This is a genomic window from Novosphingobium sp., from assembly GCF_965228995.1.
Lineage (GTDB): Bacteria > Pseudomonadota > Alphaproteobacteria > Sphingomonadales > Sphingomonadaceae > Novosphingobium.
In genome coordinates this window covers 399,515-513,806 of record NZ_OZ245852.1, presented here as the reverse complement: position 1 = coordinate 513,806, position 114,292 = coordinate 399,515, and the positions used below count along the sequence as shown (strand labels likewise).

General features: G+C 66.2%; 103 protein-coding genes (1 of these 103 only partly in view). 58 read left to right on the top strand and 45 right to left on the bottom strand.

Annotation, left to right across the window (positions count from 1 at the left end; all coding sequences use genetic code 11):
• The 10 genes from ACO056_RS02280 to ACO056_RS02235 form a co-directional block, all read left to right on the top strand.
• A protein-coding gene (locus ACO056_RS02280) for a M10 family metallopeptidase C-terminal domain-containing protein (protein ID WP_421851223.1) crosses the window boundary here: on the top strand, positions 1–279 show its 3' end. The gene continues 510 nt to the left of window position 1, outside the view; the window shows 279 of its 789 coding nt (coding positions 511–789); the start codon falls outside the window, past its left edge; the stop codon is at positions 277–279.
• Positions 280–304: 25 nt separating this feature from the next.
• Complete coding sequence (locus ACO056_RS02275) at positions 305–778, top strand: TlpA disulfide reductase family protein (protein ID WP_421851220.1); 474 nt, start codon at positions 305–307, stop codon at positions 776–778.
• Between the two features lie 4 nt (positions 779–782).
• Positions 783–1,001, top strand: a complete 219-nt coding sequence (locus tag ACO056_RS02270) for a DUF4266 domain-containing protein (protein ID WP_421851218.1) — start codon at positions 783–785, stop codon at positions 999–1,001.
• Positions 992–2,341 (top strand): DUF3570 domain-containing protein, encoded by a 1,350-nt coding sequence (locus ACO056_RS02265; protein WP_421851215.1) that lies wholly within the window; start codon positions 992–994, stop codon positions 2,339–2,341. Before ACO056_RS02270 ends, ACO056_RS02265 begins: the two co-directional genes overlap by 10 nt.
• Before the next feature lie 13 nt (positions 2,342–2,354).
• The gene (locus ACO056_RS02260) at positions 2,355–3,233 is read left to right on the top strand and encodes an FAD:protein FMN transferase (protein WP_421851212.1); all 879 of its coding nucleotides are present in this window, start codon (positions 2,355–2,357) and stop codon (positions 3,231–3,233) included.
• A gap of 164 nt (positions 3,234–3,397) precedes the next feature.
• Positions 3,398–4,036, top strand: coding sequence for a PilZ domain-containing protein (locus ACO056_RS02255; RefSeq protein ID WP_421851209.1), 639 nt, complete (start codon positions 3,398–3,400; stop codon positions 4,034–4,036).
• 104 nt (positions 4,037–4,140) lie between these two features.
• Positions 4,141–5,748, top strand: a complete 1,608-nt coding sequence (locus ACO056_RS02250) for an NAD(P)/FAD-dependent oxidoreductase (protein WP_421851206.1) — start codon at positions 4,141–4,143, stop codon at positions 5,746–5,748.
• 47 nt (positions 5,749–5,795) lie between these two features.
• Positions 5,796–6,209 (top strand): GtrA family protein, encoded by a 414-nt coding sequence (locus ACO056_RS02245; RefSeq protein ID WP_421851203.1) that lies wholly within the window; start codon positions 5,796–5,798, stop codon positions 6,207–6,209.
• Complete coding sequence (locus tag ACO056_RS02240) at positions 6,209–8,008, top strand: hypothetical protein (RefSeq protein WP_421851200.1); 1,800 nt, start codon at positions 6,209–6,211, stop codon at positions 8,006–8,008. Before ACO056_RS02245 ends, ACO056_RS02240 begins: the two co-directional genes overlap by 1 nt.
• A gap of 94 nt (positions 8,009–8,102) precedes the next feature.
• Positions 8,103–9,947 (top strand): hypothetical protein, encoded by a 1,845-nt coding sequence (locus tag ACO056_RS02235; protein WP_421851197.1) that lies wholly within the window; start codon positions 8,103–8,105, stop codon positions 9,945–9,947.
• Between the two features lie 6 nt (positions 9,948–9,953).
• Here ACO056_RS02235 and xth read toward each other — a convergent pair whose 3' ends face one another.
• The 3 genes from xth to ACO056_RS02220 are packed head-to-tail and all read right to left on the bottom strand — an operon-like array spanning position 9,954 to position 11,560.
• Positions 9,954–10,733: an exodeoxyribonuclease III gene (gene xth / locus ACO056_RS02230; RefSeq protein ID WP_421855255.1), complete on the bottom strand. Its 780-nt coding sequence runs from the start codon at positions 10,731–10,733 to the stop codon at positions 9,954–9,956.
• A gap of 2 nt (positions 10,734–10,735) precedes the next feature.
• Positions 10,736–11,092: a HesB/IscA family protein gene (locus ACO056_RS02225; RefSeq protein ID WP_421851194.1), complete on the bottom strand. Its 357-nt coding sequence runs from the start codon at positions 11,090–11,092 to the stop codon at positions 10,736–10,738.
• A gap of 36 nt (positions 11,093–11,128) precedes the next feature.
• Positions 11,129–11,560 carry a CBS domain-containing protein gene (locus tag ACO056_RS02220; protein ID WP_421851191.1) on the bottom strand — a complete coding sequence of 144 codons (432 nt, stop codon included), beginning with the start codon at positions 11,558–11,560 and terminating at the stop codon, positions 11,129–11,131.
• 142 nt (positions 11,561–11,702) lie between these two features.
• Here ACO056_RS02220 and ACO056_RS02215 point away from each other — a divergent pair, with 142 nt between their 5' ends.
• A complete protein-coding gene (locus ACO056_RS02215) occupies positions 11,703–12,014 on the top strand; it encodes a hypothetical protein (protein WP_421851188.1) in 312 nt (103 codons plus the stop codon).
• Between the two features lie 3 nt (positions 12,015–12,017).
• Here ACO056_RS02215 and ACO056_RS02210 read toward each other — a convergent pair whose 3' ends face one another.
• The 5 genes from ACO056_RS02210 to ACO056_RS02190 all read right to left on the bottom strand — a co-directional run bounded on the left by ACO056_RS02210 (position 12,018) and on the right by ACO056_RS02190 (position 15,543).
• Positions 12,018–12,395 carry a (2Fe-2S) ferredoxin domain-containing protein gene (locus tag ACO056_RS02210; RefSeq protein ID WP_421851185.1) on the bottom strand — a complete coding sequence of 126 codons (378 nt, stop codon included), beginning with the start codon at positions 12,393–12,395 and terminating at the stop codon, positions 12,018–12,020.
• Positions 12,380–12,808, bottom strand: coding sequence for an acyl-CoA thioesterase (locus ACO056_RS02205; protein WP_421851182.1), 429 nt, complete (start codon positions 12,806–12,808; stop codon positions 12,380–12,382). Before ACO056_RS02205 ends, ACO056_RS02210 begins: the two co-directional genes overlap by 16 nt.
• A gap of 32 nt (positions 12,809–12,840) precedes the next feature.
• Complete coding sequence (locus ACO056_RS02200) at positions 12,841–13,356, bottom strand: DUF2497 domain-containing protein (protein ID WP_421851179.1); 516 nt, start codon at positions 13,354–13,356, stop codon at positions 12,841–12,843.
• A gap of 91 nt (positions 13,357–13,447) precedes the next feature.
• Positions 13,448–14,860 (bottom strand): TolC family outer membrane protein, encoded by a 1,413-nt coding sequence (locus ACO056_RS02195; protein ID WP_421851176.1) that lies wholly within the window; start codon positions 14,858–14,860, stop codon positions 13,448–13,450.
• Between the two features lie 77 nt (positions 14,861–14,937).
• Positions 14,938–15,543 carry a protein-L-isoaspartate O-methyltransferase family protein gene (locus tag ACO056_RS02190; RefSeq protein WP_421851173.1) on the bottom strand — a complete coding sequence of 202 codons (606 nt, stop codon included), beginning with the start codon at positions 15,541–15,543 and terminating at the stop codon, positions 14,938–14,940.
• Positions 15,544–15,780: 237 nt separating this feature from the next.
• On the opposite strand from ACO056_RS02190, the gene ACO056_RS02185 reads away from it, so the two are divergent.
• The 3 genes from ACO056_RS02185 to ACO056_RS02175 all read left to right on the top strand — a co-directional run bounded on the left by ACO056_RS02185 (position 15,781) and on the right by ACO056_RS02175 (position 20,130).
• Positions 15,781–17,295 (top strand): fumarate hydratase, encoded by a 1,515-nt coding sequence (locus tag ACO056_RS02185; RefSeq protein WP_421851170.1) that lies wholly within the window; start codon positions 15,781–15,783, stop codon positions 17,293–17,295.
• 127 nt (positions 17,296–17,422) lie between these two features.
• Entirely contained in the window at positions 17,423–19,378 is a 1,956-nt protein-coding gene (locus tag ACO056_RS02180) for a histidine kinase (RefSeq protein WP_421851168.1), read from the top strand.
• 20 nt (positions 19,379–19,398) lie between these two features.
• Complete coding sequence (locus tag ACO056_RS02175) at positions 19,399–20,130, top strand: LytR/AlgR family response regulator transcription factor (RefSeq protein WP_421851165.1); 732 nt, start codon at positions 19,399–19,401, stop codon at positions 20,128–20,130.
• Positions 20,131–20,137: 7 nt separating this feature from the next.
• Here the strand turns inward: ACO056_RS02175 and ACO056_RS02170 are convergent, their stop codons facing one another.
• Together ACO056_RS02170 and ACO056_RS02165 are read right to left on the bottom strand one after the other, a co-directional pair.
• A complete protein-coding gene (locus tag ACO056_RS02170; RefSeq protein WP_421851162.1) occupies positions 20,138–20,860 on the bottom strand; it encodes a hypothetical protein in 723 nt (240 codons plus the stop codon).
• 13 nt (positions 20,861–20,873) lie between these two features.
• Entirely contained in the window at positions 20,874–22,382 is a 1,509-nt protein-coding gene (locus tag ACO056_RS02165; RefSeq protein ID WP_421851159.1) for a YifB family Mg chelatase-like AAA ATPase, read from the bottom strand.
• A 155-nt stretch (positions 22,383–22,537) separates the two neighbouring features.
• Here ACO056_RS02165 and ACO056_RS02160 point away from each other — a divergent pair, with 155 nt between their 5' ends.
• Entirely contained in the window at positions 22,538–23,230 is a 693-nt protein-coding gene (locus ACO056_RS02160) for a hypothetical protein (RefSeq protein WP_421851156.1), read from the top strand.
• A gap of 7 nt (positions 23,231–23,237) precedes the next feature.
• Here ACO056_RS02160 and polA read toward each other — a convergent pair whose 3' ends face one another.
• Positions 23,238–26,081 (bottom strand): DNA polymerase I, encoded by a 2,844-nt coding sequence (gene polA, locus ACO056_RS02155; RefSeq protein ID WP_421851153.1) that lies wholly within the window; start codon positions 26,079–26,081, stop codon positions 23,238–23,240.
• 289 nt (positions 26,082–26,370) lie between these two features.
• On the opposite strand from polA, the gene ACO056_RS02150 reads away from it, so the two are divergent.
• Complete coding sequence (locus ACO056_RS02150; RefSeq protein WP_421851151.1) at positions 26,371–26,565, top strand: hypothetical protein; 195 nt, start codon at positions 26,371–26,373, stop codon at positions 26,563–26,565.
• Between the two features lie 137 nt (positions 26,566–26,702).
• Here the strand turns inward: ACO056_RS02150 and ACO056_RS02145 are convergent, their stop codons facing one another.
• Positions 26,703–27,659 (bottom strand): serine hydrolase, encoded by a 957-nt coding sequence (locus ACO056_RS02145; RefSeq protein ID WP_421851149.1) that lies wholly within the window; start codon positions 27,657–27,659, stop codon positions 26,703–26,705.
• Between the two features lie 241 nt (positions 27,660–27,900).
• Between ACO056_RS02145 and ACO056_RS02140 the strand changes: the two genes are divergently transcribed.
• A complete protein-coding gene (locus ACO056_RS02140; RefSeq protein WP_421851146.1) occupies positions 27,901–29,274 on the top strand; it encodes a phosphotransferase in 1,374 nt (457 codons plus the stop codon).
• Complete coding sequence (locus ACO056_RS02135; protein ID WP_421851143.1) at positions 29,271–30,572, top strand: acyl-CoA dehydrogenase family protein; 1,302 nt, start codon at positions 29,271–29,273, stop codon at positions 30,570–30,572. The genes ACO056_RS02140 and ACO056_RS02135 overlap by 4 nt, the downstream gene beginning before the upstream one ends.
• Before the next feature lie 87 nt (positions 30,573–30,659).
• On the opposite strand, the gene metK is transcribed toward ACO056_RS02135, so the two are convergent.
• The 5 genes from metK to prfA all read right to left on the bottom strand — a co-directional run bounded on the left by metK (position 30,660) and on the right by prfA (position 36,610).
• Positions 30,660–31,865, bottom strand: coding sequence for a methionine adenosyltransferase (metK, locus tag ACO056_RS02130; protein WP_421851140.1), 1,206 nt, complete (start codon positions 31,863–31,865; stop codon positions 30,660–30,662).
• Positions 31,866–31,908: 43 nt separating this feature from the next.
• Positions 31,909–33,453 (bottom strand): apolipoprotein N-acyltransferase, encoded by a 1,545-nt coding sequence (lnt, locus tag ACO056_RS02125; RefSeq protein WP_421855252.1) that lies wholly within the window; start codon positions 33,451–33,453, stop codon positions 31,909–31,911.
• A 60-nt stretch (positions 33,454–33,513) separates the two neighbouring features.
• A complete protein-coding gene (locus ACO056_RS02120; RefSeq protein ID WP_421851137.1) occupies positions 33,514–34,416 on the bottom strand; it encodes a DUF4167 domain-containing protein in 903 nt (300 codons plus the stop codon).
• A gap of 287 nt (positions 34,417–34,703) precedes the next feature.
• Positions 34,704–35,534, bottom strand: coding sequence for a peptide chain release factor N(5)-glutamine methyltransferase (prmC, locus tag ACO056_RS02115; protein WP_421851134.1), 831 nt, complete (start codon positions 35,532–35,534; stop codon positions 34,704–34,706).
• Positions 35,535–35,539: 5 nt separating this feature from the next.
• Entirely contained in the window at positions 35,540–36,610 is a 1,071-nt protein-coding gene (gene prfA / locus ACO056_RS02110) for a peptide chain release factor 1 (protein ID WP_421851131.1), read from the bottom strand.
• Between the two features lie 68 nt (positions 36,611–36,678).
• Here prfA and ACO056_RS02105 point away from each other — a divergent pair, with 68 nt between their 5' ends.
• Complete coding sequence (locus ACO056_RS02105) at positions 36,679–37,014, top strand: GIY-YIG nuclease family protein (protein ID WP_421851129.1); 336 nt, start codon at positions 36,679–36,681, stop codon at positions 37,012–37,014.
• Between the two features lie 41 nt (positions 37,015–37,055).
• Here ACO056_RS02105 and hisS read toward each other — a convergent pair whose 3' ends face one another.
• On the bottom strand, positions 37,056–38,327 hold the full coding sequence (gene hisS / locus ACO056_RS02100) for a histidine--tRNA ligase (protein WP_421851126.1): 1,272 nt from the start codon (positions 38,325–38,327) through the stop codon (positions 37,056–37,058).
• 119 nt (positions 38,328–38,446) lie between these two features.
• On the opposite strand from hisS, the gene ACO056_RS02095 reads away from it, so the two are divergent.
• The 3 genes from ACO056_RS02095 to ppa all read left to right on the top strand — a co-directional run bounded on the left by ACO056_RS02095 (position 38,447) and on the right by ppa (position 41,769).
• Complete coding sequence (locus tag ACO056_RS02095) at positions 38,447–40,444, top strand: M61 family metallopeptidase (RefSeq protein ID WP_421851123.1); 1,998 nt, start codon at positions 38,447–38,449, stop codon at positions 40,442–40,444.
• Between the two features lie 2 nt (positions 40,445–40,446).
• A complete protein-coding gene (locus ACO056_RS02090; RefSeq protein WP_421851120.1) occupies positions 40,447–41,130 on the top strand; it encodes a DUF1345 domain-containing protein in 684 nt (227 codons plus the stop codon).
• 105 nt (positions 41,131–41,235) lie between these two features.
• A complete protein-coding gene (gene ppa, locus ACO056_RS02085) occupies positions 41,236–41,769 on the top strand; it encodes an inorganic diphosphatase (RefSeq protein ID WP_421836404.1) in 534 nt (177 codons plus the stop codon).
• A 114-nt stretch (positions 41,770–41,883) separates the two neighbouring features.
• Here the strand turns inward: ppa and ACO056_RS02080 are convergent, their stop codons facing one another.
• Both ACO056_RS02080 and ACO056_RS02075 read right to left on the bottom strand, forming a co-directional pair.
• Entirely contained in the window at positions 41,884–43,230 is a 1,347-nt protein-coding gene (locus ACO056_RS02080; protein ID WP_421851117.1) for a TldD/PmbA family protein, read from the bottom strand.
• A 69-nt stretch (positions 43,231–43,299) separates the two neighbouring features.
• A complete protein-coding gene (locus tag ACO056_RS02075) occupies positions 43,300–43,683 on the bottom strand; it encodes a hypothetical protein (RefSeq protein ID WP_421851114.1) in 384 nt (127 codons plus the stop codon).
• A 185-nt stretch (positions 43,684–43,868) separates the two neighbouring features.
• Between ACO056_RS02075 and lptB the strand changes: the two genes are divergently transcribed.
• Positions 43,869–44,636 carry an LPS export ABC transporter ATP-binding protein gene (gene lptB / locus ACO056_RS02070; protein WP_421851112.1) on the top strand — a complete coding sequence of 256 codons (768 nt, stop codon included), beginning with the start codon at positions 43,869–43,871 and terminating at the stop codon, positions 44,634–44,636.
• Between the two features lie 50 nt (positions 44,637–44,686).
• Positions 44,687–46,231, top strand: coding sequence for an RNA polymerase factor sigma-54 (gene rpoN / locus ACO056_RS02065; protein WP_421851109.1), 1,545 nt, complete (start codon positions 44,687–44,689; stop codon positions 46,229–46,231).
• Positions 46,232–46,368: 137 nt separating this feature from the next.
• Here the strand turns inward: rpoN and ACO056_RS02060 are convergent, their stop codons facing one another.
• From ACO056_RS02060 to ACO056_RS02045, 4 genes are read right to left on the bottom strand one after another with little or no spacing between them, the layout of a single operon-like run.
• A complete protein-coding gene (locus tag ACO056_RS02060) occupies positions 46,369–47,217 on the bottom strand; it encodes a phosphodiesterase (RefSeq protein WP_421851107.1) in 849 nt (282 codons plus the stop codon).
• A gap of 19 nt (positions 47,218–47,236) precedes the next feature.
• On the bottom strand, positions 47,237–49,132 hold the full coding sequence (locus ACO056_RS02055) for a cytochrome c3 family protein (RefSeq protein WP_421851104.1): 1,896 nt from the start codon (positions 49,130–49,132) through the stop codon (positions 47,237–47,239).
• Between the two features lie 8 nt (positions 49,133–49,140).
• Complete coding sequence (locus ACO056_RS02050; RefSeq protein WP_421851101.1) at positions 49,141–50,052, bottom strand: hypothetical protein; 912 nt, start codon at positions 50,050–50,052, stop codon at positions 49,141–49,143.
• A gap of 3 nt (positions 50,053–50,055) precedes the next feature.
• Positions 50,056–52,632, bottom strand: a complete 2,577-nt coding sequence (locus ACO056_RS02045; RefSeq protein WP_421851098.1) for a cyclic nucleotide-binding domain-containing protein — start codon at positions 52,630–52,632, stop codon at positions 50,056–50,058.
• Positions 52,633–52,894: 262 nt separating this feature from the next.
• On the opposite strand from ACO056_RS02045, the gene ACO056_RS02040 reads away from it, so the two are divergent.
• Together ACO056_RS02040 and ctrA are read left to right on the top strand one after the other, a co-directional pair.
• Complete coding sequence (locus ACO056_RS02040) at positions 52,895–53,974, top strand: tetratricopeptide repeat protein (RefSeq protein ID WP_421851095.1); 1,080 nt, start codon at positions 52,895–52,897, stop codon at positions 53,972–53,974.
• Between the two features lie 263 nt (positions 53,975–54,237).
• Positions 54,238–54,939, top strand: a complete 702-nt coding sequence (gene ctrA / locus ACO056_RS02035; RefSeq protein ID WP_054121404.1) for a response regulator transcription factor CtrA — start codon at positions 54,238–54,240, stop codon at positions 54,937–54,939.
• 91 nt (positions 54,940–55,030) lie between these two features.
• Here the strand turns inward: ctrA and ACO056_RS02030 are convergent, their stop codons facing one another.
• Entirely contained in the window at positions 55,031–55,876 is an 846-nt protein-coding gene (locus tag ACO056_RS02030; protein ID WP_421851092.1) for a helix-turn-helix domain-containing protein, read from the bottom strand.
• 94 nt (positions 55,877–55,970) lie between these two features.
• Between ACO056_RS02030 and ACO056_RS02025 the strand changes: the two genes are divergently transcribed.
• Both ACO056_RS02025 and trmB read left to right on the top strand, forming a co-directional pair.
• Complete coding sequence (locus ACO056_RS02025) at positions 55,971–58,280, top strand: TonB-dependent receptor (protein ID WP_421851089.1); 2,310 nt, start codon at positions 55,971–55,973, stop codon at positions 58,278–58,280.
• 43 nt (positions 58,281–58,323) lie between these two features.
• The gene (gene trmB / locus ACO056_RS02020) at positions 58,324–59,052 is read left to right on the top strand and encodes a tRNA (guanine(46)-N(7))-methyltransferase TrmB (protein ID WP_421851086.1); all 729 of its coding nucleotides are present in this window, start codon (positions 58,324–58,326) and stop codon (positions 59,050–59,052) included.
• A gap of 264 nt (positions 59,053–59,316) precedes the next feature.
• Here trmB and ACO056_RS02015 read toward each other — a convergent pair whose 3' ends face one another.
• Entirely contained in the window at positions 59,317–60,231 is a 915-nt protein-coding gene (locus ACO056_RS02015; RefSeq protein WP_421851084.1) for a LysR family transcriptional regulator, read from the bottom strand.
• A 165-nt stretch (positions 60,232–60,396) separates the two neighbouring features.
• On the opposite strand from ACO056_RS02015, the gene ACO056_RS02010 reads away from it, so the two are divergent.
• The 4 genes from ACO056_RS02010 (at position 60,397) to ACO056_RS01995 (ending at position 63,432) form a co-directional block, all read left to right on the top strand.
• Positions 60,397–61,134 carry an SDR family NAD(P)-dependent oxidoreductase gene (locus tag ACO056_RS02010; RefSeq protein ID WP_421851081.1) on the top strand — a complete coding sequence of 246 codons (738 nt, stop codon included), beginning with the start codon at positions 60,397–60,399 and terminating at the stop codon, positions 61,132–61,134.
• A 78-nt stretch (positions 61,135–61,212) separates the two neighbouring features.
• A complete protein-coding gene (locus ACO056_RS02005; protein ID WP_421851077.1) occupies positions 61,213–61,851 on the top strand; it encodes a glutathione S-transferase family protein in 639 nt (212 codons plus the stop codon).
• A 68-nt stretch (positions 61,852–61,919) separates the two neighbouring features.
• Positions 61,920–62,222, top strand: coding sequence for a putative quinol monooxygenase (locus ACO056_RS02000; protein WP_421851074.1), 303 nt, complete (start codon positions 61,920–61,922; stop codon positions 62,220–62,222).
• A gap of 661 nt (positions 62,223–62,883) precedes the next feature.
• Positions 62,884–63,432, top strand: a complete 549-nt coding sequence (locus ACO056_RS01995) for a hypothetical protein (RefSeq protein ID WP_421851071.1) — start codon at positions 62,884–62,886, stop codon at positions 63,430–63,432.
• Between the two features lie 159 nt (positions 63,433–63,591).
• On the opposite strand, the gene ACO056_RS01990 is transcribed toward ACO056_RS01995, so the two are convergent.
• Positions 63,592–65,328 carry a DEAD/DEAH box helicase gene (locus ACO056_RS01990; RefSeq protein ID WP_421851068.1) on the bottom strand — a complete coding sequence of 579 codons (1,737 nt, stop codon included), beginning with the start codon at positions 65,326–65,328 and terminating at the stop codon, positions 63,592–63,594.
• Between the two features lie 203 nt (positions 65,329–65,531).
• Here ACO056_RS01990 and ACO056_RS01985 point away from each other — a divergent pair, with 203 nt between their 5' ends.
• Both ACO056_RS01985 and ACO056_RS01980 read left to right on the top strand, forming a co-directional pair.
• Entirely contained in the window at positions 65,532–67,520 is a 1,989-nt protein-coding gene (locus ACO056_RS01985; protein ID WP_421851065.1) for an alkyl/aryl-sulfatase, read from the top strand.
• A gap of 104 nt (positions 67,521–67,624) precedes the next feature.
• Positions 67,625–69,121, top strand: coding sequence for a hypothetical protein (locus tag ACO056_RS01980; RefSeq protein ID WP_421851062.1), 1,497 nt, complete (start codon positions 67,625–67,627; stop codon positions 69,119–69,121).
• Positions 69,122–69,128: 7 nt separating this feature from the next.
• On the opposite strand, the gene ACO056_RS01975 is transcribed toward ACO056_RS01980, so the two are convergent.
• The 3 genes from ACO056_RS01975 to ACO056_RS01965 form a co-directional block, all read right to left on the bottom strand.
• A complete protein-coding gene (locus tag ACO056_RS01975; RefSeq protein WP_421851059.1) occupies positions 69,129–70,973 on the bottom strand; it encodes an AMP-dependent synthetase/ligase in 1,845 nt (614 codons plus the stop codon).
• A gap of 108 nt (positions 70,974–71,081) precedes the next feature.
• Positions 71,082–72,839, bottom strand: a complete 1,758-nt coding sequence (ggt, locus tag ACO056_RS01970; protein ID WP_421851055.1) for a gamma-glutamyltransferase — start codon at positions 72,837–72,839, stop codon at positions 71,082–71,084.
• 9 nt (positions 72,840–72,848) lie between these two features.
• Positions 72,849–73,880, bottom strand: a complete 1,032-nt coding sequence (locus ACO056_RS01965; RefSeq protein WP_421851052.1) for a quinone-dependent dihydroorotate dehydrogenase — start codon at positions 73,878–73,880, stop codon at positions 72,849–72,851.
• Between the two features lie 449 nt (positions 73,881–74,329).
• Here ACO056_RS01965 and ACO056_RS01960 point away from each other — a divergent pair, with 449 nt between their 5' ends.
• The 12 genes from ACO056_RS01960 to ACO056_RS01905 are packed head-to-tail and all read left to right on the top strand — an operon-like array spanning position 74,330 to position 83,146.
• Positions 74,330–74,770: an SUF system Fe-S cluster assembly regulator gene (locus tag ACO056_RS01960; RefSeq protein ID WP_421851048.1), complete on the top strand. Its 441-nt coding sequence runs from the start codon at positions 74,330–74,332 to the stop codon at positions 74,768–74,770.
• Positions 74,767–76,254, top strand: coding sequence for a Fe-S cluster assembly protein SufB (gene sufB, locus ACO056_RS01955; protein WP_421851045.1), 1,488 nt, complete (start codon positions 74,767–74,769; stop codon positions 76,252–76,254). The genes ACO056_RS01960 and sufB overlap by 4 nt, the downstream gene beginning before the upstream one ends.
• The gene (locus tag ACO056_RS01950; RefSeq protein WP_421851042.1) at positions 76,251–76,637 is read left to right on the top strand and encodes a hypothetical protein; all 387 of its coding nucleotides are present in this window, start codon (positions 76,251–76,253) and stop codon (positions 76,635–76,637) included. Before sufB ends, ACO056_RS01950 begins: the two co-directional genes overlap by 4 nt.
• Complete coding sequence (locus ACO056_RS01945) at positions 76,634–77,620, top strand: GNAT family N-acetyltransferase (RefSeq protein ID WP_421851039.1); 987 nt, start codon at positions 76,634–76,636, stop codon at positions 77,618–77,620. Before ACO056_RS01950 ends, ACO056_RS01945 begins: the two co-directional genes overlap by 4 nt.
• Positions 77,617–77,895: a hypothetical protein gene (locus tag ACO056_RS01940; protein ID WP_421851036.1), complete on the top strand. Its 279-nt coding sequence runs from the start codon at positions 77,617–77,619 to the stop codon at positions 77,893–77,895. The genes ACO056_RS01945 and ACO056_RS01940 overlap by 4 nt, the downstream gene beginning before the upstream one ends.
• The gene (gene sufC / locus ACO056_RS01935) at positions 77,895–78,638 is read left to right on the top strand and encodes a Fe-S cluster assembly ATPase SufC (RefSeq protein ID WP_421851032.1); all 744 of its coding nucleotides are present in this window, start codon (positions 77,895–77,897) and stop codon (positions 78,636–78,638) included. Before ACO056_RS01940 ends, sufC begins: the two co-directional genes overlap by 1 nt.
• Complete coding sequence (locus ACO056_RS01930; RefSeq protein ID WP_421851029.1) at positions 78,635–79,012, top strand: hypothetical protein; 378 nt, start codon at positions 78,635–78,637, stop codon at positions 79,010–79,012. Before sufC ends, ACO056_RS01930 begins: the two co-directional genes overlap by 4 nt.
• Positions 79,005–79,742 (top strand): SufD family Fe-S cluster assembly protein, encoded by a 738-nt coding sequence (locus ACO056_RS01925; protein ID WP_421851026.1) that lies wholly within the window; start codon positions 79,005–79,007, stop codon positions 79,740–79,742. The genes ACO056_RS01930 and ACO056_RS01925 overlap by 8 nt, the downstream gene beginning before the upstream one ends.
• Positions 79,739–80,950 (top strand): cysteine desulfurase, encoded by a 1,212-nt coding sequence (locus ACO056_RS01920; protein ID WP_421851023.1) that lies wholly within the window; start codon positions 79,739–79,741, stop codon positions 80,948–80,950. Before ACO056_RS01925 ends, ACO056_RS01920 begins: the two co-directional genes overlap by 4 nt.
• Complete coding sequence (locus ACO056_RS01915; protein WP_421851020.1) at positions 80,947–81,414, top strand: SUF system Fe-S cluster assembly protein; 468 nt, start codon at positions 80,947–80,949, stop codon at positions 81,412–81,414. Before ACO056_RS01920 ends, ACO056_RS01915 begins: the two co-directional genes overlap by 4 nt.
• A gap of 23 nt (positions 81,415–81,437) precedes the next feature.
• A complete protein-coding gene (locus tag ACO056_RS01910) occupies positions 81,438–81,803 on the top strand; it encodes a HesB/IscA family protein (RefSeq protein WP_421851017.1) in 366 nt (121 codons plus the stop codon).
• A 5-nt stretch (positions 81,804–81,808) separates the two neighbouring features.
• The gene (locus ACO056_RS01905; protein ID WP_421851014.1) at positions 81,809–83,146 is read left to right on the top strand and encodes an oxygenase MpaB family protein; all 1,338 of its coding nucleotides are present in this window, start codon (positions 81,809–81,811) and stop codon (positions 83,144–83,146) included.
• Between the two features lie 331 nt (positions 83,147–83,477).
• On the opposite strand, the gene ACO056_RS01900 is transcribed toward ACO056_RS01905, so the two are convergent.
• The 4 genes from ACO056_RS01900 to thrS all read right to left on the bottom strand — a co-directional run bounded on the left by ACO056_RS01900 (position 83,478) and on the right by thrS (position 87,645).
• Positions 83,478–83,804, bottom strand: a complete 327-nt coding sequence (locus ACO056_RS01900; protein ID WP_421851011.1) for a PilZ domain-containing protein — start codon at positions 83,802–83,804, stop codon at positions 83,478–83,480.
• 90 nt (positions 83,805–83,894) lie between these two features.
• Positions 83,895–84,830, bottom strand: a complete 936-nt coding sequence (locus tag ACO056_RS01895) for a hypothetical protein (RefSeq protein WP_421851008.1) — start codon at positions 84,828–84,830, stop codon at positions 83,895–83,897.
• A gap of 77 nt (positions 84,831–84,907) precedes the next feature.
• The gene (locus tag ACO056_RS01890) at positions 84,908–85,609 is read right to left on the bottom strand and encodes a sulfite exporter TauE/SafE family protein (RefSeq protein ID WP_421851005.1); all 702 of its coding nucleotides are present in this window, start codon (positions 85,607–85,609) and stop codon (positions 84,908–84,910) included.
• A gap of 41 nt (positions 85,610–85,650) precedes the next feature.
• The gene (thrS, locus tag ACO056_RS01885) at positions 85,651–87,645 is read right to left on the bottom strand and encodes a threonine--tRNA ligase (protein ID WP_421851002.1); all 1,995 of its coding nucleotides are present in this window, start codon (positions 87,643–87,645) and stop codon (positions 85,651–85,653) included.
• A 134-nt stretch (positions 87,646–87,779) separates the two neighbouring features.
• Here thrS and ACO056_RS01880 point away from each other — a divergent pair, with 134 nt between their 5' ends.
• The 5 genes from ACO056_RS01880 to ACO056_RS01860 all read left to right on the top strand — a co-directional run bounded on the left by ACO056_RS01880 (position 87,780) and on the right by ACO056_RS01860 (position 96,785).
• Positions 87,780–88,523 carry an alpha/beta fold hydrolase gene (locus tag ACO056_RS01880; RefSeq protein ID WP_421850999.1) on the top strand — a complete coding sequence of 248 codons (744 nt, stop codon included), beginning with the start codon at positions 87,780–87,782 and terminating at the stop codon, positions 88,521–88,523.
• A gap of 10 nt (positions 88,524–88,533) precedes the next feature.
• Positions 88,534–89,547 carry a tetratricopeptide repeat protein gene (locus tag ACO056_RS01875; protein WP_421850996.1) on the top strand — a complete coding sequence of 338 codons (1,014 nt, stop codon included), beginning with the start codon at positions 88,534–88,536 and terminating at the stop codon, positions 89,545–89,547.
• Positions 89,544–90,557, top strand: coding sequence for an LLM class flavin-dependent oxidoreductase (locus ACO056_RS01870; RefSeq protein WP_421850992.1), 1,014 nt, complete (start codon positions 89,544–89,546; stop codon positions 90,555–90,557). Before ACO056_RS01875 ends, ACO056_RS01870 begins: the two co-directional genes overlap by 4 nt.
• A gap of 180 nt (positions 90,558–90,737) precedes the next feature.
• Positions 90,738–95,456, top strand: coding sequence for an NAD-glutamate dehydrogenase (locus tag ACO056_RS01865; protein ID WP_421850989.1), 4,719 nt, complete (start codon positions 90,738–90,740; stop codon positions 95,454–95,456).
• 90 nt (positions 95,457–95,546) lie between these two features.
• Positions 95,547–96,785: an NAD(P)/FAD-dependent oxidoreductase gene (locus ACO056_RS01860; protein WP_421850987.1), complete on the top strand. Its 1,239-nt coding sequence runs from the start codon at positions 95,547–95,549 to the stop codon at positions 96,783–96,785.
• Here ACO056_RS01860 and queG read toward each other — a convergent pair.
• Entirely contained in the window at positions 96,769–97,836 is a 1,068-nt protein-coding gene (gene queG, locus ACO056_RS01855; RefSeq protein WP_421850984.1) for a tRNA epoxyqueuosine(34) reductase QueG, read from the bottom strand. The genes ACO056_RS01860 and queG overlap by 17 nt on opposite strands.
• Before the next feature lie 46 nt (positions 97,837–97,882).
• On the opposite strand from queG, the gene ACO056_RS01850 reads away from it, so the two are divergent.
• The 5 genes from ACO056_RS01850 to ACO056_RS01830 all read left to right on the top strand — a co-directional run bounded on the left by ACO056_RS01850 (position 97,883) and on the right by ACO056_RS01830 (position 103,429).
• A complete protein-coding gene (locus ACO056_RS01850; RefSeq protein WP_421850981.1) occupies positions 97,883–98,905 on the top strand; it encodes an ABC transporter ATP-binding protein in 1,023 nt (340 codons plus the stop codon).
• Positions 98,905–100,137 (top strand): ABC transporter permease, encoded by a 1,233-nt coding sequence (locus ACO056_RS01845; RefSeq protein WP_421850978.1) that lies wholly within the window; start codon positions 98,905–98,907, stop codon positions 100,135–100,137. Before ACO056_RS01850 ends, ACO056_RS01845 begins: the two co-directional genes overlap by 1 nt.
• A 110-nt stretch (positions 100,138–100,247) precedes the next feature.
• A complete protein-coding gene (locus tag ACO056_RS01840) occupies positions 100,248–101,582 on the top strand; it encodes a cytochrome P450 (protein WP_421850975.1) in 1,335 nt (444 codons plus the stop codon).
• 179 nt (positions 101,583–101,761) lie between these two features.
• Positions 101,762–102,277, top strand: a complete 516-nt coding sequence (msrB, locus tag ACO056_RS01835; RefSeq protein ID WP_421850972.1) for a peptide-methionine (R)-S-oxide reductase MsrB — start codon at positions 101,762–101,764, stop codon at positions 102,275–102,277.
• Positions 102,278–102,331: 54 nt separating this feature from the next.
• Positions 102,332–103,429, top strand: coding sequence for an esterase-like activity of phytase family protein (locus tag ACO056_RS01830; protein WP_421850969.1), 1,098 nt, complete (start codon positions 102,332–102,334; stop codon positions 103,427–103,429).
• On the opposite strand, the gene rpmB is transcribed toward ACO056_RS01830, so the two are convergent.
• Positions 103,410–103,694 carry a 50S ribosomal protein L28 gene (rpmB, locus tag ACO056_RS01825; RefSeq protein WP_421850966.1) on the bottom strand — a complete coding sequence of 95 codons (285 nt, stop codon included), beginning with the start codon at positions 103,692–103,694 and terminating at the stop codon, positions 103,410–103,412. The two genes, ACO056_RS01830 and rpmB, sit on opposite strands and share 20 nt — an antisense overlap.
• A gap of 125 nt (positions 103,695–103,819) precedes the next feature.
• On the opposite strand from rpmB, the gene tadA reads away from it, so the two are divergent.
• Positions 103,820–104,275: a tRNA adenosine(34) deaminase TadA gene (tadA, locus tag ACO056_RS01820; protein ID WP_421850964.1), complete on the top strand. Its 456-nt coding sequence runs from the start codon at positions 103,820–103,822 to the stop codon at positions 104,273–104,275.
• Here tadA and ACO056_RS01815 read toward each other — a convergent pair.
• The 4 genes from ACO056_RS01815 to ACO056_RS01800 form a co-directional block, all read right to left on the bottom strand.
• Positions 104,272–104,967 carry a ribonuclease T2 gene (locus ACO056_RS01815; RefSeq protein ID WP_421850961.1) on the bottom strand — a complete coding sequence of 232 codons (696 nt, stop codon included), beginning with the start codon at positions 104,965–104,967 and terminating at the stop codon, positions 104,272–104,274. The two genes, tadA and ACO056_RS01815, sit on opposite strands and share 4 nt — an antisense overlap.
• Positions 104,968–104,978: 11 nt before the next feature.
• Positions 104,979–105,842 (bottom strand): carboxylating nicotinate-nucleotide diphosphorylase, encoded by an 864-nt coding sequence (gene nadC, locus ACO056_RS01810; protein ID WP_421850958.1) that lies wholly within the window; start codon positions 105,840–105,842, stop codon positions 104,979–104,981.
• Positions 105,843–106,044: 202 nt separating this feature from the next.
• Positions 106,045–106,842, bottom strand: coding sequence for a LytR/AlgR family response regulator transcription factor (locus ACO056_RS01805; RefSeq protein WP_421850955.1), 798 nt, complete (start codon positions 106,840–106,842; stop codon positions 106,045–106,047).
• 3 nt (positions 106,843–106,845) lie between these two features.
• Positions 106,846–107,991 (bottom strand): sensor histidine kinase, encoded by a 1,146-nt coding sequence (locus ACO056_RS01800; protein WP_421850952.1) that lies wholly within the window; start codon positions 107,989–107,991, stop codon positions 106,846–106,848.
• Positions 107,992–108,086: 95 nt separating this feature from the next.
• On the opposite strand from ACO056_RS01800, the gene ACO056_RS01795 reads away from it, so the two are divergent.
• The gene (locus tag ACO056_RS01795; RefSeq protein ID WP_421850949.1) at positions 108,087–108,710 is read left to right on the top strand and encodes an HD domain-containing protein; all 624 of its coding nucleotides are present in this window, start codon (positions 108,087–108,089) and stop codon (positions 108,708–108,710) included.
• Here ACO056_RS01795 and ACO056_RS01790 read toward each other — a convergent pair.
• Genes ACO056_RS01790 through ACO056_RS01770 form a run of 5 tightly spaced genes read right to left on the bottom strand, consistent with a single transcriptional unit; the run spans position 108,707 to position 114,289 of the window.
• On the bottom strand, positions 108,707–109,630 hold the full coding sequence (locus tag ACO056_RS01790) for a M48 family metalloprotease (RefSeq protein WP_421850945.1): 924 nt from the start codon (positions 109,628–109,630) through the stop codon (positions 108,707–108,709). The two genes, ACO056_RS01795 and ACO056_RS01790, sit on opposite strands and share 4 nt — an antisense overlap.
• Before the next feature lies 1 nt (position 109,631).
• Complete coding sequence (locus tag ACO056_RS01785) at positions 109,632–110,417, bottom strand: DsbA family protein (protein WP_421850942.1); 786 nt, start codon at positions 110,415–110,417, stop codon at positions 109,632–109,634.
• Positions 110,418–110,463: 46 nt separating this feature from the next.
• On the bottom strand, positions 110,464–111,834 hold the full coding sequence (locus ACO056_RS01780; protein ID WP_421850939.1) for a M48 family metalloprotease: 1,371 nt from the start codon (positions 111,832–111,834) through the stop codon (positions 110,464–110,466).
• 12 nt (positions 111,835–111,846) lie between these two features.
• Positions 111,847–112,821, bottom strand: coding sequence for an alpha/beta hydrolase (locus tag ACO056_RS01775; protein WP_421850936.1), 975 nt, complete (start codon positions 112,819–112,821; stop codon positions 111,847–111,849).
• 58 nt (positions 112,822–112,879) lie between these two features.
• Positions 112,880–114,289, bottom strand: coding sequence for a hypothetical protein (locus ACO056_RS01770; protein WP_421850933.1), 1,410 nt, complete (start codon positions 114,287–114,289; stop codon positions 112,880–112,882).
• Positions 114,290–114,292: the final 3 nt, after the last annotated feature.

The following is a 114,292-nucleotide window of genomic DNA, read 5'->3' as shown; positions in this document are numbered from 1 at the left end:
GGAGCGGATGTGATCGTCGACTTCACCCCGGGCGACAAGATCGACCTCAGCCTCGTCGACGCGCTGAGCACCGCGACCCCGTATAACCAGCCCGGCGATCAGGCATTCGTGTTCATCGGCCACAACCGCTTTCATATCCAGACCGGACGGGAGCTGCGCTATGACGTGGTGGGCGGCAACACCTACGTCTATGGCAACGTCAACGGCGATGCCACGGCCGACTTTTGCATCAAGCTGCTTGGCGTCCATACCCTGACGTCGAGCGATTTCGTTCTTTAGACTGCGCTGGAGGCGCTTCGTATTGATGAGTGCATTGGTACCGGTATCGCGCCGCGCGGTTCTTGGCGGCCTTGCCGGGGCGGCGCTTGCGGGGATCTGCACGCCTGCCGAGGCCGCGGCCTTGCTCGATCTTGCGAAGTATCGCGGCAAGGTCGTCTACGTGGATTTCTGGGCCTCGTGGTGTGGGCCGTGCAAGCTCTCGTTCCCGTTCATGCAGCAACTCGCCGCGCGCTATCCGGCGAGTGACCTTGCCGTCGTGACCGTCAACGTCGATCGCCAGCGCGGTGCGGCGGATGCCTTCCTGCGGCAGGTAAAGTCCTCCCTGCCCGTGATCTACGATGCGGCGGGCGATCTCGCGCAGACCTGGAAAGTCACGGACATGCCGACTTCGCTGGTGTTCGACCGCAAGGGCGCAATGCGCTTCCGTCATCAGGGGTTCTTCCCCGGCAAAGCGCGCGAGTACGAAGGGCATGTCGCCCAGCTCGTGCGCGAGGCATAGCGCGGTGCGGCACTCTCGCCTGCTGATCCTGGCCGCGTTGCCGCTGCTTGGGGCCTGCGCGCATCTTGGTCCGCAGCCATGGCAGCGCGACGTACTGGCGCGCAAATCCATGCAGCTGGTTCGCGAGCCTTCGATCATGGCCTTCGATGAGCACACTTATTTCAGCAAGGAAGCGGCTTCGGGCGGGCGCAGCTTCGATGGCGGGGGCTGCGGGTGCAATTGAAGGCGGGCGCGCTTGCCGCGACGCTGGGGGCGCTGGCCGGGGCCTTGCTGGGATCCTCTCCGGCCGCGGCACAAGCCGAAGCCGCGCCTGCCAATGCCTATGACCAGACCGCCAGCGAGGTCGGCACGCTCGTCGCCGATACGGCTCTGCTGGTCTATCAGGAAGACAATGAGCGGGTCCGCGCGGTTGAGTCTGAAACGAGCCTGATCTGGAATGCGCCCGGCGGCACGGTCGTCTCGGGCAAGTTCACCTACGATTCGCTGACCGGCGCCACGCCCAACGGATCGATCCGTTCGCGCTATCCGCAGACCTTCTACCCACCTCGCAAGACGCGGTTCATCGGCGGCGGGCTTGAGACCAGTCCCGATACGCTGACCGGTGCCTCCGGCCGCTATATTGTGGCTCCGGGCAAGTTGCCGGTGGACAAGGGCTTCAAGGACCACCGCGAGGCCTATGATCTGGGGGTGACGCTGCCGCTGGCGGACGGATTCCGGTTCAGCCTTGGCGGGGCGGCCTCGTACGAAACCGATTTCACGTCCTATTCGGCGCGCGCCTCGATCGCCAAGGACCTGTGGAACAAGAACACCACGCTGTCGCTGGGCTTCAACTACGAGCACGATACCGTGCGGCCTTTCACCGGCGTGCCGCCTGCCCTGTCCTATATGGGCGACCAGATCGTGGGGGCATCCCGCACCAAGCGGGTCGGCAGCCTTGTTGCGGGCGTGACGCAGATCCTCAGCCCGTCCTGGCTGGTCCAGCTCAACTACAGCTATGGCTACAGCCACGGCTACCACACCGATCCCTACCGGATCTTCGCACTCGTCGATGGCGATACCGGCGATCCGTTCTATTACATCTACGAGCAGCGGCCCGATCGCCGCGAGCGCAACAGCGTGTACGCGGCGACCAAGTTCGCGCTCGGCTCGAACGTCGCCGATGCCTCGGTGCGGTGGTATCACGATAGCTGGGGCATCACGGCAATGACCTATGCGCTGTCCGAGCACATGCCGGTGGGGAAGTTCGGCTATGTCGAGCCCGGCCTCCGGTATTACCGCCAGACCGCCGCGCGCTTCTTTGCCCCGTATCTCCGCATCGACGAGCCGACCCCGTCCTATCTCAGTTCGGACAGCCGGCTCTCCCGGTTCCATGCCTGGACCATGTCGTTCAGGGCCGGAGCGCATCTGAACTCGAGACTGGAACTCTACGCCGCGTTTGAACGCTATGTGCAGCAAGGGCAGCGCTTTGATCGATCAGCGCCGGGTGTGCTGGCGGGGATCGATCTGTTCAGCGGAACGCGCTCGACGAGCCTGATCAGCGGGCTGCGGTACACCTGGCGCTGAAGGCGGGCGGTACATGGCAAAGGCAGCAAGGCCGGCCGGGGTCCACAAGCACCGCTTCAGCGCGATGGGCACGTCCTGCGAGGTCCAGATCGAAGCGCGCGATGGCCGCCTCGCGGCAGAGCTTGCGCGTGTCGGTGAGGCCGAAGCACGCCGGATCGAGGCGAAATACACCCGCTACAAGCCGACCGGCGTCGTCTGGGCGATCAACAACGCTGCCGGCGAGCCCGTCGAAGTGGACGAGGAGACTGCCGGCCTGCTCGATTATGCCGCGCAGGTTAATGGCCTGAGCGAAGGGCGGTTTGACGTGACCTCGGGCGCGCTCAGGCGGGTGTGGACGTTCGACGGATCGGACCGGGTGCCCGATGCCGCGCAGATCGCGGCGCTGATGCCGCTGATCGGTTGGGACAAAGTGATCTGGGAGCGCCCCCGCCTGATCCTTCCGCCGGGGATGGAGATCGATCTCGGCGGGATCGCCAAGGAATACGCGGTTGATCGCGCGGCGATCGCAATAATGGCACAGGCCGATTGCCCCGCGCTGATCAACTTCGGCGGCGATCTGCGCACCACGCGGGCCAAGGCTGGCGGGCGCTGGGCGGTGGCGATCGAATCGTTCGATCCGGCCAAGGTTGCGGGCGGCCTCCTCCAGATCGGCGAGGGCGCAATCGCGACAAGCGGCGATGCGCGGCGCTTTCTGCTGAAACAGGGCAAGCGCTACAGCCACATCCTCGATCCGCGCACCGGCTGGCCGGTCGAAAGCCCGCCGCGCTCGGTCACCGTCGCGGCGCGCACCTGCGTTCAGGCTGGAACGCTTTCGACCCTCGCGATGCTGCTTGGGCCCGAAGCGGAGTCGTTCCTCAAGGCTGAAAAGGCCGAAGCCTGGGTGCTGTGGTAACCGCTGCCGTTTTACCGTTCGTAACAACATGTCAATGATCAGTGGGTTAGAAGCAAGCTTGCACAGCAAAGCGTGCGTTTGTCCGGAAGGGTCCGGCCAGACGCGCGAGGGGAACAGGCTTGGCACAGGAAACGCAACTGCCTGGGGAACCTCGGCAGCATCAGTTGGGAGCGCCGCCCGGCGCGGAGCTTCGCTCTGCGCCTCGCTATGCCTTGCTGATCCGCACCGCCAAGATCATTGCCGACGGGCGCGAGTTTCTTTGCATTATCCGCGATGCCTCTGCCACGGGGCTCAAGATCCGCTTGTTTACAGACCTGCCTTCGGCCCGCGAGCTGGCTGTGGAGATGATGACCGGAGACCGGTATCCGGTTGAGCTGGTCTGGCAGGCCGACGACTTTGCCGGGCTGCGTTTTCCGCAGGAAATCGACATTGAACGGCTGCTCGACGAATCCCGCGGCGCCTATCCCAAGCGCAAGATCCGGCTGCAGATCGTGCTGGGCGGGGTGCTCCACTCGGGCGGCGAGGCGGTCCCTGTGGTGTTCCGCAACCTGTCGCAGCAAGGCGCTTGCCTGGAATCGGAAAAGTGGCTGCTGATGAACGAGCTGGTCCGCATCGAGACCGGGGTGACCCCGCCGCTTTACGCCAAGGTCCGCTGGCGCAGCCATCCGCGCTACGGCATGATCTTTGAACATACCTTCGGGCTTGAGGAATTGGCCCGCATCTCGGCGCCGCTCCAGTTCGCGCAGGCGCTTGAACAGCATGCCCGCGGCATCCGGCAGGGGCCTTCGGCCGAAGAGGGCTGAACCGGCGCCGGTTTTCGCTCTTCCCGCGCGCAATGTTAACTGTCTCTTAGCCATTTTCGTTCACTTCCGTTGCCAAGGCATGAACGCTTGAGCGGGAGCTAGCGATGGGTAACGGTTTCACGGGTCTGCAGGGGGAAAGCAGCGAGTACCAGGTCGATGTTGCGATCATCGGCGCGGGACCTGCAGGGCTGACCGCCGGTTACCTGTTGTCGAAGAAGGGCCTCAAGGTCGCTATCATCGAGAAGGACACGCGCTACGTTGGCGGCATCAGCCGCACGGTGGAGCACGAGGGATACCGCTTCGATATCGGCGGCCACCGTTTCTTCTCGAAGTCGCAGCAAGTCGTCGATCTTTGGAACGAAATCCTGCCCGACGACTTCATCCAGCGTCCGCGCATGAGCCGCATCTATTACGAGGGCAAGTTCTACTCCTATCCGCTGCGCGCCTTCGAAGCGCTGCGCAACCTCGGCATCTGGCGTTCGACAACCTGCATGGCGAGCTATGGCTGGACGAAGCTGTTCCCGATCAAGGACGTGAAGAGCTTCGAGGACTGGACCAGCAACCAGTTCGGCAAGAAGCTCTATTCGATCTTCTTCAAGACCTACACCGAGAAGGTCTGGGGCATGCCCTGCAACGAAATGAGCGCCGACTGGGCAGCGCAGCGCATCAAGGGCCTCTCGCTCGGCGCTGCAGTGTTCGATGGCCTCAAGCGCAGTCTCGGGCTCAACAAGCGCCCGAATGACGGCATGCAGACCAAGACCCTGCTCGAAACCTTCCGTTATCCGCGGCAGGGCCCGGGCATGATGTGGGAAGCGGCGCGTGACAAGATCGTCGCTGCCGGCAGCCATGTGCTGATGGGCCATGCAATGAAGCAGCTTGCCAGCGATGGTCAGGGCGGTTGGCGCCTTTCGGCGACGCGCGCCGAAGATGGCGGCGAGACGGTGATCCGCGCCCGCCATGCGATCAGCTCCGCGCCGATGCGTGAACTTGCCGCGCGCCTCCATCCGCTGCCCCAGTCGACGCTGGAAGCGAGCCGCCTCAAGTACCGCGACTTCCTCACCGTGGCGCTCAAGATCCAATCCGAGGACCTGTTCCCCGACAACTGGATCTACATCCACGACAGCAAGGTGCGCGTTGGCCGCGTGCAGAACTTCCGCTCATGGTCGCCCGAAATGGTGCCCGATGAGAGCGTCGCCTGCGTCGGTCTCGAATACTTCTGCTTCGAGGGCGACGACCTCTGGGCCTCGAGCGACGAGGACCTGATCAAGCTCGCAACGAAGGAAATGGACATCCTCGGCCTTGTCGATCCCGCCAAGGTGATCGGCGGCGCGGTCGTTCGTCAGGAAAAGGCCTATCCGGTCTACGATGACGAATATGCCGCGAATGTCGCCGCGATGCGCCACGAGCTCGAAGCCAGCCACCCGACGCTGCATCTGGTCGGTCGCAACGGCATGCACCGCTACAACAACCAGGACCACGCGATGATGACCGCTATGCTCACGGTCGAGAACATCGTGGCAGGCGCGCGCGTCTACGACATCTGGTGCGTGAACGAGGATGCCGAGTACCACGAGGCCGGCGACGAGGGTGCGCAGGCCGCGATCCCGGCTCGCTCGGTCACCGAGGACCAGGCCGCTGCGCTCGCTTCGGTGCGCGATGTGCCCACCCGTATCGTGGCCGACGAAGCCAGCTCGGACCGCGCCGCGGCCTGAGCCCCACTTTCGCCCGTCCGTGATACCGCGCTGAACAGGATCAGGCCGTGACCGTGCTCCAACTCGCCCCGCTCAACCGGCTCCGGCAGATCGTGCTGGTGCGCTACATCCTCGCCAGCGTCGGCGCGCTGGCGGTGGATATGGGCACGTTTCTTGCGCTGCTCACCGCCGGGGTTCCGCCGGTCACAGCCTCGGCGATGGGGTACGGCATCGGCATCATGGTCCACTGGATCCTGTCGAGCCGGAAGGTCTTTGCCGAGCAAGTCGCATCAGGCGGGAAGGAACGCACCCGTCAGAAGGCGATGTTCGTCGTCTCGGCGCTGATCGGCCTTGGCGTGACGACCCTGATCGTCGGCGGGGCGAGTGCTGCGGGGCTTGATCCGCGCATCGCCAAGCTCTGCGCGATCGTCGTCAGCTTTGCGGTGACCTGGCTCCTGCGCAAGCGCGTGGTGTTCCGCTGATGGCAACACTTTACCCGTCCGGCGCGGAACGGCCGGTCGGGGCCGCTCCAAGCGGCAGCTCTGCCAGGTCCGCATGGCGGCCTGTGCTGCTGAGCTGGATCTTTCTTGCCGCAGCCCTGATCGCGCTCAAGGCGCCGCAGATCGCGGCCATGCAGTTCGGCGATCCGGATGATGCGCTCCGGCTGGTGCAGGTGCGCGATCTGTTGGGCGGCCAATCATGGTTCGATCTCCACCAATACCGCGTCGCCGCGCCCGAGGGTGTGGCGATGCACTGGTCGCGGCTGGTCGATGTGCCGATCGCGGCGATGATCCTGCTGCTGCGCCCGCTGCTCGGCTCCCACGGCGCCGAGCTTTCGGCGCTTGTCGCGGTCCCGCTGCTGACGCTGCTTTGCGCGCTCACGCTCGTCGGCCGCCTTGCCCTGCGCTATTTCGACCGCGAAGTGGCTCTGCTGGCTTGCCTCAGCTTCGCGCTCGCGATCCCGGTGATGTGGCAGTTCACGCCGCTGCGGATCGATCATCATGCCTGGCAGATCGTGCTCGCGCTCGCGGCGCTGACGGGCCTGCACGCTGCGAAGGCCCGCACTGGCGGGCGCGTGATCGGTCTTGCCCTTGCCGTTTCCCTGTCAATCTCCATCGAAGGTCTGCCGCTCGCCGCGGTCTTCCTTGCCGTCTGCGGGCTCAGGGATTTGCGTGCCCCGGCGGCGCGGTTCGCCTGGCTCCGGGAAGCGACCGCCGCGCTCGCCGCCGGATCGCTGGTGCTGTTTGTGGCGACGCGCGGCATCGCGGATCTGGCATCGCATTGCGATCAGGTCTCGCCGGTCCACCTCGCCATGTTCGCTTGGACCGCCGCTGGCGTGGCCGTGCTGCACCAAGCCACGCCGCGCCGCGCCATGATTTCGCTGGCGGGACTTGGCCTGATCGGTGCAGGCGCGCTCACTATCCTGCTCGGCGCCGCGCCGCAGTGCCGGGGCGGCGGCTTTGCTGCGCTCGATCCGCTGGTCCTGCGCTTCTGGCTGCCCTCGGTCGCCGAGGGCATGCCGTTCTGGCACGCCCGCCCGCATCTCGCTGCGGTGATCGTGGCGGGGCCGCTGATCGGCCTTTATGGCGCATGGCGGCTGTGGCGCGAGGCGGAGCCGGCCGCGCAGCGTGCCGTATGGGGCGATCATCTGCTGGTGCTGGCCGGTGCCTGGCTGATCGGTATGATGGTAGCGCGGGCTTCAGCGACAGCGCTGGTCTTCGCCGCGGTTCCTGCTGCCGCGCAGGTCGCCTGCTGGATCGAGAAGCTGCGCAAGGCTTCGTTCGTCCGGCGCCTTGCCGGGTATACCGGAATGGCTGCGCTGCTCGTGCCGGGTATTCCCGTGGCTGTGGCTGCCAGCCTCGTCGCACCCTCTCATGACAGCGCGCAGACGGGCGCCGCCTCGTGCCATTTCGATCAGGCCGCCGCAGCGCTCGACCGCCTCGCGCCGACCGACATTCTGGTTCCGCTCGACATGGGGCCGGACATCCTCGTGCGCACGCATCAGCGGGTGGTGGCAACCGGCCATCACCGCGGGTCTGCTGCCATGCACGATGTCATCGCCGCCTTTCTCGCGCCTGCGCCGCAAGCGCGCGCGATCATGCAGGCGCGCCATGCAACCATGGTGATGATCTGCCCCGCCGTCTCGCGCCATTCGGTCTACGCCCAGGCCGCGCCGGACGGGCTGATGGCGCGGCTTGTGGCAAACCGGCCGCCCGAGTGGCTTGCGCCGGTTGATCTTGCTCCGGGCTCGGGCTTGCAGTTCTGGCGGGTGGTGCAATGAGCGCGCTGCTTCGCCCGAAGCTGCACCCAGGCCCGGCCGCAGCGCGTTTCTCTGCGAGAAATCCTCATCCTTTCAGCATGTTGGAATTTGGCTGATGGCTTCGTTGTTCGTTCAAGATGATCAGGTCGGCGCCAAGGCCCCTTCCGTGAGCGATCCCGCCCGGAGTGCGCGGCTGCGCGTGCTGGTAACCTGGGCGATGCTTGCGGTGACGATGATCCTCGTCAACTTCAAGCTCATCGCAATGATGCGCTTTGGCGATCCTGACGATGCGCTGCGCCTGCTGCAGGTGCGCGATCTGCTCGCCGGCCAATCTTGGTTCGATGTCCATCAATACCGCGTTGCCGCGCCCGAAGGGGTGCCGATGCACTGGTCGCGGCTGGTCGATATTCCGATCGCGGGCATGATCCTGCTGCTACGCCCCTTGCTCGGTACGGCGAGCGCCGAACTGGTGACGGCGGTGCTGGTTCCGCTGCTGACCCTGCTGTGCGCGATGGCGCTGCTGGGCCGCCTTGCCGCGCGTTGGTTCAATGATGAAGTGGTCAGCCTTTCCGGCCTGATGTTCGGGCTTTCGCCTCCGGTCCTATGCCAGTTTACGCCGCTGCGGATCGACCACCATGGCTGGCAGATCGTACTCGCGCTCGCGGCGCTGAGCGGGCTTCATGCCAAGGATCCCCGGCGCGGCGCGCTGGTGATCGGCCTTGCGCTGGCCGCACTGCTGGCGATCTCGATCGAGGGGCTGCCGCTTACCACGCTGTTTCTCGGCATTTGCGCGCTTCGCGGCCTGCGCAATCCGGCCAGCCGTTTCGACTGGTTCGCGGGCGCTACCGGCAGCCTGGCGATTGGCAGCGTAGCAATTTTCCTCGGTACGCGCGGGACATACGATCTCGTCACGCATTGCGATGCGATCTCGCCGGTGCATCTGGCGATGCTGGGCTGGATCGCGGCGGGCGCTGCTGTGCTGCGCCTTGCCGCGCCGCGCAGCCTGCCCGGCCAGATCGGCGCGCTCGCCCTGATCGGCGCGGGTGCGGGTGTGATCCTGTTCGGCGCTGCACCCGAATGCCGCGGCGGCGCATTCGTGATGCTCGATCCGCTGGTCAAGCGCTACTGGTACGATTCGGTGCAGGAGGGCATGCCCTTCTGGCATACGTCGGCGCCGCTCGCGGCGGCGATCCTTGCCGGGCCGCTTGTCGGCATCATCGGTACGTTGTGGCAGTGGCGCGGTGCACGCGATGCGCAGGCCCGGATGCTCTGGTTCGATCACCTCCTGCTGCTGACCGGCGCCTGGCTGATCGGGCTGGTCGTCGCGCGGGCATCCGCCACGGCGCTGGTCTTTGCCGCCGTGCCTGCTGCCGCGTTGATCCTGCAGGGGGTCTACTATTTGCGCTCGGTGCCGATCCTGCCGCGCCTTGGCGGCTATGCCGTGGTGATCTCGTTGCTCGTTCCCGGGCTCCCGGTGGTCCTGGCAATGGCAGCAGCGGCTCCGCTCTCGGCCAACCCGTCGAGCGGCAAGCTCGAAAAGTCGGTCTCCGGCGTCACGCTCGGCGCGCTGTCGATTTCGCAATGCCGCTATGATGTGGCCGGCCGCGCGCTCGACCGGCTGCCTGCCGTCGATATCTTCGCCCCGCTGGATATCGGACCGGACCTTATCGTCAGATCACACGACCGCGTAGTCGCGACCGGGCACCACCGGGGTGCGGCAGGAATGCACGATGTGATCGCCGCGTTCATGTCGCCTGCCGCAGAAGCGCATGCCCTGATTCGCAAGCGCCATGTCGCGCTGGTTGCGGTCTGCCCTGATATCTATGAGCCCTCGGTCTATGCCGCACGCGCGCCGGGCGGGTTGATGGCTGATCTGCTCAAGGATCACCCGCCGCAGTGGCTCCAGCCGGTCGACATCGCGCCGGGATCGCACATCAAGTTCTGGCGTGTGGTGAACTGAGCCTGGTCAGGCCGGCTCGCGCAAGGTCACCCAGATCGGCGCGTGGTCGCTGGCCTTCTCGCGTCCACGATAGGCCTTATCGACCCCCGCGCCGACCAGCCGGTCGGCCAGTTCGGGTGAAAGCAGCGCGTGATCGATGCGGAAGCCATGATCGCGCTGCCAGGCACCGGCCTGATAGTCCCAGAAGGTCCAGAGCCCGCCACGCGGGTGGTGGAGATCGAGCGCGTCGGTCCACCCGTCGTTGAGCAGGCGGCGGTAGGCATCGCGCGATTCGGGCTGCATCAGTGCATCGCTTGCCATCGCGCGGGTGTCCCACACGTCCTTGTCTTCGGGGATCACGTTGTAATCACCGATCACCAGCGCGGGAACTTCCTCTGCCGTGATCGAGGCCATGCGGGCGCGCAGGCGCTCCATCCAGCGCAGCTTGTAATCGAACTTCGGACCCGGCTGCGGATTGCCATTGGGAAGGTAGATGCACACGACGCGCAGGCCGAACACATCGGCTTCGAGGTAGCGCGAATGCTCGTCCTCCGGCTCTCCGGCGAGCCCGCGCTGCACTTCGACCGGCTTCGTGCCATCTGCCAGAATGGCAACGCCGTTGAAGCCCTTCTGGCCATGCCAGATCGCGTGATAGCCGATCTTCTCGAACTCGGCGGCGGGGAAGTCGGCGTCCTGGGTCTTGATTTCCTGCAGGCAGGCGACTGCGGGGCGGGTTTCCTCCAGCCATTCCAGCAGGCGGGGAAGCCGTGCCTTGATCCCGTTGATGTTGAACGAGGCTACCTTGATCGTCACACCGAAAAGCTCGCGCCGCAGCCGCAGCCCGAAGCTGCTTGCGGGTTGGTGACGCGGAAGGCCGCGCCGCCGAGCGATTCGACATACTCCACCGTCGCGCCCGCGATCAGCTCCAGGCTCATCGGATCAACGAGGAGGCGCACGCCATCGGTCTCGCTCACCAGATCGTCGGCCTCGGGTTCATTCCCCATTTCGAACTTGTATTGAAAGCCCGAACAGCCACCGCCTTCAACGGCAAGGCGCAGCACCGCCGGGCGGTTCTGCTTGGCAGCAATCGCGGCGATGCGTGCCGCTGCGCTGGGGGCGAGCGTGACGCCGCCGGACAGTGCGGAATCCTGAGTGAGCGTGGTCATGGCCTCAAGATAGGCCGCCGAGGCGGCCTGCTCAAGTCACGCCGACTGGATATATTCCCTGAGCGCCTCGGCCTCGGCTTCGATCCGGTCGATGCGGAACTTCACGAGGTCCCCGATCGAGACGAAGCCGACCATCTTTCCGGCATCCAGCACCGGCAAATGGCGAATACGGCGGCGGGTCATCAGGGCGAGGGCTTCGAGCGCGCTGTTCTCGGGGCCGACCGAGATGACCGGCGCTGTCATCACATCGCGCACGCGCATCTGCAGCGCCGCAGCGCCATGCAGCTTAAGCGCATAGAGCACATCGCGTTCGGAGAAGATTCCGGCCACCTCGTTTCCGGCATCGGTTACCGGCAGGGCCCCGATCCGGCGCGTAGCGAGCGTTTCAACAGCGTCGGCAACGAGGTCGTCGGCATGGCAGTGCCATACCTCTCCCGAACGGCCGGCGATCAGCAGTGCGATCGACATGGCATACTCCTTCCCCCCTTTTCGGGAGGTCCCGCTTCTCCGGCAAGTCGTTCCAATGCTTGCCGATTCGCCGATAATGCCACCAAAGGGCAGGCGGGGAAAGCAATTGCCTTGGCCCGGCAGGCGGCGCATGAAAGCGCGCATGACCAACCCCGTGCGCCCTTCGCCGCTCGACGATCCGGACTATGCCAGCTTCGCCTGGGGGCGCTACTTCCGGGTGATGCGCTGGATGGGCGTCCTGACGCTCGTGGTCATGGCGGCGGCCGCTTCCTACTTGTACGAAGCGGTCGGTCTCGTCTCGATCCATCTCTACATCGCGGCGATGCTGGGCATTGGCTTCACGATGATGCTGATGGCCGCGCTGATGGGGCTGGTCTTCCTCTCGAGCGGCACCGGGCACGACGAGGCGGTGGACAACGGCCTCGAACAGCACATCGAGGATTGGTGGAAATGAAAGTTACTCGGGCGGCGTGAGGCGGTAGTCCTCAACCGGCACTCCGCCAATCACATGTTCCTGAATGATCCGCTCCAGCACTGCGGGCGTGCACGAGTGGTACCAGACGTTGTCCGGATAGACGAGCGCGACCGGCCCTGCGGCGCAGACGCGCAGGCAGCCAACCTTGTTGCGCAGAACCCCTTGCGACCCGCCCAGCTTGAGCTCGCCCAGCCGCTTCTTGAGGAAGTTCCAAGCTTCATCGCCCGTTTCGCGCGGCGCGCACTTGTCCTTTTCGGGCCCGGCGCAGAGCAGGATATGGCGCTGCGGAGCGAAGCCGCCGAGGCCCGCGACGGCCTGCCGCGCCAACGTGATCTCGTCAGGCTTCACCGGATCAACCATGCATCGAGCCTTTCGCGTAATGCGGGGTCGATCGGCTGCGGCCGCTCGCCATCGGTGAACACGATGGTGACATGCGCGGTCGCGACCGGGCGGCTCTCCTGGAGCAACAGTTGCCTGAGGCTCCAGCTGCTGGTCCCGCCGGGCAGCACGCCGACGCGGCATTCAAGGCCCGCCGGGTAATAGGCCTGCGCGAGGTAGTCGATCGTGACATTGGCGACCATGAAGCGCGCGCCATCGGTGTTGCGCGGAAAGCCGGCCGCCGTGATGAAGCGCAGGCGCGCATCCTCGAACACCGCGGCCATCGCCACGTTGTTGATGTGTCCGTTGGGATCGAGATCGGCAAACCGCGTGGTGACGGCGTTGCCAAAGGGGTAGCGCGCAGGATCGAGCAGCGCGGGATCAGGTCTGGCCATCGCGCCGCCCTAGCATGCAAAAGCGGGCGGGATCAGCCCTTCTTGCCAACGATGCGCGCGATTTCCGCTGCCACGAGCTTTTCGACCATCGGCGGCAGATTGCGATCGAGCCATTCGGCCAGCGCCGGGCGCAGCATTTCGCGCACCAGGCTTTCGAGCGAGGTTTCGCCCGACCGGACGATCTGCGGCGCAGCGCCCGGGGTGGACAGCATCGCCAGCGCAGCGAGCGAATCGCGCATCGAGGCGGTGGCTTCGTCCGCCAGAAGGGGCGCTTCCTCATCCTCGTCGAGATCGGCGGGACGAGTGCGGTCTTCGTTCAGGATCTGCGCAGCCACTTCACTGAGATCGAGAACGTCAGACGGAAACGATGCCGGGCGGCCTTCACTGCGCGGTGCAGGCCGCGCGGCAACACGAGGGGCAGGTGCGGTATCTGCGGCGGCGTCCCGGCGGCCACGCTCACGCGCCGCGTCGGCACGATTGTCGCGCGCGATCACCTTCTTGATCGATTCGAGGATTTCCTCGACGGAAGGTTCCGAAGCCTGACGCATGCTTATCCCCACACAATCCATCCCGGCGCACCGGGCACTCCATGCCGAACCGACCTGACCGAATCAGGTGCCCCCGGTCGGCCCCGTACCATCAAGGCACAGGTTGTGCAGGAATTGTTGCAGTTTGTGCCGGTGTGTCAACCGTGCGGGTGGCCTTGGGCGGCGACGGCGCGTCCAGCGCCCAGTCGAACACCCGGCCCCGCACGCGGCGGTAATTGACCTCGGGATCGTAGAGCGTGGCCGGATCGAAGCCCAGATCGCTGGCCTGCGCCCGGCCCATCGCGGCAAGCAGATTGAACGAGGCGACGTAGGCGTTGCGCCGCGCCGCCACGAGCCCGACCTGCGCGCGCAGCAGTTCCTGCTCGGCATCGAGAATGTTGAGAATGGTGCGATTGCCCACCGTATTTTCCGCGCGCACACCTTCAAGGCTCAGCGCCGCGGCATCGACCGCGGTCTGGTTGAGGGTGATCACATCGTTCGCCGCGCGCCACTGGGTATAGGCCGAACGGACATTGGCGATGACCTGCCGCTCTGCGCTGATTTCCTGTTCCTGCGCGGCACTTGCCGTGGCCTGCGCCTGGCGCTGGCGCGCGGCGGGCAAGCCGCCCTGGAAGAGCGGAATCGAAATGCGCGCGCCGGCTTGCGCGGTCGTCTGGCTTTGTACGAAGCCTCGGCTCGCGCTGCCGCCCAGCGAGTTGAAATAGGTCGAATATTCGCCCGAGCTGTAGAGCGAAACCGTCGGCAGGCGGCCCGCGCCCGCAGCCTTGGCATCGAACCCGGCCGCCTTGCTGCGTTGGTGGGCGGCTTCGAGATCCGGATTGTTGTCGAGCGCGACCTGCACCGCTTCCTCGGGGCTTGCGGGGAGCCCGGCCAGCGGCGGCGGCGGCTGGAGATCGGCCGGCACTTGCCCGACGACCTGCACATAGCGCTCACGGCTCGCGACGAGCGCCGCCTCGGCGTTGCGCAGATCGGCGCGCGCAAGGGCCAGGCGCGAATTGGACTGCGCCACGTCGGTGCGGGTGACGTCGCCGATCTCGAAGCGGTCGCTGGTGGCCTTGAGGTTGACCTCGAGCACTTGCACGTTGTTGCGGTTGAGCCCGACGGTTGCGGCATCGCGGATCACGTCCATGTAGGCCGCGACGACCTGGCTGAACACGCCCGCCTCGGTCCCTTTCAGGCTTGCCTCGCCAGCCTCGACCCGGATCTTCGCGGCGGCGAGCGAATTCTTCACGGCGCCGCCCGAATAGATCGGCACATTGAGCTGGGGATCGACTGACAGCAGCCGCTGGGGCGCGATGAAGCTGTTGGGCCCCTGCTTGAGGAACTCGGTGTACGTTGCCGTGCCGTTCAGGCTGGGCAGGCCCGGTGCGCGGGCGATCGGCACGCCTTCATCGGTCGCGCGCAAGTTCGCGCGCGCGGCGGCGAGATCGGGGTTGCTTGCATAGGCGGCGGCAAGCGCGTCCTGAAGATCGTCGGCATGAACCGGAGTGGCGGCAGCGGCCATGGCAAGCGCCGCAAGCGCGGAACCGGCCCGCAGCCGACGTATCAGGGGCCAACAGGCCGTGGAACGAATCATGAGGTTCAGAAGCTCCACTTCGGGCGGGCCGCGAAGGCGGCGAGCGGCGCAAAGTCGGCCTCGGCCAGCACGGTGACTGCAAGCGTGCCGGCCACCTTGCGGCCAAGCGCCAGCCGGGTCACGCCCCGCTCGATCACGCCGGTAACGATGCAGCCGTCCGGCGCGACGAGCTCGGCGAGCGCAGCGGGCATGTCCTCGATGGCGCCATCCACCAGCACCAGCGTGTGCGCACCGGCCTTGGCCCAGTCACCCGTGGCGGCGACCAGCGTCACTTTGCCGCCGAGCCTTTCGGCGAGCGCGGCGAGATATCCACCGGGGTTGCCGATTACGAGCACGCTGTCGTCAGTCGCAGGTTCCGCGGCAGTGAGCATCTGGCCATACGTCAACGCAGGGGAGAGCACCGCGCCATCGCCCAGCGCGACAGCGCGATCGGCATAGGCCACTGCGCGGCGCGCTTCCGGCACGAAGTCCTCACGCGGCACGGCGAGGAAGGCGGCAAGAATGGCCGGATCGTTGATGCCGCTCACGCGCAGCTGGCTGTCGATCATCGCGCGGCGTGCGGCTTCGCTGCCGGCATCTGCCACCTTCACGCGTTCTTCCACTACCGTCATGAATTCCCTCATTTGTGGAGCCGGACTGCGAGGCCGGGCAAACCGGCGCAATCCCGACTGTGGGCCGCGGCTTGCGCTGCAACCATATCCTTCCAAGCCCTTAGAATATCGTCCCCGGCGCGCCAAGCGCTTTGCATGACGCTGGTCGATGGCTAAACGGCAGTTCATCGATTGCGCCCGCGCGCCGCGGGCAGAAACCAGCGGAAGGACCCGGCGATGCCAGGGATGACAACGACGATGACAACGATCCGGGAGGAAGACCTCATCGAGAGCGTGGCCGACGCGCTGCAATATATCAGCTATTTCCACCCGATGGACTATATCCGCGCGCTGGGTGAAGCCTACGAGGCGGAGCAAGGGCCTGCCGCGAAAGACGCGATCGCCCAGATCCTGACGAACAGCCGCATGTGCGCTGAAGGCCACCGGCCGATCTGCCAGGACACCGGGATCGTCAATGTCATTGTGAAGTGGGGCCAGGATTGTCGGCTGGAAAGCGACAAGAGCCTGCAGGACGTCGTCGATGAAGGCGTGCGCCGTGCCTATCTCGATCCGGACAACAAGCTGCGCGCCTCGGTGCTGGCCGATCCCGCTTTCACCCGCCGCAACACGAAGGATAATACCCCCTGCGTTCTCAATGTCGAGATGGTGAAGGGCAATACAGTCTCCGTCGATGTCGCGGCCAAGGGTGGCGGCAGCGAGAACAAGTCGAAGTTCAAGATGATGAACCCCAGCGATTCGATCGTTGACTGGGTGCTGGAAATGCTACCCCAGATGGGCGCGGGCTGGTGCCCGCCGGGCATGCTCGGCATCGGCATCGGCGGCACCGCGGAACATTGCATGCTGCTCGCCAAGAAGGCTCTGATGGAGCCGATCGACATGGCCCAGTTGAAGCAGCGCGGGCCGCAGAACGATATCGAGGCACTGCGCATCGAGATCTTCGACAAGGTCAACGCTCTCGGCATCGGCGCGCAGGGCCTTGGCGGGCTTTCGACCATCCTCGACGTGAAGATCATCGACGCGCCGTGCCACGCGGCGGGCAAGCCGGTGGGCATGATCCCCAATTGCGCCGCCACTCGCCATGCCCACTTCACCCTCGATGGATCGGGCCCCGCTTTCCTCGAGACGCCCAGGCTCGACGAATGGCCCGATGTGCACTGGACGCCCGATGCGGCGGCCAAGCGCGTCAATCTCGATACACTGACGGCGGAGGAAGTGCAGAGCTGGAAGCAGGGCGACCGCCTGCTGCTAAATGGCAAGATGCTCACCGGCCGCGATGCCGCGCACAAGCGCATTGCCGACATGCTGGCCAAGGGCGAGCCGCTGCCGGTCGATTTCAAGGGCCGGGTGATCTACTATGTCGGCCCGGTCGATCCGGTGCGCGAGGAGGTCGTTGGCCCGGCCGGCCCCACCACCGCCACGCGCATGGACAAGTTCTCCGACATGATGCTCAACCTCGGCCTGCTCGCTTCGGTCGGCAAGGCCGAGCGCGGCGTTGCGGCGACCGATTCGATCGCCAAGCACAAGTCCGCCTATCTCATGGCGGTCGGGGGTGCGGCCTATCTCGTCAGCCGGGCGATCAAGCAGTCGAAGGTCGTGGGCTTTGCCGATCTCGGCATGGAGGCGATCTACGAATTCACCGTGGAGGACATGCCGGTGACGGTCGCGGTCGATTCGACCGGGCAGAACGTGCACCAGCTCGCCCCGCTCGTGTGGAAGAAGAAGATTGCGGACGAAGGATTGCTGCCGGCTTGATCGCCGGTAGCACTTCCAAACACTCTCTTCAGCGCGTTTCGTAAACGCCTCGGCGTTCGACCAACCGCCAACCGGGTTCGACCATCCGGCTGGCGCAGGCCGGGCACTTGGGCGTAGAAGCAGCCGAATGGCCACCGTTCCTGCCGATATTGCTGCTGCAAGACCACACGTGCCCGCGCGTGCCGTGTTCCTGTCCGCGGCAGCGCTGTGGCTCACCTATTTCCTGCTGATCACCTTGCGCGGGATCGTGGTCGATCTTGGCGAGTTCAACGAGCTGCTGTGGCGCCGCGCGGTCGTCACGTTGGCGGGCATCGCGATCACGTTGCTGGCCTGGCCGGTGCTGCGCCGGTTCGATGGGCGCAGCAATGGCGTGCGGATCGCCGCAGCGCTGGTCATCATGCTCCCCGCCGCTCTCGCGCTCGCTGCGATCAACCAGCAGTGCTTCGCGCCCGTGGAAAAGAAGCTCATCGAGCGCGAAGCTCGTGCGGCGCAGGCGCAGGCCGAGGCGGCGGCAAAGGCGCTCCGTGCCGGGCAGCCGGCCATACCCGGCGCTGCGCCGGCGGATATGACGATGCCGACCGTGCGTGTCCGGCATGATGTTTCCGGCAATGTGCTGATCGATGTGGCCGATCCGCCGCCGCCCATGCCGCCGCCTGCACCTCTTGCTCCGCCTGCCCCTCCGGCGCCGCCCGCCCCGCCGTCTGCATCCAGGACACCGGCCGCGCCCGCCACGGAAGCCGGCGAGGACCCGGACAGCGATGACGGTAATGGCGGCGAGGCCGTGATCACCGCGCCCGGCGGGGTCTCCATCATCAAGCGCAGCGATGGCTCGGCCGAAGTGCGGATCGGCTCCCGGCGGATCGCTACCGATACCGATCATGCCGATGAACTTGCCGATGAACTGGCCGATGCCCAGCGCGAAGTCGCCGAGGCGCAGCGCGAGATGGAGCGGGCGCAGCGCGACGCGCAGCGCTCGGCCGCGCAGGCACGGCTTGCCGCTATCGATGCCGTACGCTGGAATGTGCTGCGCAGCCTTGCCGATGCGGGGTTGGTCGCGGAAAAGGACGTGCCGCCCGCGCCCGCCGGGCCGGTCGGCGCGGCGGTGAAGGAAGTCCGCGCGCGCGGTGTCAAGGAGCATGAGGCCCGCGCCGCCAAGCCGAAGCCTGTCCGCCACCGTGCGGTGGTCCAGCCCCCGGCCAAGCCTGCGCCGACGCCGACGCCATCACCGGCAGCGAGTGCAACGCCTGCCCCGGCTCCCGTGCAGCCCCCGGCCCCGGCCCCGGCCGCCACGGATGGCGATAGCCAGCTCCACAGCGCGATCATCAGCAAGATGATCGAGGACGAAGGCCTCTGGAAGCAGCTGACCGATGTCGCGCTTGGCCGTTATTTCCTGCTGATCGCCTGGGCCGGGCTCTACATCGCGCTTGGCAATGCCGAGATGGCGCGCGCGTCCGAACGGCGCGAGGGCGAATACAAGCGCGCGGCCAAGGCGGCAGAGCTGCGTTCGCTGCGCTATCAGGTCAATCCGCACTTCCTGTTCAACACGCTCAATTCGCTCTCCGCACTGGTCATGGTCGGCCGCGCCGAACAGGCGGAGAAGATGATCCAGACGATTTCGAGCTTCTATCGCCACAGCCTTGCCGGCGATCCCACGGCAGACGTCCCGCTGGCTGACGAAATCGCGCTGCAGCGGCACTATCTCGAGATCGAGGCGGTGCGGTTTCCGGAACGGCTGGTCTGCGAATTCGATGTGCCGCCGGAGCTGGAGAACGCCTGCGTGCCCGGCATGATCCTTCAGCCGCTGGTCGAAAACTCGATCAAGTACGGCGTTTCGGTCAGCACACGGCCTGTCACCATCCGCATCGCCGCGCAGGAAGCAGGCGGCAAGCTGGTGCTTACGGTCGCGGATGATGGGCCCGGCAAGACGAGCCAGAATGGCGGCACCGGGATCGGGCTCGAAAACGTGCGCAACCGGCTGGCCGCGCGCTTCGGCGATGAGGCGGGCGTGGACAGCGGGGCCTTGCCGGCTGGCGGCTATGCCACCGTGCTCACGATCCCGCTGGTGCGGTCGGGCTGCGATTGAGAATGGGAGCCGGGGGACAGATGCGGACGCTTATCGTCGATGATGAACCGCTCGCGGTGGAGCGCATGCAGATCCTGTGCGCGCGTATCCCGGCGCTCAATGTGGTCGGCACCGCGAGCGACGGCGCGGCGGCGCTGCGCCTGTGCGAGGCGCTGGCGCCGGAACTCGTGCTGCTCGACATGACGATGCCCGAAGTCGATGGCCTCGGCGTCGCGCGGGGCCTTGTGGGGATGTCGCCGCGCCCCGCCGTGATCTTCGTCACCGCGCACGATCACTTTGCGGTCGAGGCGTTCGATTGCGAGGCGGTGGACTACGTGCTCAAGCCCGTCGCGCAGGACCGGCTGGAGCGCGCAGTCGACCGCGCCCTCGCGCGGCGCGACACTGCCGCCCCGGCACTGTCAGAGCCGGCCGTTGAAAGCCCGTGGATCGAGGAATTCTGGGTCCCCCACCGCAGCGAACTGATCCGCATCGCCGCGGGCGACATCGACCGCATCGACGCCGAGCGCGACTATGTGCGCCTGAATGTCGGCACCCGCAGCTACCTGCTGCTCCACACGATCCAGCGGCTGGAAGACCGGCTCGACCCGGAACGCTTCATCCGCCTCCACCGCTCGACCATCGTGCGGCGCGACCGGATTGCGGGGTTGAAGCATGATGGGTTAGGGGTGTGGTCGGCCCAGTTGGCGGACGGCGAATTGCTGCGGATCGGCCGGACATATCTGGCGAAGGCGAAGGCGATGGCGGGCCGCTGAAGCGCGATTATTTGCGATAGACGCCTGAGAATGTCACGTTGACCCCTCCGCAATGGTTCTCGTCATCATTGACGAGGAGGTAGGGGCCGACCAGCCGTAACTGCACCCGGCAGTCATAGCTGTCCTCGGAATTGAACGGGAAGGCGCGCTGCCAGTCCACCCGCTCGGCACCGCTTTCCAGAACGCCGCCCCATGCGCCGCTGGGAACAAAGGCGCCGTCCAACTCGCCATCGTTGATCCCGCCGTTCCTGACGCGCACGGGATCCTTGCTTCCCCATAGTGCGTTACCTGTTACCGCAAGGCGATTGCCACCTCCGATGGCCTTGATCCCGATGTGCGCCTCGGAGTCGCGGGTCCATTCGCCAATCCATGCCGAAAGCGGCGGTGCCGCCTCAGCTGAAACGGGTTCAAGCGAAGCTGTTTCGATCGCACCTGCACTGTGCTGGCCATTCGGCGTGACAAACTCCACGGAGGTGAAGGCCCCGCTCGATCCCCAGGCGAGGAGGACGTCCCCCGGCAGCACGTAGCCCTTCCTGCGGCACCGGTCCGTCAAAGCCGGACAACCTGCAGTTTCCCCCATCCGGTAGAAGAAGCGTTTCGTGCCGGGCTTCACCCGCGCCAGGTGCGCATTGGCCAAGCCGCCAGCCCGGCTTGCCGCGCCGGCCATGGTCGAGCTTCCCATCAAGGTCAGGACCAACACGACGAGAACGGCCGCATTGCGCTTCCTCATGAAACCTCCACCCTTAGGCCCGCGGCGCGATCCGCCGATAGCTGAGCGCTTCGGCGACGTGCACGCGCCCCACCGTATCGGTTCCCGCCAGATCCGCAATCGTGCGCGCCACGCGCAGCATGCGGGTGTAGCCGCGTGCGGAGAGGCGCATGGCTTCTGCCGCTTGTGCCAGCAGCTTGCGGCCCGGTTCATCCGGCGTAGCGTACTGTTCGAGGAGATCACCCTCCAGCTCCGCATTGGTGCGCCGCCCGCTTCCCTCCAGCCGCGCTGTTTGCACGCGGCGCGCTGCGGCCACCCGCGCGGCAACTGCGTCCGATCCCTCCGCCGGCGGGGGCAGGGCGAGATCGGCGGCCGAAACGGGATCGACTTCGACATGCAGATCGATGCGGTCGAGCAGCGGGCCCGAGACCTTGGACTGATAATCCCCCGCGCAGCGCGGCGCGCGGCTGCAGCCCAGCGCCGGATCGCCCAGATGCCCGCAGCGGCAGGGGTTCATTGCGGCGATGAGCTGGACCCGCGCCGGGAACGTCACATGGGCATTGGCGCGCGCGACAGTGACTTCGCCCGTCTCCAGCGGCTGGCGCAGCGAATCGAGCACGGCGCGCTGGAATTCGGGCAGTTCATCAAGGAACAGCACGCCGAGATGCGCAAGGCTGACTTCACCGGGCCGCACCTTCAGCCCGCCCCCTGTCAGCGCTGCCATCGAGGCGGAGTGGTGCGGGCTGCGGAACGGGCGCGCACGGCTGATGCGGCCTTCCTCCAGCAGCCCCGCCACCGAAGCGACCAGCGAGGCCTCAAGCGCCTCGGACGGTGTCAATTCGGGAAGGATGCCCGGCAGGCACGAAGCCATCAGCGATTTGCCCGCACCCGGCGGGCCGATCATCAGGAGGTTGTGCCCGCCCGCCGCCGCGATCTCCAGCGCGCGCTTGGCGGTTTCCTGCCCTTTGACCTGCTTGAGATCGGCCCGGCGCTGGGGCGGGTCCACTTCGCCCGGTTCGGGCACGGGCAGCCGCAGCGTGCCCTTGAGATGGTTGAGCAGGCTGATGAGATCGGGCGCAGCGACGATCTCCACCCCGCTGGCCCAGCGCGCTTCTGCGCCCTGTGCGGCGGGGCAGATCAGCCCTTTCTCGATGCCGCTGGCATGCAGCGCCGCCAGCAGCACGCCAGGGCTGGCGATCACGCGGCCATCGAGCGCGAGTTCGCCGACCGCGACGTATTCCGCGATCGCTTCCAGATCGACCACGCCCATCGCCGCCAGCAGCGCCAGCGCAATGGGCAGATCGTAGTGCGAGCCTTCCTTGGGCAAATCGGCAGGCGAAAGGTTTACGGTGATCCGCTTGGGCGGCAGCGCAAGGCCGAGCGCGGCAAGCGCGGAATGCACCCGCTCACGGCTTTCGCCGACCGCCTTGTCGGGCAGGCCGACGACACGAAAGGCTGGCAGGCCGGGCGCGATCTGGCACTGCACTTCGACGGCTCGCGCTTCCAGCCCCAGATAGGCAACCGTTGATACCAGCGCGACCATACGAACTCCCGGGCAGCGCAGCAGCCTAAGGGCGGGTCTTCGCAGGGGATAGGGGCAGGTCGGCGGTCGCGCCAAATCGGACGCAAAAGGCGTTAAACGCGATTTACCGTGTTTCGCTGGATAAATGGCAAGCTTCGATGGACAATATGTCCATCATGAACCGAATCGCCTGCGCATTGCTGCTCAGCATCGCCGGCGCGGCTCCGCTTGCCGCGCAGCAGGTGGCGACACGTACCTGGGTCGATTCGCACGGGACCAAATGGACCGAGGTGACCACCACGCAGACCGTGGTCGAGGAGCCGCGCAGCCAGCGGATCGCCAGGGCGATTGCCGGACTGCCGCGTTTCGGTCCGTTTGCGGTCGTCGACGCCGGACACGCCGCGCTGGTGGGTGAGGTCGACAGCACTGCCCCGGCTGAGTTCAGGGGCATGCTGCAGGCGCACCCCGGCATCCGCGTGCTCGAATTGGTAGACTGCCCGGGGACGTCCGATGACGGCGCGAACCTCGCGCTCGGCCGGCTGATCCGCAGGCAGGGCCTGACGACTGATGTGCCTTCGGGCGGCTCGGTCCGTTCAGGCGGGGTCGAGATCTTCCTCGCCGGCACCAGCCGCCACGCCGCGCCCGATGCCGAATTCGGCGTCCACGCATGGAAGGACGAAAGCGGCCACCAGCCGGGCGATTTCGCGCCCGATGCCCCGGCCAACAAGATCTACCTCGATTACTACCGTGAAATGGGCCTCAGCGCCGCGAATGCCGAGGGGCTCTACGCGCTGACCAATTCGGTGCCCAACGAGGAAATGCTCTGGCTGCGGACCAAGGATATCAAGCCCTTCGTCCCGATGGAGTGAGCTGGGCTCAGTGCGCCGCGCCCCAGCTTGGGCCGGTGCCGATCTCCACGCCCAGCGGCACGGTGAGCTTGACCGCCGGTTCCGCCGCGCTTGCCATCACGGCCTCGATCACCGGTTTCGCCGCCGCGACATCGGCCTCGGGCAGTTCGAACACCAGTTCGTCGTGTACCTGCAGCAGCATGCGCACGTGTCCCAGCCCCGCGTCGTGCAGCGCCGGCATCATCCGCGCCATCGCGCGCTTGATGATATCGGCGCTAGTGCCCTGAATCGGCGCGTTGATCGCGGCGCGCTCGCTGCCCTGCCGTTCGGCCTGGTTTTTCGAATTGATGCGCGGGAACCACGTCTTGCGGCCAAACAGCGTCTCCGAATAACCCTGCGTGCGCACGTTCTCGAGCGTTTCGTGGATGTAGCGCTGAATGCCGGGGAAGCGCTCGAAGTAGCGGTCGATCATCGCCTGCGCTTCTTCCGCACTCACGCCGAGCCGGCCGGCAAGGCCCCAGCGGCTGATGCCGTAGAGGATCGCGAAGTTGATCGTCTTGGCTCGCCCGCGCGTATCCCGGTCGACCGTGCCGAACAGTTCCATCGCGGTGCGCGAATGGATGTCCTCGCCGCCGGCAAAAGCCTCCTTGAGCGCAGGCACATCAGCCATGTGCGCCGCGAGCCGCAGCTCGATCTGGCTATAGTCCGCCGCCAGCAGAACGTTTCCGGGCTCGGCCACGAAGGCCTCACGGATCTGGCGGCCGATCTCGGTGCGGATCGGGATGTTCTGCAGGTTGGGATCGTTCGAGGATAGCCGCCCCGTCTGCGCGCCCACCAGGCTGTAGCTGGTGTGGACGCGGCCCGTCGCCGGGTTGATCGCGGCTTGCAGTGCATCGGTATAAGTCGATTTGAGCTTCGAGAGCTGGCGCCATTCCAGCACCAGCGTAGCCACCTCGGCCCCTTGTGCGGCAAGGCCTTCGAGCACCGACTGATCGGTGGAATATTGCCCGGTCTTGCCCTTCTTGCCGCCCTTGTAGCCGAGCTTGTCGAACAGGATTTCACCCAGCTGCTTGGGGCTGCCGATGGTGAAGGGCTGGCCGGCCTTTTCGTGGATCACGGTTTCGAGCCGCGCGATGGTCTCGGCAAACTGCGCCGAAAGCGCCGCGAGGCGCTCGCGGTCGACGCGGATGCCGTTGCGCTCCATGCCCGCAACCACCGGCACCAGCGGCCGGTCGACGCGTTCGTAGATGCGCGTGCCGCCCTCTTCGGCAAGACGCGGGGCCAGCAACGCGTGGAGCCGCCAGGTGACCTCGGCGTCCTCGGCGGCATAGCGCGTTGCATCGGCAAGCGGCACTTCGGCGAAGGAAATCGCCTTCTTGCCGGTGCCGCAGACGTCCTTGAAGGCTATCGTCGTGTGGCCGAGCAGGCGCTCCGCCAGCTCGTCCATGCCATGCCCGCCGACGCCCGCCTCGCTGCGTCCCGCATCGAGGCAGAAGCTCATCACCATGGTATCGTCGATGGGTGATACCATCACGCCGTACCGCGCCAGCACGTTGATATCGTACTTGATGTTCTGGCCGATCTTGAGGACGGCGTCGCTTTCAAGCAGCGGCTTCAGCAGCGCCAGCGCTGCGTCGCGCGGGGCCTGCACGGGCGCCTCGGCAAACATGTCGCTGCCGCGGTGACCGAGCGGGATGTAGCAGGCATCGCCTGGCCCCAGCGCGAGACTGACGCCGACCAGATCTGCCTGCATCGCATCGAGCGCGCTGGTCTCGGTATCGACTGCAACCACGCGCGCGGCCATGGCGCGCTTCACCCACTCGGCGATATCGTCCAGCGTCTGCAGGCAGCGATAGCCACTGGTATCGATGGCGGGCCAGGTGGGCAGGCTCTGCCGGGTCTCTGCGGCCCCGCCCGGCGCGGCGGTCGGTGTGCCCGGCGAAGCGGGAGCCTCCGCAGGTGCGGAGCCCAGCTTGCGCAGCAGGCTGGTGAAGCCGTGCTCGCCCAGAAACGCGGCGAGCGGTTCGGGCGGGATCGCGGTCAACTCAAAGGACTCGAGCGGCAGCGGCAGCGAGCAATCCTCCTTGAGCTGCACCAGCTGGCGCGAAAGGCGCGCCATGTCGGCCTGCTCGATCAGGCTGTCGCGCAATTTGCCCGGCTTCATCGCGGGTGCGGCGGCCAGTGCGCCTTCCAGCGTGCCGTGCTCCTGGATCAGCTTCGTCGCCGTCTTGGGCCCGATGCCGCGAATGCCGGGCACGTTGTCGACCGCATCGCCCATCAGCGCCAGCACGTCACCCACGCGCTCAGGTTCGACTCCGAACTTCTCCATGACTTCGGGCAAGTCGATCCGCTGATTCTTCATCGTATCGAGCATGTCGACATAGCCGCCGGCCTCGGTCTTGCGGCCGACCAGCTGCATCAGGTCCTTGTCCGATGAGACAATCGTTACGTTCCAGCCCTGCAAGGCCGCCGCGCGCGCATAGGATGCGATGAGATCGTCGGCTTCGAGGCCCTCTTCCTCGATGCAGGCCAGGCTGAACGCGCGCGTCGCATCGCGGATCAGCGGGAACTGCGGGACAAGGTCCTCGGGCGGCGGCGGCCGGTTCGCCTTGTATTGGTCATAAAGTGCATTGCGGAACGTGATCGAACCCTTGTCGAGGATCACCGCAAGGTGCGTCGGCCCGTCTGCCTTATGGAGGTCTTCCGCGAGCCTCCACAGCATGGTGGTATAGCCATAGACCGCGCCCACCGGCACGCCCGCCGGATTGGTCAGCGGCGGCAGCCGGTGATAGGCGCGGAAGATATAGGCCGAACCGTCGATCAGATAGAGATGACGCTGGGGCGGCGTTGCAGGCTGCGCTGAGGTGTCCATGACCGCCGTGGTAGCGCCTCGACCCCGCCAGCGAAAGCGCCCGATGTTGCGGCGCTGCAGCAATAGGGTGATGATTCATTGCACGCGAATCCCTTCACGAGGCCTTCGGGGGCACGGCAAAAATACTTTATATTCAGATATATAACTGGTCTATGACGGCTTTGCTGCTCCTAAGACTTGCAAGCAGGTGAATTGCCGATTAATTGGGGCGAGAAGTCTACCGCCAGAGTAGGCTTTGCGGCGGGCTGCGGGCCCGGCGCGGTCCACTTCAATCCAGGGATTGTAACGCATGCGCAAGCTCCTCCTCGCCGCAGTCGCCGGCACTGCCTTCGCTCTCGCCGGTTGCTCGGAAAAGGCTCCTGAAGCCCCCGCCACCGAAGCCGCTATGGAATCGACCGACGCTGCTATGGATGCTTCGGCTCCTGCTTCGGAAGACGCTTCGGCTCCGGCTGCTGACGCTTCGAGCGAAGCCGCGAAGATGTAATCAACCCCGCAAGGGTTTGATAGAGATAGAGGGGCGTGATCGCTTTGGCGATCGCGCCCCTTCTCTTTGTGCGGATGGCGCGCGCGGCAAAGGGGAACGCGCAGCGAGCGCGGCAAGCCGTCAGCGTTCCAGGAAAATCAGCGGCGCGCGGTCTCGAAGCTGCTGGGCAGCGGCGGCTGGCTGAACCCGTCGTAGAGCACGCGGGCGATCTGCGCGATCATGCCGGCGTGGGTGGTGTGGCCTTCCGGGCCGGTCACGAAGATGGCCATGGCAAGGTGCCGGCCATCGGGCAGGCGCACGATCCCGACATCATCGGTCACCCCGGCGAGCGTGCCTGTCTTGTGCGCGAAGACCACGCCTTCGGGCAGCCCGCTGCGGATGCGGTTCCGGCCGGTGCTGGTGCGGGTCATGGTATCGAGCAGCACCGCACGGCTTTCGGGGCTCAGTGCGCCGCCGCGATCGATCGCGGCGAGCAGAGAAACCATTGCACGCGGCGTGCTGCTGGTGCGGGTGTCGATCGTGGTCACCGGATTGACCCGGCCATCGTCGCGCACCAGCGTTGCCATGGTGTGATCGAGGTGTTGGCCGGTGATGCCGGTGCGGCTGAGCCAGGCATTGACAGCGCCAATCCCGCCAACTGCAGCGATCAGGCCATCGGTCGCGTTGTTGTTACTGCGCGTGATGGAAAGCTCCATCAAGCTCTGCGCCGACATGACCATGCCGGGGCGGACTGCCGCGACCGCACCGCGCGTATTGGCGGATTCGGCGACGGGCAGCATCATCGGGAACTGCTGGTCGAGCCGCAGCCGGCCCTGCTCCACGCCGGAAAGGTACGTGGCGGCGACGGCAATCTTTGCCGTGCTGGCCATCGGGAACGGCATGTCGCCATTGATCAGGATCTGTCCGCCGCCATCGAGATCAACTGCGGCAACACCGATGCGGCCTCGCCCTTGTGCGACGATGGCAGAGACCTGGCTCTCGATCGCGGCATCGCGCGCGTTCTGCAGGCTGGTGGCGGGACGGGCATCTGCCGGCGCGGCGACAAGCAGCAACGGCGCGGCGCACCACAGCGCAGCTGCGATCCACTTGCTCATTCTCTTGTCAACGGAAGCCATGCCGCCCCTTAGCCCAGAACCCGTTTAGGATCCATTAGCAGCCTAACTGATTGTGATTCCGCCGCAAGTGCCGTCTTGGCAGATGGTCGCGCGTGGCGTGCGGCCTGCCGTACACAGCCTTCGTGCCAACCGGGCGCTGGACATTAACCGCGCGATTAATGATAGTGGCGGACACCAGCGCAAAGCGAATAGCCCGGTCATAAGCGGGCAAGAGGAGCGGATGACAGCAGAGGCGCAGCAAACGCTGGCCAATGGGCTGGCCGAAGGCTTGGCCGAGGGGCTGGCACGCGTAATGACGCGCGCGGGCTGGCCGGGACCGGTCACGGGCCTGCTGCGGCTGTCCGGCGGCGCCAACATGCAGAGCTGGCGCTTCGAAACCGGTGGGGAAGCTTTCGTCCTGCGCCGTGCGCCTTCGGAAGAATGGGTCGCCAATCGCCAACTCGACATGGCCAAGGAAGCCGCGGTGATTCGCTGCGCGCGCGCCGGCGGCGTGCCGGCCCCGGAAGTGGTGGCCGAACTGGTCCCGGATGACGATCTCGGCCTCGGCTTCATCATGCGCTGCGTGCCCGGCTCGCCCGATCCCGATAACGCCTTGTCCTCTCCGCCTGCGCTCCTCGGCGAAATCGCCGCCGCGATGGCGGGGGTCCATGCGCTCGATCCTGCCGCGCTGCCGTTCCTGCCCGTGCTGGAACCCGCCGCCGGGGTCGAAGCGCTCGCGGCGCAATTCGCCGAAGCAGGGGGCGACCGGCCGCCCATCGCGCTTGGTCTGGCGTGGCTGCGCGCCCATCTGCCCGCGCCTGCGCCGCTTGCCGTGCTGCACGGGGATCTGCGGATCGGGAATATCATGGTCGAGGGCGAGCGCCTGTCCGCCGTGCTCGATTGGGAACTCGCCCACCTCGGGGATCCGCACGAGGATCTGGCGTTCGGCTGCATGACGGTCTGGCGCTTTGGCCGCCTCGACAAGCGCGGCTTCGGGCTCGGCCAGGTCGAAGACCTTGCGCGCGCCTACGAAGCCGCTGGTGGCACGAGGTTCGATCCGGCGCGCTTCCGCTTCTGGCTGGTCTACCGCACGGTGTGGTGGGCGCTCTCCGCGCTGTCGATGGGCAGGGGCTGGCGCAGCGGCGCAGACCGCTCGCTCGAACGCGTCGTCGTCGCGCGCCGCGCGGCCGAGCAGGACCTCGATCTCCTGCTGCTGCTCGAAGCGGATGCCCCTGAGGCGGAGCGCGCGCGGCCCTTGCCGCCATCTACTCCGCCGCCCGCGCCGGGTGAAGGCGAGCCCAGCGCCGCCGAAATTCTCACCGCCGTGTCCGAATGGCTGGCTGCCACGGTCAAGCCGCACATGGCCGCCGGGCGCGAGCGGTTCGAGCTGGCGGTGGCGCAAAACGCGCTGGGCATCGTCCGCCGCGAACTCGCTGGCCGCCCCAACCCGCACGACAAGGCGCTGAGCGAGGCAATCCTGGCCGGGCGCACCACCTTGGCCGAACCGGGCCTGCTCGCTGCACTGCGCCGCCGCGCACTCGATACGCTGGCTGCCGACATGCCGAAATACCCTGCGCTCAGTGAAGCGCGCCGCATCTGGGAGAGCACGCAATGAACTTCGATCTGCCGCAGGAGCTTCTCGATTATCTCGCCGAGCTCGATGCCTTCATCGACAGCGAGATCAAGCCGCTCGAGCAGGCGGATGACAACATCCGCTTCTTCGATCACCGCCGCGAATATGCGCGCACCGATTTCGAGAATCAGGGCCTGCCGCGCCACGAATGGGAAGCCCTGCTGATCGAGGCCACTCGCCGCGCCGACGCTGCCGGCCACTGGCGCTTTTCCGCGCCCAAGAAGTACGGCGGCAAGGATGGCAAGAACCTCTGGATGGCAGTGATCCGCGACCACTTCACGCAGAAGGGCCTCGGTCTGCACAATGATCTGCAGAACGAGCATTCGATCGTCGGGAACTTCCCGTTCGTGAACATGTTCGAGCATTTCGGCACGCCCGAGCAGCAGGAGGAATTCATCCTCGGCGGCTTCGCGCGCACCCGCCGCGTCTCGTTCGGGCTTACCGAAGCGCGCCACGGCTCGGACGCGACTCACATGGAAACCCGCGCGGTGCGCGAGACACGGGATGGCGTGCCCGGCTGGCGGATCGACGGTGAGAAGATGTGGATCACCGGCATGCACATCGCCAGTCACTGCGCGGTCTTCGCGCGCACCGAAGGCGAGCCCGGGAATGCGCGCGGCATCACTTGCCTCCTTGTGCCCAACCCTTCGCCGGGGCTGGTGATCGAGGAATACATGTGGACCTTCAACATGCCGACGGACCACCCGCGCCTGTCGCTCACCAATGTCTGGGTACCGGAAAGCGCGATGCTCGGGCCGGAGGGCGGCGGCCTCGCTATCGCGCAGAGCTTCGTTCACCAGAACCGCATCCGGCAGGCCGCCTCATCGCTGGGTGCCGCGACGTTCTGCATCGAGGAATCGGTGCGCTACGCGCGTGAACGCAAGCCCTTCGGCGAGGAGCTGGCGCGCAACCAGGCAATCCAGTTCCCGCTGGTGGAGCTGGCCACCCAGTGCGAGATGCTGCGCCTGCTGATCCGCAAGACAGCGTGGGAAATGGACCGCCTCGAAGCCGAGGAAGGCGGCCACAAGCGCATCGAGCGCGAGCTCTCCGACAAGGTCTCGATGTGCAATTACTGGGCGAACCGGCTCGTCTGCGAAGCGGCGGACCGGGCGATGCAGGTTCACGGCGGCATCGGCTATTCACGCCACAAGCCGTTCGAGCACATCTACCGCCACCACCGCCGCTACCGCATCACCGAGGGCGCGGAGGAAATCCAGATGCGCAAGGTCGGCGCCTACCTGTTCGGCTATCTCGGGCCGCGCAAGGGCATGTTCGGGTAAAAGCAAAGGCGCGAGGAGCCGAAAGCTCCTCGCGCCTTGCGCTTGTCGGGGGGCCGGGGGCAGCGCCTCCCGGACCCTATGTCCTGATCAGGCGAACGCAGCCTTGAGATCGTCGACGAGGTCGAGGCGTTCCCACGGGAAGAAATCGCCATCCGCCTTGCGGCCGAAGTGGCCATAGGCGGCGGTCGGCTGGTAGATCGGCTTGTTGAGGCCAAGGTGCGTGCGGATCGCGCGCGGGGTCAGGCCGCCGAGGCGGGTGATCGCAAGGATCGCCTGCTCGATCTTGTCATCGCCGACGGTGCCGGTGTCGTGCGTATCGACATAGAGCGAGAGCGGCTCAGAAACGCCGATGGCATAGGCGATCTGGATAGTGCAGCGCGTGGCGAGGCCCGAGGCAACCACGTTCTTGGCGAGGTAGCGGGTGATATAGGCGGCCGAGCGGTCGACCTTGGTCGGATCCTTGCCCGAGAACGCGCCGCCGCCGTGCGGGCTGGCGCCGCCGTAGGTGTCGACGATGATCTTGCGGCCGGTGAGGCCGGCATCGCCATCAGGGCCGCCGATCTCGAACGAGCCGGTCGGGTTGATGTAGTACTTGGTGTCGCGCAGCAGCACGGGCGGAATCACGTCGGCGATCACGCGCTTCACGTAGGCGTGGAGCTCGGCTTCCTTTTCGCCTTCGTCATAACCAGCTGCGTGCTGGGTCGAGACGACGACCGCGCTGGCGGCGACGGGCAGCGAGCCCTCGTAACGCAGCGTGACCTGGCTCTTGGCATCGGGCTCGAGGAAGGGAGCCGCGCCCGAATGGCGATCGGCGGCCATGCGCTCGAGGATCTTGTGGCTGTAGTAAAGCGTGGCGGGCATGAGATCGGGCGTCTCGTCGGTCGCGTAGCCAAACATGATGCCCTGGTCGCCGGCGCCTTCGTCCTTGTTGTCAGCCGCATCGACGCCCTGCGCGATGTGCGCGGACTGGCCGTGCAGACGGTTGATGAACTCGAACTTCTCCCAGTGGAAGCCGTCCTGCTCATAGCCGATCCGCTTCACCGTATCGCGCACGGTCTGCTCGATCTCTTCCTGCGCGCCGGGGGCCCATGCGCCGTCCTCGTAGACGCCCTTGCAGCGGATTTCGCCGGCCAGCACCACAAGCTGCGTGGTCGTCAGCGTCTCGCAAGCGATGCGTGCCTCGGGGTCCTTGGAAAGGAACAGGTCCACGATGCCATCGCTGATCTGGTCGGCAACCTTGTCCGGGTGGCCTTCGGAAACGCTTTCGGACGTGAACAGGTAGTCGGTGCGCATGGGGGCTTCCTATATGATATAAAGAATCCTTTATGTGGCCTCCCTAGCGTCCTCCGCGCCGCCTTGCAACCACGAGCGAAGCACTCAGCAGCAAGAGCGCCCAGGCAAGCGCAAGCCGATTGCCGAGCCGGGCGAACAACGTGGGCGAATGGGCCGGCGGCACGAGGCCATCGAGCCGGCCCGGGGTCAGTCGCGGCACGAACTGGCGGACCACGCCATCGGCGTCGATCACTGCGCTGATTCCAGTGGTCGTGGCGCGCAGGATGGGCAGGCCCTCCTCGATCGCGCGCATGCGGGCCTGTGCGAGGTGTTGCGGCGGGCCCCACGCGCCGAACCAGCCGTCGTTCGAAGGATTGAAGATATAGTCCGGCCGGTGCGCGCGCTCGGTCACCTCACCCGAAAACACAATCTCGTAGCAGATCTGGAAGCCGACGTTGCCATAGCTGCCCATATCGAGCGTGCGCGGACCCGGGCCGGGGAGGAAATCGAGACTGCCCGAAACCAGCCGCGAAAGGCCAAGCGGGGCGAGCCAGGCGCGCATCGGCAGGTATTCGCCGTAAGGCACCAGATGCGCCTTGGCGTAGCTGCCGCGGATGGCGCCGTCATCGCCCAATGCGGTGACCACGTTGCGCGCGGCGGCCACCTCGCCGCCTTGCACGACGAGATCGGTGGCCCCGGTGAGCAGCAGGCTGCCGCGGCCGATCAGCCGCCCGATGCGCTGCCGCGCCAGCGCGGGGTCCCCGGCGAAGGTCGTCGCATTGTAGAAAAACTGCGGATAGCCGGGCCGCAGATAGTCGGGCAGCCCACCTTCGGGCCAAAGCACCACGCGTGCAGAACCCGGGCTACGGGGCAGCGAGAGCCGGGCGATGCGCTGGAACTGGCTCTCATAGAGGCTGGGATCGTTGATGCTGTCCTGACCGATATCAGGCTGGACCAGCGTGTAGGCAAGGCGGCCTTCCCCGCCGCTTCCGTGCAAGGGGAGAATCATCAGCCCTGCCGGGAACGCGGCAATGACCGCTGCTGCGTAGAGCCGATAGGCCTTGGCCACGCGCCATGCAAAGAGCCACAAGCCTGCAAGCAGGACCACCAGCCCCGACAGGGCATACGTCCCCGTCCACGGGGCAATCGCGGCAAGGCCGGGGCGGTTGAAGCCGCCAAGCGCCACCATCGCGAGCGGATTCCACGCAAAGCCGGTAAACACGCTGGCCCGCAGGAGTTCCGCAATGATCCACGATCCTGCGAACGCAGGCAGCAGCGCCGCCCGCCAGCGCCGGGCCAGCCATACGCCGAGGAATGCGGCAATCGCGGGGAACACCGCGAGGTACACGGCCAGCAACACCACCGCGATCCACCCCAGCCAGGCCGGCATGGCGGCCTGGTAGGTGAAGGCTGTGGCGATCCAGTTGTTGCCGAGCGTGAAATAGCCGAGGCCGAACAGCCATCCGGCCAGCGCCGCCCGGCGGGCCGAACGGGCCTGCTCGAGCCGGTCAATCAGGAAGGCCAGCGCCGCTAGCGTGAACGGCCACAGCGCAAGCGGCTGGAAGCCGGTTGCTGCCAGCGCACCCGCACCGACCAGCGCGAGCGGCATCCAGCGCGGGGCAGGTTTGTGCAAGCGGCGGACCCGTTCAGACGTTGTGGCCGGCCGCGATCAGCCTTCCGCTGCTTCGGGCAGCGGGTTCTTGCGGGGACGACCGCGGCGCTTGGGCGCCGGGGCCTCAACCGCAGCCACGTCCGCAGCCACATCCGCCGCCGGGGCTTCATCGACCGGTTCCGGGGCAGCGCGGACGCCGATTGCCGGCGGCAGGCTCATCGGATCGAGCGCGGCAACCGGTGCTTCTTCAGCATCGCGCCGCGGACGGCGATCGGTGCGCGGGCGCAGGCCGCGTTGCGAGCGGCTTTCGCGGACGAACGGATTGTCGGCGGCGTCGCTGATCGGCTCGCCCTCGTCGGCATGGACCACGCTTTCGGCGGCCACAGCCGGTTCAAAGCGGGGACGCGGTGTCTCGCGTGGTTCGCGGTTTTCCCGATTTTCCCGGTTTTCTCTGGGCTCGCGCGGTTCACGATTCTCGCGCGGCTCGCGATTATCGCGTTGTTCGCGCGGTTCACGGAACTCGCGACCTTCGCGCTGATCGCGGCCTTCGCGCGGTTCGCGGTTCTCACGCGGTTCGCGGTTCTCGTCGCGCCGGCTCTGCGGGCGGTCGAACGCGGGGAAATCGTTGTCCATCGAGAAGTCGGTGCCGTCGTCTTCCGCTTCGCCCTCGTTCCAGCGTTCGCCTGCTGGGCGCTGGCGCTGGTCGTCGACGCGGGTGCGGCTATCAGCGATCACGCGGAAGTAGTGATCGGCAAACTGCAAGTAGTACTCGGCCTGGACGCGATCACCATTAAGGTGCGCGTCCTGCGCGAGCTTGCGATATTTTTCGAGCATCTGGGGGGCATTGCCCCGCGCGCGACTGTCGATCCGGTTGAGCTGCTGGCCGCTACCCTGCGGGCGGTTGTTGTTCCCGCGACCGCGCCGGCGGTTGTTACCACGATTGTTGTTCAAGTCAGGCACTTTCCTGTTTCGGTGCAACCTTGACCCAGGCAAGTTAAACCTTGTGTTCAACCTGGGTCCGACGTGGCGCAACTCGTGGGTCCTGTCGGGCAAGCCCCGCCGCCGCGCATATTGACCACGAGATGTACTATTCGTGGTTCCCAGCATTTGCGCGTTGCCAGCCTGCCCCGCCGGCGATCGATGCAAATGGTGGAATAAGCCGGGACGGGAAGCCTTCATCCGTCGCCCTGCCTGCAGCCCTGATTAGTGACGCGCCGCCGCCTTGCCAAGCGAAATGTTTGCAACAATCACGCCATCTCGACGCAGCGGGGCCGGCTGGCGAGGTCGTGATGGACCTTGGCGGTGAGCCCGGTGGCCTGTGCGAGCGCGGCGACGGCCTCGGACTGAGTGGCGCCGATCTCGACCAGGGCGGTGCCGCCGGGGGCCAAAAGCGCGGGCAGGGCGGGGATCAGCAGGCGATAATCATCAAGCCCCTCGGGCCCGGCAAACAGCGCTTCCGATGGCTCGTGCGCGCTGACGGACAAGTCCAGCGCAGCGCCTTCTTCGACATAGGGCGGATTGGCGAGAACCAGATCGAACTGGCCGAGCCCATCGGCCCACCCGCTCCGCGTCCAGTCCCCCGCGATGACCTGAGCGCGCGGGGCGAGGCCATTGCGTGCCGCGTTGCGGGCGGCAACCGCGCGTGCGGCGGCGGAGCGTTCGAGGCCGATCCCTTGCGCCTCGGGCCAGAGCGTCAGGGCTGCCAGCAGCAGCGCGCCTGAACCGGTGCCGAGATCAAGGATGCGCGCAGGTGGTCTCCCCTCGCGTGCCAAGCGGGCTGCATCGATCACGGTCTCGCTGTCACCGCGCGGAATGAGGACAGCGGGGCCAACCTCGAGATCGAGCCCGTAGAACGGTTGCGTTCCAAGGATATAGGCAATCGGCTCGTGGTTCAGACGGCGATCCAGAATGGACGTGAAGTTCGCTGGAGGTCCGGAATGGAGGTGCCGCAACAGCAATTCGGTGCGGGAAACGCCAAGCACGTGCGCCATCAGCAGTTCGGCATCGAGCCGCGCGGTATCGCTGGTTGCCGCGAGCCGCTCCGCCGCCTCGCGCAGTGCAGAGCGAACGTCAGGCATCCGCTTCAGGCATCCAGGGCAGCGAGGCGCTTGACCTGGTCCTCGGCGGCCAGCGCATCGATCAGTTCGCCAAGGCCGGGGCCTTCGAGGATCTCGGGCAGCCGGTGGAGCGTGAGGTTGATGCGGTGATCGGTCACGCGGCCTTGCGGGAAGTTGTAGGTGCGGATGCGCTCCGACCGGTCTCCGGAGCCGACCATGGCCTTGCGCGCCTCGGCCTCCGCGCCCTGCGCCTCGTCGCGCATCTTCTCGTAGAGCCGCGCGCGCAGGACTTGCATGGCCTTGGCCTTGTTCTTGTGCTGGCTGCGCTCGTCCTGGCAGGTCACGACGATGCCGGAGGGCAGGTGGGTGATGCGCACCGCCGAATCGGTGGTGTTCACATGCTGCCCGCCCGCGCCCGACGCGCGGTAGATATCGATCTTGAGGTCCTTGTCCTCGATCGCGACGTCAAGCTCGTCGGGCTCGGGCAGCACGGCGACGGTGGCGGCGCTGGTGTGGATGCGCCCGCCGCTTTCGGTCACGGGCACGCGCTGCACGCGGTGGACACCGCTTTCGTACTTGAGCCGCGCGAACACGCCCTGCCCGGCCACATTGGCGACGACTTCCTTGAAACCGCCGATCTCGTTGGCGTTGGCCGAAACCATCTCGACCCGCCAGCCCTGTTCGGCGGCAAAGCGCTCGTACATGCGGTAGAGGTCCGCGGCAAACAGCGCGGCTTCGTCGCCGCCAGTGCCGGCGCGGATTTCGAGCATGGCGGGGCGGCTGTCGGCCACGTCGCGCGGCAGCATGGCAATCGCCAGTGCGCGTTCGGCCTCGGGTAGCGCGGTGCGCAGATGCGCGATTTCCTCATCGGCGAGGGCGCGCATATCGGGATCGGGATCGGCGCTGGCGCTGAGCGCGGCCAGCTCCCCGCGCATCGTGCTGACATGCGCGGCGGCGCGAGCGACCGGCTCCAGTTCGGCGTAGTCGCGGCTCGCCGCAACGAACGCCGGACCTTCGAGCGTGCCTGAAGCGAGCCGCGCTTCAAGCTCGGCGAAGCGGGCCGCGATCTGGAAAAGGCGGGTGTCGCTTACCGACACGACCCACCCCCTCCAACTCCGTCATGCTGAACTTGTTTCAGCATCCATCGTGCAGCATGCTCTGCGGCATGCCGATTGAGCGCAACCCCAGCGTCTACATCCTCGCCAGCGGGCACTACGGCACGACCTATATCGGCGTGACGTCGAATCTCATGCAGCGGCTGGGGCAGCACCGGGAAAGTGTCACGCGAGGGTTCACTTCGCGCTATGCCGTTTACCGTCTGGTTCATTTCGAGATGTTTGGCGACATGGAGCGCGCCATTGCCCGCGAAAAGCAGCTGAAAAATTGGAAGCGACCGTGGAAGATCAATCTGATCAACGGCGTGAACCCGGAGTGGCGCGACCTTGCGGTGGGGCTGGGCTTCCCACCCCTCACTCCGCGCGTGCGGAAAGATGGACCCTGAAACAAGTTCAGGGTGACGGGGATTGGAGGGTAGCTTTTTGGTCACCGAGCAAGAGTGCCAATGATTTCTTGAACCTGCTTTTCTAGAACGTCGCCGTCTGCTGACCGAGTTCCAAGCACTGGCTCAGAGTCCTTCACCCAAGCGGTCACCATGACCCGAGCATTGACTTTGACAGCTTTGTCGAAGCGCTTCCGATGCGATCCCGTTGCGATCATTTCTGCTGCAATTCCGGCGCGTCGGAACTCCGCAAGTGCACGCTGTGCAAGGGCAAACGCTTCGTCTTGCTCGACAGCGATGATCACTCCCAACCTCGCCTCCTCTCGCTCCCCCACCAGCATCGCCAGCCGCTCGATCCCCGCTGCCCAGCCAACCGCCGGCGTATGCTGCCCGCCGAGTGCCTCGATCAGCCCATCGTAGCGCCCGCCGCCGAGCACGGTGCCCTGCGCACCCAGCCGGTCGGTCACAAATTCGAACGCGGTGTGGCGGTAGTAATCGAGGCCGCGCACCAGCGTAGGCGCGCGCGTCCACGCCACGCCTGCGGCATCCAGCCCCGCCGTTACCTTGCCAAAGAACTCCTGCGCTTCGTCCGAAAGGAAGGCGTCGATCATCGGCGCATCCGCGGTGAACACCTTGTCGCGCGGGTCCTTGCTGTCGAGGATGCGCAGCGGGTTCTTCTCGAGCCGCTCCTGCGAATCCTCGGAGAGTTCGCCCTTCACCGCGCGGAAATAGTCGATCAGCGCGGCGCGCCACGCCTCGCGGCTGGGGGCATCGCCCAGCGTGTTGAGCTGGAGCGTGACGCCGTCCGATATGCCCAGTTCGCGCAGCATCTGGTCCGCCATGACCAGCAGCTCGACGTCTGCCTGCGGTTCGGCGGCGCCGATGATCTCGGCGTCGATCTGGTGGAACTGGCGGTAGCGACCCTTCTGCGGGCGCTCGTAGCGGAACAGCGGCCCGTGCGTGGCGAGCTTCAGCGGCGCATGCTGCTGCCAGCCATTGGTGAGGTAGGCGCGCGCGATCCCGGCGGTGAATTCGGGGCGCAGGGTCAACGATTCGCCGCCGCGGTCGTCGAAGCTGTACATTTCCTTCGAAACGACATCGGTCGTCTCGCCCAGACTGCGGCTGAATACGGCGGTCTTCTCGAACACCGGCATTTCGGCGCGGCGGAAGCGATAGAGCCGGCGCACGCGCTCGAAGGTTTCGACCACGAAGGCAAAAGCCTCGGCGTCGGGGCCGAAGATGTCCTGCGTGCCGCGGATCGCCTGCGGCGTTGCGGTGGCCGGCTTCGGGGCGGATGTGTTCTTGTCGCTGCTCATATCAGTGCGCGCGATTAGCGGGAATGTCGGCGCGGGGGAAGGGGCGCGCCCTGCTTGCCCGCACTGCCCGATAGTCAGGCCCGGTTGCAGTCGGGCAAGCTTCGCGCCATGAAGCGGCGATGACCACGACATCGCCGCGCGCTTTGCGCTCCTCCGCCCTGCTGACATTCGCCGCAGTTCTGCTTTCCACCACCGGTCCGGTTCGCGCGCAGGTTCAGCCGCCGACGAATACCCGTCCGATGGCCGCGCCGATCACGCAGACGATCCCCGACCCCGAGGACAAGCCCTTTCCCGGCACGATTCAGCTGGCGATCGATGCCAGCGACACGACGACCGGCGCCTACCGCGTGACCGAGACGATCCCCGTGCCCGCCGGCCAGTCGAAGCTCACGCTGCTGTTTCCCCGGTGGCTCCCCGGCAACCATGGTCCCGAAGGCCCGATCGCCGAGCTCGTCGATGTGCGCTTCTTCGCCGGCGGCCAGCCGCTGAGCTGGACGCGCGATCCGGTCGACGTGAATGCTTTCCATGTCGATCTGCCCGCCGGCACGAGCGAACTGACCGCGAAGTTCATCCACACCTCGCCGCTCCGCGAAAGCGAGGGGCGGATCACCGTAACGCGCGAGATGCTCAACCTGCAGTGGGAGAAGATGAGCCTCTATCCCGCCGGGTACTATGTGCGGCAGATCAAGGTGCGGCCGACGGTGACGTTCCCGGCAGGCTGGCAGGTGTTTACCGCGCTTGATGGCAAGGCCGTCAATAGCGCAAACGTCGTCTCCTGGGCGGTGACGGATTACGAGACGCTGGTAGATTCGCCCATCTTTGCAGGTGTTTATGCCGACCGGCACGACCTTGGCCAAGGCGTGTTCCTCGATATCGTTGCCGACAAGCCCGAACAGCTCAAGATCGCGCCCGAGAACCTCGCCACTTATCGCAATCTGGTGGACGAGGCGCTGCTGACCTACGGCGCGAAGCACTTCGATCACTATGACCTGCTGCTCGCGCTGACCGACCGGATGGGCGGGATCGGTCTTGAGCACCACCGTTCGAGCGAGAACCAGTACGAGCCGCGCACGCTGGTCGATTGGACCGCGGGCGACTGGGATCGCAACGTCATCGCGCACGAATTCTCGCATTCGTGGGATGGCAAGTTCCGCCGCCCGGCCAAGCTCTGGACACCAGACTACCGCGTGCCGATGCAGGATAACCTGCTGTGGGTCTACGAAGGGCAGAACCAGTTCTGGGGCCTCGTGCTTGCCGCGCGTTCGGGGGTGCAGAGCAAGGACATGGTGCTCGGCCAGTTCGCCAACTACGCCGGTTTGTTCACGCAGTATCCGGGGCGCGAGTGGCGTTCGGTCGAGGATACCACGCATGATCCGATCATCGCCAACCGCAAGCCCAAGCCGTTCTCCTCGCTTTCGCGCAATGAGGAATATTACACCGAGGGCGCGCTGATCTGGCTCGAGGCCGAGGCGATCATTCGCGATGGCACCGGCGGCAAAAAGGGCATGGATGATTTCGCCAAGGCCTTCTTCGGCATGAAGGACGGCGATTGGGGCGTGCTCACTTACGACCTGCCCGACGTCGTGCAGACGCTCAACGCCGTCTATCCCTATGACTGGGCCAGCTTCATCAAGACGCGGATCCAGACGCCGGGCCAGCCCGCGCCGCTCGGCGGGATCGAGCGCGGCGGCTACAAACTGGCGTGGAAGGAAGAGCCCAACCCCTATGACAAGGCGCGGATGGCGGCAGCGAAGTATATCTCGCTCAACCACTCGATCGGTCTTGCCATCGAAAACGACGGCAAAGTGACAGGTAGCCGTTGGGATAGCCCGGGCTTCCGCGCCGGGATCGTCACGGGGATGCAGATCATCTCGGTCAACAGCAAGACTTACGATCAGGAGACGATCAAGGCCGCGATCACCGCCGCCAAGGGCACGAATGCGCCGATCGAGTTGATTGTGAAGCGCGATGACGTGGTCCGCACGGTCCAGGTGCAATATCACGATGGGCTGCGTTGGCCCTGGCTGGAGCGCGCCGCGCCGGGCACCGCGCCCACCGGGATTGACAAGCTGCTGGCGCCGCGCGCGCTTGCGGGCAAGAAGCCGGCCAAGAAATGAACATGGACGGCGGCGGCACCAGCGCCGATCGGGCCGTAAGGCGGTTCGGCCAGCGCTATGCCCCGCTGCGCTTCGTGCTGTTTCTGGTTCTGTTGATCGCGGGCGCCGCAGCGCGCGGCTGGATGACGGGCTTTGCCGATCTTGCTGACGTCCTCGTGGTGGGCTTCGATTTCGCTGCCGCCGGTTTCCTCCTCTCGCTGATCCCGCTGCTGCGCGAATGCGACATGGCGACGATGCGGCGGCACTCGGAAGAAAACGACGCCAACCGCACGATTGTGCTCGGCGTCAGCACGCTGATCACGCTGGTCGTCATGGCGGCGATTGCAGGCGAATTGCCCGCTGCCAAGCATGGCGAACCGGGCGCGCTGCTGCGGTTGATCGTGACACTGCTGCTGACCTGGCTCTTTGCCAACGTGGTCTATGCGCTGCACTATGCCCACGAGTACTACCGCGCCAGCGGGGTTCCCGGCGAGGATGCGGGCGGCCTCGAATTTCCCGGCAGCGGGCATCCCGATTATCTCGACTTCGCCTATTTCTCGCTCACCCTCGGCATGACCTTCCAGACGTCGGACGTCGAGATTTCCTCGCGGCCGATTCGCCGGATCGTGACGCTGCATTCCTTTGCTGCCTTCGTCTTCAACATCGGCGTGATCGCGTTCACCATCAACGGCATCGGCGGGATCTGAAGAGCGATATCGCAAGGGCCCTCACGTTCATGTTGCGGCGCACAACCGGCGGCGCTAGAGCGCCGTTACGTTTCTCACGCCACTCCGGCCCAGCGAAGGCATCCCATGCGCATCGACATGATCCCTACCGGCGAAAATCCGCCCGAAACGCTCAACGTGATCATTGAAGTGCCGGTGGGCGGCGAACCGGTGAAGTACGAGTTCGACAAGGCCTCGGGCGCGCTGTTCGTCGATCGTATCCTGCACACGCCGATGCGCTATCCCGCCAACTACGGCTTCGTTCCGCACACGCTTTCGCCCGATGGCGATCCGCTCGATGCGCTGGTGATCGCGCGCTCGCCGTTCGTGCCCGGTTCGGTCGTGCGCGTGCGGCCGATCGCGGTGCTCAACCTCGAGGACGAGCATGGCGGTGACGAGAAGCTCATCTGCGTGCCCGACGACAAGACCTTCCCCTACTACCGCGATGTCGCGGAGCAGAGCGATCTGCCCGAGATCGTGCTCCAGCAGATCGAGCACTTTTTCACCCACTACAAGGACCTGGAGAAGGAAAAGTGGGTCCGCGTCGGCAAGTGGGGCGGCGCCGAGGATGCCAAGCGCATCACGATCGAAGCGATCGAGCGCGCCAAGGCCGCGAAGTAAGTTCCTTCCCAATCCCGCTCACCCTGAGCTTGTCGAAGGGTGCTTGCGCAACCGTCGCGCCAGCATGCTTCGACAGGCTCAGCATGAGCGGAGGAAAGGGCCGTTTTCCGAACCTCAATCCCCCGCGACGCTGAGCCCGTCGATCCGCAGCGTCGGCACGTCGATGCCGCGCCATGTCTCGAGATCGTCCGCCGCGATGAGCCGGGCGAACATCTCGATCAGATTGCCCGCCACCGTGAACTCGGCAATCGGCCCGGCAATCTCACCCTTCACGATGCGGAAGCCTGAAGCGCCGCGGCTGTAGTCGCCGGTCACGCCATTTACGCCGTGGCCGATCAGCTCGGTCACGTAGATCCCGTCGGCGATATCGGCCATCAGTGCGGCGCGGCTCACCGATCCGGGCTGGAGCACGAGATTGCCTGCAGTAACATGCGGCGCGCCCGATCCCCCGCGCGAGGCATGGCCGGTCGGCACTCCGCCCAGCTGGCGGGCAGCGGCGGAGTCCATCAGCCAGCCGGTCAGGCGGCCTTGCTCGACGAGATTGCGCGGGGCCGTCGCCAGTCCTTCGCCATCGAACGGGCGCGAACGGGGGCCACGTGGGCGCAGCGGGTCCTCGCTGATGGTGATCCCCGAGTCGAAGATCTGCGCGCCATCCTTCTCGAGCAGGAAGCTCGCGCGGCGGGCGATGGCGGAGCCCGACATCGCGCCGAGCAAGTGGCCGATCAGCGAACTGCCGACGCGCGGATCGAACACGATTGGATAGGTGCCGCTCTTGACCCGGCCCGGATTGACGCGGGCCACCGTCCGCTCGCCCGCCTCGCGGCCGATCTCTGCCGGAGAGAGCAGATCGGCGGTGTGGCGTGCGCTGCGCCAGGAATAATCGCGCTGCATGCCGCTGTCCGTGCCCGCGAGCACGCTGGCCGAGCGGCCGTGGCTCGTCGCCGCATAGGCGCCGCCGAAGCCATGGCTGGTGGCAAGCGCAACGACCCCGCGCCCCGCGCTGGCGCTGCCGCCTTCGCTGTTGGTGACGCCCGGCACGGAGCGAGCCGCATCTTCGGCTTCTTCGGCCCAGCGGCGCAGGGTCTGCGGATCGGGTTCGTCTGCATCGACGAGATCGAGATCGGCCACGCCGGTGCGCAGCAGCAGTTCTTCGGGCGCGAGTCCCGCGAACTTGTCGGCCGGGGCGGCACGCGCCATGTCGACCGCGCGGCTGGCAAGCTCATCCAGAGCACCGTCACCCAGATCGGTCGAGCCAATCGAGGCCGAGGCGCCGCCCACGAACACGCGCAGACCGATGTGTTCGGATTCGGAGCGCTCGACATCCTCAAGCGCGCCAAGGCGGACCGAGACAGCCTCTGACGAATCGGCAATGTAGACGGCATCGCCGGCTTCGGCTCCGGCCTTCAGCGCGCGCTCGATCAGCGCGTGGCAGCGCTCCTGCGCCTCTTGGGGGGAAAGCATCGGGGAAACGGGCCTTTCAAGCGTACGGTCGTCTGGCCCTGCATATAGGTGCCGCTGCGCGGCGAGCAATCATAACAGCGTAACGAGCGCCCGGAATACGGCTGCGAGCAGAAACGGCAGGCCGATCGCGACGGCCCAGGTGGCGAGCTGATCGCGGCGGAAGCTGGCCTGCAATGCCGGATTGGCAGCTTCGGCATCACTCAGCGCTTCCCAGCGGCGCTCGAAATGTCGGAACATCGGAATGATCCCGGCCACCAGCACGACCAGTGCGATCATCGGCAGCATCGAACCGCCTTCGCCTTCCAGCGTGCGCAAGGTCACGAAGATCTGGAGGCTGGTGTAGACGAGCAGACTGTACGCGACGGTGTCGCTCATCCGCTTGCGCCAATCGAGTGCGTGGCCTTGCATGGCAGTGCCTTCGCTTCCCAGATCCGCAGCAATACCCTTGCGCATCGGTTGTGCCCCCGTTCTTGCCTCTCGGGTAAGGGTAGACCACGCATTTGGCCATGTTTCAAGCATTGCAATATTACTGAGCCCCAATCGCTGCGCATCATGCGGCAGGACATGCATAAATCCTGCCAGATTCGCGCAGACGGGCTTTGCCCGCGCCGCGGACCGGGCTATGGACCAACTCGATTATGGACGAAACGCCCGCCACTGCGACCAATCATGCCGCGCTCGAGCAGGGCGGGCTGGAAGTGGTCTCGATCGCCAAGAGCTACGACAAGCGCGCCGTGCTCACCGATATCTCGTTGTCGGTGGGCAAGGGCGAAGTGCTCGGGCTGCTCGGCCCCAATGGCGCCGGCAAGACGACCTGCTTCTATTCGATCATGGGGCTGGTGCGGCCGGATTCGGGCCGCATCCTGCTTGATGGCGTCGATATCACGCGCCTCCCCATGTATCGCCGCGCCATTCTCGGGCTTGGTTATCTTCCGCAGGAAACCTCGATCTTCCGGGGCATGACGGTCGAGCAGAACATCATGACCGTGCTCGAGCTGGTCGAGCCCGACAAGGCAACCCGCGCGGCGGAGCTTGACCGGCTGCTGGGTGAGTTCGGCCTCACCCGGCTGCGCACCTCGCCTGCCATGGCGCTTTCGGGCGGTGAGCGGCGGCGCTGCGAGATTGCCCGTGCGCTGGCGGCCAATCCCTCGATCATCCTGCTCGATGAACCGTTCGCGGGCATCGATCCGCTTTCGATCAGCGATATCCGCCACCTCGTGATCGATCTCAAGAATCGCGGCATCGGTGTGCTGATCACCGATCACAACGTGCGCGAGACGCTCGATATCGTCGACCGCGCCTGCATCATCTATGGCGGGCAAGTGCTGTTCGCCGGTAGCCCCGAAGCGCTGGTCGCCGATCCCAACGTGCGCCGGCTCTATCTGGGTGAGGGCTTCACGCTGTGAGATCGCCCGCCGGCATGATCGCAGCGCCCGGGCCGGGAGGCTAGAGCAGGATGGCGCTGGGTCCGCGGCTCGACCTCCGCCAGAGCCAGTCACTGGTCATGACCCCGCAGCTCCAGCAAGCGATCAAGCTGCTGGCGCTGTCGAACCTCGAGATCGAGGCTTTCATCGGTGAGGCGCTCGATGCCAATCCGCTGCTCGAACTGGGCGAAGCCCCATCCGAAAGCGGCGGCGATCCCGCGTTTGAAGGTGAGCCGGAGGCGCTGCGGCGTACGACGCTTGAATCCTCCCCGGTGGACCAACTGGTCAGCGAAGGGCGCGCGGCCGATGATCGCCCGCTCGATATCGACGCCAGCACGATCGACCGCGACCGCGATACCGGCGATGGTGATCAGGGTGGGGCTGCGAAAACCGACTTCACCGATTCCCTCGGCGATTTCGGCGCCAGCGGCAGCGGCGGCGAAGGGCCCGATATCAACGAGCGAGGCAGCGGCGGAGAAACGCTGGCCCAGCATCTCCACGCGCAGATCGGCGCGGTAACGTCGGATCCGGCGCTGCTGTTCGCCGCACGCTGGCTGATCGACCAGATCGACGAGGCGGGCTACCTCACCACCACCCTTGAAGATGCGCGCGAGGCGCTCGGCTTGCCGCAAGCGGCGATGCAGGCTGCGCTCGGCCTCGTCCATTCGCTCGATCCGACCGGGGTCGGTGCGCGCAATCTCGCCGAATGCATCGCGCTGCAGGCGCGCGAGGCGGACCGCTACGATCCTTGCATGGCGCGGCTGATCGACAATCTCGATCTCCTCGCGCGCGGCGAGATCGCGCGTCTCAAGCGGCTGTGCCAGGTCGATGACGAGGATTTCTCCGACATGCTGCGCGAACTGCGCAGCTATGATCCCAAGCCCGGTCTGCGCTTCGGCTCAGGCCCGGCCGAAGCGGTTGTGCCGGATATCCTCGTGCTGGCGGTGACAGGCGAGGACGGGGTTCCCGGATGGGATATTGCGCTCAATCCGGCGACTTTGCCGCGATTGGTGGTCAACCGGCGCTACTATGTCGAGATGCGCCATGCCTGCGTGGCCAAGGACGCGAAGGCGTGGCTGGGTGAGCGGCTCGCCGATGCCAACTGGCTGTTGAAGGCGCTCGACCAGCGGCAGAAGACGATACTCAAGGTCGCGGCGGAGATCGTGAAGCAGCAGGAAGGCTTCTTCCGCCTGGGCGTCGCGCACTTGAAACCGCTCACGCTGCGGACCGTGGCCGAGGCGATCTCGATGCACGAATCGACAGTCAGTCGCGTCACTTCGAACAAGTATCTTCACTGCGCGCGGGGCACCTTCGAGCTCAAATATTTCTTCACCTCGGGCGTCGCCTCGTCCGATGGAGAGAGCTCGGTCTCGGCCGAAGCGGTCAAGGCCGCGATCCGCCAGCTCATCGATGCCGAAGATCCCAAGGCGGTCCTCTCGGACGATGCGCTGGTCGATCTGCTCAAGGGACGCGGCTTCGATCTCGCGCGGCGGACTGTGGCGAAATACCGCGAGGCGATCGGCCTCGGCAGTTCGGTGCAGCGGCGACGCCAGAAGACGCTGGCGGGCGTGCGCTGACCTGATCAGGAGTGTGACCCTAAACCGCTCATGCTGAGCTTGTCGAAGCATCACACCCGGCCGCCGCGCCAGCACCCTTCGACAAGCTCAGGGTGAGCGGAGTTCGGGAGGGCAATGTCGGATATCGGCAACGTCGCTCAACCCGGCCGTTCGGCCAGCATGTTCTGGATCATGCCCTGCAAGTTGGCGTCATAACGGGCGAGCACCGTGTGGTCCTGAGCGGTCTGCCAATGCGTCACCAGCTCTCGCCCGTTCCACCAGTGCAGCGCATAGGCAGGAGGATCGGCCACGATCAGCGCGCGCTGGTCGGGCTTATCGGGGTCAATGGGCCGCAAATCGAGCGCGACTTGCGGCGCGGTGGAGGGGCAGGTGGCGACGACGAGGTCCTCCCAATGCGTCGTCACCGCGCGGTGGATATGGCCGCAGATGAGGCCGATCACGTTGCGGCGGCCGCGCAGGCAATCCGCCAGCCGCATGGTCCACGGCTCGGCGGGGTCGGTGTTCATCCACGCGATTCCAACCTCGATCGGCGGATGATGCTGGACGATCAGCGTCTTGCGGGTGGGTTCGGCATCAAGCTGCGCTGTCAGCCACGCGGCGCGCGCCTCGCAGAAGGCGCCGCCGTGGCGGCCTTCTTCCAGCGTGTCGAGCACGAGAATCCGCATCGCCTTCGTATCGATCACGTATTGCAGGAAGCCGCCATCGAAGCGCGCTTCGGGGAAGACATCCGCAAAGTTGGCGCGTTCGTCATGGTTGCCGAGCGCGTAGTAGACCGGAAATGGCAGCCCGGAGAGCGCCTCGCCCAGCCGTTCGTAGCTTGCGCGGTCGCCGCGGTCGATCAGATCGCCGGTCGCGAGCAGCATGTCGGGGCGAGGCACCATCGCGGCCAGTTCTGCCACCACCCGGTCGAGCCGCTGGCGATTGAATTCGCCGGGGCTCTCAGGCTCGAAGCCGAGGTGGATATCGGTGATCTGCGCGATAAGCATCCGGTGTTCCCAGGCGCTGCTAGCGCAAGGCCGGCGGGTGGCGAGGCCGAAAACGACCAGCGTCCCAAGCTGCCGTTAGCAGTGCGGGGCCCTTGCGCTTGTCGGCCGGTTTCCACGGTGCGCCACTGTCCATGTGATATTCGTGGCACATCGCGCAGCCCGATGCGACCGGTTCCTTCACATGCGCGCTGGCAAGCTTCGCCCCGCCTTCACCGACATGGCACGAGCGGCAGCCACCAGCGCCATCGATCCCGGGCACCAGCACGGCATCGGCATCGTTAGAAGTTGCGGCTTTCACGTGGCAGGTCACGCATTCGGACTTGCGGTGGTCCTTATGATCGAACCAGCCCTTGTTGTAATAGCGCCCGTTCTGAGCGACTTTCTGCACGGTGAAGCCCGCCGTCGCCGCGCTGCCGCCGCGCCCGATGGTATGACAATCGTAGCACATGCCGCCCTTGCTGAAGACTTGCGCCACGGCTTCGTCCGCCTGCATCGGATAGAAATGGACCGCGCGGGCATAGTCGGCGGCGGTGGATTGCTGCGCCGCTGCCCCGGGAATGCGCCGCGCCATGCCGGAAAGGCTGGCGGGACGCGGCGGCATGCCGCCCCGGAATGCAGCGCGCAGATCGGCAACGACCTGATCCGGCTGGCCGTGCCGCAATGTGCGGAAGGTGCCGCCGATCTCGTCGAAGGTCAGCGAGTGGCACGACTGGCAGGCCTTCTCCATCTCGACCGGCTTGAACCGCGCCCCGCCGCTGTCGGTCTGGTGGCAGTCCTTGCAGCTGAGCGCATCGCCGGCGGCAAACTCGCCCGGGCGGCGGCGCACCATTTGCGCGATGCCGTTGGTCCTGGAAAGGTGCTGGGCATGGGTGAACTTGAGCCCGGTGTTTTCCTTGATGCCGTCCTGCCATACGGCGCGCTGGAACAGCGGCTTACCGTCCCCGCCGATTCCTGCCACGAGCATGGGCCGGAACTGGGGATGGGCCGTCCCGAAATCGGCGGCATCGGCGATCTTCGTGTCGGGCAAGCGCGTTTTCAATCCATCGTGGCAGGTGGTGCAGAATTGCTGCTGCGTGGCAGGCATAGCACCCGCGCCCTCATGCTCGGTGTGACAATCGACACACCTGCCGGCCGGTTTGTTGAAGGCGCTGGCCACGGCGCGCTGGAATCCGGCGAACCCGGCGGGCTCCCCGCGCGCTTTCAGGAGGCGCGCGCCATCTGCGATATGCTGGTGCGCATCCTGTGTGTGGCAGGTCATGCAGGCATTGTCGCGCACCGCCACGAACGGCTTCACGTGGCAGGCCTGGCAATCGCCGCCGAGGTTCTTGTGCGCAAGGCTGAGAGTGCCCGAAGACCACGCCAGATCGCCGTGAATGCCCGCCGGCCGCCGCGCATCCTTGTGCAGCGCGAGCGGCTGGTACGTCGCCCACGACCAGATCGGCACCGCGAGGAACGCAAGCAGCATCAGCGCAGCAAAGCCCCATGCCGACAGGCGCTTGCCCGGCAGCAGCTTCTGCAAGGTATAGGCGCTGCCGATGTCGATGGCTTCTGCGCTTTCCGAAACGGCCTCGATCCGGCGCACGGTGAAGGCGGGCAGGCCGCTCTTGGCTTCCCGCGCAAGCGTGATGCGGTGGCCGCCGAAGCCGAGTTCGGCACCGATCGCCACCTCAAGTTCGCTTGAGGTGGTCGAACGCCCGTTGACGGTGAAGGGCTGTTCGCCGATCGATGCGATCAGCAGGGTATCGGCATCGACCACGCTGATCCGCGCGTGGCGGGGATCGACGGCAAGGTCGGGCAGGTGAATGCTCGAGGACCCGTCACGGCCGATGACAAGAACGGGCTCCTCGACCACCGCGCGGCGGACGATTTCCTCCCCGCTCGATTTGAGTGCTATCTGGCGGACGACAAAGCTCATGGGCGCGCTCACCAGTAGAAGAAGACGCTGACGATATGCGCGGAGAGCGCGGCGATCAGCGCGAAGGTCATGGGCACGTGGACATAGAGCCAGGCCTGCAGCCAGCCCTTGATCCTGAGATGACGCCGGAGCCGCGCCAGCATGGCTTCCTTGCGGGTGAGCAGCGCGTCCACCTTGTCAAGCGGATCATCGGCCAGGCGCGGCCGATGCGCGCGCAGCCGCCTGAGCTCGCCCGCCGCCTCGCGCGTCGCATCACCGGGATAGCGCCCGGTGAGGCGGTTGATGATCGAGCCGGTGAAAGGGTCCTGCTCGAGGCTGCTGCCCACCAGCATCGCGCATTCGGTATCGAGCGGCTGCGCGGCCTCGTGCAGCTGCCGGTCGAGCGAGCGCAGCGCTTCGACCATCTGCTTCTCCGTGATCGCGCCTTCCGCGTCATAGCGGTTGGCCGAAAGCGCCCGCGGCAGCGTGGCATAGGCTGTCACCCCGAAGATGCCCGAGATGATCACGATCATCATCAGTGCCCAGGCCAGCGTGTGCACGTTCCAGCCGAAGGCGAAGCCCGAATGGAGCGTGCCGATCACGATCAGCAGCACGCCGAGCCAGACATGCGCGGACGTCCACGCCTTCAGCGACCAGCGCCCCGGCGTGATTGCGCGCTTGCGCATACCGAGCGCCGTCAGCCACAGGATCAGCAGCGCGCCAATCGTGCCGAGCGTATAGCCCAGCCAGCTCGAGCCGAAGTGGTGCGGCGGCAGCGGCACGAAAATGTAGAGCAGGATCAGCGCAGCAGCGAGCGCGGCGGAAATCTTGATCCACTTGCCGTTCTTGTGGACCAGGAAGCCTTCATGCGTGCTCTGCCGCTCGCGCGTGGCGCCGGTGCGGCGGCGAAGAGCAGGGGCGGGAGCGGGTGTCGTCGCCATGGCTCAGGCCCCTTCGTTTTCGAGGCGGGCGACGGTCAGGAACTCATCGGGCGATACGCGGATCGCTGCCCCCGTCGGGCAGGCGCGCACGCAGCTCGGGCCGCCTTCGATCCCGGCGCACATGTCGCACTTGATCGCCTTCTTGCGGTCGAGTTTGTCGTCGAGGGCCGGATCGCCAGTGTATTTGGTGTGCTTCTTCGACCACTTATAGGGCGGCTCGCCCGGTCCTGGCCCGCTGCCGAACAGCAGCCATGAAAACAGCGAGGGCTTCTTCGGCGGCACCTTGTCCATGCGGATCACGCCGTAGGGGCAATTGCGCTGGCAATTGCCGCAGCCGATGCAGGTATCGTCGATGAACACCTCGCCGTCCGGTCCGCGGTGGATCGCGTTGGGCGGGCAATCGGCCATGCAGTGCGGATGCTCGCAGTGGCGGCATGAGGTCGGCACATGGAGGTGGGCGAAGCTCTTCCCCGCCTCGCGGTCGAGTCGGGAGAGTCCGTCATGGCTGTCGGCGCAGGCCTTCTCGCAGTTGTCGCAGCCCACGCAGAGCCGCTCGTCGATCAGCAGCACGTCGGTCGCCTCGCCCAGCCCTTGCGAAACAAGGAACTTGGCCTGCTCGGAATAGAGGTCGACGACGCCGGAAAAGCCGTCCTTCTTCGATTCGACGAAGGCATTGGTCGCGCGGCGCGTTTCCATGTCGGCCCGCGCCCGGGCGAGCAAGGCGGGCTTGGCCGCGAGCACGCGGGCAAATGCCTCGCCGTCGATCTTGATCACTTCGCTCTTGATTGCCGCGCGCACCGTCGCGGTGCGCTGGCCGCCATCGATCAGCGCCATTTCGCCAACATAGGAGCCGGCGGGGAGGTACGAGAGGAACACCGGCTTCCCGCCGACCACCTTCTCGACGATCATCGAGCCGACGCGAATGACGAAAATGTCCGTGTCGTCCGCGCCTTCGGTAATGATCGCCTCGCCTGCGCGCACGGGCTGGATCCTGGCGGTTTCGACCACTTCACGCACGTCTTCGCTCGTGAGGCCGGAGCCGAACATCTGCAGCAATTGCCGCTCGGTCGAGATGCGCTCGATGGTCCGCCGCGCGCTCGGCACCTGGCTCTGCAGCTTGAGCGCGGCGTTGCGGCTGATCTCGACGCAGATGCAGTCGCTCGCCGCCACCACCGTCGCACCGCGCCGCCGCCCGGAAATGAGGCCGACCTCGCCGAAGATCGAACCCTTGGCGATGGGCACGACCTTGCTCGGGTCGTTGACGTCGATCCGCACATGCACCGATCCCTCGGCAATCGCGAAGAGCGAGGAGCCGGGATCGTTCTTCTCGAAGATCGTCGCGCCAGCCGGATAGAAGCGTGCATCGGAATCGAGCATGAACTCGCGCAGCTGCAGCGTGGTCATGCCGTTCAGGATGGCGATATTGGTCCGCAGCAACTCGAGCCAATCGGCCACGCTGCGCTTGCCGGGCAGGCCGGCGAACTTTGCCTCAAGCAGCGGCTCGTCCGCCGGTTTGAGATCGGTATTGCCGTTGATGAACTCGATGACGTCGTAGCCCTGGTTCATGCAGTGCTTGATCAGCGGATAACCCGCGAGCGCGCCGATCACGAAGATGCCGGGGGCGGTCGATTCGAACTGCGGCGAAAGCGTCGGGAAGGCGAGCCGGTCATTGCTTGCAAACTCGATGCCGCAGCCTTCCACAAAGCCGCGTGGCGGAGCCGAGCCAATGCGCGCGATGATGCGGTCGCAGCGGATGCGCTCCTCACCGTCGCGCGTATTGAGCGTGATCCAGCCCGGTTCGACCGCCTTGGTCTCGGTCTCGTAGCGGATCGTCAGCTTGCCCGCCGCGTCGTCGTCGACCAGCGCCTTGGCGTTCGGTTCCTTGGCGGTGGCGAAGCTCTCGCGCACGTTCGCCGATTTGGGCGAGCGGTTGAGCACCGTGACGACGTTGCCCTGCGCCGGGTCCTCTGCCAGCCCGCGGGCGTTCTCGATGCCCGCGTCGCCGGTGCCGACCACCACGATATGCTCGTCGAGCACCGCATAGGGATCATCGAGCTGGTAGGTCACGTGCGGCAGGTCACCGCCGGGGCAACGCATCAGGTTGGGATTGCCCTGGGTGCCGATGGCAAGCACGACGGTCTCCGCCATGACGACTTCGCCGTTCGTCAGCGTGATCGCGTAGGGCGGGGCATGGCGCTGCAGTTCGGTCGTGGTGGTCGAGCCATCGCGCGCGCGGGTCACGATCTTCTGGATCGAACCCTCGATCACGGGTCCGGTGCCGCGGATCGATTTGACCTCGGCGTTGTATTTCACATTGACGCCGAGTTCGTCGGTGCGGCGGTTCCAGCGCCCGAGGATATCCTCGCGCTTGCCCGCATCGAATTCCTGATCGGAGCGCAGGACAAGCTGCGACGGCGTTGCCATCACGTGCTTGCCCTTCTGGTACTTGTAGATCGTGTCGGAGAGGTGGTCAGTCTTTTCGAGCAGCACGTGCGGCAACCGCAATTGCGCCGCCCGGCTTGCCGCGCTCATCCCCGCCGGGCCGGAACCGATGATCGCAACCTTATACACTTCGCTCACCGGTGCAGGTCCCCCGCCATGCGTGCGCGGACCATTTTTGATTGGCCCTGCGCCTTGTTTCCCCGACTTGCGATCCCGTTTGCGCAGGACTTTAACTGATGCGCAGCGCTTTGCCAGCCGCAATTTGGCTGGTGGCCCGCCACGATCCGTACCGCTTTGGTGCGCCGGGCAAAGCTGCCACCACCGCTTGCATGGTGACGGGCGCAGAGGATATGCCGGTCAGGAGGGGCAGCGCCGATCAGGGCGCGCAAGGGAGCATGCGATGACCGAGGCCGAATCTACGCCGACCGCTGAACCTGCCCACTCAAACCCGCTTTCCGGCCCTGCTCCTGCTCAGGCTCCTGCTCAGGCTCCTGCTTCGGCCCCCGCTTCGGCCCCCACTTCGGGCCGTGGCGGCCGCCTTGCGCTCTTGCTGGCGGCGGTCGTCGCGCTCACCGCGGGCGGCGTTGCCGTCTGGCGCGGGCAGCGCGACGCCGAAATCATCGCGATGCCGCCGGCACCGACCGAGAGCCAGGCTCCTTCGGTCGACGATGTGATCACCCGGCTCGAGGCACGGCTCAAGGCCAAGCCCGACGATGCCGAAGGCTGGCGCATGCTCGGCTGGTCGTACTTCCAGACCCAGCGCTATGCCGAAGCGGCAACGGCGCTGAAGGAGGCGACCAAGCTCGATGCCACGCATGCCGAGACGTTTTCATTCCTCGGTGAATCGCTCGTTCTCGCCAGCAAGACGGAAGGGAAGATCCCGGCGGATGCGCAGGCCGCCTTCAAAAAGGCGCTCAAGCTCGATCCCAAGGATGCGCGCGCCCGCTATTTCCGCGCGGTGGCGATGGATCTGGCAGGGCAGCATCGCAAGGCACTCGATGCCTGGTTTGCGCTCCTCAAGGATACCCCCGCCGATGCGCCCTATGCCGAAGATATCCGCGGGGTGATCAAGAACGTCGGGGATCGCTACAAGATTCCCTACGAGGAACGCCTCGCTGCGGCGCAGTTCGCGGCACCGGCGGGCGGCATGGCGACCAACGGCCCGGCGGTCGCTTCCGGTGCGATCCCGGGGCCAAGTTCGGCCGAGATCAAGGCGGCGTCCGCGCTGCCCAAGGGCCAGCAGGAAGCGATGATCCGCGGGATGGTCGATGGGCTCGAAGCCAAGCTCGCGAAGAATCCGGGCAATGCCGATGGGTGGATCATGCTGATGCGCAGCCGCATGCAGCTGGGTGAGCCGGCCAAGGCGGCCAAGGCCCTCGAAGGCGGACTTGCCGCGTTCCGCAATGATCTCGGCGCTACCCGCAAGCTGCGTGAAGCAGCCACGGCCGTTGGCGTTCCGGGTGCGGCTGCCACCCGATAGGGCGCCACTTCTTTAAAAAGGTTTCTTCCGCGCCTGCGCGCCAGGGTGCGATCTTAAGCCTTGATACGTAAGTCTAACCATTGACGAACAAAGAAACTTTGCCAAACTGAAGGGGCCTGCCGGGCATCGCTCATGCGAGCGGAACCGGGTATCTCGCTCACGAAAAATTAACCTTTCATGTTCATTGGTCATATGGTTAATGACGGTGAAGGCCCTGCCAGTGGGGCTGCCGCCATCGGGGAATGGCAACAAGGGGCTGATCCATGCGCGTGCTGCTGATCGAGGACGAGCCGACCACGGCCAAGGCGATTGAGCTTATGCTCACGACCGAAGGTTTCAATGTCTATGCAACCGATCTCGGGGAAGAAGGCCTCGATCTCGGCAAGCTGTATGATTACGACATCATCCTGCTCGACCTCAACTTGCCCGACATGCACGGGTACGACGTGCTCAAGAAGCTCCGCGTCGCCAAGGTGCAGACGCCGGTGCTGATCCTCTCCGGCATTGCCGAGATGGACTCCAAGGTCCGCAGCTTCGGCTTCGGCGCCGACGATTACGTCACCAAGCCGTTCCACCGCGAAGAACTCATCGCCCGCATCCACGCTGTGGTGCGCCGCTCGAAGGGTCACTCGCAGTCGGTCATTCGCACCGGCAAGCTTTCGGTCAATCTCGATGCCAAGACGGTCGAGGTCGACAGTGCCCGTGTCCACCTGACGGGCAAGGAATACGCGATGCTCGAGCTGCTTTCGCTGCGCAAGGGCACCACGCTGACCAAGGAAATGTTCCTCAACCATCTCTATGGCGGGATGGACGAGCCGGAACTCAAGATCATCGACGTGTTCATCTGCAAGCTGCGCAAGAAGCTTGCCCACGCCTGCGACGGCGAAAACTACATCGAAACCGTCTGGGGCCGCGGCTATGTTCTGCGCGATCCGGATGACAAGCTGGACGTCGAAGCGGCCTGATCGGCCGCGGCACCCCCCGGCAATCGCCCCCCCTATTCGATGACCGTGCGCAGCGGCCCGTCAGCAATGGCGGGCCGCTTGCGTTTCGGGTTCAGCCGATCCGGTGGAAGGTGTTGGTTTCCAGCTTCGGCATGGTCGAACCTGCCCAGATGATCGTCTCGGTCATCGACCGGCTATCGCGCGAGACGGTATAGACCCGGGTCGAAACCGGTGCGCCGTCCTTGCCCAGTGTCATCACCAGAGTTCCCGGGGCGGGCTGGCGCAGCGAGGCGCTATCGATGAAGCCCATGTTGCCGGCGATGGGCACGGGCGCTGCATCGAGCGCGGCGGTCGATTCTGCATGGAGGGCGGCGCCATCCGGGTTCACGATCCGGACCTGGGTGGTCCAGCGCTGATCGGGCGCGACGCTGAAGCTGATGGTGACGCTGTGCGGGCGCTCCTCCGCCGGCACGCGGGCCGTATCCAGCGCCCAGTTGCCGACCAGCGGCGATGTGCGCGCAGCGGCGGCGGCAGGCGGAGCGGCTGTCCGGTGCGCGGCATTATAGGGCGCATCCGCCGCCATGAGCAGTGATCCTGCGGCGATGAGGGGCATGGCGATGAGCATGGCAATCTTTCCTTTCGGTCCTGGCAGCCCGCGGCCTGCGAGCTGGACCGATCCCTCCGCCGAGGGGGATGTCATGGCCAGATCAGGATTTCTGTCCCAGATTTTCTGGGCGCCCAGCTGCCGCGCCAGTTCGCGGCTGCTGCCCATGCCCGTCTTGCGGCGGGCATCGCGCAGCCGTTCGTTGATCGAGGCTTCGGTCCGGCCGAGCTGGACCGCGATCGATTTGATCGTGTGCCCTTCGGCCAGCAGCCGCAGCACTTCAAGCTCGCGCACGCTCAGCTTGTCCGCAAGCGGACTGGACTCACGCGCGGGCGCACCGGTCAGACGATCCATGGCCGACATGGCTTGCGAGTGACCACATGCCCCGGCGGGCGTCCATCCCAAATTTCTTGTCCGCCGCGCCCGGAGCGCATACCCGGCACGCTCCATGAGGGGACTGCTTGCCGTGCGCCTGATCCGTTGCCTTGCTGCTGCTGCCTTGCTCACCGCAGGCCTGCCGCATGCCGCGCGCGCGCAGGATGAGCAGCCGATCCTGGTCACCGCTCCCGGCGCCGGGGTGGATAGCGACGATGCGCTCGGCTTGTCGCGCGAAGATCTCGCCCGCAGCGGGCGGCCCGATCTGATCGGCGCGCTCGCGCGGCAGCTGCCCGGCGTCACCCTGCAGGATGCTCAGGGCAACCCCTGGCAGCCCGTGCTGGTCTATCGCGGGCAGACGGCTTCTGGCGCGCAAGGGCAGGCACAGGGACTGGCCGCCTATCTCGACGGCGCGCGGTTCAACTTGCCCTTCGGCGATACGATTGCGCTCGATCTGCTGCCCGATGCTGCGCTGCGCTCGGTGGAGCTGGTCGATCCGAGCCCGGTCTACGGCCTCAATGCGCTGGGCGGCGCGCTCGTGCTCGAGACCGCGACGGGTCGCAGTGTGCCCGGGGTGACGGCGAGCGCCTCACTCGGCGCCTACGGCGCGCATGATGTGAGCGTGGCGGCTGGCGGCGCAGCAGGGCGCTGGAGCGCGTTTGCCGCCTTGCAATCGCGCGGCGAGAACGGCTGGCGCGATTTCAGCAGTTCGCGGCTCGCCAGCGGCTATGCCGATCTTGGCTATGACGGCGCGGCTGCGGGGCTCCATGCCAAGCTGATCCTTGCAAGCACCGGCCTCAGCGGAAATGGCGCCGCGCCCGAAGACTTGCTCGCCGTGCACCGCGCCGCGGTGTTCACCCATCCCGACCGCACCGAGAACCGCTTCACGCGCTTGAGCCTCCACCCCTGGGCTGATCTTGCGCCCACCACACGGCTGCAAGCGGCCCTTTACGCACAGTGGCAGACGAGCCGCGCGCTCAACGGCGATGCCGCCGATATCGAAGCTTGCGAGGATGAGCCCGGCCTGCTCTGCCTCGAAACCGGGAGCGGGCGCGAGATGCTGACCGACCGGCTGGGCCGCCCCATCCAAGCGCTGGCGGGCGATCCCGTCTACGCGGTGCTCAATCGCGGCGTGCTCGATTCGCGCGCCTTTGGCCTGCTGGCGCAGATCACCGATCGGCGGCCCTTTCTGGGCGGCAGCAACGTGCTGACACTCGGCACCAGCCTCGATTACGGTCGCAGCACCTTTGCCGCGACGACGGCGCTTGGCACGCTGGACGATACCCGCGGGGTGCAGGCAGCGGGTCCTGTAATCGCGCAGGCGGACAGCGCCATCGCGCCGGTTTCGGTCGTGGCGCGCAATCTCTATGCCGGGTTCTTCGCGGCGGAAACGTTGCCACTCGGCCCGCGCCTGCAGCTCGAGGCCGGACTGCGCTACAACTATGCCGCGATCCGGCTCGATGACCGGCTCGGCACCGCGCTGCGCGGACGGCATTTCTTCACCCGGCTCAATCCCGGGCTGGAGCTCGATTGGGACACCGCCCCCGGCCTGTCGCTGCGTGCAGGCTATGCCGAGAGCAACCGCGCGCCGACCCCCGCTGAACTGTCCTGCGCCGACCCCGCCGCGCCGTGCAGCCTCGCCAATTTCTTCGTTGCCGATCCGCCGCTGCGGCAAGTTGTGGCGCGTACTTGGGAACTAGGTGCGTCCGGCAAGGCCGTGGCCGGCGGCTGGCGGGTGTCATGGCTCGCCTCGCTCTACCGCGCGGACAGCCGCGACGAGATCCGCCGCGTCGCTTCAGGGGTGCGCGGCCGTGCCTATTTCCAGAACCTCGGCGATGCGCGGCGGCAGGGGGTCGAACTCTCGCTGACGGCACAGCACGGCGGCTTCAGGCTGGCTGCGACCTATGCATTCAGCGATGCTACCAACCGCTCGCTGGTGCGGATCGCCAGCCCTGGCAATCCCGAAGCGGAAGCGGACGGCGCGATCACTGTGCGGCCGGGGGACCGGCTGCCCGGCGTGCCGCGCCACAGCGCCAATCTCAATCTGGACTATGCCGGCAAGGCGGGCCCATGGCGGCGTTTCAGCCTTGGCGGCACGCTCTCCGCCCGCTCGGGGCAAGTGCTGCTCGGCGACGAATCGAACCGTGCGCCGCTGGTGCCGGGCTATGTGCTGGTTGATGTGCGTGCAGGCGTCGAACTGGTGCGCGAGGTCGTGCTGTTCGCCGAAGTGCGCAACGCGTTCGACCGCGCCCATGCCACCTTCGGCACCTTTGGCGAGATCGGCTCGGTCCCGCTTGCCGAGGCGCCGGGCGCGTCCTCACCGCGCTTCCTCGGCCCCGGCGCGCCGCGCCGCTGGACGATCGGGATCAGGCGCGGGTTTTGAGCGGCATTGACCATTGGTTGCCTCGCTGCCACAGGCGCGCACCATGACCGCGCACAAGCCGGGCGATCCGCTCACCATCAATCGACTTTATGGCCGCGCCAAGGGCAAGCCGCTGCGCAGCGCCCAGCAGGCGCTGATCGAAACGCTGCTGCCGCAAATCGCGGTGCCCGGTGAAGGACCGGTTACTGCAGAGGCCCTGTTCGGGCGCGACTGCCCGCTTCATTTCGAGATCGGCTTCGGCGGCGGCGAGCATATGGCGGGGCGGGCGGACATGCTGCCCGATCACGGCTTCATCGGCGCGGAACCCTTCCTCAACGGCGTGGCGCAGGCGCTGGTCCATGTCGACGGCGGGCGCGGGTCTGATGGCAGCGCCACGGGTCTGCCGCTGCGCAACGTGCGCATCCACCACGGCGATGCGCTCGAAGTGCTTGCCCGCGTGCCCGATGGCGCGCTCTCGTTCGTCTACCTGCTCCACCCCGATCCCTGGCCCAAGGCGCGCCACGCCAAGCGGCGGATGATGAACGACGGGCCGGTGGGCCTCATCGCGCGCAAGCTGAAACCGGGCGGCGAATTCCGCTTCGGCACCGATCATCCCGTCTATCTGCGCCACGCGCTGATGATCATGCGCGGCCATACCGATAAGTTCGACTGGCTCGCACAGGCCCCCACCGATTTCCAGAAGCGCCCCGGCGGCTGGCCCGAGACCCGCTACGAGGCGAAGGCCCGCGCGCAAGGGCACGAGGTCTGGTATATGACCTATCGGCGCCGTTGATGCGAAGAAGCGCTATTTTGCTACCTTCTGTACGCTAAGGTACTGCGCTTCAAGAAAAATTGGTCCGCGTCGGTGATTGCCCGGTGATTACATTCTGCAAGCCGGGCCATAAGGCTTTTTGCCTCGTGTCCGCAACGTTGGCGCTGCCAAGATCGGGCGACATACGGGTCCGCCTCTCAGACTTTGCGGTATGAGTCACGCTTAGCGCGACCTGGTATCATTACGGCACTCCGTTGGCAGTCAATCGTTTTCACGGCAGCTAACTCAGGAACCGCCGCACTCCGTGTCGCCAAAGTCCGCGCGCATGTCCTGTTCGACGAAGTTCGCAAACGCGCGCGCCTTCATGCTGGCGTTTCGGCCGGACGGGAACACGACCCAGAGGCCAACCGGCGGAAGGTCCCAGTCGGCGAGCACGCGCCGCACCGTGCCGTCCGCCAACTCCCGGTCGAACATCCACCGCGATGCGACCGCCAGCCCCATTCCCGCAAAGACTGCCTCGCGAACCGCTTCCGCCGCATTGCTCCGCATCCGGCCCTTCATCGTCACCTTATGCGCGGCCTCCCCTTGCGTGAACGACCATACCGTGCCGCCACCGCGTTGGTCGTAGATCACCGCCTCGTGGTTAATCAGGTCTGCGGGTGTCTGCGGCTCGCCCCTGGCGTCGAAATATTTAGGCGCCCCCAAGACGATACGTGGTCCCCGGCCGATCCTGCGCGCGGTCAGCGAGGAATCCTGAAGATCGCCCATCCGCAGTGCGATGTCGATCCCGGCCTCGACCAGATCGACATTGCCGTCGTCGAGGAAGACTTCAACGTCGAGCGCGGGGTGCAGCGTCATGAAGCGCGGCAGCCGCGGGACGATATGGAGCCGTCCGAACGTCACAGCGCCGGAGATGCGCAGCCGACCAGTCAGCGCGGCACCGACGCCCCGCGCCTTCGATACGGCCTCGTCCGCCTCCTCCACCGATCGCTTTGCGTGGTCGTAGAAATTCTCGCCGGCCTCGGTCGGCTTGAGACCCTGCGTCGTCCGCAGAAGCAGCTTTACACCAACGTGTTGTTCAAGCTGCGCGATGATCTTCGAGATGGCAGGCTGGCCGACCCGGAGTTGGCGCGCCGCACCCGTGAAAGTTCCGGTGTCGATGACGCGAACGAACGCATCCATGGCGGCAAGGCGATTCATCAGCATTCCTCCCTAGAAAGCTATAGCCTTAATTCCGGGCACCTATATTCCGAAGTGGAATAGAGCTTAGTCCGCCCCGCCGTCTAGTGCGGTTGCGGCAACCTCCTATTTCCAGGGTCCTGCACCGCATCGATCGTCGACGGTGCGCTATCGAAGGACCGAGACATGGGTAAGAAGCTTGAAGGCAAGATCGCTGTCGTGACAGGCGGCAGCGCGGGTATCGGTCTTGGTATGGCCAAGGCCTTTGCTGCGGACGGCGCACAGGTGTACATTACCGGCCGCCGCCAGAGTGAGCTGAACAAGGCCGTGGCTGAAATCGGCGATGGGGCGATCGGCATTCAGGCCGATGCGTCGAGCCTTGCAGATCTCGACCGTCTCTACGCCACCGTCAAAGCAAACCATGGGCACATCGACGTGCTGGCGCTCAATGCCGGCTTCTTCGAGTTCGGGCCGCTCGGTCAAATCACCGAAGAGCATTTCGACAAAACCTACAACACCAACGTGAAAGGCCTGCTGTTCGGCTTTCAGCGGGCGTTGCCGCTCCTCCCCAACGGCGCTTCGGTCATTCTGACTGGCTCGATCGCGGGGTTCCGGGGCATGCCGGCGCTGTCGGTCTACTCGTCAACCAAGGCGGCGATCCGCAGCCTGGTGCGGGCGTGGGTCCTCGAAACCAAAGAGAGCGGTATCCGGATCAACGTGCTCAACCCTGGCCATACCTCGACCCCCGGCTTCCACGAACTGCTTCCCGCCGAAGCGCTGCCCGGTGTCATCGATTCGATCCCGCTCGGCCGCCTCGGAACCCCCGAGGACCATGGCAAGGCGGCCGTCTTCCTGGCGTCCGAAGATAGCGCCTACATCACCGGCATCGAGCTCGATGTCGATGGCGGCGCGGCGCAGTTCTGATTTGCTAACGCGGCGCTGGCGTGCGCGCCGCGCCGCAGACCCACGTGAACGCCAAACATCCAGATCAGGAAGCAACCGATGATCGAAGTCTACGCCTTCGCAACACCCAATAGCCTTCGAGTTCCGATCGTGCTCGAGGAACTCGGCCTTCCCTACGACTTGAGATCGGTCAACGTCCGCAAGGGCGAGCAGAAGCTGCCCGAGCACCTCGCGCGCAATCCTAACGGCAAAGTGCCGGTGCTCGTCGACCCGGACGGTCCGGGCGGCGAGCGCCTGGTACTGACCGAATCCGGCGCCATCCTCATATACCTCGCCGAGAAGACCGGGCGCCTGCTGCCCGCCGAGGGGATCGCGCGTGCGCGCGTCTTTGAACAGGTGTTCTTCCATCTGACCGGGATCGGCCCGATGTTCGGGCAGGCCGGCTATTTCCAGAAGCAGGCGCCCGAGCAGCTCCCGATTGCGCTCAACCGGTTCAACTCGGAATCAGCCCGCGTGATGACGGTCCTTGATGGCACTCTCGGGGCGCAGCCGTTTGCCGCCGGCGTCAATTTCACGATCGCCGATATCGCGCATTTCGGGTGGATCTGGCGCCGCGCATTCGCCGACATCGACCTCCAGGACTATCCCAACGTGCAAACTTGGTACGACCGGGTCGCAAGCCGTCCGGCCGTCGAGCGGGCCATTCAGCGCGTCACCGCACTGATCCCGGAAGAGTAAACCCTGCGATTCGGGTGGTGCAATGCTGTAGCGGCACCGTCTTTCATAAACGAGAATTGGAAATGCCCATGACGCACTATGCCCTTTACACCGAACTCAGAGCCAAGCCCGGCAAGGAAGAAGAACTGGCATCGTTTCTGCTCGGCGCTCAGGCTCTCGTGGCGGATGAGGCCAAGACGATCGCTTGGTTTGCGGTCCGGTTCGACAAGCAGACCTTCGCGGTTTTTGACGCGTTCGATGACGAAGCTGGCCGTCAGGCCCATATAAACGGCGAGGTCGCCGCGGCCCTTGGTGCCCGCGCCGCCGATTTGCTGGAAGGCCCGCTCGACATCCGACACCCCAGCGTGCTGGCAGACAAGCTACCGGGCTGAGGCGGCATTCGCTTCTCGATGCCGATCCTGATCCGGGAGACGTGGTTGGCGGACCGAAAGTCCGCCTTCCCCGGAAGGAGGCTTCCAAGGCCAACGGCATCTTTTCCGAACGGAGAGAAATGGCGCGTGGTCGATCGTCCGCTTTCGATCAGTTAGTAGGCAGCCTCCGTCAAGGCCGGACGTTCATCGACGCTGACCGGCTGTGTTCGATAGCAGGCATTCGCGGCGTGAAACTTGGCGGCGGTTTCCCACCGCAAAGTTTGCGCTATGACGCGAAAAATCAGCTGATCCGGTGATTGCCCGGTGCTTACTACTGCTCAAATGCTCCGTTGAAGTTCCACTAATTTTATTTTTATTTCACGTGGATACCCAGATTTTGATCCTATGGTCTGGTACTTCCGATACCGCCGCCGTTAAGGCGTGATCGCCTCCGGCGGATAGGTCCACTGCAAGCGTGAGGAGCGCGCATTCGCCCGGCGATTCGGGCGATCCTGTCGTATGTCAGGCTGCCGCCCTGACAAGCCTTGCGAAGCCTTCCCAAGGTCACCCGGCATGCCGCGCATTAACCAATTAATCTCTTCCTAACCACGGTGACTTACCTTCAGCCCTAACGCCGGACAGGAACGCAAGTGTCTGGCAGCTAACGCGAAGCGAGGGGCTCATGGCCACGACCAGGACAGCGCAGACCATTCTGACCGAGATGCGGGAATTTGCCGGATTTTCGCCATGCGAGCAGCGCTATATCCGGCGCAGCCTCGATGTCGGCCTTGCCCGCCACGACGCCTTCCGGCGCTGGGCGCGCGGACCGGCCGAAGCGGCCTCGATCCGTACCCAGTACGTGATTTACCAGGACCTCAAGCTGCTCCGTAGCCTGCTGCAAAGCGATGGCGAGAGCGGCGAAGGGCCCGGCCTCGAAGACCTCGAAACCGTGATGGGCCCGCTGCTGCGCGTCACCACTTTCGATCTGGCCCAAGGCCGCATCGAATGCTTCTCGGCCTATCGCTTCCTCTATGAGCGCCTGCTTGGCGCTGAAGTCCGCCCCTGGCTTCCGGGTGCGTTCTGCGGGGCGGCGGCGCTGCCGCATATCCGCCCGGATCGCCGCAAGGAACTGCTCCAGTCGATCAGCGAAGCCGCCGCGACCGCGCCCGCCTGGTCGATGTGCGCACCGCGCTTCTTCCCTGAATTTGTCGAAATGGAAGAGGTGGCCTGAGGGTTTGCGGAGAGCCTGGTCACGTCACCTCGTCATCTCAAGCGTAGCAAAGCAATCCAGAGCGGTCTGTGTGACGCCCTGGATTGCTTCGCTATGCCCGCAATGACGATGGCTGGGGGATTGGGGATGCAAGAGCAATAGCCCTCACACCCTGACGCCCTACTTCGCGCGATCCGGCTTGGCCCGCCAGGGGCCCTTCCGGTGCGGCTTCTTCGGCGCTTCGGGACGGCCCGCCTGGCGATAGGGCTTGGGCGCGTGGTTCGGCTTGCCCTCGCGGCGATGCTTGCGAGCTTCGTCGCGCGGGGCGCCGTCCATGGGCTGGATTTCGAACTCGTCGGCGTCCTCGGCCGTGCGGCGCACTGCATCCATGAAGCGCGCCGCGATCGCGGTCGGCACTTCGAACAGCGTTTCCTGCGCGGTGATGCGGATCGCGCCGATCTCGCTGCGGCTGACATGGCCGCGGCGGCACAGCAGCGGCAGGACCCAGCGCGGATCGGCGTTCTGGTCACGCCCGAAGTTGAGCCGCATCCAGGTGCTCTGCTCGAACCCGGCGCGCGGCTCACGCTGGGCGGGCGGGCCGGCATCGTTGCCGCTCATGAGGTCTTCGGGTTCGGGCAGGCGGGCCCGGTGGATCTGCACGAGCGCGGCGGCGATATCTTCGGCGCTGCGTTCGGTGAGAAGCCGGGCGGCGAGTGCGCGGTCCTCTTCGGTCGCTTCGACTGGCGCAAGCAGTGCGGCCATCATCCGGTCATTGTCGGCAGCACGGATATCTGCGGCCGAAGGTGCCGGCACCCACTGCGCCGGGATGCGCGCGCCGCGCAACATGGCCTCGACCCGCTTGCGGCGCGGATAGGGCACGATGAGCACAGCAGTGCCCTTCTTGCCGGCGCGCCCGGTACGGCCCGAGCGGTGCTGCAGCGTTTCGGCATCGCGCGGAATCTCGACATGGACGACGAGGCTGAGCGAGGGCAGATCGATCCCGCGCGCGGCAACGTCGGTGGCGACGCAGACGCGGGCGCGGCGATCGCGCAGCGCCTGGAGGGCCTGATTGCGCTCGTTCTGGCTGTGCTCGCCAGAGAGGGCGACAACCGCGAAGCCGCGCTCGGTGAGGCTGGCGTGGAGGCGGCGGACATTGTCGCGCGTTGCGCAGAACAGCATCGCGGTCTCGGCTTCGTGGAAGCGCAGCAGGTTGACGACGGCGTTCTCGATATCGGCGGGGGCGACAGCCATCGCCTGATAATCGATATCGCCGTGGCCGCGTTCCTCGGTGACGGTCGAGATGCGCAGCGCGTTGTTCTGGTAGCGGCGTGCGAGCGCGACGATCGGCGCGGGCATCGTTGCCGAGAACAGCATCGTGCGGCGTTCCTGCGGCGTCGCGTCGAGGATCGCCTCGAGGTCTTCGCGAAAGCCCATGTCGAGCATTTCGTCGGCTTCGTCGAGCACGGCGACGCGCAAGGCGGAAAGCTGCAGCGCACCGCGCTCAAGGTGATCGCGCAGGCGGCCCGGAGTGCCGACGACGATGTGCGTGCCGTAGCCGAGTGCGCGGCGTTCGCGCGAGGCGTCCATGCCGCCGACGCAAGTGGAGATGCGCGCGCCGGTCTGTTCGTAGAGCCACTCCAGTTCGCGGCTTACTTGCAGCGCGAGTTCGCGGGTGGGAGCGATGACCAGCGCGAGCGGCGCGCCGGCGGGGCCCATGCGGTCTTCACCGGCGAGCAATTCGGCGGCCATGGCGAGGCCGAACGCAACGGTCTTGCCCGAGCCGGTCTGCGCGGAGACGACGAGGTCGCGGCCATGGGCTTCGGCTTCGAGGACGGCGGCCTGCACCGGGGTGGGTGCGGCATAGCCACGGGCTGCCACGGCGGCGCCGAGGGCGGGGGGGAGCTGGGAAAAGGGCATAGGGCTTTCGGGGGAAGGACGTGTGCCCGGACATGCGGTGGCGGCCTGAACGCACCGCCTCCACGCCGGGAGAAGCGCGCCCCATAGACCAATCCAAGCCGTTTGGCTTGTGTTGTTTGCAGACGGCCGGATTTTGCGCGCCTCTTGTCAGTCGGGGCGGGAGCGGACAAGTTGCCGCTACAAGAACAACAGGAGGGGATCTGATGCACTTTGTCGCGCGCGCAATGCGGCTGGCTGTGACGACGGCGGCCATCGTGCCGGGATTGGCGCTGGCCGCCGAGCCTGCCAATGCGCCTGTCGATCCCGCGCTCGCGCCCAAGCCCGCGAGCGCGGCGACAATGGCAGCGCAGCAGGCCGTGGCGGCGGCGCTGCCGCTGGAAGATGGGCGCGACGGCGTATTTGCGGCGCAAGGTTTCCTCGCAAGCGCGGCCGATCCGGTAATCCGCGATGCGGCGGGCAAGGCCGTGTGGAACCTCGCCGCCTATGACTGGGTGCAAGGAACGCCGCCGGCCAGCGTGAACCCTTCGCTGTGGCGGGAGGTGGGGCTGCTCAGGAAGCACGGGCTATTCGCCGTGGCAGACGGGGTGTGGCAGGTGCGCGGGTTCGACGTTTCCAACATGACCGTAATCCGCGGCCAGACCGGCTGGGTGCTGGTCGATCCACTAACAACGCGCGAAACGGCAGCAGCGGCGCTCGCGCTGGTCAACGCACAACTCGGCGCGCGGCCGGTTTCAGCGGTGATCTACAGCCACAGCCATGCCGACCATTTCGGCGGCGTGCGCGGGGTGGTGGCCGAGGCGGACGTTGCGGCGGGCAAAGTGCAGGTGATCGCACCGGCGCACTTCATCGAGGAAGCGGCGAGCGAGAACGTGCTTGCCGGGGCCGCAATGGGGCGGCGGGCGCAATACCAGTTCGGCGGCGGCCTTGTGCCGGGCGCGCAAGGGCAGATGGGGAGCGGCATCGGGCTAGGCGTCTCATCCGGCACGATCACGCTGATTGCGCCGACCGATACGGTCAGCAAAACCGGCGAGACGCGAGTGGTCGATGGCGTGCCGATGGAATTCCAGATCGTTTCGGGCAGCGAGGCGCCGAGTGAGCTCAACGTCTATCTGCCGGGGTCCAGGGTGCTGCTTTCGGCTGAGATGAGCACCTGTTCGCTCCACAATATCCTCACCCCGCGCGGCGCGAAGGTCCGCGATACGCGGGCCTGGGCGGGCTATCTCGACGAGGCGCTGCGGCTCTATGGCGGGCGCAGCGATGCCGTGATCTCGAGCCACTGCTGGCCGCGCTTCGGGCAGGCGGAAGTGAGCCGGATGCTGGCGAGCCAGCGCGACAACTACCGCGTGCTGCACGACCAGACGCTGCGCCTGATGAACCGGGGCGAGACCCCGGCGGAGATCGCGGAAGCGCTGGTGCAGCCGTCCTCGCTCGCGGCGGACTGGTTCAACCATGGCTATTACGGAACCTACAGCCACAATTCGAAGGCGGTCTATCAGTTCTACCTGGGCTGGTACGATGCAGTACCGGCGAACCTGAACCCCTGGCCGCCGGCCGAGCACGCCAAGCGGCTGGTTGCAGCAATCGGCGGACCGGCCAAGGTGATCGCGCAGGGGCGCGCGGCGATGAAGGCGGGGGATTATCGCTGGGCCTCCGAACTGCTGAGCGCGGCGGTCTTTGCCGATCCCGCCAACAAGGCGGCGCGCGCCGCGCTGGCGGATAGCTATGAACAGCAGGGCTATCAGGCGGAAAGTGCGATCTGGCGCAACCAGTTCCTTGCCGCCGCGAGCGAGCTTCGGAACGGGCGCATTGCGTCCGCCACCTCGAGCCAGAGCCAGGACATGATCGCGGCGGTGCCGACACAGCTGCTGCTCGATTCGGTCGCGACCCGGCTCGATCCGGCGAAACTTGCCGGGCGGCACACCGCGATCAACCTCGTGATGCCCGAACGCGGCGAGACGGCGGGGATCGAGTTGACCGGCACCGCGATGCTGGCGCGAATGGGCGCGGCACCGGGGGCCGCCGCCACGCTGACCGCCCCGCGCCGCCTGCTGCTGGGCCTGCTCTTCCTCAAGATGCCGTTGGAGAAGCTGGAAATGGCCGGGCTGAAAGTGGAGGGCGACCGCGCGGCGGTCGAGGCGTGGCTGGCCGCGCTCGATCCTATGCCGGGGGCGTTCAATATCGTGGAGCCGTGAGCGGGCGGGCGCGCGCCAGAATGGATGGAATGCGAGATCGCAACTGCCAAGTGGCTGCACTAGGATGCGGCGGATCGCTGTCGTTGTATGGGAAGGCCGTTACCATGATTGCTGCCGTCCTCCTCGCCGCAAGCCTTGCTGTGGCCTCCGCCTCGGCAGCCCCAGTTGCGGCGGCGGAGCAGATCTCGACGTCTCCGTGCCGGGCTGCGATGAGCCGCGAATGGCCGCGTCTGAGCCAAGTGCGCGACAAAGTCGCGATGAGCTTCGCGGTCGATGCAAAGGGTAACCTCGAGGAGCAGCCAGACAAGGCGGCTGAGCGGGACTATGCGGACAAGGTAAAGATGCTTGGCACCCTGGAGCAAACCTGCGCGGGTGACGAGGAGGCGCTTCGCGATCTGGCCTCGCTACAGGCCGAAGCCAGTCTTGCTCGATATCAGCCAAAAGCTGCGCTGGCGCAGTTGCAGAAGTTTCGCGATTCGGATCAGGATCGCCTCAAGACCCGGAATCTCTGGTTACTGCAGTCCGCCGCGTTCTTGTCGGGCGACAAGCAAGGGGTTGATGCGGCGACCACGGCGCTGGTGGACGCGAATGAACGGGCGCTGCTGGCATCCGGCAATTGGATTCTCGCGGAAAAGGGGGCGGCAAAGCGCGTAGACTACAACATCTATCGTGCCACCAGCGATCCGACGAACTGGCTGTTCATCGTGAGGCCACGGGACGGAAATCAGGTCACCGCCGTCTATGCACGACACTCGGACGAGTACAGCACACCCGAGAAGCCGATCTTTGAGCTCAGGCATCTGACCTGCAATTCCGATGGCGCCATTGATCCTGGGAAGCTGGAGGAGAACTCTGCTCCGGCTTTCGATGCCGTTCGCGCGCAGGTCTTGGGGTATTTCGACGGGACTGTTGCGCCTTACCAAAATGATTCGGGTGGTCCGATGGACGATATGACCCCCTCGTGCCTTCAAGCCGGCAAGATACTTCCCGGGCTGGGCGATCCCTACCAGTACGATGGAACCGAATACCGCGATCCGGCGCAGCTGCTGACCTCATACGAAGCCGCGATCTGGCTGCAGTCCCCAGTCGCCAGCAAGCGCGAGCAGGCTGTCGCTCATGTCACGGCGCACCCTGACGCGGTAGAACCCTTCGGCTATATCCCGGTGATCACCGTGCTTCTGCAATCGGGCGACACGGCGCAGGCGGTGTTCTGGTACTATGTGTTCCAGATCCGCATATATCCTTGGCTCAAGACGAGCGATGATCCGAGCGGTGCGCCAGCGCTCTACGGTTCGATTGCCGAGTCGCTTGGCAGAGGGCTCAACGAATGGGCGGGCAGCGACATCGACGCCATGCGCGATCTGATGCAGCGGGCGGCATCATTCGAGCGCGCTGCTCCCCTGTTTCTGGGCCGCACGGAGGGGGTCAGCGCAGAGCAGTGGCAGGCCCTGATCGAAAAGGGGCGGTCAGACTTTCTGTCCGCCCAGGCGATCAAGGCGCTGTCGGACAAAAACAGCCTCGAAGCGGCTCGCAAAAAGAACGGGCTCTATGTCGGCCCATGGCAATCACCCGGCGCCCCGCTGCCGGAAAACTGGCGCTGATCGCCGCTCAGCCCTTGTACAACCCGTCGATCCTCGCTCCGTAGCGCGCCTTGATCTTGTGGCGGCGGATCTTCATCGAGGGGGTCATTTCCTCGTTGTCGATGGTGAAGGCCTCGTCGGCGAAGGTGAACTGGCGGACTTTTTCGATCACCGAGAGGTCCTTGTTCACCCGGTCGACCGCCGCGCGGATGGCGGTGCGGAAAGCGGGGAGGTCCTGCAGGGCGGTGAGGTTGAACTTCTCGCCCTCGGCGCGGGCCCATTCCATCGCCCATTCGGCATCGGGGACGATCAGGCCGACGATGTAGGGCCGCTTGTCGCCCGAAACCATCGCCTGCCCGATCTCCGGCTGAAGCGTGAGCATGCCCTCGATCCGCTGCGGAGAGACGTTGTCGCCCTTGTCGTTGACGATCATGTCCTTCTTGCGGTCGGTGATCTTGATGCGGCCCTTCTCGTCAAAATGGCCGATATCGCCGGTGTGGAGCCAGCCCGCCTGCGGCCCATCCTGCGGGATCGCGCGCAGGGTTTCGGCATCGTTGCGCCAGTAGCCATGCATGACGAGTTCGCCGCGCACGAGAATTTCGCCGTCGTCGGCAATCTTGACCTCGACGCCGCGCAGCGGGGGGCCGACGGTATCCATCGCAAGGCCGACCTTGGGCCGATTGCAGCTGATCACCGGCCCCGCCTCGGTCTGGCCATAGCCCTGCAGCATGGTGAGGCCCATCGCATCGAAGAACAGGCCGACATCGGGATTGAGCGGCGCACCGCCCGAGACGAGGGCCTTCAACCGCCCGCCGAAGCGCTGGCGGATCTTGGGGCGCAGCGTGCGTTCGATGAAGAAATCCATCGGCGCATCGATGATCCGGCGCACGATGTTGGCGCTGCCGTCTGCCTTGCGCGCGCCGATCGCGAGGGCGCGGGCCATCAGGTAGTTGGGCAGCTTACCCTGCTTTTCGACCTGCTTCATGATCCGCGCGCGCAGCACCTCGAACAGGCGCGGCACGACGACCATCAGCGTCGGCCGGGTTTCCTCGATATTGCTGGCAAGCTTTTCGAGGCCTTCCGCATAGTAGATCTGCGCGCCCAGGCCGATGGGCAGGAACTGGCCGCCGGAATGCTCGTAGGCATGGCTGAGGGGGAGGAAGGACAGGAACGCCTCGGTCTCGCGGCCGGTGGTATCCCAACCCAGATCCTCGGCCACGACATGCGCCGCGCCATCGACATTGCACAGGATCGCGCCGTGGTGCTGGCATACCCCGCGCGGTGCGCCGCCGGTGCCGCTGGTGTAGATGATGCAGGCGGTATCCGAGCGGCCAATCGCGGCAACACGCGCGGCCACCGAAAGCCGCGCGGGAACCGCATCGCCAGCGGTGAGCGCGGACCAATCGTGGAAGCCGATGCGATCGGACTGCATGCGGCGCAGCGGCTCCATGCCAATGATCTGGGCCACCGGCGCCGCACTGAGGCAGGCTGTCAGCAGCGGCTGGGCAAGCTTGGCATTGGAGACGATGACCGCGCGTGCGCCCGAGTTTTCGAGCACATGGAGATGGTCACGCTCGGTGTTGGTGACATAGGCCGGCACAGTGATCAGCCCCGCGGCCATGATCGCCAGATCGGCGATGCACCATTCGGGCCGGTTTTCCGAAACCAGCACGACCCGGTCGCCCGGATCGAGCCCGAGGCTGCGCAGCGATTCGGCCAGCAGGCAGACCTGGTCCGCCGCCTCGCGCCAGCTCAGCGATTGCCGCGTCCCGCCGCGCTTGGCCCAGAGGAACGGACGATCCCCGAAGAACTCCGCCCGATCGAGGAACATGGCGACGAGATTGGGAAAGGACGCAAAATCGGAAAGCTGCACGGCGCAATGATCCCCTGGCCCGTTGATGCCCGCACGGGCGGGCCTTGTGTTTGGGCAGGAAACTAGGAGTGCCGTAGCGGAAGGGCAAGGCGGGCTGTGGATATGGTGTCAGGGCGAGGCGGTCGCGCCCTCGCTGCGCGGATCGGCGGCGCCAACCCAGTGGCCCTTGCCGTTCTCGCCCGGAACCCATTCGATGGCGTTGGCCTTCAGCCGCATCGGCACGGCGACGACCCTGGTGTGGCCGAGCGCCTGCAGCGCCGGGACCATAGCGGCCAGCGGCGTCCCCGCCTCGACCGCAAGCGCACCGGGGGCGGGCATGACGATGCCCTGCGCAATGGCGTCGCGCGCGGAGAGGTTCCAATCGAGCGTGCCGATGATCACGCGGATCACCTGGGGCGGGATGGTGTATCCGCCCGCGGCGCCGGCGATCAGGCGCAAGTGGCCATCCGGGCCGTAGACCACGACCGGGCTCATCGAACTCCTCGGGCGCTTGCCGGCCTCGATGCGGTTCATGGTAGGCTTGCCGTTGCGGTTGGGATCGAGATTGAAGTCGGTGAGTTCGTTGTTGAGGTAGTATCCCCCGACCATGAGGCCCGAACCGAAGGCGCTTTCAACGGTGGAGGTGTAGCTCGCGGCATTGCCCCAGCGGTCGACCGCGGCGAAATGCGTCGTGCCATGTTCGGGGATGGGCCCGGCCACCGCGAACTTGTCACTCGCGCCGGCGGGTTTGCCGGGTGCGGTATCGGTGATCGTCGCAGTCTCCGAAATCAGCGCCGAGCGCGCGGCGATATACGCAGGATCGATGAGGCCTGCTGTCGGCACCGGGGCGAAATCGGGATCGGCGAGCCAGGCGTCGCGGTCCGCAAAGGCGAGCCGCTCGGCCTCGGCGATCAGGTGCCAGGCGGTGGGCGAGGCGGGGCCCATGGCTTTCAGATCGAAGCGTTCAAGTTCGCCCAGCGTCTGCAGCACGGTGATCCCGCCGGCAGACGGCGGCCCCATGCTGCACACGCGCCAGACCCGGTAACGGCCGCAGACCGGATCGCGCGATTTGGCGGTGTAACCAGCAAGATCGGCGGTCGACATCGGCGCGGGGTTGCGCGGTGCGGTGCCGACCTTGGCGGCGATCGCCTTGGCATTGTCGCCAAGGTAGAAGCTGTCTGCCCCGTTCGCGGCGATCTTCTCGAACGTTGCGGCAAGCGCGGGATTGCGCACCATGGTGCCGACGGGGAGCGGGGCGCCGTCCGCTCCGAAGTACAAGGCGCGGGCCGCGGGATCGAGCCCGGCGATGTCGGACGCGAAGGCGAGCGTGCTGGCAAGGCGGGGGCTGATCGCGAAGCCGTCAGCCGCAAGGCGGATTGCCGGGCCGAACAGCACGCGCCACGGCAGCTTGCCACTGCGTTCATGGGCCATCGCGGCAAGGCGCAGGTTGCCCGGCACGCCGACGCTGCGCCCGCCCGGAACGGCATCGCTGTGGCTGAGCACTTTGCCATCGACGATGAACCAGTCCGGCGTGGCAGCGGCCGGAGCCATCTCGCGCCCGTCAAAGCTCTGTACATCGCCCGCAGCGCTGGCGGTGACGAGGAAACCGCCGCCGCCAATCCCTGAGCTCTGCGGTTCGACTACGTTGAGGGCAAGCATCACGGCGATGGCGGCATCGGTGGCCGATCCGCCAAGGCGTAGCATTTCCGCCCCTGCCGCCGCGGCGCGCGGATCGGCGGCGGTGACGACGCCCATATCCTCGGAGGCGGGCGGCGCTTCGGGTGCTAGTGCGGTGACGGGCCGCGCCGCGTTGGGCAGCGGCGCGCAGGCCTGTGCAAAAACGAACAGCGCGGCAGGCGCGAGCGAGCGGACGAAACGGAATGCCATGACGCAGCGTTATTCGCTGCCGACCGCCTCGGCAATGCTGCTCATGCCTTCGGCGCTCACGCGCTTGGCCAGCCCGTCAACGATCCGCTGCACCAGACCCGGGCCCTCGTAGACGAGCGCGCTGTAAATCTGGATCAGGCTGGCCCCGGCGCGGATGCGCGCCCAGGCGTCTTCCGCGCTGGCGATACCGCCCACTCCGATCAGCGGGATCGCTCCGCCGGTGGCAGAGCGGAAGTCTCGCAGCACCTGCAACGCGAGCGGGCGGAGCGGTTCACCTGAAAGCCCGCCTGCCTCCCCGGCCAGCGGCGAGCGCAGCGCCGGGCGGGTGATAGTGGTGTTGGTCACGATCAGGGCATCGAGATGCTTGTCGAGCGCGATGCGGCAGATCGCATCGATATCGGTGCTGGTCAGATCCGGCGCGAGCTTGAGGAACAGCTTTGTCGGCAACGCGCCGCGCGCCTCGATCACCGCGTCAAGCAGATCGGCAAGCGCGGCAGGATCCTGCAGCGCGCGCAGGCCCGGCGTGTTGGGCGAACTGATGTTCACCGTGAGGTAGCTCGCGAGCGGGGCCATGATCCGCGTCATCGCCGCGTAGTCCGCGATGCGATCCGCCGAATCCTTGTTGGCGCCGATATTGGCGCCGACGACTCCGGGCCGCTTCTGCCGGGCCGCGAGTCGGGCGGCGACCACTTGTGCGCCCGCATTGTTGAAGCCCATGCGGTTTATCACCGCGTTGTCCTCAACAAGGCGGAACAGCCGGGGCCTCGGATTGCCCTCCTGCGGTCGAGGGGTGACAGTGCCCGCCTCGACAAAGCCGAAGCCAAGGCCGAGCAGCGCGTCCGGCACTTCGCCGTTCTTGTCGAACCCCGCGGCAATACCAACCGGATTGGGGAAGACGAGGCCCGCGACGCGCTGGCACAGCAGCGGCTGCGGCGCGGCGCGGCCGGCACGCGGCGCGGCGGACAGGGCGGCGATCGTCAGGCGGTGGGCAGTCTCGGCGGGAATGCGGAACAGCAGGGGACGGCAAATCGAATAGAGCATGCTTGAGCGATTCCCTCCGGGCCGACAACGGTTGGCGTGTTCTATTGCCGCCTCAAGGGTGCGCGCCAAGCGACAATTGCAACCAGATTGTCAGTTAACCGCCGGTTAAGCCTTGAATTCGTTCGGCTGTGGCCTGCGTGCCACCGATTTTGTCGAATCCGTACAATTCTTTGGGTTTCCGTTGATCTACCAGACTCATGCGACCCGAAGGGCTCGGTGCAGCAATGTATCCGAGTTCTCGACTTCATGGCGGCCGTGCCCTGGCACGGTCGCCTTTTTTTGTGCCTGGCGCGAAGTGCGAAACAGGCGCGGATCGGGGCGGTTCCTGCGCCCGCCCGCATTTTGGGGCATGGCCCATGGCTTGCACTGTGCAGGCTCATCGCCTAGATAACCGGAGCAGATCGGTCCGATTTCATTTCGGGCCGCTTTTTTTCGCAGGAACAGCCGCAATGCGACTTTCAAGCATGGCCGATTATGCCGTGGTGACGATGACCGCCGCCGCGCGTCATTGCGGGCGCCATGCTGCGGGCGGGGCGCGGGTTTCGGCGCAGCAGCTGGCCGATGAGACCGGCCTACCGGTGCCGACGGTGCAGAAGCTCGTCAGCAAGCTGGCCGCCGCGGGGCTGCTCAAGTCGTCGCGCGGGCTGGGCGGCGGGCTCAAGCTGGCACGGCCGGCGGCGGCGATTTCGCTGGCCGATATTGTCGAGGCAGTGGAGGGGCCGATCGCGCTCACCCCCTGCAGCGTCCACGGCCGCCACGATTGCACGCTGGAGGCAGAATGCACGGTGCGTCCGCATTGGCCGATGGTCGATGAAGCGCTGCGCGGCGCGCTCGCCGGCGTTTCGCTGACCCAGCTTTCGCGGCCCGCAGCGGCAGGAGCGGCAGCATGAGCGAGGATACGGGTATCGAGATCAAGGATCAGGCGGCGCGCGATGCAGCGGCGCGGGTGGCGGACTACGAGCATGGCTGGTCTTCCGACATCGAGCAGGAATATGGCCCCAAGGGGCTGTCGGAGGATACCGTCCGCTACATCTCGGCCAAGAAGGAAGAGCCGGAATGGATGCTGGAGTGGCGGCTCAAGGCCTATCGCCACTGGCTGACGATGCCGACGCCGGACTGGGCCAAGCTGAGCATTCCGCCGATCGACTATCAGGAGTCCTATTACTGGGCCGCGCCCAAGGTGAAGCCCAAGCTCGGCAGCCTTGATGAAGTCGATCCCGAGATCCTGCGCATCTACGAAAAGCTCGGCATTCCGCTCGAGGAGCAGAAAGTGCTCGCGGGCGTCGAAGGCGCGCGCAGGGTCGCGGTCGATGCAGTGTTCGACAGCGTTTCGGTGGCGACGACCTTCCGCAAGGAGCTTGAAGCGGCCGGCGTCATCTTCCGCTCGATCAGCGAGGCGATCCGCGAATATCCCGATCTGGTGCGCAAGTGGCTGGGCCGCGTCGTGCCGATGCAGGACAACTACTTCGCAGCACTCAATTGCGCGGTCTTTTCAGACGGTACCTTCGTCTACATCCCGGAGGGTGTGCGCTGTCCGATGGAGCTGAGCACCTATTTCCGCATCAACGCGGAGAACACCGGCCAGTTCGAGCGCACCCTGATCGTCGCCGACAAGGGGGCCTATGTTTCCTATCTTGAAGGCTGCACCGCCCCGCAGCGCGACGAGAACCAGCTTCACGCTGCCGTGGTCGAGCTCGTCGCGCTCGACGATGCCGAGATCAAGTATTCGACCGTGCAGAACTGGTATCCCGGCGATGCCGACGGCAAGGGCGGCATCTACAACTTCGTGACCAAGCGCGCGCTGTGCCAGGGCGCGCGGAGCAAGGTTTCCTGGACGCAGGTGGAAACGGGATCGGCGATCACGTGGAAGTATCCAAGCTGCGTGCTCAACGGCGAAGGCTCGGTCGGCGAGTTCTATTCGGTGGCGGTGACCAACAATCACCAGCAGGCCGATACCGGCACCAAGATGATCCACAACGGGAAGAACACCCGCTCGACCATCGTGTCGAAGGGGATCAGCGCGGGCCATTCGAACAACACCTATCGCGGCCTCGTGCGTGTGGCTCCGCAGGCCGAGGGCGTGCGCAACTTCACCCAGTGCGACAGTTTGCTGCTGGGCGCGGACTGCGGTGCGCATACCGTGCCCTATATCGAGGTGCGCAACCCTTCGGCGACGATCGAGCACGAGGCGACCACCAGCAAGATTTCGGACGACCAGCTGTTCTACGCGATGCAGCGCGGCCTTGCGCAGGAAGATGCCATCGCGCTGATCGTGAACGGTTTTGCCCGCGAAGTGCTGCAGCAGCTGCCGATGGAGTTTGCCGTCGAAGCGCAGAAGCTCCTCGGCATCAGTCTTGAAGGGTCGGTCGGATGATCCTGTCCATGCTACTGCTGAGCGGCTTGCAGATACCCGATTCGGCACCCGCGCTCGAAGCTGTGAAGACCTGCAGCCGTTCCGAAATTCACAAGATGATCAGCAGCGAACCGCATCGGCGCACGGAATTTGCTGCCGCCGCCTATGCCGAACAGCGTGCTATCGCGCGCGATCGGGCCGCGCTGCTTGCTGGGCCAACGGGTGATCCCGGCGCAGGCACGCCCGCCGGGCAGGCGAGCACCGCGAACGCGTTGAGCCAGCTCGATGCGCGGCAGAAGCAGCTTGACGATGCCCGCGCCGTCGAAACGTCGTGGCGGCAGCTGTTCGACGAAATGCGCGCGGATTTCCTCGCCAATTGCAATGGCAGGAAGGACTCCCAATGACGCTGACACTCACTGTGCGCCAGGCGGGAGCGGACGATGCTGCCGAGCTGGCGGACCTGCTCAACGCCGTGATCGCGGCGGGCGGGACGACCGCGCTGCAGCAGCCCTTCACGCCCGCGGCGCTGGACGCTGCCTATCTCACCGGCCCAAATGTCCACTGCTGCTTCGTGGCGGAGGACGAGGACGGTACGCTGCTCGGCTTCCAGACACTGGGGCGCTATCCCGGCCTGCCCGAAGACGTCGGCGATATCGGCACTTTCGCGCGTATCGGCGGAACGCAGCGCGGGATCGGCTCGGCACTGTTTGCCGCGACGGCCAGCCGCGCGGCCGAACTGGGCCTCAGCGCGATCAACGCAACGATCCGCGGCGATAACACGGGCGGCCTCGCGTTCTACATCAAGCAGGGGTTCATCGATCACGGCGTGACCCCGGGCGTGCCGCTTGCGGACGGCACTCCGGTGGACCGTGTGCACAAGCGTTTTGCCCTGCCGGCACTCGCTTCGGCGGAGGAAGCTCCGGCCAAGCCCAAGCTTTCGCTGCGTATCGGCGGAGATGATGCGCCGACGCTGCAGAAGAAGGGGCGCGGCTGGGCGATTTCCGAATCGCGGCTCGATGTCCTGCACGAGCGCGCGCGCGAGATGCGCCGCAATCCGAGCGATGCACAGGAAGCGCTGGCCGATGCGCTGACCCGCGTCGAAACCGGCGGCTACAGCTTCAAGCGGCAGGCGGTGATCGGCTCGGCGATTGTCGATTTCGCCTGCAAGCAGCTGATGCTGGTCGTCGAGATCGATGGCGATGCCGATGCGGCCTTCACCGCCGCGCGCGACAAGAGCCTGACCGAAGTGGGCTACCGGGTGGAGCGCATTGCCGCCGCCGCCGTGCTCGCCGATCCTGCAGCCGCAGCGCAGCACGTCTCCGATGCGATGCGCGCTAGCCATTCCGAACGGCGAGCACGTACTCGACCACGAGGAGGAAGGCGATGACATCAGAAGATGCTGCGTATTTCGCCAAAACAATGACAGACATCCAGCGACGGGTCATTGAACTGTGTGGCAAGTCGAGAACGTCTGGCTACACTGGGCTAGCTGAAAAGCTCAGTGTTTCTTACGCCGGGGCGCAACAGGTTGGACACTTCCTGCAAGCAGCAAACCTAGCGACCATTAAGTTGCTACGACCCGGGTACAATGGCTCCGGCATATTCCTCAATGATCGCGGCGAGTTAGTAAAACAAGCTGTGCTGAAGCTTGGAAAAAAGTGATGCTCATAATCAACAACCTCTCCGCCACCGTTGCCGACAAGCCCATCCTCAAAGGCCTGTCGCTCACGATCAACGCGGGCGAAATCCACGCCATCATGGGCCCCAACGGCGCGGGCAAATCGACGCTCGGCTACACGCTGGGCGGCCGTCCGGGCTATGCAGTGACCGGCGGCTCGGTCGAGTTCGACGGACAGGACTTGCTCGCGCTCGAACCGCACGAGCGTGCGGCGGCGGGGCTGTTCCTTGGCTTCCAGTATCCGGTCGAGATCCCCGGCGTTTCCAATCTGCAGTTCCTGCGCGAGGCGCTCAATGCTCAGCGCAAGGTGCATGGCGAAGAGCCGCTTTCGGGTGCGGCCTTCATCAAGCTCGCCAAGGAGCAGGCGGGGCTGCTGCGCTTCGACATGGACATGCTCAAGCGTCCGGTGAACGTGGGCTTTTCGGGCGGCGAGAAGAAGCGCGCCGAGATGGTGCAGATGGGCATTCTCGCGCCCAAGCTGGCGATTCTGGACGAGACCGACAGCGGCCTCGACATCGATGCGCTGCGCATTTGCGGCGAGGGCATCAATGCGATCATGCGCAAGCCCGACAAGGCCGTGCTGCTGATCACGCATTACCAGCGCTTGCTCGATTACGTGAAGCCGGACTTCGTCCATGTGCTCGCGGGCGGGCGGATTGTGAAGTCGGGCGGGCCAGAGCTTGCGCATCAGCTGGAAAACGAAGGCTACGAGGCAGTCGCGGCATGAGCCTGCTGCTCGCCCTTGCCATGGCGGCAGAGCCTGCCGCGCCGGCTGCGCCGCCAGCTGCGATGCCGGCGGCGTTCCTCGGCGAATGGGCGCCCACTTCGGGGGCCTGCGGAGACAAGTATGCGCGCCGGATCGTGACGGCCTCGATGAACACCGAGGGCGACTATTGGGGCGTGGTCAAGGTGGTCGAAACGCTGGGCGATCGGCACATCCTGGTGCGCGAGAGCGATGACGATTTCGGCGTGGCGCTGACTGCGGATTATGTGCTCAGCCCGGATAGCCGCATGCTGGTGCTTCACGTGCTTGAGCGCAATGGCGCCAAGGTTTCGGAAGCTGCGATCCCGATGGTGCGCTGCGAGGTGGCCCGTGGCTAGTCTCGCCCCTCTGCCTACAAAAAGAGACGAGGCCTATCGCTACGCCGATCTGGCAGCACTCGCTCCCCTTTGGCCGCTGGCCTTGCAGGAAATCCGCGTTGCCGCCGGTACGAGCGATGCGCTGGCGATCACCGCGCGCAGCGATGCGGCTGAGGCGCGCGAACTCCTCATCACGCTGGAAGACGGCGCGAGCTTCGACCTTCGCGTGCTGAATGCCGGTCAGGCTTATGGCCGGATCGCCGTTACCGCCGTGCTGGGCCGGGGCGCCTCGTTTCACTTCGGCGCGGCGCAGCTGGGCGGCGGAGCGCAGACGCTGGAAATCGTGACCGAGGTGCGCCATCTCCAGCCTGATGCGGTGAGCCGGCAGGTCGTCCGCTCGGTGCTCGGCGGGCAGGCGACGGGCACCTATCTCGGCAAGGTCCATGTCGCGCGCGGGGCAATCGGCACCGATGGCGAGCAATCGATCCGCGCGATGCTGCTCGAACGCACGGCAACCGCCAATGCGCGGCCTGAACTCGAAATCTACGCCGACGATGTGAAGTGCGCGCATGGCTGCGCCGTCGGTGAACTGGACCCGCAGGGCCTGTTCTATCTGCAATCGCGCGGGCTGCCGCCTGCGGAGGCCAAGAAGCTGATGCTGCATGCCTTCATCGCCGAAGCCTTCGTCGGAGCCCCGGATGCCGAGGCGCTGACCGAAGCAGCGCTGGATGCGCTGGAGGGCTTGCTATGAGCACGGACACTCTCGCCCGCCTCGATGAATGGCCCGGCCTCGTCAATGCCGATGGCAAGCGCTGGCACTACCTCGATACTGCCGCCACCGCGCAGAAACCCCTGAGCGTGATCGACGCCATGGTGCGCGCGATGGGTGCGGATTATGCGACGGTGCACCGGGGGGTCTATACCCGCTCGGCCGAGATGACGCTGGCTTACGAGGCGGCGCGGCGCACTGTTGCGGCGCTGATTGGCGGGCGCGAGGATGAAGTGGTCTTCACCCGCGGCGCGACCGAAGCGATCAATCTGGTGGCGCAGACCTGGGGCGTGAGCAATCTGAAGCCGGGCGACCGCGTGCTGCTCTCGCAGCTGGAGCACCACTCCAACATCGTGCCTTGGCAGCTGATCCGCGAGCGGACCGGCCTCGAAATCGACGTCTGCCCGCTGACCGCAGACGGGCATATCGATCTCGACGCGGCAGAGCGGATGCTCACCTCGGCGCACAAGCTGGTGGCGTTTGCGCATGTGTCGAACGTGCTCGGCTCGGTGCTCGATGCGCCGCGCGCGGTGGCACTGGCGCACGGCGTTGGCGCGAAGATCCTGCTCGACGGCTGCCAGGCTGCGGCGCGCCTGCCGGTCGATGTCGCGGCGTTGGGCTGCGATTTCTACGTGTTCTCCGCGCACAAGCTCTACGGACCGACCGGGATCGGCGCGCTCTGGGCCCGCAAGGACCTGCTCGATGCCATGCCGCCATGGCAGGGCGGCGGCTCGATGATCGACCGCGTGACATTCGCGGAGACGACCTGGGCGCCCGCGCCGCAGCGCTTCGAGGCGGGCACGCCGGCCATTGTCGAGGCGATTGCCTTTGGCGCGGCGGCGGATTTCCTCACCGGGGCGGGGCTCGCTACGATCCATGCGCATGAAGCGCGGCTTGTCGCACTGGCGCGCGCCGAACTCGGGCGGCTCAATGCCGTGCGGCTGTTCGGACCGGCGGACAGCGCCGGGATCGTCAGCTTCGCGCTCGAAGGCGTGCACCCGCACGATCTCGGCACGATCCTCGATGAGGAGAACGTGGCGATCCGCGCAGGGCATCACTGCGCACAGCCGCTGATGGAGCATCTCGGCGTTCCGGCGACGGCGCGCGCGAGTTTCGGGATTTACAGTGACGAAAGCGATGTTGCGGCGCTGGTGCGCGGCATCGAGCGGACCTTAAGGATATTCGGATGAACCGGATCGAAATCGAGGAAGTCGAAGGCGTCGAGCCGCCGCGCCGTGCGCGCGTCGAGGAGGCAGTTGAATCTCCCGCCGAGAAGCTGGAGCGCAAGCGCGACTATCTGGAGGGCTTCCTTGCGGAGAAGCCCACCGAAGCCGCGCCGGGCGAGCCAGGGGGCGACATCTACGAGGGCGTGGTTGCCGCGCTGAAGGAGATTTTCGATCCGGAAATCCCGGTCAATATCTATGACCTGGGGCTGATCTACGGGGTGGACGTAAGCGCCGAAGGTTCGGTCGTGGTGTCGATGACGCTGACCACGCCGAATTGTCCGGTGGCCGAATCGATGCCCGCCGAAGTCGAGCTGCGTGTCGAAGCGGTGCCCGGCGTGCGCGATGCCGAGGTCAATCTGGTGTGGGATCCGGCCTGGGACCCGCAGAAGATGAGCGATGAAGCCAAGCTTGAGCTAGGAATGCTTTGAGCGCTACCCATATAGGTGAAGCCATGACCACCGAAGCCCCCACCCGCATCCGCCAGCGCCCTGCCGCAGTGATCCTCACCCCCTCGGCCGAGGCGCGGATCGCCAAGCTCATGGCAAGCGCGCCGGAAGGGGCGATCGGCGTCAAGCTGTCCACCCCGCGCCGGGGCTGCTCGGGCCTTGCCTATTCGGTGGACTATGTCGAAGCAGCCAATCCGATGGACGAGCGGATCGAGACACCGGGCGGCACCTTCTTCATCGACGGAGGCTCTGTGCTCTATCTGATCGGCAGTACGATGGACTGGCAGGAGGATGATTTCACCGCTGGCTTCGTGTTCGAGAACCCCAATGCCAAGGGCTCCTGCGGCTGCGGGGAAAGCTTCACGGTCTGATCGGAGTGCCCACACCCATCGCCGAGCTGCGCGCGCGGATCGCGGCGCAGCGCACCGAAAATCCGGCGATGTATGGTGCAGTCGATTTCTCCATCCAGCCCGAGCGGCTGCTGCTGGATGGCGACATTGCGGGCAGCGAATTGCGCACCTATCCCCAGGTTGCCGCCACGCTGCTCGAAAACCGCGAACTGATGGAGCGGATCTCAGCTTATACCCTGATGGGCGATGCCGTGGCCGATCCCTATGCCGCGCTGATGGCGGAATACGGCTTCAAGCGGCTGGTCGATATGCTGGTTGAGGCCTGCGACAGGGGGCTCGACAAAGTGGAGGGCGCGCCGGCTGAGCTGGTCACCTTCATCCGTTCGATGGAAGCCACGCCCGCATGGGTTGATATGCGCTTGGTCGAAGAAGGCGCGCGGCTTCAGCGCGTGTCCTTCGCCAATGTCGCGCCCTGGGCGATCCGCGGGGCCTTCATCGCGACGTTCATGAACAAGTACGCAGCGCTGCCCATGGCGCTGACGGGCACGCTTTCCAACAAGACCGCCGCGCGGCGGATCAAGGAAACCGCGACATTCTTCGGCACCTCGCTGCTGCCCGGCGCGCTCGCGCGGTTCGGCCCCGGCTTCAAGGCGGCGGCGATGGTGCGGCTGATGCACTCGATGGTGCGCTTCAATGTGCTCTCGAACGGCAAATGGGACCAAAAGGTCTACGGCATTCCGATACCGCAAGTGGATCAGATGCCCGCCGGCCTCATCTCGGACTTCCTCATTTCGTCCAAGGTGCTGCGCGAGGGCCGCAGCGACTTCACCCCTGAAGAGCGCGCGCAGATCGAGCTTTCGCGCTACCGCTGCTTCCTGCTCGGTCTGCCCGAGGATCTTCTGGCGCAGACGCCCCAAGGCATCGTCGATGCGTGGAATGCCCGCGCGCTCTCGCTGCGCGCCGGTTTTGACGAGGCGACCTGCGGCGGGCTCTTGCGCGCGACGCTGGAAGCCGACCTGATCGAAACCGCCACCCCGCAAGGCCAGGTGCGCGCCCGGCTCGAACGATCGTTTGCAAAAGTCTATTTCATGCAGAACTTCTGCAACGGCAGCGAGACGGCAGCGGCGCGCTTCGGGGTGAAAATCCGCGCGATCGACAGGATGCGCGCGGCGGCGGTCGGTATCGGTCTGATGGGCCAGATGCGCTTTTATGGGGTTGCGGCGAAAACACCGGTGGTGCGGCATCTCGCGGACCAGCGTCTGGTCGGCAAAGTGCGCGGCTACCTCGGCAGCCTTGGCCATGCCGAATTCACGACGGATGCCGCGAAGTACAAGCCGGCGAAGGGGATCAAGCCGGCGGCTTGAAGTTTAGCGGGCGCATCTCCTCGCAACCTTCGCGGGGTTGACGAAAGAAATCGGGAAGAGCGCAGTTAGGGTCAGGACCTATTAACCGCGCCTTCGAGGCGCTGGAATTGCGAACATATCAGGCGGAAATTCACGCCGGGAAGGCTGGTTGCCTTTCCAAGTGAATTTCCGTCTGAGATGGAAGCCATTCCAGCGTCCCGCAGGGATTTGACCAAAATGGCCCATTGCTTCGTCAGGAAGCCTTGAAATATTGACATATTCCTGCGGCTTCCTTCCTAGCACTGAGCCATTTTGCCTCAAACCTCGAAGGCGCGGTTAATAGGTCCTGACCCTAGAGCCTGCGCAAACGGATTGGCACAGGTTCCGCCAGCAACGCATCGACCTCGCGCGAGCCGAGCGGCCTTGCAAACTCGACACCGAGCCGCGCCCGGTCCGACCAGCGGATGATCGCGCGGGTGACGACGCTGCCGAAATCGATCTCGAGGAACTGGCCGTTGGCACCGTCGGTCAGATCGTTGCTCTCGATCTGGCAGCCATAGCGCGAGATATCGTAGATGCGCTGGACGCGGTTTCCGGCCCTCTCGCCCGCGCGCGTACGCTGGACGCGGCGGTTGTCGACCGCGTCTTCTTGCGACAGCATTCTGGCCGGAATGTGCATAGACGTCCCCTTGCGATAGGCCCGCTTATGCAGGAGCGCAGGTAAACGCTTCCTGTGGTGGCAATGGCTAATTTCGCATGAAGGGCTGCTTCACCCTTCGGCAAGAAATGCCAGCAGCGCCGCTTCCAGCGGGTCGGTCTGGCCGTCCGCACCGATCTTGCCATCGAGCCACGATTGCTCGGGCGATGTGACTACCGCCTCGGCCTCGGCTTCGCCGGCAAAGTCGCGCGCAGGAGCGCCGGCAAGCATGTCGTGCGCGGCCGAGCGCAAGTCCTTCGCGCCAGTCCGGCTCATGCGGCTGAAGAAGGCACCGAAGCTGCTCGAGGTATCGCTCATGAAGCCATCGAGTTCGGCCGCGCGCTCGCGGGTGATCGCGCGGCCGCCGCTCCAGCCCTGCAGGTAATTGCCGACGCCTTGCACGAAAAGGCGCTGCCATTCGGGCGCGTTGGGCTGCCCAAGCGTCGCGTCCTTGACGCGAAACAGCATCTCGGCTTCGCGCTGGCTCACGGCAGCGGGGCGATCACCGCCGCTCGCGAAGATCGCGCGGCGCAGCAGCTTGCATTCGGCTTCGGTGATCGAACCGGCGCTGAGCATGCCGCCGTCACGCGTCGGTCCCTCGCCGGTGAGGACTGCGCGTTCGATCTGGGCGAGCGCGTAGTCCTTGAGGCGATCCGGTGTGCCGAGCGCCTTTTCGAGCACGCGGACGAGGAGTTCGAGTTCGGCGGCCGAATCGAGGCGCCCATCATGATCGAGCCGCGCGATCAGCCAATCGGCGGTGTCATCCGCGACATAGCCCTTGGGCTGGGTGCCATTCAGCACGTATTCGCCCACCGCTTCGACAAGGAAGTCGACCCATTCGGGGCCCTTGGCGGAGACGACTTCGTTGATCGCGAGAATCGCCTCGGCTTCGGTCTGGTCGATCCGGCCATCGGGCCACGCGGTGCGGCGCATGGCCAGCACCTCATCGACAGAAATCGCGCCATCGGCAGCGGCCTGGCGAGCAAGCTCGGGGAAATTGATCGTCATTGCGCAGTCCGTCCGCTTGTCTGGTGGTGGACACCTATGGACCGGAGAGGGTTTATTTGGCGTTACCCATAGGCCGATCAGCCAAGCAGGCGGACCACTGCCATCAACGCCGACATCGCGAGCAGCAAGGCGACAAACCCGCGCCACAGCGTATCGCTGACTTTCCCGAAGGCGAGCGAGCCGAGGTGATTGCCGATCAGCACCGGTCCGAACAGCAGCAGCGCGAACAGCGCATCGCGCCACGAGGCGAGCCGCAGCACGAGGGCTGCCGTGGTGCTGGCGGCGGACGTGAGCAGGAACACCGTGAGCATCGAAGCGCGCGCCACTTCGCGCGGGATCGGGCGGCGCAAGTAGTAGGGCACGACTGGCGGGCCGGGCATGCCGGCAAATCCGGTGAGGAGCCCGGTGGCGGCACCGGTCAGCCCGGTTTCGAGCTTGCCGGGTGCGTGGCCGGGCTTGGCCGGAAGCATGACCATCACGAAAGCGCCGATCGCGACGACCGCGATCAGGACACGCGCGACCGCGGGCGGTGTTGCGAAGAGCGCAAGCAGGCCCAGCGGCGTCAGCACCATCGCAAGGCCGCCAATGACTCCAGCGCTCTTCTCGCCCACGTTCCACACCTTGCGCGCGCCGACGAGGCCGATCAGCAGGCCGAGCATGTTGGAGACGACCACCGCCTCACCCGGTCGGATGACGAGCGCGATCAGCGGCACGAGCAGGATCGCCATGCCGAAGCCCGCCAGACCGCGCACGAAGGCCGCGACAAACGCCGCCAGCACGCAAAGTGCGAGCGACAGCAGTGGCAGATCGAGCGACGCGATCAGGTCTTGAGGTCCGGCGGGGTCGCTTCGGCCTTAAGCATCGCAATGGCTTCCGCCAGCGGCACGACTTTCTGATGCTGTTCACCCAGCGTGCGGATCGCGACGGTGCCTTCCTCCGCCTCACGCTTGCCGATCACCAGCAGGTAGGGGACCTTCTGCAAGGAATGTTCGCGCACCTTGTAGTTGATCTTCTCGTTGCGCAGGTCGGTCTCGGTGCGGATCCCGGCGGCGCGCAGCGCGGCGGTGGCTTCGAGGGCATAGTCGTCGGCATCGGAGACGATGGTGGCGACCACGGCCTGCACCGGGGCGAGCCATGCGGGCAGGCGGCCGGCGAAGTGTTCGATCAGGATGCCGATGAAGCGTTCATAGGAGCCGAAGATCGCGCGGTGGAGCATGACCGGGCGGTGCTTCTCACCATCTTCGCCGACATAGGCAGCGTCGAGCCGTTCGGGCAGCACCCGGTCAGACTGGATCGTGCCGACTTGCCAGGTGCGGCCGATTGCGTCAGTCAGGTGCCATTCGAGCTTGGGCGCATAGAACGCGCCTTCGCCGGGGAGTTCTTCCCAGCCGTATTCCGGCGTGGCAAGCCCGGCTTCGACTACGGCATGGCGCAGTTCGTTCTCGGCCTTGTCCCACATCTCTTCGGTGCCGAAACGCTTTTCGGGGCGGAGCGCGAGCTTGATCGAATAGGTAAAGCCGAAGTCCTTGTAGATCCGGTCCGCCAGTTCGCAGAAGGCGCGCACTTCGGAGACGATCTGGTCCTCGCGGCAGAAGATATGCGCGTCGTCCTGCGTGAACTGGCGCACGCGCATCAGGCCATGGAGCGCGCCGTGCGGCTCGTTGCGGTGGCAGCAGCCGTTTTCATAAAGCCGCAGCGGAAGCTCGCGGTACGACTTGAGCCCCTGCCGGAAGATCAGCACGTGCGCCGGGCAGTTCATCGGCTTCAGCGCCATCCACTCGGCATCGTTCGAAACGATCGGACCCTCGTCCTCGGTGTTCGGCACTTCGTCGGGGATGACGAACATGTTCTCGCGGTACTTGCCCCAGTGGCCGGACTGCTCCCATTGGCGCGCGTCCATCACCTGCGGGGTCTTGACCTCGCGGTAGCCCGCACCATCGATGGCGCGGCGCATATAGGCCTCAAGCTCGCGCCAGATGCGGTAGCCCTTGGGGTGCCAGAACACCGAGCCATGTGCCTCGGCCTGGAGGTGGAACAAGTCCATCTCCTGACCAAGCTTGCGGTGATCGCGCTTGGCCGCTTCTTCCAGACGCGTAAGGTGCGCATCAAGCTGCTTCTTGTTGAGCCAGCCAGTGCCATAGATGCGGCTGAGCATGGCGTTCGCCTGGTCACCGCGCCAGTAGGCGCCCGAAACGCGCGTCAGCTTGAACGCGGCAGGATCGAGCTTGCCGGTGGAGGCGAGGTGGGGGCCCCGGCACATGTCGAGCCAATCATCGCCCGACCAGTAGACCGTCAGCTCCTCGTTCTCGGGAAGTTCGGCAGCCCATTCGGCCTTGAAGCTTTCGCCCTGCTGCTTCCAGCGGCTGATCAGCTGCTCACGGCTCCAGACCTCGCGGCGGAGCGGTTTGTCCGCCGCGATGATCTTGCGCATCGCTTCCTCGATGGCCGGCAGGTCGTCCTCGGTGAAGGCGCGGTCTTTCGGCGCGAAGTCGTAGTAAAAGCCGTCGTCCGTGCTCGGGCCGAAGGTGATCTGCGTGCCGGGAAACAGCGCCTGCACCGCCTCGGCCAGCACGTGGGCATAATCGTGGCGGACAAGCTCGAGCGCATCGGCTTCATCCCGCGTGGTGACGAGCGCGAGCGCGGCATCGCCCTCGAAGGGCCGCGTGATGTCGAACAGCTCACCGTCCACGCGCGCGCCGATTGCGGCCTTGGCAAGGCCCGGGCCGATCGCGGCGGCAATGTCCGCCGGAGTGGTGCCGGGCGCGACTTCACGCACGGAACCGTCGGGCAGGGTGATCTTGAACATTTCGGACATGGACGCTCTCGCTGATAATCAGGGGCGCTTTGACAGAAACCGGCCTCCGCCGGAAGGGGGCAGAAACCGGCGCGCTTTCGGCAGAAGCGATTGTGACCGTTTGACCGGAGCGCGCGCGGTGGCACAAGGGCGGCATGATCCAGCACTTCACGCTGCCTTCGGGCGAACGCATGGCCTACCGTTTCCTGCCGGGACCCAAGTCTGAGCCGGGCCCTGTCATCGTGTTTCTGCCCGGCTACATGTCCGATATGAGCGGGGGCAAGGCGCAGGCGGTGCTGAGGTACGCCGAGGCACGAGGGCGGGCCTGCCTGCTGCTTGACTATACCGGCCTCGGGCAAAGCGAAGGCGCATTTGCCGAAAAGTCGCTCCCGCTGTGGCGCGAAGAAGTGATCGCGTTGCTCGATATGCTCGGGATCGAACGCGTGATCCTGGTGGGTTCGAGCATGGGCGGCTGGCTGATGCTGCTGCTGGCCGAGGCGCTGGGTGGCCGTGTGGCAGCGCTCGTCGGCCTCGCGCCCGCGCCCGATTTCACCGAGTGGGGCTTCGATACGGCGCAGAAGGCCGTGTTTGCGCGCGGTGAGACGGTCTACGAAGACAATCCCTATGGCCCTGAGCCGACGCCGACTTACGCAAAGTTCTGGGCGGCGGGGATGGAATGCCTGCTGCTCGCGCGCGGGGTGGCCTTCGATGGCCCGGTGCGGCTGATCCACGGGCAGGCCGACCGCGATGTGCCGTGGGACATTTCGATCAGGCTCGCGGCGGCGCTGCGTTCAGCCGATGTGCAGGTCCACCTGATCAAGGACGGGGACCACCGCCTCTCGCGCCCGGCCGATATTGCCGTGCTGCTTGGCCAGCTGGACGCGCTGAGCGAGGCTTGAAGGATCTCTGATGCTAATCCTGCTCCCTGCCCTGATTGCCGCCCAGGCCCCGCTGATGGCCGATGTCTGGCATCAGATCGGCCCCAACCCGCACCCGTTCGAAGCCTCGCCGCTGCCGATCCCGCGCCGCAAGCACGAGACGGAAGTGCCGCCGCCCGCGCCGGGGGCGATCCAGCCCGCAACCCAAAGCGCGAACCCGGCTGCCGCACCGGCGCGCCCTGCCACTTCGCGCTACGCCAGGTGCCTTGCCGCCGGGCGGGAGAACCCGTCTGCGGCGATCACGGCGGCCCGCACGTGGCTTTCCGAAACGCCCGCTTCCCCCGCCAATCCGGAACGCGGCGCGGCGGCGCAGTGCCTGGGGCAATTGCTGGCCGATAGCGGCGATTATGCCGCAGCGGAGACCGCCTTTGCCGAAAGCGCGGCGCAAGTTTCCGCGACCGACATTGCCGCGCGCGCCGCGCTGCAGGCGATGGCGGGGAACGCGGCGCTCGCCGGCGGCAAGGCTGATGACGCGCTCGCCTGGTTCGACAAGGCGCTTGCCGATCCGCCATCAAAGGCGCCCACTGCCGAGGAGAACGCCAGCCGCGGCGCAGTGCAGATCGACCGCTCGCGCGCGCTCGTCGCACAAAACCGCCTGCCCGAAGCAAGCGGCGCGCTGGAAGAAGCGCACCGCCTGGCGCCGAACGATCCTGAAGGCTGGCTGCTTTCCGCCACGCTCGCGCGGCGCGGCAAGGATCTCGACCGGGCGCAGCGCGATATCGAAGTTGCCGCCAGCCTTGCCGCGCATGGCGATCCGCTCGGCGCGCCGATCGGGCTCGAAGCCGGCGTGATCGCCATGCTCTCGGGCCGCGAGGATGCTGCGCGCAAATCGTGGGACTCGGTCGTCGCGCTGGCGCCGGACAGCCCCGAGGCAGCCACCGCCAAGGGCTACCTTGACCAGCTTGGACCAGCACCTACATCATCTTCGGCACCAGCACCGGCAGCATCTCCTGCCCCTGCCGCTCCACCGGAGACTTCACGATGAGTCTGGCTAACCTCAAGCTGTCCGTCCTCGATCTCGTGCCTGTGCGCGAAGGCGGCACGGTGGGCGAAGCGCTGGCCGAGGCGGCTGCGCTGGCCCGCACGGCGGAAGAACTGGGCTACAACCGCTTCTGGGTGGCCGAGCATCACGGCATGGAAGGCATTGCAGGAGCAGCGGTCTCGGTCGTGCTCGCGCATATCGGCAATGCCACCAGCCGGATCCGCCTGGGCGCAGGCGGGATCATGCTGCCCAACCACAACCCGCTGGTGATCGCCGAGCAGTTCGGCGCGCTCGATGCGCTGTTTCCGGGGCGGATCGACCTCGGGCTCGGCCGCGCGCCGGGTGCGGACCAGCGCATCCTGCGCGCGCTCCACAAGGACATTCATCAGGCGGCGGAAAGCTTCCCCAACGACGTGGTCGAAATTCAGCTGCACTTCGCGGGCGATCCGCGCCTGCCGCTGCAGGCGACGCCGGGGCTTGGCGCCAATCCGGAGATGTGGATCCTCGGCTCCAGCCTGTTCGGCGCACAGCTCGCAGGCATGCTGGGGCTGCCCTATGCCTTTGCTTCGCACTTCGCGCCCGATCATCTCGATGCGGCGCTGAAGCTCTACCGGGAGCGCTTCCAGCCTTCGGAGCGGCTCGCCGCACCATATGTGATGGCTGCGATCAACGTGATTGCCGCCGATACCGACGATGAAGCGGTGCTGCTGGCCTCCTCGATGGACCAGTCCTTCGTTCGGCTGCGCACCGGTTCGCCGGGCAAGCTGCCGCCGCCAGTGCCGGGTTACCGTGAAAGCCTGCAACCGGCCTCGCTCGGCATGCTTGATCATATGCGGCAGGTGAGCGCGATCGGTAGCGTGAAGACGGTGCGCGAGCGGATCGCGGCATTTCAGGCGCGGACGGGTGCTGACGAGCTGATCGTCTCGGGCTCCACCTTCGATCCGGCGCTGCGCCACCGCAGTCTTGCCCTGACGATGGAGGCCCTGAAGGCGGACGTGGCTATCGCGGCATGATGGCCTATCCGGCCTGAACGTTAAGCTTCGTCCCGCTTGCCTCTGCGCCGATGCCGGAGTAGGCTTCGCATGATTAGTTCATGAGCGTGACATAAAATTACGCGCTCATAACGACAAGATGGTGCGCCTCCCCCGGATTGCTCCCGGGCGGAGTGACAGTGCCGGGATGCAGGAGCGACCATGGCTACGAAGACCGCCGACACCGGCGCCGATGCGATTCTGTCGCAGGCGCTTGCTACACGCTTTGCGGCCTCGCTGCTGCCTGCAGAAGCGGCCGAGTTCGAGGCGGAGCGGCTGGCCGGCGCGGCGCGCTTCACGCTGACGGCCGCTGGCAAGCGCACCGGTTCCGAACCCGCCATCGCCATCGAAAGCATTGGCGGGCAAGCGGGAGCAGCTGGCGGGGCGCGCTATCTGCGCATCGCGGTCATCAATGATGACATGCCCTTCCTTGTCGATTCGATCGCGGCTGCGATTTCGGCGCAGGGGCTGGCGATTGACCGGCTCGTTCACCCCGTGGTTGCGGTGCGGCGCGATCCCGAAGGCAATCTCCTTGGCCTGCCCGAAGGCGATGCCGTGGGCGAGCGGCGCGAATCGATGGTCTATCTCGAGACCGAGCGCGTCGATGCACGCGAACGCCGCGAACTGCTCGCCGCGCTCAAGGCCACCTTGTCGGACGTCCACGCTGCTGTCGCCGATTGGCCGCGTATGCAGGCCGCGATGCAGGAAGATGCGCGCACGCTCCCCGATCAGGAAGGCGCCGCGCTGCTGCGCTGGCTGGCGGACGGAATGCTCACCCAGCTCGGCCACGTGGTGCAGCACCGTGACGGCACGGCGGGCGAGGCGCTCGGCATCTGCCGCGCCAGCGATGTGCCGCTGCTCGCGAGGGCGAGCTACGACCGCGCCTTCACGTGGTTCGACCGGCTGGGCGAGCGCGGTTCAGAAGCTCCGCGGGCACCGCTGATCGTCAAGGCCAACCGCATCGCGCGGGTGCACCGGCGCGTACCGCTCGATCTGTTCATCGTGCCGGTGATGGAAGGCGGCAGGGTCGTCTCGCTTTCGGTCCACGCAGGCGTGTGGACCAGTGCCGCGCTGGCCGCCACACCGGACCGGATCCCGCGCATGCGCAGCCAACTCGAAGCGCTGACGCTGAAGTTCGGTTTCGCCCCCAACGGCCACGCCGGCAAGGCGCTGACGCATGCGCTGACCGCGTTGCCGCACGATCTCCTCATCAGCTTTGACGAAGCCGATCTCGAACGCGTCGCCACGACGATGATGAGCCTGATCGACCGGCCCCGGCCGCGCCTCGCGCTGGTTGCCGCGCCGCTCGCGCGCCACTTGTTCGCGTTCGTCTGGCTGCCGCGCGACGTGCAGTCGACCGAGTTGCGCCACCGCGTCCAGGCCATGCTGGAGCAATCCACCGATGCGCCGATCCTCGATTGGAGCCTGTCGGTCGAGGGCAGCACCCTCGCGCTCATGCGCTTCGTGATCGATATCCGCGATGGCGCCGCTGTGCCCGATGAGGCGGCGCTCGATGCCGCGCTGCAAGCCATGGTGCGCGGCTGGGGCGCGGCGGTGGAAGCCGAACTTGCCAAGGGCGAAGACCCCGCGCGCGCCGCTGCAATTGCCGCGCGCTATGCCGATGCCTTCCCCATCGGCTACCGCAGCGCCTATGGCCCGGCGGAAGCGGCGGGCGACATTCGCGTGCTGCGCGCATTGACGCAGACCGATGCGCCGCGCCGCGCGGTGCGGCTCCACCGCTTGCCCGGCGAGGAAGGCCTGCGCCTCAAGCTCTACCAGCGCGAAGGCGCCATCGTCCTGTCGGATGCGGTGCCGGTGCTGGAAAACTTCGGCTTCCGTGTACTTGAGGAAGCGCCGACCGCGCTCGACAAGGGGCGGCTGGGCTTCATCCATGATTTCCTTGTCGCGCTGCCCGAAGGGATCGAGGGCGAGGCGCTGCTCGCGCGCGGCGAGACAATCGAGGAATCGCTCGCAGCTGTGCTCAACGGCGGGGCGGAGGACGACCTGTTCAACCGCCTCATCGTGACGGCCGGGCTCACCGCGCGCGGCGCGAACTGGATGCGCGCATGGTATCGCTATTTGCGCCAGGCCGGGATGACGTTCTCGATCGCCACTGCGGTCGAGGCGCTGCGCAGCGCGCCTACGGTGACGCGCGGCCTTATCGGCCTGTTCCTCGCCCGCCACGATCCGGCCTTCGCGGAGGACCGCGCCGAAGCTGAAACGCGCTTTGCAGAGCAAATCCGCACAGGCCTTGCCGGTGTGGCCGCGATCAACGACGACCGCCTGCTGCGCCAGTTCCGCGCGCTGGCCGAGGCGATCCTGCGCACCAATGCGTTCAGTCCGGCAGCCGCCGAAGCGCTCGCGTTCAAGATCGATTCCGCGCTGGTCCCGGGCCTGCCGCGTCCCGTGCCGTGGCGCGAGATCTTCGTCTACAGCCCCCGCGTCGAGGGCATTCATTTGCGCGCCGGGCCTGTCGCGCGCGGCGGCCTGCGCTGGTCTGACCGGCGTGACGATTTCCGCACCGAAGTGCTCGGCCTGATGAAGGCGCAGCGGGTGAAGAACGCGGTGATCGTGCCGACGGGCGCGAAAGGCGGCTTCTATCCCAAGCAGCTCCCCGATCCTGTCCGCGCGCGCGAGGCGTGGCTCGCCGAAGGCCGCGCGAGCTATGAAGCGTTCATTCGCACGCTGCTTTCAGTGACGGACAACATCGTCGGCGGCGAAGTGGTGCATCCGGCAGGCGTGATTATCCGCGACGGCGATGACCCCTATTTCGTTGTCGCCGCAGACAAGGGCACCGCCACCTTTTCCGACATTGCCAATGCCATTGCCGAGGCCGAAGGCTTCTGGCTCGACGATGCTTTCGCGAGCGGCGGCTCAAAGGGCTATGACCACAAGGCCATGGGCATCACCGCGCGCGGCGCGTGGCTCTCGGTGCAGCGCCACTTCCGCGAACTGGGCGTCGATGTGCAGACGCAGCCGATCACCGTCGCAGGCTGCGGCGATATGTCGGGCGACGTGTTCGGCAATGGCATGCTGCTGTCGAAGGCATTGAAGGTCGTCGCGGCCTTCGATCACCGCCATATCTTCCTCGATCCCGATCCCGATCCGGCGGCAAGCTGGGCCGAGCGGTCGCGCATGTTCGCGCTGCCTCGCTCAAGCTGGGACGATTACGACAAGTCGCTGATCTCCAACGGCGGGGGGGTTTTCCCGCGCGCGATGAAGCAGATCCCGCTGACGGACGAAGTGCGCGCGCTGCTCGGCATCGGGGCGGCAGAGCTTGATCCCGAAGCGCTGATCACCGCGATCCTCAAGGCGCCGGTCGATCTCCTCTGGTTTGGCGGCATCGGCACTTACGTGAAGGCGTCCACCGAAAACAACGTCGCGGTGGGCGATCCTGCCAACGATGCTTTGCGCATCAACGGCGCGGAAGTGCGTGCGCGGGTGATCGGCGAAGGCGCCAATCTCGGCACCACGCAGGCCGGGCGCATCGAATATGCGCTGATCGGCGCGCGCGGGCGCGGCGGGCGGATCAACACCGATTTCATCGACAATTCGGCGGGCGTCGATTGCTCGGACAACGAGGTCAACATCAAGATCGCGCTCGCCTCGGCCAAGCGCGCCGGACGACTGGACGAGCCGGGGCGTGTCGCCTTGCTCACCGCGATGACCGACGATGTCGCGCATCTCGTGCTGGAGGACAACCGCCTGCAGGCCCTCGCGCTGTCCATCGCCGAACGGGGCGGTCCGGGCGCGGCGCCGGCTTATGCGCGGCTGGTCGATGTGCTGGAGGAAGGCGGCGATCTTGATCGCAAGACCGAAGGCCTCGCCAGTAGCGAAGACATGCTGCGCCGCGCGGCGGGTGGTCACGGCTTCACCCGGCCCGAACTCGCCGTGCTGCTTTCGAGCGCCAAGCTGGTACTCCAGCGCGCGCTCGAGGAAAGCCCGGTGGTCGATGATCCGGTGCTGGAAGCTGATCTCTTCGCCGCGTTCCCACCGCAAATGCGGGAAACCTTCGCCGAGGATATCCGCCATCACCGCCTGCGCCGCGAACTGATCGCGACCAAGCTCGCCAACCGGATCGTCAACGATCTCGGGCCCGTCCATCCCTTCGAGCTGGTCGAGGAAGAGGGCTGCAGCCTTGCGCAAGTGGCGGCGGCCTTCGTGGTGGCGGCGCAGCTGCTTGATCTCAAGGGCATCTGGGCCCTGCTCGATGGACCCGATGGCGATGGCATGGCCGAACAGGCGCGGCTCTCGCTCTACGCCCGCGTTGCTGAAGTGCTGCGCGGCCATATCGCCGACGTCCTGCGGGCCGGGCGCGGCTCGCTCGAACCGGGCAAGCTGATCGCCGAGCTGACCCCTGGCGTCTCGCAGCTGGCGGTCTCCACCGGCGAACTGCTGCAGGGTGAAGCCGCAGTGCAGGCACGCCGCCTGCTTACCGAACTGACCGATGCCGGCGCGCCGCCATCCGTGGCGCAGCGCATTGCACATCTCGTCGATATGGACGGCGCCATCGGTCTTGCCCACCTTGCCGCTGCGCGCGGGATCGATCCGGCGGCGCTGACGGCGGCCTTCTCCGCGCTCGGTGCGGCGCTGGGGCTCGATTGGGCGCAGCAGGCAGCCAGCCGGATGAACCCCTCCGATCCGTGGGAGCGCCTGCTCGTCGCGGGCCTTGCGCGCGATTTCCAGCAGATGCGCCTCGATTTCCTCGCCCGCGCCGCCGGGCAAGATCCGGGGGCGGCGGTGGCCCAGTGGCTGGAAGCGCACGCCGCTCCGGTGCGTAATTTCCGTGCGCTGACCGGCCGGGCGCAGGCGACGACGGGGGGTGCGCCGGCCATGCTGGCGCAGCTTGCAAGCCAGGCGCGGACCTTGCTGGCCCGGTAGTCCGCTGGGCCAGGGCGGACAATCTGCGTTCGAACAGTTGACGTACCGCGACTTTTCGCCAAATCCGCGCGCACGAAAAGGAGTGCGGGCATGAGCGAGACGGATCTGGCAGCTGATGTGGTGATTGTCGGCGCAGGCCATGGCGGTGCGCAGGCGGGAATCGCGCTGCGGCAGAACGGCTTTGCCGGCACGATCCTGGTCGTGGGTCGCGAGCCCGAGCTGCCTTACGAGCGGCCGCCGCTGTCCAAGGAATACCTTGCGCGCGACAAGACGTTTGATCGCATCATGATCCGCCCAGAGGCGTTCTGGGCGGACAAGGCCGTCACCATGCTGCTCTCAACCGAGGTGACCGCGCTCGATGCGGCGGCGCATGTCGCAACGCTCGGCGATGGCCGCAAGCTGGGCTATGGCCACCTCATCTGGGCCGCGGGCGGCGATCCGCGCAAGCTGTCATGCGCCGGGGCCGATCTCGCGGGCGTCCATGCCGTCCGCACGCGAGAGGATGTCGACCGGCTGATGGGTGAGCTCGATGCAGGCGCGCGCCGCGCAGTCGTGATCGGCGGCGGCTATATCGGGCTCGAAGCCGCTGCGGTACTGACCAAGCTCGATTGCCATGTGACGCTGCTCGAAGCGCTGCCGCGCGTGCTGGCGCGCGTGGCGGGCGAAGCGCTTTCCGCGTTCTACGAAGCCGATCACCGCGCGCACGGCGTGGACTTGCGCACCGGCGTCCTGGTCGATTGCCTGGTGGGCGAAGCGGGCAAGGTGACCGGCGTAAAGCTCGCCGATGGGTCAATCCTGCCCGCCGATCTGGTGATCGTGGGCATCGGCATCATCCCTTGCGTGGAGCCGCTGCGCGCTGCGGGCGCGGAAGGGACGAATGGCGTCACTGTCGATGCGCAGTGCCGCACCTCGCTCCCTGATATCTATGCGATCGGGGACTGCGCGGCACACGCCAATGCCTTTGCGGATGGCGCGGTGATCCGCCTCGAATCGGTGCAGAACGCCAACGACATGGCCACCGTTGCGGCCAAGACGATCTGCGGGGTGGAGGCCACCTACCACGCGGTGCCGTGGTTCTGGTCGAACCAGTATGATCTCAAGCTCCAGACCGTCGGGCTTTCCACCGGGCACGATGCTGTCGTCACGCGCGGTAGTCCGGCCACGCGCAGCTTTTCGGTGATCTATCTGAAGGCGGGCAAAGTCGTCGCGCTCGATTGCGTCAACATGATCAAGGACTATGTCCAGGGCCGCAAACTGGTCGAATCCGGCGCGGTGATCGCGCCCGAGCGGCTGGCGGACGCGGGCACGCCGCTCAAGGAACTGGTATAGCTTCCACTAAGCGGTCCAGTGCCCAGCTGGCGGCATCGGCCACCGCGGGATCGGGATCACCCAGCAAGCGCTGCACCGCGCGCATCAGCGCCGCATCGCCGCTGTTGCCCGCCGCGTAGAGGCAATTGCGCACGAACCTGTCGCGCCCGATCCGCTTGATCGGCGATCCGGCGAAGAGCGCACGGAAGGCTGCGTCATCCAGCGCGAGCAGTTCGGCGAGGCGCGGCGCGGCCAGTTCGGCGCGGGGCAGGAAGGCCTTGTTGGTCGCTGCCGTGCTGGCAAAGCTGTTCCACGGACAGACCGCAAGGCAATCGTCGCAGCCATAGATGCGGTTGCCGAGTGCTGCGCGGAACTCGTGCGGAATCGGCCCCTTGTGCTCGATCGTGAGGTAGGAAATGCAGCGCCGCGCATCGAGCCGGTAAGGCGCGGGGAAGGCATCGGTTGGGCAGGCGCGCTGGCAGGCGGTGCAGCTGCCGCAGCGGTCCGCATGCGGCGCATCGGGCTCCAGCACCAGCGTGGTGTAGATCGCGCCAAGGAACAGCCAAGAACCGTGGCTGCGGCTGACAAGATTGGTGTGCTTGCCTTGCCAGCCAATCCCCGCCGCCTCGCCCAGGGGCTTTTCCATGACCGGCGCGGTATCGACGAAGACCTTGACCTCGGCCCCCGGCACTTCAGCCACCAGCCAGCGCGCAAGCGCTTTCAGCGCGCGCTTCACCACATCGTGATAGTCCGCCCCTTGCGCATAAACCGATATGCGCGCGCGGTCCCTTGCCTCGGCCAATGCCAGCGGATCGGCGGCCGGAGCATAGCTCGTGCCCAGCGCGATCACGCTTTGCGCTGCGGGCCACAGCGATTGCGGGCCGCGCCGGTGCTCGAGGCGGGTTTCCATCCACTCCATCGAGCCGTGGTTGCCCGCCGCCAGCCACTCTTCGAGCCGTCCTGCGCGCACGGGGTCATCGGCGGCAGGCGCAATTCCGCAGGCCGCGAAACCCAGCCGCGCGGCTTCCTCCTTGATCCGCTGGGCGAGAGTGGTTTCCGCGCCGTTAACCAAACTTGCTGCCCCCCTCGTTCATGCCTTACGGTTAACGGCAGATCCCATGAAGATCGAACCCTTTGCCTCCTTTACCGGGACGCCCGTGCTGGACAACGTGCCTTCTGTCGAACTCGCTATCGAGGCGCGCGGCCTTGTGAAGCGCTTCGACGGCTTCACCGCAGTCGATGGTGTGGACATTTCAGTGCCGCGCGGCGCGATTTACGGCATCCTTGGCCCCAATGGCGCGGGCAAGACGACGACGCTGCGCATGCTGCTGGGCATCATCGATCCCGATTCGGGCTATCGCCGCGTGCTTGGCCATGAACGCCCGACCGAAGTCGCCCGCCGCATCGGCTATCTGCCCGAAGAGCGCGGGCTTTACCCCGCCATGAAGGCGACGGAGGCCATCGCATTCCTCGCCGCGCTGCGCGGCGTGCCGCTGGCGGAAGGCCGCCGCCGTGGCCGCGATCTCCTCGAGCAGCATGGCCTCGGCTATGCCGCCGATCGCCAGATCCGCCAGCTGTCCAAGGGTATGGCGCAGCAAGTCCAGCTGCTTGGCACGCTGGTGCACGAGCCCGATCTGGTGGTGTTCGATGAGCCGTTCTCGGGCCTCGACGCGCTCAACCAGGGCAAGCTCGAGCGGATGATCCGCAGCCTCGCCGAACGCGGGACGACGGTGATTTTCTCCACCCACGTGATCGCGCATGCCGAGCGGCTGTGCGATCAGATCGCAATCATCGCCGGGGGCAAGGTGCCCTTTGCCGGGCCTGTAGACGCCGCGCGTGATCGCCTCCGCCCGCAAGTCCGCCTCGAAACCCGCGTGCAGGATGGCCTGTGGCGCGCTGCGCTTCCCGCAGATGCGCGGCACGAGGGCCGGTTCTGGTACTTTACTCTGCCCGAAAGCGGGGTCGAGCCGCTGCTGCGTGCGCTGATCGAAGGCGACGCCGGTATCCTGAGCCTCTCGATCGAGCGGCCGGGCCTGCACGATGCATTCGTGTCCATTGCCGGCGAGGCGGCTGCCCGCGCGCTGGAGGAATCCGCGCTGGAAGCGGCTGAAAAAGCCAACGAGAAGAAGGGTCGCCGCTGATGCTCCGCAACCATTTTGCCGCCGCCTGGGTGATCATGCGCCGCGATTTCTGTGCGGTGATCTTCTCCAAGACCTTCATCTTTTTCCTCATCGGCCCGCTGTTCCCGGTGTTCATCGGTGCGATGGCCGGAGCGATCGGCGCGCAAGTCTCGCGCGATATCGACAACCCGGTGATCGGCGTCGCGATGCCTGCACATCAGGGCGATTCGCTGGTGGCCGCGCGCAACGGCCTTGCGTCCAAGATGTCGGGCTTCGTGCCCGAATACACCGTGCTGGCGCGGCTCGCGCCGGGCGAGAAGTTCGATGCGCGCACAGTGCTTGCCAGCAAAGGCGTGAAGGGTGCGCCGCAGCTCGCGGCCGTCATCACCGGCAGCCTCGACAAGCCGGTGCTTACCGCCACTTCCGAACGCGTCGATCAGTGGCGCGGCCAGGTCGCGCTGATTGCGGCCGAAGCCGGGTCTGCCGCCCCGCGGACTTATCCTGCAGTCGCCGAAGACAAGATCGCCACGACCGCGGCGAAGCAACATGTCGACCTCGCCGTGACGGCGCAGGCGGGCCAGGTCTTGCTGTTCCTGCTGACGATGTTGCTCGCTGGCATGGTGCTGTCCAACCTCGTCGAGGAAAAGGCCAACAAGATCATCGAAGTGCTGGCCGCGTCGATCCCGATGGACGCGCTGTTCCTCGGCAAGCTGTTCGCCATGCTCGCGGTCAGCCTTGTCGGCATTGCGGTGTGGGGTTCGGTCTACGGCGTGCTGATCGTGATGGGCATGAAATCGGTGCCGTTCCTTGCGACGCCGGCAGTGGGCTGGCCGCTGTTCTGCGTGCTCGGCTTCCTCTATTTCGCGATGGCCTATCTGCTGCTCGGCTCACTGTTCCTTTCGATCGGGGGCATGGCGACCACGGTGCGCGAAGTGCAGACGCTTTCGATGCCGGTCACGATGATGCAGCTCATGGTGTTCTTCTTCGCCAGCTATGCGCTGGCCCGCCCGGGCACATGGATCGAAACGGTGAGTCAGGTCTTCCCGGTGAGCTCGCCCTTCGCGATGCTGGCGCAGGCGGCGCAATCGCCGGTGCTCTGGCCGCATCTGATCGCGCTCGTCTACCAGGCGGTCTGGGTCGGCGTGATCATCCGCGTGGGGGCGCAGCTGTTCCGCCGGACGGTGATGAAATCGGGCCCGGCGCGGGGGCGTCGGGGCTGGTTCCGCCGCCCGGCGGTCACTGCTGTCCGCTGAGATGGATTCCCGCGCGATAGCTTATTGACAGTCGTGTAGGTTGCAAGGATAGTATCCACCGCTTGAAGGACGGTGCGCGCGCACGGGCCGTCCACATCGGAAGGATAGCCATGGCAACCCAGCTCGCGCCCGAAGCCCCGTTCACGTATCGGACCTCCCCCACCGCGAACGAAGCGTTCGAGGAATGGCTCGCCGCCAATCCGCAGGCCGCGCCGCACCACACGCAGCCGTGGGACGTGAGCGCCTCGGCCATTTATGTCGAGGACCGCTGGGGGCCGATCTTTGCCGAGATGCGCGCGAAGGCGCCGGTCAACAAGGTGACGGGGACGCCCTATGGCGATTACTGGAACGTCACCACGCACAAGGCGATCCAGCACGTCGAATCGCTGCCCGAGCTGTTCTCGTCCTCGTGGCAGCACGGCGGCATCACCATCGGCGATCCGCCCGAAGATACCGATCCGGCCAAGCTTGCCGAGCGCCAGATGCCGATGTTCATCGCGATGGACCGGCCCGAGCACACCGGCCAGCGCCGCACCGTCGCGCCTGCCTTCACCCCGGGCGAGATCGCGCGGATGGAAACCGAGATTCGCCACCGCACCGGCGAAGTGCTCGATAGCCTGCCCTGGGGCGAGAAGTTCGATTGGGTCGACAAGGTCTCGATCGAGCTCACCACCGGCATGCTTGCCATCCTGTTCGGGTTCCCCTGGCAGGACCGCCGCCTGCTGACGTTCTGGTCGGACTGGGCGGGTGACGTGGAGCTGACGCTGGCCTCGGACCTCTCCGACCAGCGCTTCGAGATCCTCACCGAGATGGCACGCTATTTCCAGGGACTGTGGATGCAGCGCATGGGCGCGGCGCCAACCCCGGATCTCATCTCGATGATGATCCATTCGCCCGCGATGTCGAAGATGAGCCCGCTCGAATTCATGGGCAATCTCGTACTGCTCATTGTTGGCGGCAACGACACCACCCGCAACACGATGTCGGGCATCATCCACGCGCTCGACGAGTTCCCCGATCAGCGCGCCCTGCTCGAAGGCGATCCCTCGCTGATCCCCAATGCGGTGCAGGAATGCCTGCGCTTCGTGACGCCGCTGGCGCACATGCGGCGCACCGCTACGGCGGATTCCGAGCTGTTCGGGCAGCAGATCAAGGCCGGTGACAAGGTGGTCATGTGGTACCTTTCGGGTAACCGCGACGAGACGGTGTTCGAAAACCCGGACAAGCTCATCGTCGACCGGCCCAATGCGCGGCGCCACCTCGCTTTTGGTTATGGTGTTCACCGCTGCGTGGGCGCCCGTCTCGCCGAACTGCAGTTGCGCGTGCTGCTCGAGGAAATGCATGAGCGCAAGATGCGCGTTCGCGTTGCGGGCGAGGTGAAGCGCGTGCGCGCCAACTTCGTCCACGGCTTCCGCAAAATGGAAGTCGTGCTCGAAAAACGCTGAATGGTTCCTATCCGATTCGGTCAGATTCGGTTCAGGTAAACAGGGCTAACAGGGTGGCGTCCCGCCGGTGGGCATATCCCGCCCCCCTCCCCTGCTCACTCGGCGGGACGATCCCCCTCCGAACGGCCCCGCCCGAATGGCCCGCTTGATCTGCTTCGCGCAGCAGGGAATGTAACCGAATGATCCATTCCCCCGAACCGGCTGCCATGAAACCTTCGCGCCGAAACTTCCTGATCTTCCTCGCCGCTACGGCCGCAATGACGGCCGCTGCCTGCGGTGCGCCCGCCGCCGCGACGCGCAAGGGAACCTTCCCGCTGCAGCACAGCGAAGCGGAATGGCGCAAGATCCTCACGCCCGCGCAGTATTACATTCTGCGTGAGGAAGGGACCGAGCGGCCGTTCACCTCGGCGTTGCTCAAGGAGCACCGCAAGGGCACGTTCGTGTGCGCGGCGGACGGCAATGCCGTCTTCGCTTCCTCGACCAAGTTCGACAGCGGCACCGGCTGGCCCAGCTTCTGGACGCCGATCAAGGGCGGCGTGGCCACCTCCACGGATGGCTCCTTCGGCATGACCCGCATCGAAGTGCACTGCACGCGCTGCGGCGGCCACCTCGGCCACGTGTTCGATGATGGCCCGCCCCCCACCGGCAAGCGCTATTGCATCAATGGCGATGCACTGAAGTTCGTGCCCGCCTGACAAGACGGGCCTGCGTGCTGTTCATGCTCGCCGCGCTGTGGCAAGCGCCCGCTCATGCGCGCGTTGAAACTGGCCCTGCTGACCCTCGCGCTGGTTCCGACCACCTGGCTCCACGGCGAACGCCCTGACAGGGCGCACCTTCCGGATGCCGGCCTCGTCGATCTCATGCCTGCGCTGCGCGGCGATCTCCCTGATACGGGCGCGCTGCGCCTGCTCGGTGCGTGGCAGATCATCGGCCGCAGCCGTACGCTTGGTACATTGTCCAGCCTTGCGCAGACGCGCGGCGGCCTCGTTTCGGTCGGTGATCGCGGCGGTGTGCTGTGGTTCAGCCGGCCGGACTTTCCCGGTCCGTGGCGCCACAGGCTCGACCGGCTGATCCATGTCGATTGGCGCAGGTTCCACTACCCCACGGATTCGGAGGCAGTCGTGGTCCTGCCGGGGGCCGAGGACTTGCTGGTCGCCTATGAAGGCGTGCCGCAGATTGAGCGCTACAGCCACGATCTGACCCTCCGGCACCCGATCACGCTGCCCGTCCTCTCCGAATGGCCCGAAAATCAGGGGCCGGAAGGCATGGCTGTGCTGGGCGATGGACGGACCGTGATCGTCGGTGAGACTTATGACCGCTGGCTCGATCGGACGCGCCATCCGGGCCTGATCTTCCGCGGCATTCCGCAGCCGTTCGAGACTCCGGCCCGCTTCGAGCTGATCATGCCGGCAGGCTACCGCCCGAGCGAACTGACCCAAATGCCCGACGGGCGCCTGCTCGTGCTCGGCCGTAATTTCAGCCTTGCGGGCTTCCGCAGCATTGTTGCCGTGTTTTCACCGCGGGACGTCCGTCCGGGCGCAGAGATAACTCCGCGCGTGATCGCCCGGATCACCGACCCGCGCATTCGCGACAACTATGAAGGGATGACCGTGACGCGCGAAGCCGATGGCAGCGAGGTCGTCTGGCTTGTTTCGGATAGCAACGAAATGAGCGTGATGCAGCGAACACTGCTGCTCAAGCTGCGAATCGGGCCGGACGCCGGCAAGGGCGCTTCCGCTGTCGGCGTTGCGCCAGACAGGCAAACGGCACCAGCCCGCTCTTCCGCGCGGGCGGGAGAGCGGGCTGGTGCCGCAAAAACCAGGAATGTCAGGCGGCGGTTGCCTTGACCAGCTCGCGCTTCACCTTGAGCGCACGCGCGCTGAGCTTGGTGTCCGTCTGCTTGAGCAGCCAGTTGTCGAGACCGCCGTTGTGCTCCACCGAGCGCAGGCCGTGAGTCGAAACGCGGAACTTGAAGCTGCGGTCGAGCTTTTCCGACATGAGCGTGACGTTCTGCAGGTTGGGCAGGAACAGACGCTTGGTCTTGTTGTTGGCGTGGCTCACGTTGTGGCCGACCTGGCGGCCCTTACCGGTCAGTTCGCAGATGCGCGACATGGCTGAAAACTCGCTTGGATTTGAACGATCATGGATCGGGAAGCGCGCGCTTTTGCCGATCCGGGGTGCAAAGTCAAGGATTCGCACGTTGCGCGGACAGCCCAAGGCGCGCTAGCCCGATGGTCATGAGCCGCTGGCCCCTTCCCGAACCCATGCGCATGGCGCTGGAAGCCGCTGAACGGGCGGCAGACGGGGGTGAAGTGCCCATCGGGGCGGTGATCGTCAAGCAGGGCGTGGTGATCGCAACTGCGCACAACACGCCGCGGCTGGATCACGATCCCACCGCTCATGCAGAGATCATGGCGATTCGCGCTGCTGCCGCCGCGCTAGGGCAGGAACGGCTGACGGACTGCGACCTGTGGGTCACGCTGGAGCCTTGCGCGATGTGCGCTGGCGCCATCGTCCATGCCCGGCTGGCGCGGGTCTATTACGCGGCAAGCGATCCCAAGGGCGGGGCTGTCGAGCACGGGTCGAAAGTGTTCGATGCGCCGGGCTGCCTGCACCGGCCCGAAGTCTATTCCGGGATCGGCGAGGCTGCGGCGGCGGACATGCTCAGGGCGTTCTTCCGCGAGCGGCGTTAGTTCCCGCGCCAGATCTTGAGCGGCGCGCCATCATCCGCGCCGCGATCGGCGCAAGGCGCAGGGCGGAAGTCCTTGCCGTAGCAAACGTGGACTTCCTCCAGCCAGCCGCGCCCGTTCGTCTTCACCCGGATCGCGGCGGCGGGGAGGAACGGCGTGGCGCCGCGGAAGGCGGCGCGCAGGTCTCCGGCGGTGAGGCCGGGGCGGCGCGCAAGGCGTGTCATGTCAGGATAGTGCAGCGCGCGCAGCAGCGCAGCGCCGGCCTTGAAGTACCCGTCCGGCGAGCCGCTCATGCAGGCGCCGTGCTTGGCCCACTCATGCGCGAGGAGATCGGGCGAGGGGGTCATGCACAAGTTGCGGCGCACCGTCTCGGCAGACAGGGGCGCGGCCTCGCACCACTGCGGCCAGTTGCCCGGCTGCGCCTCGGGCCAGAGCCCATGGAGGATGAAGCCGAAGCGCCCCAGCTTGCCCCCGCACTGGAACGCTGCGCGCGGATCGTGGCCGCGCGTGCGGCAGTATTCCGGAGACCAGCTCAGCGCGAGCGTATAGCCCGCCACCGGCAGCACCCGGCGCGGCCCATCTGGCGCAGGCAGCGCCGGGGCGGAGATCAGCGGCGGCAGGCGGCACTGCGGCACTTCGGCCTGCGCCGCCGCTGGCAACAGGACGGCCAGAGCGAAAAGCAGCCGCTGCACCATCGCCGCCTTCATCATAGCGGCGTGAAATCGAGCCCGATATCGGCGGCGGGCGCGCTTTGGGTGAGGCGGCCGACCGAGACGTAATCGACACCCGAGGCCGCGATCGCACCTATGGTTTCAAGCCGCACGCCGCCCGATGCCTCGCACTGCACCCGGCCCGCGACGAGCGCCACCGCTTCGCGCAGCGTGTCCGGCCCCATGTTGTCGAGCAGCAGGCGGGTGGCGCCTGCTTCAAGTGCGGGCTCGATCTGGTCGATGCGGTCAACCTCGCAAATCACCTCGCACACCCCGGCGGCAAGCGCACGGCGCACCGCTTCGGCGACGCCGCCCGCAACGAGAACGTGGTTGTCCTTGATCATCGCCGCGTCCCACAGCCCCATGCGGTGGTTCACTCCGCCCCCGGTGCGCACGGCATACTTTTCGAGGTGCCTGAGGCCGGGAATGGTCTTGCGCGTATCGAGCAGGCGCGCGCCAGTTTCGCCCATCGCATCGACATAGCGGCGGGTGAGCGTGGCGACGCCGCTGAGGTGCTGCACGGTGTTGAGCGCGCTGCGCTCTCCCGTCAGCATGGCGCGGGCCGATCCCGTCAGCCGCATCAGTGCCGAGCCGGGCTCCACTTGCGCGCCTTCCCCGGCCAGTATTTCGATCTCCATCGCGGGATCGAGCGCGCGGAAGAAGGCGGCGGCAATGGGCAGGCCGCAGACCGTGATTGCATCGCGGCTTTCCATCACCCCGGCAAAGCGCGCGTCCGCCGGGATCACGCTCTCGCAGGTCACATCGTGCCCGCCGCCGGGGAGGCCTTCACCGAGGTCTTCGGCGAGCGTGGCGGCGACGAAGGCATCGAGATCGAAGCCGGGGATGGTGAAAGCGGTCATGTTGGCGGCTTAGCTATGGCCTTTGGGTGTGTCGAGCGGTTGCAGGTTTCACGCGGAGGCGCGGAGGCGCGGAGGCGCGGAGAGGATTTGGCCGAAGGCCGCTGCTTTACCATGCAGCTCGCGCTCCGTGCACCGTTCAGTATCCGGCGACTGCGCCGCAAGCTTCCTCTCTGCGCCTCCGCGTCTCCGCGTGAAGCCAACATCAATGCACGAAGCGCGCCACCACATCGCGATACGAGCGCGAGACTTTCACCTCCGAGCCGCTGTCGAGCACGAGGAAGCATTCGCCGTTGGTATGCGGACGCACCTGGCGGACGCGGTCGAGGTTGACGATCTTTGAACGGTGCACGCGCTGGAACACGCGCGGGTCGAGCCGCCGTTCGAGGTCCTTCATCGTCTCGCGCAGGATAAGCGAATTGTCACCGGTGTAGATGCACATGTAGTCGCCCGCCGCCTCGATCCGCTCGATCGTATCGACATCGACCCGGAAGATCTGGCCGCGGTCCTTGATGTTGATCAGCTTCTCGAACCGGCCGATGGCTGGCTCGTTGTCGTCGGGCATCGAACCCATCGCATCGGGCGCAACTTCGGCGAGCACGTTCTTCAATTTCTCGGCCTCTTCCAGCCCGCGCTTTTCGGCAAGGCGGGTGCGCGCACGGTCGAGCGCGTCGGCGAGGCGGGCCGGCTCGACCGGCTTGAGGAGATAATCGACCGCATTGGCCTCGAACGCGCGGATCGCGTGTTCGGAATAGGCGGTCACGAAGACGAACAGCGGCGGATCGATCTCGATCACTCCGCTCACCACGCTGAAGCCGTCGAACCCGGGCATCTGGATATCACAGAACACGAGATCGGGCTTCTCGGTCTTGATCTTGCGGATCGCCTCGCGCCCGTTGGAGCAGGTGTCGATCACTTCGACATCGGGGAAAGCCTCAAGCCGCAGCTGGAGGCCCTGGATGGCGAGCTTCTCGTCGTCGACGAGGATCGTGCGAATGGTCATGCGCTACCTTTGCTGTGAGGCGAGTTGCGGGCTGGCTGGCACTGCACGTGCTTCGAAGGGCAGTTCGATCACTACCATGAAGCCTCCACCCGGCCGCTCGCCGATTTCGAACCGCTGGTTCTCGCCATAGGCCTGGGCCAGCCGGTCGCGAATATTGGCGAGGCCGACCCCGGTGGAATCCTTGCGCGAACTGGTCACGCCAAACAATGTCGAGGGGTCCGTGCCAGGTTGCAACCCCGGCCCGGTGTCGGACACGGTGACTCGCAGCACGTGGCCGACGAGTTGCGCCGCGATGGTGATCATGGCCCCTTCCTCGAGCGGGCTGACCGCATACTTGATCGCATTTTCAACCAGCGGCTGGAGCAGCAGCGAAGGCATCAGCGCGGGAGAGGCATCCTCATCGATGCGAAATTCGGTCGCCAGCCGCTCCTCGAAGCGCATCCGCTCGATATCGAGGTAGAGCTTCAGCGTCTCGACTTCCTGCGCCACCGTCACGCGCCCGGTCGGCTCGTTGATCAGCGTGTAGCGCAGGAACGAGGACAGGCGGCTGAGCATCGCATTGGCGGGTTCGGTCTGCTTGAGCAGCACCAGCGTCGAGATCGAGTTCAGCGTGTTGAACAGGAAGTGCGGGTTGAGCTGGTAGCGCAGCATCGCCAGCTGCGCCGAAGTGGCCTGCGCTTCCAAGCGCATCAGCTGGTCGTTCTGCTCTTCCACCTGCACGTAGAAATTGATCGCGTAGTAGAGCGCCGACCACGCGCCGAGCAGCGTGAGATCAAGGTAGAACACGCCGAGGAACAGCTGCGCGAAGCCGGAATCGCTGCCCGAGCGATAAAGGCTGATCACCCACGAATCGATGAAGGCATAGAGCCCCACGGCGATGGCGAGCACGACCGAGGTGATGCCCCAGGTAATCAGCGGCGTGCGGTTGATCAGTGCGCGATAGATCACCGAGAGGATGAGGCTGATCGAGAAGCCGGTGATCGTGGCGATCAGCACGATGACGAGGAACGACCACGGCTGCGCATTGGCGAGGCTGGACAGCGCGCGCAGCAGCATTGCGCCGCCCCAGCCGAGCATTTGCAGACGCCAGAAGGCGCGGTTCTTGTTGCCGAAGAACGGCGTGGGGCGCAGCGGCAGCTTCATTGCCATATGCGGGTATGTAGCCCACAGTTCGGCATCACGCCACAGGTGGGCATTGCGTGGCTGGGTAAAGCGGGTATTCTCACGCAAAACGGGAGAGAACCATGGATCATCACGGCAGTTCCGAAGAGCGTGCGCAGTTCCATTCGATGGAAGAAGGCACGCAGGAAGACTGGGCGATCATCGCGCGTGACTATGTCGGCTTTGCCGCTGGTCTGCCCGATCGGGTGCTGGCGCACCTCAAGCTGCTCGATGGCGATTTCGGCGGCTTCCCGATCGACCGCCTCACCCACAGCCTGCAAACCGCGACCCGCGCGCACCGCGATGGGCGCCCGGAAAGCTATGTCGTGATGGCGCTGCTGCATGACATCGGCGATACGCTGGGCTCCTACAACCATCCCGAGATCGCCGCCGCGATTCTCCATCCTTTCGTGAGCGAGGAAGAGCACTGGATCTGCCGCAACCACGGCGCGTTCCAGGGCTATTACTACTTTCACTACCTCGGCATCGACCGCAACGTGCGCGAGAAATACCGGGACAACCCCCACTTCGACGCCTGCGCCGAATTCTGCGCGAAGTACGATCAGGCCGCCTTCGATCCGGACTACGACACTCTGCCGCTCGATTTCTTCGAGCCGATGGTGCGCCGGGTGCTGGCGCGTCCGCGCAGCGAAACCTCGATCCTGGCCATGGAAACGACCGCCGCTAAGGCGGGCGTTCCCGCCTAAGGCTCCCGCCTGAACCTGAGCGCCCAGTTCGTATCGGGCTGGGCGCGCATAACCGCGATTTCGGCGGCCATTTCGCGCTCGCGGGTGCTGGCCTTGCCGTGGCCGGCGCCGGGGATCACCAGAATGCCGCGCGGGCCAATCAAATGGATCATGCGCAGCGCGGCCGCCGGGTCGTAGCCCGCATTGGCCATGATCCACATCGAGAGCCGGTCTGCCTCGCGCTCGGTGCTGCGCACTTCCCCGGTCGACCGCTTCCCTTTGTCGAGCAGCGTCTCGTGATCGAGCGCCGCGTGCGCCAGCTCGTGCGCCAGCACAGCGGCAATCATCGCTTCGTCGCCGCCGAGCTGGTCCAGCGTTCTGCGCCCGATACGAACCTGGCTGCGCGTCGCCCCGGCGTTGTCCTTGCCGTCGTCGAGGATGAAGCGCACGCCGCACGAAGGCGCGGCTTTGACGGTCACTGCGCGCCCATCGACAAGCGTGAGCGTCACTTCGCCGCGCTGCGCCGCCGCCTGCTCCAGCCGTGATTGCAGCGCCCAGACGCGGTCCCAGCTGCCCTGGCGCGGCGCGGGACCGATTGGCGATCCTGCGACCGCAGTCACGCCGGTGTTGGCGGTCAGCCCAGCGGCTTCTGCCGGGCTTCCCGCCGCGACGGCCGCCACGGCAATATCGCCGGAAAGGCCATAGGCCGTGCGTGCCAATGCCGGATTGGCAAAAGTCTGCGCGTCGCCGAGCAGCAGGCCGATCCCCGGCGCGCCGCGCGGGCAATAGGCCGCGTTGGCATGGCTCAGCTTCCAGCCGATCGTCTGAATGAGTGCATCGGCCTGTTGCAGTTCGTCGACAGGCTGCGCGCGCGCGGGCGCGGCGGTGATTAGCGCAAGGGCCAGCCCGAAGGCCGCAGGTGCTGCGCCCCGCCTGCGCATCTCAGCCCTTGCGGGCTGCGTTGACGGCTTGCTGCAAGGCCTCGCGGCCGATCGCGCCGGTCATCAGCTTGCCGCCCACGCTCCATGCAGGAGTGCCGTTGATGCCAAGCTGCCGTGCGAAGCCGAGATTGCGCTCAAGCTCCTGATGCACGCCAGGCTCGCGGGCGAAGGCGCTGGCGGCGGCGCTGTCTACGCCAGCCGCGCTGGCGGCTGCGGCGATGCTCGCGGTGTTCGGCCGCTCGCCGGAGAACATCGCCTTGTGGAACGCGGCATATTTGCCCTGCGCGGCGGCGGCGAGGCCCATGCGCGCCGCGGGTTCGCTTTCGGGCGCAATGATCGGCAGCTGGCGGACGACCACGCGCAAGTCAGGGTTGTCCTTCACCAGCGCTTCGACATCGGCCACGCTGCTGCGGCAGTATGTGCAGGAAAAGTCGGTGAACTCGACGAGGGTGACCTTGCCGCCCGGATTGCCCAGCACCGCACCGGGGAACGGCGTCTCGAGCGCGCCGCGCAAGGGGGCAAGCCGTGCTTCGGTTTCGCGGGCCTGAAGCTTTTCCATTGCTTCGGGCAGGATTTCGGGATGCTCGAGAATGTAGCTGCGCACCAGCGCTTCGATTGCACCGCGCTGGCGGGCACCGATCCCGGCCTCGGCAAGCTGCCCCTCGAGCTTGCTGTCCTGAGCTGGCACTGCTGCCTCGCTGCCGCGGCCATGCGCGAGCCACCACCCACCGGCGGCACCCCCGGCGCCGACAACCAGCGCCAGGGCAAGAAACGGAGTGAAACGCATCAAATAAACTCCTGCTGGGCCGCCGCCCCGATCTGCTTGCCCCGCGCTACCGCGACTTCTTCATCCGCTCAATCATCGCGCGCGCCGACATCGCGATATCCTGCGCCCGCAGCCAATCGGGCGATCCCTTGGGTAGCGCCGCCTCGGCCGCCTCGGCGCTGCGCAGCGCTTCGGGCAGCTGCAGTTCGCCCAGCTGCTGCTCGGCGCTGGCCAGCCGGGCGCGGGGGATGTCGCCCTCCGCTTCATAGACCACGCCAAGCTGGTACCACGCGAAGGGATTGTCGCGGTCGCGCGCCACGGCGGTCTTTAGCACGCGCTCCGCCTCCGGGAAATTCGCCTTGTCCTCGGTCGCGAGCAGCGCGTGACCGAGCGTGGTAGCAATCAGCGGCGTGTTGCGGGTGAGCTCGGTCGCCCGCCGCAGCGGTTCGATTGCGTCCTTGGGGCGCCCTGATTCGAGCAGGACCTGCCCCTTGATCTCCAGTGCGTAGGGATCGTTCGGGTCCAGCTTGAGCAGCGCGTCGGTTTCCGCGAGCGCCTTGTCCATCAGGGCCTCCTTGTGGAAGGCATAGGCGCGGGCGAGGTGCGCGGGCGCGTCCTGCATCCATTCGGGATAGGCAGCGAGCGTGGCGGCAGGCTCGGCCAGGTAGCCCACAAGCTTGGCCTTCACTCGCAGGAACCGCGCCTGCAGCGCAGGGTCGGCGGGCTTGTTCCATGCCGGATCCTGCGAGAAGCTGTCCTGCAGCGTGGTCAGGCGGTCCGCCGTCATCGGGTGGGTGGAATAGAACTCCGCATCGGCATCGCGCTTGAAGCCGTAGCGGAATTCCATGTTCTGCAGCTTCTTGAAGAAGTCGACCGAACCTTTGCCCGAGATGCCGGCCTTCGAAAGGAAGCCCACGCTTGCCGCGTCTGCCGAGGATTCCTGCGCGCGGCTGAAGGCGAGGTATTTGCCGAGCGCGGCCTGCTGGCCGGCCATGAGAATGCCCATGCCAGCATCACCCGCACCGGCCGCGGCCGCCGCAGCGCCGAGCAGCAGGCTGAGCAGCGTGATCCCGGTGGCGGGCTTGCCGCCTTCGTCGCCGCGGATCACGTGGCCGCCGGTGATATGGCCAAGCTCGTGCGCGAAGACGCCTTGCACTTCCTGCGCGTTGTCCGCTGCGTTGATCAGCCCCGACTGGATATAGACCGCCTGCCCGCCCGCAACGAACGCGTTGATCGAAGGCTCGTTGAGCAGGACGACATCGACGGCGTGCGGCGTGAAGCCCGCCGCCGCCACGATCGGCGCGGCCATGTCCTGAAAGAACGCTTCGGTCTCGGCATCGCGCAGCACCGATTGTGCGGCGGCAGGCACCGGCGCCAGGAGCAGGGCCAGGGATGCCGCCAGCGCGCGGCCAATGCGGCGGGGTTGGGATCTGGTCACGATACGCGCAGCTTATCCGCCACTCGCCTGAACCGCCGGTGAAGCGGTGACTTTGGCAAGGAACGGCAGCACGGCATCGATCGCGCGCGGATCGTGCGAAAAGGGCCGCGCAAACATCATGATCAGGCCTTCATGGGTCACCCCGTCGATGAGCACCGCGCGCGTTGGCGCTCCGGCGCGAGTCATCGTGCGGGCAAGCTCCACCGAATTGCGCGGGCGGACCCGTGTATCGGCGGTGCCGTGGACGAGCAGCAGCGGCGGTCCTCCGGCGCGGGCATGGACGACCGGCTGAGTCTCTTCGGGATCGGGCGCCTTCCCGAAGCTCAGCTTCGTGGCGTCGCTGTCGAAGGGGTAGAAATCGTAAGGACCGGCAAGCCCGACAACACCGCGCAAGGCATCCGCCGAAAGGCCCTGCGCCGCGAGCCAGCGCTTGTCGAGCCCGAGCATGACCGCGTTGTAGGCCCCGGCGGAATGGCCCATCAGCACCACACGCTGGGGATCGCCGCCGAGCGGACGCGCATGGTCGGCCACCCAGCGCAGGGCGGCGGCGCCGTCTTCAAGCATTCCCGGGTAGCGCGCCTTGGGATAGAGCCGGTAGCCCGCCAGCACGACTGCATAGCCCTGCGGCGCCAGCGCGCGGGCCATGAAGCGATAATCATGCGGATCGCCTGAACGCCAGCCGCCGCCATGGATGAAGACGATGATGGGCAGCGGGCCGCTGCGCGTGGCGGAAGCCGGGACGGCATCGGCGGGGAGGAACATCTCCAGCTTCTGCGCCGGATCGCCGCCATAACGCACGGCGGCAACTTCGCGGATCGAGCCATCGCCGCCGTGCAGAATGCGGTCCGCCGTGTCGAGCATCGCCACGGCTTCGGTGGCAAGCGCTTGCCGGTAAAGGAGAAAACCGCCAACGCCAAGCAGCGCTAGCACCGCCAGCGTCCAGAGGAGTCGGCGGCGGCGCGGCTTGCGGGTTGCGCGCGGAAGCATCGTTATGTCTGCCATGGAGCATGGCTAGACGGTTTTGTCTGAGCGGGAAAGAAGCCCTTCAGCCCAGCAGGCGGCGCGCGGCGCGCTCCAGCATCGGCTGGTCATCGGCAATCTCGCCCAGCAGCACGGCTGGGCCACTTGCCAGACGGCGCACCAGGACCAGCGCGAATTCGGCGCCTTCCGGTTCCAGCGCATAGAGCGGCTTGTGATCGAGCGCGCGCAGGCCGTCGACCAGCGTGGCGCGGGGCTTCGCGGCGGCCGTGCCGGTTTCCTCGCGGCGCAGCTTGCGCTCCAGCGCAACCACGCCCTTGAGCCCGCCGGGCGCCTTGGCGAGGTAGCCGCCTAGCTCGCCATAGCCGAGCGCGAGGCGCTGTGCATGGGTGAGCGCGGTGGTGTATTCGGCGATGCGCGTCTTGTCGTAGTCCGCACCGAACACCAGCTTGACCAGCGGAGTCAGCGGCGCGCGGGCCTGCATGGTGAGGCCGGCATCGGCGACCATCTCGGCATAGTCTTCGGGCGCAGCCTCGGCCGCCAGCGCGAAATCCCACGCCCGGCCGATCGCGGCATAGAGCGCGCCGCGGGTGCGGTCTTCGCTCGCATGGGCGATATGGGCCAGATCGCGCGCCGAGGCGAGCCAGTCGGCGAGGCAGCCCGGTTCTTCATCCGCGAACACCGGATCATGCGCTGGCTCGCCGGGTGCGCCGGCGATGATCTCTGCGCCAAACTCGGCCAGATCGAGCAGCGGCATGTCATCTAGCAGGGCAATTTCGCTATCCGGCCCGTCGGCCCAGCCGCCGAGCGGCACGCTTGCCGCGCGGCGCGGCGCCAACGTGGCGCTGCTCGGGCGCTGGTCGAGCGCCTGATCGATTTCCAGCAGCAACGCGTCGGTGGTGTGCTGGTCGGCCAGTTCCTTCCAGTTGATCACGCCGTAGAGGTAGTCGATCGTCTCGTTGTCGGTCGAAAACGGCAGCAGGATACCGCGATAGAGAATGGTGCGGCCGCGCTGGTTGACGAATTCGGCCTCGAACCCGATCGGCGCCTGATTGGCGATGATCTGCAGGTAATGATCGGTGATGCGCGAAAGCAGCGAGCGGCCGGGAATGTCGCTCAACCGGCGCAGCGGGCTGCCCGCCTCGCATTCATCAGCAAGGATCTGACCGAGGAACGGGATCGCCGGATCCTCGATGCCCTTATCGAAATGCAGCAGCACCGAATGATCGGCGAAATCGGGCATCTGTCCGTCGAGCAGCGATTGCACGGGCGGAAACTGGCCCTGATCCAGCAGGCTCGCCCAGAAATTGTAGGCGCGCACCTGCATGCGGCGCTCGTCCTGCCCGATGGGCGGCGGCGGCGCGGCGACAGTGCCCTGCTCGTCGATCGATTCCTCGTAGCTGGCATAGTCTGCGGTGTAGTCCGGGGCATCCTTGCCGTCCGAACCTTCCGTGCTGATGCCGCGATACGTATCCATGAA

Coding starts and splice junctions, on each gene's coding strand:
- ACO056_RS01795 (WP_421850949.1), top strand. CDS start 108,087: ATGGATCATCACGGCAGTTCCGAAGAGCGTGCGCAGTTCCATTCGATG.
- ACO056_RS01805 (WP_421850955.1), bottom strand. CDS start 106,842: ATGACCATTCGCACGATCCTCGTCGACGACGAGAAGCTCGCCATCCAG.
- ACO056_RS02190 (WP_421851173.1), bottom strand. CDS start 15,543: ATGACGGTAGTGGAAGAACGCGTGAAGGTGGCAGATGCCGGCAGCGAA.
- ACO056_RS02200 (WP_421851179.1), bottom strand. CDS start 13,356: ATGCGTCAGGCTTCGGAACCTTCCGTCGAGGAAATCCTCGAATCGATC.
- ACO056_RS01995 (WP_421851071.1), top strand. CDS start 62,884: ATGGCCACGACCAGGACAGCGCAGACCATTCTGACCGAGATGCGGGAA.
- ACO056_RS01845 (WP_421850978.1), top strand. CDS start 98,905: ATGCTCCGCAACCATTTTGCCGCCGCCTGGGTGATCATGCGCCGCGAT.
- sufB (WP_421851045.1), top strand. CDS start 74,767: ATGAGCGAGGATACGGGTATCGAGATCAAGGATCAGGCGGCGCGCGAT.
- lnt (WP_421855252.1), bottom strand. CDS start 33,453: ATGCCGCTCGCGCTGGTCGGTGCGGGTGCGCTGGCAGCAACCGGCTTC.
- ACO056_RS02075 (WP_421851114.1), bottom strand. CDS start 43,683: ATGCGCAAGGGTATTGCTGCGGATCTGGGAAGCGAAGGCACTGCCATG.
- ACO056_RS01790 (WP_421850945.1), bottom strand. CDS start 109,630: ATGCGCAGGCGGGGCGCAGCACCTGCGGCCTTCGGGCTGGCCCTTGCG.
- thrS (WP_421851002.1), bottom strand. CDS start 87,645: ATGTCCGAAATGTTCAAGATCACCCTGCCCGACGGTTCCGTGCGTGAA.
- ACO056_RS01945 (WP_421851039.1), top strand. CDS start 76,634: ATGACGCTGACACTCACTGTGCGCCAGGCGGGAGCGGACGATGCTGCC.
- ACO056_RS02180 (WP_421851168.1), top strand. CDS start 17,423: ATGGCCACCGTTCCTGCCGATATTGCTGCTGCAAGACCACACGTGCCC.
- prmC (WP_421851134.1), bottom strand. CDS start 35,534: ATGCCTGACGTTCGCTCTGCACTGCGCGAGGCGGCGGAGCGGCTCGCG.
- ACO056_RS02095 (WP_421851123.1), top strand. CDS start 38,447: ATGACCACGACATCGCCGCGCGCTTTGCGCTCCTCCGCCCTGCTGACA.
- ggt (WP_421851055.1), bottom strand. CDS start 72,839: ATGGCATTCCGTTTCGTCCGCTCGCTCGCGCCTGCCGCGCTGTTCGTT.
- ACO056_RS01900 (WP_421851011.1), bottom strand. CDS start 83,804: ATGCACATTCCGGCCAGAATGCTGTCGCAAGAAGACGCGGTCGACAAC.
- lptB (WP_421851112.1), top strand. CDS start 43,869: ATGGACGAAACGCCCGCCACTGCGACCAATCATGCCGCGCTCGAGCAG.
- ACO056_RS01965 (WP_421851052.1), bottom strand. CDS start 73,880: ATGCTCTATTCGATTTGCCGTCCCCTGCTGTTCCGCATTCCCGCCGAG.
- ACO056_RS02010 (WP_421851081.1), top strand. CDS start 60,397: ATGGGTAAGAAGCTTGAAGGCAAGATCGCTGTCGTGACAGGCGGCAGC.
- ACO056_RS02080 (WP_421851117.1), bottom strand. CDS start 43,230: ATGCTTTCCCCCCAAGAGGCGCAGGAGCGCTGCCACGCGCTGATCGAG.
- ACO056_RS01990 (WP_421851068.1), bottom strand. CDS start 65,328: ATGCCCTTTTCCCAGCTCCCCCCCGCCCTCGGCGCCGCCGTGGCAGCC.
- ACO056_RS02005 (WP_421851077.1), top strand. CDS start 61,213: ATGATCGAAGTCTACGCCTTCGCAACACCCAATAGCCTTCGAGTTCCG.
- ACO056_RS02260 (WP_421851212.1), top strand. CDS start 2,355: ATGGCAAAGGCAGCAAGGCCGGCCGGGGTCCACAAGCACCGCTTCAGC.
- ACO056_RS02220 (WP_421851191.1), bottom strand. CDS start 11,560: ATGTCGATCGCACTGCTGATCGCCGGCCGTTCGGGAGAGGTATGGCAC.
- ACO056_RS01880 (WP_421850999.1), top strand. CDS start 87,780: ATGATCCAGCACTTCACGCTGCCTTCGGGCGAACGCATGGCCTACCGT.
- polA (WP_421851153.1), bottom strand. CDS start 26,081: ATGGACACCTCAGCGCAGCCTGCAACGCCGCCCCAGCGTCATCTCTAT.
- ACO056_RS02105 (WP_421851129.1), top strand. CDS start 36,679: ATGCCGATTGAGCGCAACCCCAGCGTCTACATCCTCGCCAGCGGGCAC.
- trmB (WP_421851086.1), top strand. CDS start 58,324: ATGACCGCGCACAAGCCGGGCGATCCGCTCACCATCAATCGACTTTAT.
- hisS (WP_421851126.1), bottom strand. CDS start 38,327: ATGAGCAGCGACAAGAACACATCCGCCCCGAAGCCGGCCACCGCAACG.
- ACO056_RS01775 (WP_421850936.1), bottom strand. CDS start 112,821: ATGCTTCCGCGCGCAACCCGCAAGCCGCGCCGCCGCCGACTCCTCTGG.
- ACO056_RS02140 (WP_421851146.1), top strand. CDS start 27,901: ATGACAGCAGAGGCGCAGCAAACGCTGGCCAATGGGCTGGCCGAAGGC.
- ACO056_RS02165 (WP_421851159.1), bottom strand. CDS start 22,382: ATGGTCGCGCTGGTATCAACGGTTGCCTATCTGGGGCTGGAAGCGCGA.
- sufC (WP_421851032.1), top strand. CDS start 77,895: ATGCTCATAATCAACAACCTCTCCGCCACCGTTGCCGACAAGCCCATC.
- ACO056_RS01960 (WP_421851048.1), top strand. CDS start 74,330: ATGCGACTTTCAAGCATGGCCGATTATGCCGTGGTGACGATGACCGCC.
- ACO056_RS02135 (WP_421851143.1), top strand. CDS start 29,271: ATGAACTTCGATCTGCCGCAGGAGCTTCTCGATTATCTCGCCGAGCTC.
- ppa (WP_421836404.1), top strand. CDS start 41,236: ATGCGCATCGACATGATCCCTACCGGCGAAAATCCGCCCGAAACGCTC.
- ACO056_RS01950 (WP_421851042.1), top strand. CDS start 76,251: ATGATCCTGTCCATGCTACTGCTGAGCGGCTTGCAGATACCCGATTCG.
- ACO056_RS02160 (WP_421851156.1), top strand. CDS start 22,538: ATGAACCGAATCGCCTGCGCATTGCTGCTCAGCATCGCCGGCGCGGCT.
- ACO056_RS02060 (WP_421851107.1), bottom strand. CDS start 47,217: ATGCTTATCGCGCAGATCACCGATATCCACCTCGGCTTCGAGCCTGAG.
- ACO056_RS01875 (WP_421850996.1), top strand. CDS start 88,534: ATGCTAATCCTGCTCCCTGCCCTGATTGCCGCCCAGGCCCCGCTGATG.
- ACO056_RS02210 (WP_421851185.1), bottom strand. CDS start 12,395: ATGGTTGATCCGGTGAAGCCTGACGAGATCACGTTGGCGCGGCAGGCC.
- ACO056_RS01920 (WP_421851023.1), top strand. CDS start 79,739: ATGAGCACGGACACTCTCGCCCGCCTCGATGAATGGCCCGGCCTCGTC.
- ACO056_RS02225 (WP_421851194.1), bottom strand. CDS start 11,092: ATGACCACGCTCACTCAGGATTCCGCACTGTCCGGCGGCGTCACGCTC.
- ACO056_RS01815 (WP_421850961.1), bottom strand. CDS start 104,967: ATGGTGCAGCGGCTGCTTTTCGCTCTGGCCGTCCTGTTGCCAGCGGCG.
- ACO056_RS02250 (WP_421851206.1), top strand. CDS start 4,141: ATGGGTAACGGTTTCACGGGTCTGCAGGGGGAAAGCAGCGAGTACCAG.
- ACO056_RS02000 (WP_421851074.1), top strand. CDS start 61,920: ATGACGCACTATGCCCTTTACACCGAACTCAGAGCCAAGCCCGGCAAG.
- ACO056_RS01785 (WP_421850942.1), bottom strand. CDS start 110,417: ATGCGTTTCACTCCGTTTCTTGCCCTGGCGCTGGTTGTCGGCGCCGGG.
- ACO056_RS02030 (WP_421851092.1), bottom strand. CDS start 55,876: ATGGATCGTCTGACCGGTGCGCCCGCGCGTGAGTCCAGTCCGCTTGCG.
- ACO056_RS01830 (WP_421850969.1), top strand. CDS start 102,332: ATGCGCGCGTTGAAACTGGCCCTGCTGACCCTCGCGCTGGTTCCGACC.
- ACO056_RS01870 (WP_421850992.1), top strand. CDS start 89,544: ATGAGTCTGGCTAACCTCAAGCTGTCCGTCCTCGATCTCGTGCCTGTG.
- ACO056_RS01895 (WP_421851008.1), bottom strand. CDS start 84,830: ATGACGATCAATTTCCCCGAGCTTGCTCGCCAGGCCGCTGCCGATGGC.
- ACO056_RS02040 (WP_421851095.1), top strand. CDS start 52,895: ATGACCGAGGCCGAATCTACGCCGACCGCTGAACCTGCCCACTCAAAC.
- ACO056_RS01840 (WP_421850975.1), top strand. CDS start 100,248: ATGGCAACCCAGCTCGCGCCCGAAGCCCCGTTCACGTATCGGACCTCC.
- ACO056_RS01800 (WP_421850952.1), bottom strand. CDS start 107,991: ATGGCAATGAAGCTGCCGCTGCGCCCCACGCCGTTCTTCGGCAACAAG.
- ACO056_RS02235 (WP_421851197.1), top strand. CDS start 8,103: ATGGCTTCGTTGTTCGTTCAAGATGATCAGGTCGGCGCCAAGGCCCCT.
- ACO056_RS01980 (WP_421851062.1), top strand. CDS start 67,625: ATGATTGCTGCCGTCCTCCTCGCCGCAAGCCTTGCTGTGGCCTCCGCC.
- ACO056_RS02050 (WP_421851101.1), bottom strand. CDS start 50,052: ATGGCGACGACACCCGCTCCCGCCCCTGCTCTTCGCCGCCGCACCGGC.
- rpmB (WP_421850966.1), bottom strand. CDS start 103,694: ATGTCGCGCATCTGCGAACTGACCGGTAAGGGCCGCCAGGTCGGCCAC.
- ACO056_RS02205 (WP_421851182.1), bottom strand. CDS start 12,808: ATGGCCAGACCTGATCCCGCGCTGCTCGATCCTGCGCGCTACCCCTTT.
- ACO056_RS02195 (WP_421851176.1), bottom strand. CDS start 14,860: ATGGCCGCTGCCGCCACTCCGGTTCATGCCGACGATCTTCAGGACGCG.
- ACO056_RS01865 (WP_421850989.1), top strand. CDS start 90,738: ATGGCTACGAAGACCGCCGACACCGGCGCCGATGCGATTCTGTCGCAG.
- ACO056_RS02025 (WP_421851089.1), top strand. CDS start 55,971: ATGAGGGGACTGCTTGCCGTGCGCCTGATCCGTTGCCTTGCTGCTGCT.
- ACO056_RS01930 (WP_421851029.1), top strand. CDS start 78,635: ATGAGCCTGCTGCTCGCCCTTGCCATGGCGGCAGAGCCTGCCGCGCCG.
- ACO056_RS02275 (WP_421851220.1), top strand. CDS start 305: ATGAGTGCATTGGTACCGGTATCGCGCCGCGCGGTTCTTGGCGGCCTT.
- tadA (WP_421850964.1), top strand. CDS start 103,820: ATGAGCCGCTGGCCCCTTCCCGAACCCATGCGCATGGCGCTGGAAGCC.
- ACO056_RS01860 (WP_421850987.1), top strand. CDS start 95,547: ATGAGCGAGACGGATCTGGCAGCTGATGTGGTGATTGTCGGCGCAGGC.
- ACO056_RS02215 (WP_421851188.1), top strand. CDS start 11,703: ATGACCAACCCCGTGCGCCCTTCGCCGCTCGACGATCCGGACTATGCC.
- ACO056_RS01910 (WP_421851017.1), top strand. CDS start 81,438: ATGACCACCGAAGCCCCCACCCGCATCCGCCAGCGCCCTGCCGCAGTG.
- ACO056_RS02150 (WP_421851151.1), top strand. CDS start 26,371: ATGCGCAAGCTCCTCCTCGCCGCAGTCGCCGGCACTGCCTTCGCTCTC.
- ACO056_RS02090 (WP_421851120.1), top strand. CDS start 40,447: ATGGACGGCGGCGGCACCAGCGCCGATCGGGCCGTAAGGCGGTTCGGC.
- ACO056_RS02170 (WP_421851162.1), bottom strand. CDS start 20,860: ATGAGGAAGCGCAATGCGGCCGTTCTCGTCGTGTTGGTCCTGACCTTG.
- ACO056_RS02185 (WP_421851170.1), top strand. CDS start 15,781: ATGACAACGATCCGGGAGGAAGACCTCATCGAGAGCGTGGCCGACGCG.
- ACO056_RS02175 (WP_421851165.1), top strand. CDS start 19,399: ATGCGGACGCTTATCGTCGATGATGAACCGCTCGCGGTGGAGCGCATG.
- ACO056_RS02055 (WP_421851104.1), bottom strand. CDS start 49,132: ATGAGCTTTGTCGTCCGCCAGATAGCACTCAAATCGAGCGGGGAGGAA.
- ACO056_RS02240 (WP_421851200.1), top strand. CDS start 6,209: ATGGCAACACTTTACCCGTCCGGCGCGGAACGGCCGGTCGGGGCCGCT.
- nadC (WP_421850958.1), bottom strand. CDS start 105,842: ATGACCGCTTTCACCATCCCCGGCTTCGATCTCGATGCCTTCGTCGCC.
- ctrA (WP_054121404.1), top strand. CDS start 54,238: ATGCGCGTGCTGCTGATCGAGGACGAGCCGACCACGGCCAAGGCGATT.
- ACO056_RS01850 (WP_421850981.1), top strand. CDS start 97,883: ATGAAGATCGAACCCTTTGCCTCCTTTACCGGGACGCCCGTGCTGGAC.
- ACO056_RS01770 (WP_421850933.1), bottom strand. CDS start 114,289: ATGGATACGTATCGCGGCATCAGCACGGAAGGTTCGGACGGCAAGGAT.
- ACO056_RS02015 (WP_421851084.1), bottom strand. CDS start 60,231: ATGAATCGCCTTGCCGCCATGGATGCGTTCGTTCGCGTCATCGACACC.
- rpoN (WP_421851109.1), top strand. CDS start 44,687: ATGGCGCTGGGTCCGCGGCTCGACCTCCGCCAGAGCCAGTCACTGGTC.
- ACO056_RS01985 (WP_421851065.1), top strand. CDS start 65,532: ATGCACTTTGTCGCGCGCGCAATGCGGCTGGCTGTGACGACGGCGGCC.
- msrB (WP_421850972.1), top strand. CDS start 101,762: ATGATCCATTCCCCCGAACCGGCTGCCATGAAACCTTCGCGCCGAAAC.
- ACO056_RS01940 (WP_421851036.1), top strand. CDS start 77,617: ATGACATCAGAAGATGCTGCGTATTTCGCCAAAACAATGACAGACATC.
- ACO056_RS02145 (WP_421851149.1), bottom strand. CDS start 27,659: ATGAGCAAGTGGATCGCAGCTGCGCTGTGGTGCGCCGCGCCGTTGCTG.
- metK (WP_421851140.1), bottom strand. CDS start 31,865: ATGCGCACCGACTACCTGTTCACGTCCGAAAGCGTTTCCGAAGGCCAC.
- ACO056_RS01915 (WP_421851020.1), top strand. CDS start 80,947: ATGAACCGGATCGAAATCGAGGAAGTCGAAGGCGTCGAGCCGCCGCGC.